Annotated in this window: 99 protein-coding genes (2 of these 99 running past the window's edge); 54 read left to right on the top strand and 45 right to left on the bottom strand. The window is 43.2% G+C overall.

Annotated elements, in window-relative coordinates:
- The 5 genes from ACKWCA_RS12445 to ACKWCA_RS12425 all read left to right on the top strand — a co-directional run.
- Window positions 1-749: the 3' portion of a tRNA modification GTPase gene (locus ACKWCA_RS12445; RefSeq protein ID WP_413978527.1), read on the top strand. It extends 451 nt beyond the left edge of the window; the window shows 749 of its 1,200 coding nt (coding positions 452-1,200); its start codon lies off the left edge, out of view; the stop codon is at window positions 747-749.
- Window positions 750-763: 14 nt separating this feature from the next.
- A complete protein-coding gene (locus ACKWCA_RS12440; RefSeq protein WP_413978526.1) occupies window positions 764-1,090 on the top strand; it encodes a translation initiation factor in 327 nt (108 codons plus the stop codon).
- Window positions 1,091-1,221: 131 nt separating this feature from the next.
- Window positions 1,222-2,154 carry a DUF1835 domain-containing protein gene (locus ACKWCA_RS12435; RefSeq protein ID WP_413978525.1) on the top strand — a complete coding sequence of 311 codons (933 nt, stop codon included), beginning with the start codon at window positions 1,222-1,224 and terminating at the stop codon, window positions 2,152-2,154.
- A 1-nt stretch (window position 2,155) separates the two neighbouring features.
- Window positions 2,156-3,025, top strand: coding sequence for a nucleoside phosphorylase (locus ACKWCA_RS12430; RefSeq protein WP_413978524.1), 870 nt, complete (start codon window positions 2,156-2,158; stop codon window positions 3,023-3,025).
- Window positions 3,022-3,873: a substrate-binding domain-containing protein gene (locus ACKWCA_RS12425; protein ID WP_413978523.1), complete on the top strand. Its 852-nt coding sequence runs from the start codon at window positions 3,022-3,024 to the stop codon at window positions 3,871-3,873. The genes ACKWCA_RS12430 and ACKWCA_RS12425 overlap by 4 nt, the downstream gene beginning before the upstream one ends.
- Window positions 3,874-3,878: 5 nt before the next feature.
- Here ACKWCA_RS12425 and ACKWCA_RS12420 read toward each other — a convergent pair whose 3' ends face one another.
- The 4 genes from ACKWCA_RS12420 to ACKWCA_RS12405 form a co-directional block, all read right to left on the bottom strand.
- Window positions 3,879-4,301, bottom strand: a complete 423-nt coding sequence (locus tag ACKWCA_RS12420; protein ID WP_413978522.1) for a response regulator — start codon at window positions 4,299-4,301, stop codon at window positions 3,879-3,881.
- Between the two features lie 146 nt (window positions 4,302-4,447).
- Complete coding sequence (gene ung, locus ACKWCA_RS12415) at window positions 4,448-5,113, bottom strand: uracil-DNA glycosylase (RefSeq protein ID WP_413978521.1); 666 nt, start codon at window positions 5,111-5,113, stop codon at window positions 4,448-4,450.
- Between the two features lie 74 nt (window positions 5,114-5,187).
- Entirely contained in the window at window positions 5,188-6,246 is a 1,059-nt protein-coding gene (locus tag ACKWCA_RS12410; protein ID WP_413978520.1) for a DUF6340 family protein, read from the bottom strand.
- Window positions 6,247-6,272: 26 nt separating this feature from the next.
- Window positions 6,273-7,322 (bottom strand): DUF6340 family protein, encoded by a 1,050-nt coding sequence (locus tag ACKWCA_RS12405; RefSeq protein ID WP_413978519.1) that lies wholly within the window; start codon window positions 7,320-7,322, stop codon window positions 6,273-6,275.
- Between the two features lie 247 nt (window positions 7,323-7,569).
- Between ACKWCA_RS12405 and ACKWCA_RS12400 the strand changes: the two genes are divergently transcribed.
- Window positions 7,570-9,750 carry an endonuclease MutS2 gene (locus ACKWCA_RS12400; protein ID WP_413978518.1) on the top strand — a complete coding sequence of 727 codons (2,181 nt, stop codon included), beginning with the start codon at window positions 7,570-7,572 and terminating at the stop codon, window positions 9,748-9,750.
- Window positions 9,751-9,908: 158 nt separating this feature from the next.
- Here ACKWCA_RS12400 and ACKWCA_RS12395 read toward each other — a convergent pair whose 3' ends face one another.
- From ACKWCA_RS12395 to ACKWCA_RS12385, 3 genes are read right to left on the bottom strand one after another with little or no spacing between them, the layout of a single operon-like run.
- Window positions 9,909-11,771 carry a hypothetical protein gene (locus ACKWCA_RS12395; RefSeq protein ID WP_413978517.1) on the bottom strand — a complete coding sequence of 621 codons (1,863 nt, stop codon included), beginning with the start codon at window positions 11,769-11,771 and terminating at the stop codon, window positions 9,909-9,911.
- An 11-nt stretch (window positions 11,772-11,782) separates the two neighbouring features.
- Window positions 11,783-12,436 (bottom strand): outer membrane beta-barrel protein, encoded by a 654-nt coding sequence (locus ACKWCA_RS12390; RefSeq protein WP_413978516.1) that lies wholly within the window; start codon window positions 12,434-12,436, stop codon window positions 11,783-11,785.
- Complete coding sequence (locus tag ACKWCA_RS12385) at window positions 12,433-12,918, bottom strand: T9SS type A sorting domain-containing protein (RefSeq protein WP_413978515.1); 486 nt, start codon at window positions 12,916-12,918, stop codon at window positions 12,433-12,435. The genes ACKWCA_RS12390 and ACKWCA_RS12385 overlap by 4 nt, the downstream gene beginning before the upstream one ends.
- A 312-nt stretch (window positions 12,919-13,230) precedes the next feature.
- Here ACKWCA_RS12385 and ACKWCA_RS12380 point away from each other — a divergent pair, with 312 nt between their 5' ends.
- Window positions 13,231-15,132 carry a tetratricopeptide repeat protein gene (locus ACKWCA_RS12380; RefSeq protein ID WP_413978514.1) on the top strand — a complete coding sequence of 634 codons (1,902 nt, stop codon included), beginning with the start codon at window positions 13,231-13,233 and terminating at the stop codon, window positions 15,130-15,132.
- Window positions 15,133-15,228: 96 nt separating this feature from the next.
- On the opposite strand, the gene ACKWCA_RS12375 is transcribed toward ACKWCA_RS12380, so the two are convergent.
- The gene (locus ACKWCA_RS12375) at window positions 15,229-17,070 is read right to left on the bottom strand and encodes a thiol-activated cytolysin family protein (protein WP_413978513.1); all 1,842 of its coding nucleotides are present in this window, start codon (window positions 17,068-17,070) and stop codon (window positions 15,229-15,231) included.
- Between the two features lie 285 nt (window positions 17,071-17,355).
- Between ACKWCA_RS12375 and ACKWCA_RS12370 the strand changes: the two genes are divergently transcribed.
- The 4 genes from ACKWCA_RS12370 (at window position 17,356) to ACKWCA_RS12355 (ending at window position 23,186) form a co-directional block, all read left to right on the top strand.
- Window positions 17,356-19,242, top strand: a complete 1,887-nt coding sequence (locus tag ACKWCA_RS12370; RefSeq protein WP_413978512.1) for a tetratricopeptide repeat protein — start codon at window positions 17,356-17,358, stop codon at window positions 19,240-19,242.
- 39 nt (window positions 19,243-19,281) lie between these two features.
- Complete coding sequence (locus ACKWCA_RS12365) at window positions 19,282-19,692, top strand: thiol-disulfide oxidoreductase DCC family protein (RefSeq protein WP_413978511.1); 411 nt, start codon at window positions 19,282-19,284, stop codon at window positions 19,690-19,692.
- Window positions 19,693-19,695: 3 nt separating this feature from the next.
- The gene (locus ACKWCA_RS12360) at window positions 19,696-20,943 is read left to right on the top strand and encodes a mechanosensitive ion channel family protein (RefSeq protein ID WP_413978510.1); all 1,248 of its coding nucleotides are present in this window, start codon (window positions 19,696-19,698) and stop codon (window positions 20,941-20,943) included.
- A 140-nt stretch (window positions 20,944-21,083) separates the two neighbouring features.
- Window positions 21,084-23,186: a DUF4139 domain-containing protein gene (locus tag ACKWCA_RS12355; RefSeq protein ID WP_413978509.1), complete on the top strand. Its 2,103-nt coding sequence runs from the start codon at window positions 21,084-21,086 to the stop codon at window positions 23,184-23,186.
- 38 nt (window positions 23,187-23,224) lie between these two features.
- Here the strand turns inward: ACKWCA_RS12355 and ACKWCA_RS12350 are convergent, their stop codons facing one another.
- From ACKWCA_RS12350 to aroC, 6 genes are all read right to left on the bottom strand, one after another.
- Window positions 23,225-24,043: an alpha/beta hydrolase gene (locus ACKWCA_RS12350; protein ID WP_413978508.1), complete on the bottom strand. Its 819-nt coding sequence runs from the start codon at window positions 24,041-24,043 to the stop codon at window positions 23,225-23,227.
- A 7-nt stretch (window positions 24,044-24,050) separates the two neighbouring features.
- Window positions 24,051-25,223 carry a flavohemoglobin expression-modulating QEGLA motif protein gene (locus tag ACKWCA_RS12345; protein WP_413978507.1) on the bottom strand — a complete coding sequence of 391 codons (1,173 nt, stop codon included), beginning with the start codon at window positions 25,221-25,223 and terminating at the stop codon, window positions 24,051-24,053.
- Window positions 25,220-26,044: an N-formylglutamate amidohydrolase gene (locus ACKWCA_RS12340; RefSeq protein ID WP_413978506.1), complete on the bottom strand. Its 825-nt coding sequence runs from the start codon at window positions 26,042-26,044 to the stop codon at window positions 25,220-25,222. The genes ACKWCA_RS12345 and ACKWCA_RS12340 overlap by 4 nt, the downstream gene beginning before the upstream one ends.
- Window positions 26,037-27,068: a glutathione synthase gene (gene gshB, locus ACKWCA_RS12335; RefSeq protein WP_413978505.1), complete on the bottom strand. Its 1,032-nt coding sequence runs from the start codon at window positions 27,066-27,068 to the stop codon at window positions 26,037-26,039. The genes ACKWCA_RS12340 and gshB overlap by 8 nt, the downstream gene beginning before the upstream one ends.
- A 56-nt stretch (window positions 27,069-27,124) precedes the next feature.
- Window positions 27,125-28,453, bottom strand: coding sequence for a dicarboxylate/amino acid:cation symporter (locus ACKWCA_RS12330; RefSeq protein WP_413978504.1), 1,329 nt, complete (start codon window positions 28,451-28,453; stop codon window positions 27,125-27,127).
- Window positions 28,454-28,793: 340 nt separating this feature from the next.
- Entirely contained in the window at window positions 28,794-29,858 is a 1,065-nt protein-coding gene (gene aroC, locus ACKWCA_RS12325; RefSeq protein WP_413978503.1) for a chorismate synthase, read from the bottom strand.
- Between the two features lie 193 nt (window positions 29,859-30,051).
- Here aroC and ACKWCA_RS12320 point away from each other — a divergent pair, with 193 nt between their 5' ends.
- On the top strand, window positions 30,052-30,933 hold the full coding sequence (locus tag ACKWCA_RS12320) for a UDP-2,3-diacylglucosamine diphosphatase (protein WP_413978502.1): 882 nt from the start codon (window positions 30,052-30,054) through the stop codon (window positions 30,931-30,933).
- On the opposite strand, the gene ACKWCA_RS12315 is transcribed toward ACKWCA_RS12320, so the two are convergent.
- Complete coding sequence (locus tag ACKWCA_RS12315) at window positions 30,925-33,834, bottom strand: FAD-binding and (Fe-S)-binding domain-containing protein (protein ID WP_413978501.1); 2,910 nt, start codon at window positions 33,832-33,834, stop codon at window positions 30,925-30,927. The two genes, ACKWCA_RS12320 and ACKWCA_RS12315, sit on opposite strands and share 9 nt — an antisense overlap.
- A gap of 96 nt (window positions 33,835-33,930) precedes the next feature.
- On the opposite strand from ACKWCA_RS12315, the gene ACKWCA_RS12310 reads away from it, so the two are divergent.
- Window positions 33,931-34,446, top strand: a complete 516-nt coding sequence (locus ACKWCA_RS12310) for a hypothetical protein (RefSeq protein ID WP_413978500.1) — start codon at window positions 33,931-33,933, stop codon at window positions 34,444-34,446.
- 99 nt (window positions 34,447-34,545) lie between these two features.
- Window positions 34,546-35,664 (top strand): redoxin domain-containing protein, encoded by a 1,119-nt coding sequence (locus ACKWCA_RS12305; protein ID WP_413978499.1) that lies wholly within the window; start codon window positions 34,546-34,548, stop codon window positions 35,662-35,664.
- A gap of 70 nt (window positions 35,665-35,734) precedes the next feature.
- Here ACKWCA_RS12305 and ACKWCA_RS12300 read toward each other — a convergent pair whose 3' ends face one another.
- Together ACKWCA_RS12300 and ACKWCA_RS12295 are read right to left on the bottom strand one after the other, a co-directional pair.
- Entirely contained in the window at window positions 35,735-37,372 is a 1,638-nt protein-coding gene (locus tag ACKWCA_RS12300) for an LVIVD repeat-containing protein (protein WP_413978498.1), read from the bottom strand.
- Window positions 37,373-37,514: 142 nt separating this feature from the next.
- A complete protein-coding gene (locus ACKWCA_RS12295; RefSeq protein ID WP_413978497.1) occupies window positions 37,515-38,165 on the bottom strand; it encodes a rhomboid family intramembrane serine protease in 651 nt (216 codons plus the stop codon).
- Window positions 38,166-38,218: 53 nt separating this feature from the next.
- Between ACKWCA_RS12295 and ACKWCA_RS12290 the strand changes: the two genes are divergently transcribed.
- The 3 genes from ACKWCA_RS12290 to ACKWCA_RS12280 all read left to right on the top strand — a co-directional run bounded on the left by ACKWCA_RS12290 (window position 38,219) and on the right by ACKWCA_RS12280 (window position 41,865).
- A complete protein-coding gene (locus tag ACKWCA_RS12290) occupies window positions 38,219-39,106 on the top strand; it encodes a lysophospholipid acyltransferase family protein (protein ID WP_413978496.1) in 888 nt (295 codons plus the stop codon).
- A 75-nt stretch (window positions 39,107-39,181) separates the two neighbouring features.
- Window positions 39,182-40,201, top strand: a complete 1,020-nt coding sequence (locus ACKWCA_RS12285) for a sterol desaturase family protein (protein WP_413978495.1) — start codon at window positions 39,182-39,184, stop codon at window positions 40,199-40,201.
- Window positions 40,198-41,865 (top strand): formate--tetrahydrofolate ligase, encoded by a 1,668-nt coding sequence (locus ACKWCA_RS12280; protein WP_413978494.1) that lies wholly within the window; start codon window positions 40,198-40,200, stop codon window positions 41,863-41,865. The genes ACKWCA_RS12285 and ACKWCA_RS12280 overlap by 4 nt, the downstream gene beginning before the upstream one ends.
- Before the next feature lie 117 nt (window positions 41,866-41,982).
- On the opposite strand, the gene glmM is transcribed toward ACKWCA_RS12280, so the two are convergent.
- Entirely contained in the window at window positions 41,983-43,371 is a 1,389-nt protein-coding gene (gene glmM / locus ACKWCA_RS12275; protein ID WP_413978493.1) for a phosphoglucosamine mutase, read from the bottom strand.
- A 93-nt stretch (window positions 43,372-43,464) separates the two neighbouring features.
- Here glmM and ACKWCA_RS12270 point away from each other — a divergent pair, with 93 nt between their 5' ends.
- From ACKWCA_RS12270 to ACKWCA_RS12260, 3 genes are read left to right on the top strand one after another with little or no spacing between them, the layout of a single operon-like run.
- Window positions 43,465-44,061, top strand: coding sequence for an acyl carrier protein phosphodiesterase (locus ACKWCA_RS12270; RefSeq protein ID WP_413978492.1), 597 nt, complete (start codon window positions 43,465-43,467; stop codon window positions 44,059-44,061).
- Window positions 44,062-44,093: 32 nt separating this feature from the next.
- Complete coding sequence (ggt, locus tag ACKWCA_RS12265) at window positions 44,094-45,779, top strand: gamma-glutamyltransferase (RefSeq protein ID WP_413978491.1); 1,686 nt, start codon at window positions 44,094-44,096, stop codon at window positions 45,777-45,779.
- Between the two features lie 6 nt (window positions 45,780-45,785).
- Window positions 45,786-46,496: a hypothetical protein gene (locus tag ACKWCA_RS12260; RefSeq protein WP_413978490.1), complete on the top strand. Its 711-nt coding sequence runs from the start codon at window positions 45,786-45,788 to the stop codon at window positions 46,494-46,496.
- Here the strand turns inward: ACKWCA_RS12260 and ACKWCA_RS12255 are convergent.
- Window positions 46,493-47,575, bottom strand: a complete 1,083-nt coding sequence (locus ACKWCA_RS12255) for a transporter substrate-binding domain-containing protein (protein WP_413978489.1) — start codon at window positions 47,573-47,575, stop codon at window positions 46,493-46,495. The genes ACKWCA_RS12260 and ACKWCA_RS12255 overlap by 4 nt on opposite strands.
- A 94-nt stretch (window positions 47,576-47,669) precedes the next feature.
- On the opposite strand from ACKWCA_RS12255, the gene ACKWCA_RS12250 reads away from it, so the two are divergent.
- Window positions 47,670-48,101 carry a GNAT family N-acetyltransferase gene (locus tag ACKWCA_RS12250; RefSeq protein ID WP_413978488.1) on the top strand — a complete coding sequence of 144 codons (432 nt, stop codon included), beginning with the start codon at window positions 47,670-47,672 and terminating at the stop codon, window positions 48,099-48,101.
- Here ACKWCA_RS12250 and ACKWCA_RS12245 read toward each other — a convergent pair.
- Entirely contained in the window at window positions 48,094-48,858 is a 765-nt protein-coding gene (locus ACKWCA_RS12245; protein WP_413978487.1) for an XRE family transcriptional regulator, read from the bottom strand. The two genes, ACKWCA_RS12250 and ACKWCA_RS12245, sit on opposite strands and share 8 nt — an antisense overlap.
- Window positions 48,859-49,111: 253 nt before the next feature.
- Here ACKWCA_RS12245 and ACKWCA_RS12240 point away from each other — a divergent pair, with 253 nt between their 5' ends.
- Window positions 49,112-50,374 (top strand): putative DNA modification/repair radical SAM protein, encoded by a 1,263-nt coding sequence (locus tag ACKWCA_RS12240; RefSeq protein ID WP_413978486.1) that lies wholly within the window; start codon window positions 49,112-49,114, stop codon window positions 50,372-50,374.
- A 273-nt stretch (window positions 50,375-50,647) separates the two neighbouring features.
- Window positions 50,648-51,424, top strand: coding sequence for a TIGR03915 family putative DNA repair protein (locus tag ACKWCA_RS12235; protein WP_413978903.1), 777 nt, complete (start codon window positions 50,648-50,650; stop codon window positions 51,422-51,424).
- A gap of 17 nt (window positions 51,425-51,441) precedes the next feature.
- Here the strand turns inward: ACKWCA_RS12235 and ACKWCA_RS12230 are convergent, their stop codons facing one another.
- Together ACKWCA_RS12230 and ACKWCA_RS12225 are read right to left on the bottom strand one after the other, a co-directional pair.
- A complete protein-coding gene (locus ACKWCA_RS12230) occupies window positions 51,442-52,344 on the bottom strand; it encodes a nucleoside hydrolase (protein ID WP_413978485.1) in 903 nt (300 codons plus the stop codon).
- 48 nt (window positions 52,345-52,392) lie between these two features.
- Window positions 52,393-52,920 (bottom strand): hypothetical protein, encoded by a 528-nt coding sequence (locus tag ACKWCA_RS12225; RefSeq protein WP_413978484.1) that lies wholly within the window; start codon window positions 52,918-52,920, stop codon window positions 52,393-52,395.
- 119 nt (window positions 52,921-53,039) lie between these two features.
- Here ACKWCA_RS12225 and uvrA point away from each other — a divergent pair, with 119 nt between their 5' ends.
- The 4 genes from uvrA (at window position 53,040) to ACKWCA_RS12205 (ending at window position 62,038) form a co-directional block, all read left to right on the top strand.
- Window positions 53,040-55,871 (top strand): excinuclease ABC subunit UvrA, encoded by a 2,832-nt coding sequence (gene uvrA / locus ACKWCA_RS12220; RefSeq protein ID WP_413978483.1) that lies wholly within the window; start codon window positions 53,040-53,042, stop codon window positions 55,869-55,871.
- 55 nt (window positions 55,872-55,926) lie between these two features.
- Window positions 55,927-56,613 carry an LOG family protein gene (locus ACKWCA_RS12215; RefSeq protein ID WP_413978482.1) on the top strand — a complete coding sequence of 229 codons (687 nt, stop codon included), beginning with the start codon at window positions 55,927-55,929 and terminating at the stop codon, window positions 56,611-56,613.
- Window positions 56,614-59,466 carry a gluzincin family metallopeptidase gene (locus ACKWCA_RS12210; RefSeq protein WP_413978481.1) on the top strand — a complete coding sequence of 951 codons (2,853 nt, stop codon included), beginning with the start codon at window positions 56,614-56,616 and terminating at the stop codon, window positions 59,464-59,466.
- 160 nt (window positions 59,467-59,626) lie between these two features.
- Window positions 59,627-62,038 (top strand): alpha-ketoacid dehydrogenase subunit alpha/beta, encoded by a 2,412-nt coding sequence (locus ACKWCA_RS12205; RefSeq protein ID WP_413978480.1) that lies wholly within the window; start codon window positions 59,627-59,629, stop codon window positions 62,036-62,038.
- Window positions 62,039-62,060: 22 nt separating this feature from the next.
- Here ACKWCA_RS12205 and ACKWCA_RS12200 read toward each other — a convergent pair whose 3' ends face one another.
- Window positions 62,061-64,841, bottom strand: coding sequence for a M16 family metallopeptidase (locus ACKWCA_RS12200; protein ID WP_413978479.1), 2,781 nt, complete (start codon window positions 64,839-64,841; stop codon window positions 62,061-62,063).
- A gap of 132 nt (window positions 64,842-64,973) precedes the next feature.
- Here ACKWCA_RS12200 and ACKWCA_RS12195 point away from each other — a divergent pair, with 132 nt between their 5' ends.
- Both ACKWCA_RS12195 and ACKWCA_RS12190 read left to right on the top strand, forming a co-directional pair.
- Complete coding sequence (locus ACKWCA_RS12195; protein ID WP_413978478.1) at window positions 64,974-67,232, top strand: aminotransferase class III-fold pyridoxal phosphate-dependent enzyme; 2,259 nt, start codon at window positions 64,974-64,976, stop codon at window positions 67,230-67,232.
- A gap of 30 nt (window positions 67,233-67,262) precedes the next feature.
- Entirely contained in the window at window positions 67,263-67,640 is a 378-nt protein-coding gene (locus ACKWCA_RS12190) for a DoxX family protein (protein ID WP_413978477.1), read from the top strand.
- Here ACKWCA_RS12190 and holA read toward each other — a convergent pair whose 3' ends face one another.
- Window positions 67,641-68,642, bottom strand: a complete 1,002-nt coding sequence (holA, locus tag ACKWCA_RS12185) for a DNA polymerase III subunit delta (protein ID WP_413978476.1) — start codon at window positions 68,640-68,642, stop codon at window positions 67,641-67,643.
- Window positions 68,643-68,668: 26 nt separating this feature from the next.
- Between holA and ACKWCA_RS12180 the strand changes: the two genes are divergently transcribed.
- The 3 genes from ACKWCA_RS12180 to ACKWCA_RS12170 all read left to right on the top strand — a co-directional run bounded on the left by ACKWCA_RS12180 (window position 68,669) and on the right by ACKWCA_RS12170 (window position 71,079).
- The gene (locus ACKWCA_RS12180; protein WP_413978475.1) at window positions 68,669-69,115 is read left to right on the top strand and encodes a type I restriction enzyme HsdR N-terminal domain-containing protein; all 447 of its coding nucleotides are present in this window, start codon (window positions 68,669-68,671) and stop codon (window positions 69,113-69,115) included.
- Between the two features lie 12 nt (window positions 69,116-69,127).
- A complete protein-coding gene (locus tag ACKWCA_RS12175; protein WP_413978474.1) occupies window positions 69,128-70,129 on the top strand; it encodes a glycosyltransferase family 2 protein in 1,002 nt (333 codons plus the stop codon).
- A gap of 95 nt (window positions 70,130-70,224) precedes the next feature.
- Entirely contained in the window at window positions 70,225-71,079 is an 855-nt protein-coding gene (locus ACKWCA_RS12170; RefSeq protein ID WP_413978473.1) for an OmpA/MotB family protein, read from the top strand.
- Between the two features lie 58 nt (window positions 71,080-71,137).
- Here ACKWCA_RS12170 and ACKWCA_RS12165 read toward each other — a convergent pair whose 3' ends face one another.
- Entirely contained in the window at window positions 71,138-71,758 is a 621-nt protein-coding gene (locus tag ACKWCA_RS12165; RefSeq protein WP_413978472.1) for an L-threonylcarbamoyladenylate synthase, read from the bottom strand.
- A 174-nt stretch (window positions 71,759-71,932) separates the two neighbouring features.
- Here ACKWCA_RS12165 and ACKWCA_RS12160 point away from each other — a divergent pair, with 174 nt between their 5' ends.
- On the top strand, window positions 71,933-72,574 hold the full coding sequence (locus ACKWCA_RS12160) for an NAD(P)-dependent oxidoreductase (RefSeq protein WP_413978471.1): 642 nt from the start codon (window positions 71,933-71,935) through the stop codon (window positions 72,572-72,574).
- Between the two features lie 24 nt (window positions 72,575-72,598).
- On the opposite strand, the gene ACKWCA_RS12155 is transcribed toward ACKWCA_RS12160, so the two are convergent.
- The 5 genes from ACKWCA_RS12155 to ACKWCA_RS12135 form a co-directional block, all read right to left on the bottom strand.
- Window positions 72,599-73,273 (bottom strand): hypothetical protein, encoded by a 675-nt coding sequence (locus ACKWCA_RS12155; RefSeq protein WP_413978470.1) that lies wholly within the window; start codon window positions 73,271-73,273, stop codon window positions 72,599-72,601.
- 5 nt (window positions 73,274-73,278) lie between these two features.
- Window positions 73,279-73,584, bottom strand: a complete 306-nt coding sequence (locus ACKWCA_RS12150; RefSeq protein ID WP_413978469.1) for a DUF6958 family protein — start codon at window positions 73,582-73,584, stop codon at window positions 73,279-73,281.
- A 137-nt stretch (window positions 73,585-73,721) separates the two neighbouring features.
- Window positions 73,722-74,300 (bottom strand): Crp/Fnr family transcriptional regulator, encoded by a 579-nt coding sequence (locus tag ACKWCA_RS12145; RefSeq protein WP_413978468.1) that lies wholly within the window; start codon window positions 74,298-74,300, stop codon window positions 73,722-73,724.
- Window positions 74,301-74,384: 84 nt separating this feature from the next.
- Window positions 74,385-75,269, bottom strand: coding sequence for a glycoside hydrolase family 16 protein (locus ACKWCA_RS12140; RefSeq protein ID WP_413978467.1), 885 nt, complete (start codon window positions 75,267-75,269; stop codon window positions 74,385-74,387).
- A gap of 38 nt (window positions 75,270-75,307) precedes the next feature.
- The gene (locus tag ACKWCA_RS12135) at window positions 75,308-77,635 is read right to left on the bottom strand and encodes an ATP-dependent helicase (RefSeq protein ID WP_413978466.1); all 2,328 of its coding nucleotides are present in this window, start codon (window positions 77,633-77,635) and stop codon (window positions 75,308-75,310) included.
- Window positions 77,636-77,766: 131 nt separating this feature from the next.
- Here ACKWCA_RS12135 and ACKWCA_RS12130 point away from each other — a divergent pair, with 131 nt between their 5' ends.
- The 5 genes from ACKWCA_RS12130 (at window position 77,767) to ACKWCA_RS12110 (ending at window position 82,910) form a co-directional block, all read left to right on the top strand.
- On the top strand, window positions 77,767-78,309 hold the full coding sequence (locus ACKWCA_RS12130) for a DsrE family protein (protein ID WP_413978465.1): 543 nt from the start codon (window positions 77,767-77,769) through the stop codon (window positions 78,307-78,309).
- A 9-nt stretch (window positions 78,310-78,318) separates the two neighbouring features.
- Window positions 78,319-79,590 (top strand): amidohydrolase, encoded by a 1,272-nt coding sequence (locus ACKWCA_RS12125; protein WP_413978464.1) that lies wholly within the window; start codon window positions 78,319-78,321, stop codon window positions 79,588-79,590.
- Between the two features lie 62 nt (window positions 79,591-79,652).
- Window positions 79,653-81,227, top strand: coding sequence for an FMN-binding glutamate synthase family protein (locus ACKWCA_RS12120; protein ID WP_413978463.1), 1,575 nt, complete (start codon window positions 79,653-79,655; stop codon window positions 81,225-81,227).
- Window positions 81,228-81,279: 52 nt separating this feature from the next.
- Window positions 81,280-82,047, top strand: coding sequence for an OmpA family protein (locus tag ACKWCA_RS12115; protein WP_413978462.1), 768 nt, complete (start codon window positions 81,280-81,282; stop codon window positions 82,045-82,047).
- Between the two features lie 344 nt (window positions 82,048-82,391).
- Window positions 82,392-82,910 carry a DUF7935 family protein gene (locus ACKWCA_RS12110; protein ID WP_413978461.1) on the top strand — a complete coding sequence of 173 codons (519 nt, stop codon included), beginning with the start codon at window positions 82,392-82,394 and terminating at the stop codon, window positions 82,908-82,910.
- 45 nt (window positions 82,911-82,955) lie between these two features.
- Here ACKWCA_RS12110 and ACKWCA_RS12105 read toward each other — a convergent pair whose 3' ends face one another.
- Both ACKWCA_RS12105 and ACKWCA_RS12100 read right to left on the bottom strand, forming a co-directional pair.
- Window positions 82,956-83,870, bottom strand: coding sequence for a patatin-like phospholipase family protein (locus ACKWCA_RS12105; RefSeq protein ID WP_413978460.1), 915 nt, complete (start codon window positions 83,868-83,870; stop codon window positions 82,956-82,958).
- Complete coding sequence (locus tag ACKWCA_RS12100; protein WP_413978459.1) at window positions 83,867-86,002, bottom strand: M1 family metallopeptidase; 2,136 nt, start codon at window positions 86,000-86,002, stop codon at window positions 83,867-83,869. Before ACKWCA_RS12100 ends, ACKWCA_RS12105 begins: the two co-directional genes overlap by 4 nt.
- 211 nt (window positions 86,003-86,213) lie before the next feature.
- Here ACKWCA_RS12100 and recG point away from each other — a divergent pair, with 211 nt between their 5' ends.
- Window positions 86,214-88,319, top strand: coding sequence for an ATP-dependent DNA helicase RecG (recG, locus tag ACKWCA_RS12095; protein ID WP_413978458.1), 2,106 nt, complete (start codon window positions 86,214-86,216; stop codon window positions 88,317-88,319).
- Between the two features lie 3 nt (window positions 88,320-88,322).
- On the opposite strand, the gene ACKWCA_RS12090 is transcribed toward recG, so the two are convergent.
- A complete protein-coding gene (locus ACKWCA_RS12090) occupies window positions 88,323-89,624 on the bottom strand; it encodes a hypothetical protein (RefSeq protein ID WP_413978457.1) in 1,302 nt (433 codons plus the stop codon).
- Window positions 89,625-90,072: 448 nt separating this feature from the next.
- Between ACKWCA_RS12090 and ACKWCA_RS12085 the strand changes: the two genes are divergently transcribed.
- Window positions 90,073-90,546 (top strand): hypothetical protein, encoded by a 474-nt coding sequence (locus ACKWCA_RS12085; protein ID WP_413978456.1) that lies wholly within the window; start codon window positions 90,073-90,075, stop codon window positions 90,544-90,546.
- 77 nt (window positions 90,547-90,623) lie between these two features.
- On the top strand, window positions 90,624-91,037 hold the full coding sequence (locus tag ACKWCA_RS12080; protein ID WP_413978455.1) for a DUF3592 domain-containing protein: 414 nt from the start codon (window positions 90,624-90,626) through the stop codon (window positions 91,035-91,037).
- Window positions 91,038-91,085: 48 nt separating this feature from the next.
- On the opposite strand, the gene ACKWCA_RS12075 is transcribed toward ACKWCA_RS12080, so the two are convergent.
- Window positions 91,086-92,195, bottom strand: coding sequence for a DUF2911 domain-containing protein (locus tag ACKWCA_RS12075; protein WP_413978454.1), 1,110 nt, complete (start codon window positions 92,193-92,195; stop codon window positions 91,086-91,088).
- A 210-nt stretch (window positions 92,196-92,405) separates the two neighbouring features.
- Here ACKWCA_RS12075 and leuC point away from each other — a divergent pair, with 210 nt between their 5' ends.
- The 6 genes from leuC (at window position 92,406) to ACKWCA_RS12045 (ending at window position 98,007) form a co-directional block, all read left to right on the top strand.
- Window positions 92,406-93,821: a 3-isopropylmalate dehydratase large subunit gene (gene leuC / locus ACKWCA_RS12070; RefSeq protein ID WP_413978453.1), complete on the top strand. Its 1,416-nt coding sequence runs from the start codon at window positions 92,406-92,408 to the stop codon at window positions 93,819-93,821.
- 190 nt (window positions 93,822-94,011) lie between these two features.
- A complete protein-coding gene (gene leuD, locus ACKWCA_RS12065; RefSeq protein WP_413978452.1) occupies window positions 94,012-94,608 on the top strand; it encodes a 3-isopropylmalate dehydratase small subunit in 597 nt (198 codons plus the stop codon).
- 1 nt (window position 94,609) lies between these two features.
- Window positions 94,610-96,124 (top strand): alpha-isopropylmalate synthase regulatory domain-containing protein, encoded by a 1,515-nt coding sequence (locus ACKWCA_RS12060; protein WP_413978451.1) that lies wholly within the window; start codon window positions 94,610-94,612, stop codon window positions 96,122-96,124.
- Window positions 96,125-96,178: 54 nt separating this feature from the next.
- Window positions 96,179-96,526, top strand: a complete 348-nt coding sequence (locus tag ACKWCA_RS12055) for a four helix bundle protein (RefSeq protein WP_413978450.1) — start codon at window positions 96,179-96,181, stop codon at window positions 96,524-96,526.
- A 77-nt stretch (window positions 96,527-96,603) separates the two neighbouring features.
- A complete protein-coding gene (leuB, locus tag ACKWCA_RS12050) occupies window positions 96,604-97,662 on the top strand; it encodes a 3-isopropylmalate dehydrogenase (protein WP_413978449.1) in 1,059 nt (352 codons plus the stop codon).
- Window positions 97,663-97,707: 45 nt separating this feature from the next.
- Window positions 97,708-98,007, top strand: a complete 300-nt coding sequence (locus tag ACKWCA_RS12045) for a DUF1905 domain-containing protein (RefSeq protein ID WP_413978448.1) — start codon at window positions 97,708-97,710, stop codon at window positions 98,005-98,007.
- A 273-nt stretch (window positions 98,008-98,280) separates the two neighbouring features.
- Here the strand turns inward: ACKWCA_RS12045 and ACKWCA_RS12040 are convergent, their stop codons facing one another.
- The 6 genes from ACKWCA_RS12040 to ACKWCA_RS12015 all read right to left on the bottom strand — a co-directional run bounded on the left by ACKWCA_RS12040 (window position 98,281) and on the right by ACKWCA_RS12015 (window position 103,257).
- Window positions 98,281-98,811, bottom strand: a complete 531-nt coding sequence (locus ACKWCA_RS12040) for a hypothetical protein (RefSeq protein ID WP_413978447.1) — start codon at window positions 98,809-98,811, stop codon at window positions 98,281-98,283.
- A 17-nt stretch (window positions 98,812-98,828) separates the two neighbouring features.
- A complete protein-coding gene (locus ACKWCA_RS12035) occupies window positions 98,829-99,218 on the bottom strand; it encodes an ester cyclase (protein ID WP_413978446.1) in 390 nt (129 codons plus the stop codon).
- Window positions 99,219-99,227: 9 nt separating this feature from the next.
- Window positions 99,228-99,620 (bottom strand): ester cyclase, encoded by a 393-nt coding sequence (locus ACKWCA_RS12030; protein WP_413978445.1) that lies wholly within the window; start codon window positions 99,618-99,620, stop codon window positions 99,228-99,230.
- Between the two features lie 203 nt (window positions 99,621-99,823).
- Window positions 99,824-100,693 carry a helix-turn-helix domain-containing protein gene (locus ACKWCA_RS12025; protein WP_413978444.1) on the bottom strand — a complete coding sequence of 290 codons (870 nt, stop codon included), beginning with the start codon at window positions 100,691-100,693 and terminating at the stop codon, window positions 99,824-99,826.
- Window positions 100,694-100,858: 165 nt separating this feature from the next.
- Window positions 100,859-101,710, bottom strand: a complete 852-nt coding sequence (locus ACKWCA_RS12020; RefSeq protein ID WP_413978443.1) for a DUF4493 domain-containing protein — start codon at window positions 101,708-101,710, stop codon at window positions 100,859-100,861.
- Window positions 101,711-101,835: 125 nt separating this feature from the next.
- Window positions 101,836-103,257, bottom strand: a complete 1,422-nt coding sequence (locus tag ACKWCA_RS12015) for a TPM domain-containing protein (protein ID WP_413978442.1) — start codon at window positions 103,255-103,257, stop codon at window positions 101,836-101,838.
- 333 nt (window positions 103,258-103,590) lie between these two features.
- On the opposite strand from ACKWCA_RS12015, the gene ACKWCA_RS12010 reads away from it, so the two are divergent.
- The 3 genes from ACKWCA_RS12010 to ACKWCA_RS12000 all read left to right on the top strand — a co-directional run bounded on the left by ACKWCA_RS12010 (window position 103,591) and on the right by ACKWCA_RS12000 (window position 107,829).
- Entirely contained in the window at window positions 103,591-104,928 is a 1,338-nt protein-coding gene (locus ACKWCA_RS12010; protein ID WP_413978441.1) for an SIR2 family protein, read from the top strand.
- Window positions 104,928-107,012: an ATP-binding protein gene (locus ACKWCA_RS12005; RefSeq protein WP_413978440.1), complete on the top strand. Its 2,085-nt coding sequence runs from the start codon at window positions 104,928-104,930 to the stop codon at window positions 107,010-107,012. The genes ACKWCA_RS12010 and ACKWCA_RS12005 overlap by 1 nt, the downstream gene beginning before the upstream one ends.
- Before the next feature lie 172 nt (window positions 107,013-107,184).
- Window positions 107,185-107,829: a tetratricopeptide repeat protein gene (locus ACKWCA_RS12000; RefSeq protein ID WP_413978439.1), complete on the top strand. Its 645-nt coding sequence runs from the start codon at window positions 107,185-107,187 to the stop codon at window positions 107,827-107,829.
- Between the two features lie 223 nt (window positions 107,830-108,052).
- On the opposite strand, the gene ACKWCA_RS11995 is transcribed toward ACKWCA_RS12000, so the two are convergent.
- Window positions 108,053-108,421 carry a hypothetical protein gene (locus tag ACKWCA_RS11995; RefSeq protein ID WP_413978438.1) on the bottom strand — a complete coding sequence of 123 codons (369 nt, stop codon included), beginning with the start codon at window positions 108,419-108,421 and terminating at the stop codon, window positions 108,053-108,055.
- Between the two features lie 197 nt (window positions 108,422-108,618).
- Here ACKWCA_RS11995 and ACKWCA_RS11990 point away from each other — a divergent pair, with 197 nt between their 5' ends.
- The 4 genes from ACKWCA_RS11990 to ACKWCA_RS11975 all read left to right on the top strand — a co-directional run bounded on the left by ACKWCA_RS11990 (window position 108,619) and on the right by ACKWCA_RS11975 (window position 111,742).
- Entirely contained in the window at window positions 108,619-109,212 is a 594-nt protein-coding gene (locus ACKWCA_RS11990; protein ID WP_413978437.1) for a hypothetical protein, read from the top strand.
- Between the two features lie 62 nt (window positions 109,213-109,274).
- Entirely contained in the window at window positions 109,275-109,835 is a 561-nt protein-coding gene (locus ACKWCA_RS11985; protein ID WP_413978436.1) for a dihydrofolate reductase family protein, read from the top strand.
- On the top strand, window positions 109,832-110,590 hold the full coding sequence (locus tag ACKWCA_RS11980; RefSeq protein ID WP_413978435.1) for a hypothetical protein: 759 nt from the start codon (window positions 109,832-109,834) through the stop codon (window positions 110,588-110,590). Before ACKWCA_RS11985 ends, ACKWCA_RS11980 begins: the two co-directional genes overlap by 4 nt.
- Before the next feature lie 174 nt (window positions 110,591-110,764).
- The gene (locus ACKWCA_RS11975; RefSeq protein ID WP_413978434.1) at window positions 110,765-111,742 is read left to right on the top strand and encodes a DUF1444 domain-containing protein; all 978 of its coding nucleotides are present in this window, start codon (window positions 110,765-110,767) and stop codon (window positions 111,740-111,742) included.
- A gap of 115 nt (window positions 111,743-111,857) precedes the next feature.
- On the opposite strand, the gene ACKWCA_RS11970 is transcribed toward ACKWCA_RS11975, so the two are convergent.
- The 4 genes in view from ACKWCA_RS11970 to ACKWCA_RS11955 are tightly spaced (at most 8 nt apart) and all read right to left on the bottom strand, a layout consistent with a single transcriptional unit that may run on beyond the window.
- Window positions 111,858-112,952, bottom strand: a complete 1,095-nt coding sequence (locus tag ACKWCA_RS11970; protein ID WP_413978433.1) for a DUF4056 domain-containing protein — start codon at window positions 112,950-112,952, stop codon at window positions 111,858-111,860.
- 8 nt (window positions 112,953-112,960) lie between these two features.
- The gene (locus tag ACKWCA_RS11965) at window positions 112,961-113,716 is read right to left on the bottom strand and encodes a hypothetical protein (protein WP_413978432.1); all 756 of its coding nucleotides are present in this window, start codon (window positions 113,714-113,716) and stop codon (window positions 112,961-112,963) included.
- Window positions 113,686-114,786, bottom strand: a complete 1,101-nt coding sequence (locus tag ACKWCA_RS11960; protein ID WP_413978431.1) for a glycosyltransferase family 2 protein — start codon at window positions 114,784-114,786, stop codon at window positions 113,686-113,688. The genes ACKWCA_RS11965 and ACKWCA_RS11960 overlap by 31 nt, the downstream gene beginning before the upstream one ends.
- Window positions 114,783-115,343, bottom strand: partial view of a 1-acyl-sn-glycerol-3-phosphate acyltransferase gene (locus tag ACKWCA_RS11955; RefSeq protein ID WP_413978430.1) — the 3' portion only. 60 nt of this gene lie beyond the right edge of the window; the window shows 561 of its 621 coding nt (coding positions 61-621); its start codon lies beyond the right edge, outside the window; the stop codon is at window positions 114,783-114,785. Before ACKWCA_RS11955 ends, ACKWCA_RS11960 begins: the two co-directional genes overlap by 4 nt.

Raw genomic sequence — 115,343 nt, 5'->3', positions numbered from 1 at the left:
TTCGAAAACCCGATAATACAATAGGAGAAAACAACACCTATAAACAACAGTTGTGGAATGACCTAAAATGTGATGGCATTTCAAAGCGATTCATTGATAAAACCTCGTATAAGACATCGACATTGACCAATCTTTTCGTTACCTATAATAAATGCACGGATGCCAATTGGGTAGATGCAACCACCAAAGAAAAAAAAGATTACTTCAATATAGCCCTACGACCGGGAATCAACTTCTCCTCTTTAGAAGTGAATCGATTGGATCGATCAGTAAAATACGATGGCGCGGCAAGCTTTCGTATTGGCTTAGAATTTGAGTTTATCCTCCCCTTTAATAAGGATAAATGGGCATTACTTTTTGAACCGACGTATAGAAATTATCAAAGCACAACAACACAGAATTTGAGTTTTTCGCCAGATTTGATCATCTTAGATGCAGATTACTCCTCGGTTGAGTTTGCTGCGGGAATTCGACATTATTCTTTTATTACTAAAAATTCGGCTCTTTTCTTTTCGGGATATATGCTTAACGACATGGAATTGAACTCATCGGTTTCCGCCCTAACTTTATCAAGGTCCAGGCTCAAGGTGAACCCTCTCTCCAATTTTGCAATTGGACTCGGGTATCGATTATTCGGTAAATTTTCTTTGGAGCTCCGATATGATTTCCCAAGGGAAATCATCAGAGCTTTTGACTATGGCTCGGACTTCAAGAACTTATCAGTAATCTTTGGCTATACCTTTCTATAAATGTTGCACATACCATGGACTTAAAAGACCAATTAAAGAATCTCTTTCCCGAACATGTACCCGAACAGTCTGAAGCGAAAGCGCCTGAAAGCAATATATGGCTTCAAGAAGAACCGATTATTTGTAAATACGAAAAACGCAAGGGTAAACCGATAACCCTTTTGGAAGGATACAACGGGGCGGCCAAAGATTTTAAATTACTGGCCAAGGAGTTGAAGACCAAACTCAGTGTTGGGGGTTCTATTAAGAACGAGACTATCATCATACAGGGCGACTACCGGGATAAGATTATGGATATTTTGAAGAAAAAGGGGTTTCGGGTCAAGCGTGTTGGAGGTTGACCTGACCAATCACATCATATAAGGTATTACTGCTTTTCAATGGTGTTCGACGGATTTTTTTAGTTAATTTTTTTTGTCGCTATCGATTAAATGTTATTTTTAGACGATTAAAACCTAAACAACTACCTAACATGAGTTCCCTATTGCATATTACAAATGGAGATGCCTTTACAGAACGATTGGGTTCTCTTCAACTAAAAGGTGACGTCATTACTTGGCGCGAAATGCTTTGCGAAGGTAAAACCCTCACCAATGTGGGTAGCGAGAACTTCTGGAAAACCCGTTTCGAGTTCCTGAACAAGAACTATAAGGTCTCTAAATCGTGGTTCATTGAAAAAACCTTAAAAGAGTACCGTTCCCTGTGTAATCACAAACAACAAGATCATATTGTCCTCTGGTTCGAATATGATCTTTTTTGTCAAATCAACATGCTTGCCGTACTAAGTTGGTTAAAGGCCAATCGAAAGTATGCAGAAATCTCATTGGTGTGCAGCGGCAAAGAAGATGAGTCGGAGCGTTTATATGCACTGAACGATTTGAACGATTCACAACTTTTGAAGCTTTACGAAAACCGTACCATCTTGTCGCAAGACGATATTGAGTATGCCGATTACGTATGGCAACTATACTGTAGCGATAATCCTATGCGCTTGGAAAATCTTAGGGATTTCGAAAATTATCAATTCAAATACCTCTCAGAAGGTATAAAATCACATTTACATCGATTTCCGTCCATCAAGAACGGTCTGAATGAAATGGAAAACAATATTCTGAAATTGGCACTTGAAGAACGGCCAACATCCAAAAAGTCATTTCTCGGTACCATATTAAAAAATCAAGGTACCTTAGGTTTCGGTGATAGCCAATATGATCGAGCCTTGAATCGATTAAGGCCTCTGTTTTCGTCATTTAACCCTGTTCGACTCTCCAAAACAGGAAAGCAGGTGTTGGATAATCAAACCAGTTACTATTCAGCTATTCAGGACACGAACGTTTATTTGGGAGGGGCTTTAAAATATAACTTCCTTTATAATACCAATACCGATAGAATACTAAAATTATAGTATGCCGCTAGGGTCATCCGAGCTAATCTTGAATGCTGACCGTAGCATCTACCACCTTAATTTAATACCAGAAGACGTTGCAACCACCATCATTACCGTTGGTGACCCAGACCGCGTGTCGGATGTATCAAAGCATTTCGATTCCTTGGAATTGAAAAAAGGAAAACGTGAATTCATTACACATACCGGAGTGTTAAACGGAAAGCGTTTAACGGTTATTTCCACAGGCATTGGCACCGACAATGTGGATATTGTACTGAACGAATTGGATGCCTTGGTCAATATCGATTTTGAAACCAGGGAAATCAAGAAGGAAACCACCCGCTTGCAGTTTGTGCGCATCGGCACTTCCGGGGCCATACAAGCCGAAATTCCTGTAGATTCTTTTCTCATAAGTGCATATGCCATGGGGTTCGATTCCCTTTTGCACTTTTATGATAGTCATCGTATGCAGTGCACCGATATTTCGCAAAAATTTATGAAGCATGCAGACTGGCCGGCTACGAAATCGGCCCCCTACGTGGTAAAAGCTGATGAAAAACTGCTTCAGCAATTGAGTTCAAATCGTATACGATTAGGTGTAACTGCCACAAATACGGGTTTTTACGGCCCTCAAGGTCGGCAACTCCGTACAGCGATCAATACTCACGACATGATTTCAATATTAGCGTCTTTTCGCCATCAAGACTTGAAAATAACCAACCTTGAAATGGAAACCTCGGGCATTTATGGGCTCTCGAAGTTGATGGGACACCAGGCGATTTCCATGAATTGCCTTTTGGCCAACCGAGCGACCGGTGAGTTTTCTAAAAACCCAGAGAAATCGGTCGCGGCATTGATTGAATATACCTTAGAGAAACTTACAACATGAAAAAAAGAGTAACGATCGCAGGCGTACCCGAACATTTCAACCTACCCTGGCATATGGCCATAGACGAAGGTGCATTTGCAGAACGTGGAATTGACCTTATCTGGACAGATGTACCCGAAGGTACGGGCAGAATGAGTCAAATGCTTAAAGATCATGAGACCGATTTGGCAATTATCCTGACGGAAGGAATCGTGAAGAGTATTTCGGAAGGTAATCCGGTAAAAGTGGTACAAGAGTATATCGCAACACCCCTTCTTTGGGGCATACATGTGGGGTTTAAAAGTGCATTTACCCGCATTGAAGAACTTAAGGGAACGAAAACAGCCATTAGCCGCTTTGGGAGTGGCAGTCATTTAATGGCCTATGTTCATGCTCAAGCGCGGGGGTGGGATACCGAAACAGCATTACGATTTGAGGTCATAAACAATCTTGACGGTGCTGTAGATGCCCTGACTATGCATCAGGCGGATTATTTCATGTGGGAGCACTTCACCACAAAACCATTGGTAGACAGTCAGGTTTTCAGGCGTTTGGGAGATTGCCCTACGCCATGGCCTTGTTTCGTTATTGCGGCAACTGACCACTTTATTGATGAACATCGAGATGTTCTACAGCACATTTTAGAAGTCATTAATGGTTATACCACCGAATTCAAATCAATACCAAGTATCGATCGATCATTGGCCAACGGGTATGGTCAGCAACTCGAGGATATTCAAGATTGGCTTTCAAAAACCCGTTGGAGCCAGAGGCAACTTGATTCCGACACTTTGATGACCGTGCAACGAACCCTGCAAAGTTTAGGGCTTATTCATTCCATTACTGAGAAAGAAGGGTTTTTGTTGTAAAACTGTTACGTCTTTTTTTTCCTGATGAAAAGCTTTTGGATAAGTCCGGTAAACTTTTTTTCAGACAGGGGTTTTCGAATAATGGCGTCTATATTCGGGTTTTTTGTTGCGCTGATCATCTCCTTTTCATTCTCACTTGTGGTCAACACCGCAATGAACGACTCATTTCGTAACTCCTCATCCAGCGAATCATAGGCCTCTAAAAATTTCCATCCATCCATAACGGGCATTCGCATGTCCAGCAACAATAAAAGGGGTTTCTCAAGTCTGGTTTTTTGATCCGTTAGCAAAGCTATAGCTTTTGCCCCGTTCGCTACTGTTTCGATTTCAATATCCAAATCGAGTCGTCGAATAAAAATTTTATTAAAAAGGTTGCTGATCTCATCATCGTCGATCAACACAACGGACTTAATGGGGGAGGCAATCAAGACGTCTTGGTTTGGTTACTAGTTCAAAATAATAATGTAATACTTTTACTATTCAAAAGTAAGAAAAACATTATTTAATTCAAAATAGCAGCGCACCCCGCGAGCTATAGCTTCCCTCGATCGAAATCGACAACCTCTCAAACCATTCACCAGTGAATTGGAGTTTGATTGTGGGTCTTGAGAATCGTATTCGTTTGACTAAAATGCTTATTTCCAAACCAATACCCTCTATTCGCACTTAATGGAGAAGGATGTCCGCTGGTAAGAACATGATGTTTCGAAGAATCGATAAGTACTGATTTCTTCTTCGCGAAACCGCCCCATAGCAAGAAAATAATGCCCCTACACTCTTCCGATACTTTTTGAATAACCGCATTTGTGAATTTTTCCCATCCCAAGTTCTGATGGCTTCCGGCCTGGTGCGCGCGAACGGTCAAAGTAGCATTCAGGAGCAATACGCCCTGTTCTGCCCACCGTTCAAGGTTACCGCTCGTCGGATAGGCTACGCCAAGATCCGTGTTGATTTCTTTGAAAATATTGATCAATGAAGGGGGATGCGCCACCCCGTCATTAACGGAAAAACATAAGCCATTGGCTTGACCTGGTCCATGATAGGGGTCTTGCCCTAGGATCACTACCTTAGTCTCATCAAAGGGACAATGGTCGAAAGCTGAAAATATGTACTTTCCTTTAGGATAACAGGTATGTCGGGTATACTCGTCTCGAATCGACTTCGTTAACGTATCAAAGTATGGTTTGTCAAATTCTTCGGAGAGTTTCTCCCGCCAACTAGAATGGATCTTAACGTTCATATATTTCGGATGGTGTTATACCCAAAAATACAAGAGATTTACGCAATACCCAGAAAATAGAAAAAGATTCGACCCTAGTCCTCAAAATTGAGATTGGCCATTTGAGCCTCCACTATAGGTTGACGGTCCAAACGATTCTCCAGCTCTTTTAGATAGCTTTGAGAGGCTTTATCATTCAAGTTTTGGTTGGCCTTAGTGGCCCATTCGTGTGCAGCGATAAGCTTACCTTCAAATTCCATTCCGACCGCCATATTGTGACAGGCTCGGCCCTTTATCTTCTTATTGGAATTTTCAGCGTCCTTCCTCCAAAGTGCCGCAGCGCTATCAATATCACCGGAAGCCATGATTTCACCGGCCTTTACAAGATTGTCCGTTCCTTTTACAAAATACTCACGGATGATTTTACGTTCATAAGGTTTCAATCGTTCACCGAAGGAATTACCAACCAATTTTCCCTTCGACATCAAGCTATCTTTTCGGCTACCAATGGCACGCAGTGCGGCAATTGGATCAATTCCCTTGGCTTTTGCTACCAATTGTTGGTCGTACGCATACTCATCTATAATCTTCTCATGAACGGGATCATAGATTTTCCAGTTGTTCTGAATGAGGGTTTCCAAGGTGATTTCATGAGCTGATACTTTCTCTTTTTCCCGCATCATGTTAAGCTGTTCCATTTTGGTTTTTCGCAATGAAACCTCGGTTTCAGCGTCAAAATGTGTCAAAGAGAACAGGGCGTCAATGTCATGCGTGGTACAAAGGGTCTTGATTTTCTCCCAAGAAGTACCTTCGGAGTCATTTAGCAACTTTCTAAGCTCATTCCCTGATACAACCAACAATTCCACCTCAAAACGATTATCCTCCCGCAATTCGCTTACTAAGGCCTCTAAAGCGGCATTCTGCGCTTGTTGTATCAACCATTGGTCCTCTATGGCCACCAAACCTTCAATTCCTTTGGTCGCTTTGGGTTGTTCTTCAGGTTCCACACTATTAAGAACCCCTACGCGGACGATTTTTGCGGACAAGTCCACTTTAGCGGGTTCCATAGATTTAATGGCCAATTGCTGTTTAGATCCGCAACTGCTTACGAACAGCACGACCCCTACCATCAATAGTTTAGCTATCTGTTTCATGTTTTAGGTTGAAATTAGCTGTCAATCTAACGGGCCAATTGTTGGTCGAGAACACGATTCTGGCGTATCCTGTAGTTGAGGACATTGACGTAGTCTAAGGCCAAATTGGTCCTGAAATCCGCATAGGACTTCGAGGCGAAACGTACAGCTTCGTCCAGATTGCCATTGATTTCATGACTTATAGCCATGTTATAATGTGCCCGACCTGCAATTTTTTCATCGGGATTGGTCAATTCCATTTCCCAAAGTTCCGCAGCTCCATCCCAATCACCTGCTTGCGCACGTCGTTGTGCGGTCTTGAAATTGTCGGTACCTCTGACGAAGTAATCCCTAGCGATACGGCGCGTTCTAGGTATTAATCGCTTGGCATAGGCAATACCGACATTTTTACTGTACTCTTGCACGGTCTCATTTCGACCTGCTACTGCCTCTACCGCCTTCATAGGATTGATTCCCTTCCCGCGGAAGACCATATTTTTGTTGAACAGGCGCTCGTCTACCACTTCCTTGATTTGAGGGTCATAGATGCGCCAACCGTTGACCACATTGGTCGCCAAAGTCACTTCTTGGGCCGGTACATCGACATCGACCCCTAGGCTATTGGGTAATTTCATGGTCGTGATCTTATAGTCGGCCTTGGTATCGGTGTCATAAAAGGCAAGGGAGAATAGAACATCGACCTGATGTTCCTGACAAATACGCTCCACTAGATCCCAAGATAAGGTTGCTGGCAATACCGCGAGGCCCTTTTTCACTTCTTCAACATTTTCGATAATCTTGATATCCTCAAAATTTTTGATGACGGATAATTCCGAAGAAAGGGAGGCTATAGCGGCCTCAGCCCCCTTTTTATCAAGGTTCAAGCCTTCGGCGGACAAAACTTTATCGATTTTATCTAAGGCGGTATTTCCTTTGGAAGGTAAACTCCGGTTGATGATACCTACACGCTTTACATCAGCGGGAAGATGAACGATAGCTGGCTCTGTGACGCCCATAGTCAATCGGTTGGTAGCGCCGCATGAGGTGATTAAGAGCGCTACAGCCAAGTAGACAAAGATGATAGGTCGGTTTTTCATAAGAGGTTAAATTATATGATATTCAGCGAATTGAATATCTATTTTAGGTCCATTAAGAACTGAAAATCGATCTGTTTATTGCATTTCAGGATGAAAAGACGGGGCACTAGGTCACTCTTTTTGGCATCCCAGTCGTTAAGGCAAGTAGAAAGACAATCTTCGGCCCACCCTCCGTATGCCGTGTTTATACCCGGCCGTTTTAATATCTCGGCCTATTGCCTACCTTTGCCATCGTTTTTAAATGAGGATGGATAAGACCCTACTAAAGGCAATTGAAGACTTGGAATTCCCAACCGTTCTGAATCAAATTGCACAGAGATGTATTACGGAATTAGGAAAAGAGAAGGCTCGCGCTATACAAATGCTTAGCGAGGAGGCTACGATACGATTTGTTTTGGGTCAAACCTCTGAATACCTATCATCCCTAGTCAGCGAAAATCGCATTCCCAATCATGGGTTCGACCGTATCGACCATGAAATCAAATTATTGGGAATTGAAAACACCACGCTTGAAATCGACGGTTTTCGAAAAATCGGGACGATATGCAATACGATCACTACACATAAGAAGTTCTTTTCAAAATTCAAGGAGTACTACCCGCTCTTGAACGACACCGCAGGGCGAATTGAAATGGAACCTAGTATTTCCAAGGAAATCAATGGGATTATCGACCGTTTTGGTGAAGTGAAGGATACCGCCTCCAACACGCTTTTTTCCATTCGAAGGGAAATCAATCGGGTCAAAGGGAAAATCGGACAAAGTTTCGCATCGGCCCTGAACCTGTATCATGGTTCGGATTATCTGGATGAAATACGGGAATCGGTTTACGAAAATCGCCGTGTTTTGGCAGTGAAGGCCATGTACCGACGTAAAGTAAAGGGTTCCGTGATGGGCTCTTCAAAAACCGGAAGTATCGTCTATATCGAGCCAGAAGCTACCTTGAACTATAGTCGCGAACTGAACAACCTGGAATTTGACGAAAAGGAGGAAATTCAACGCCTACTTCACCTGTTGACCGACTTTATCAGGCCTTTTCGGGTGTCTCTTGATGATTACCAATCGTTTTTGGCCACAATCGATGTCACGGCTGCCAAAGCAAAGTATGCTATAGATACCAAAGCCCTACTTCCAGAAATCAATTCGGAAAAAAGATTGTATTTGCGAGATGCTTACCATCCCCTGCTCTATTTGAGCAATTCCCTAAAGAACGAAAAAACCTTTCCACAGACCATTGAACTGCATCCCGAGAACAGGATTATTGTCATATCCGGACCCAATGCGGGTGGAAAGAGTATTACATTAAAGACCATTGGGTTACTGCAGGTGATGCTACAAAGCGGGTTGTTGATTCCGGTACATGAACGAAGCAGTGTTTGTCTGTTTGACAAGATAATGACCGATATTGGAGACAATCAATCCATTGAAAATCATTTAAGTACATACAGTTATCGGCTTAAGAACATGAACTCCTTTTTAAAGAAGTGCAATGCCAATACACTCTTTTTGATCGATGAGTTCGGCACCGGTAGCGACCCTGAACTAGGCGGTGCACTGGCGGAAGCCTTTTTGGAAGTCTTCTACGAACGTCAAGCCTTCGGGGTCATCACCACTCACTATGCCAATTTGAAGTTATTGGCGAATGAACTGCCCCATATCTCGAATGCGAACATGCTTTTCGATGGCAGAACACTGGAACCGACCTTTCAATTGGTGCTAGGCCAGGCCGGAAGTTCGTTCACTTTCGAAGTCGCCCAGAAGAACGGCATTCCCTATTCGCTCATAAACAAGGCAAAGAAGAAGATAGAGCGCGGAAAAGTGCGTTTTGATGCCACCATAGCCAAAATGCAAAAAGAACGCAGCAGAATGGCTAAAACAGGCTCTAGATTGCAAGAAGAAGAGTCCAAGGCAAAGGAAGAGGCGGCCCGTTTGGAGAAACTGAACGCTAAAATCAAGTCAAAACTTGAAAATTATCAAGAACTGTACGATCATGACCAACGCATGATCCATTTGGGCAACAAGGTGGAAAAAGTAGCGAATACCTACTTTCAGAACAAAAAGAAACGTCCCCTTGTTGCCGAATTACTGCGCATCGTCGAAACCGAAAATAGCAAACGAAAAAAGAAATCGGTCAAGGAGGACAAAGCCGAGCGTGTTAAAAAGGCCCAAGTCGCACAGGAAGTTCAAAAAGAGGTCAAAGTCATTCGGCAAAAAAAGAAGGTAGAAAAGAAAAACGCCTTCAGTAAAGAGCAAAACAAACCAAGACCTGTTTTTAAGATCGGTGACCGTGTACGCATGACCGACGGCAAGGCCGTTGGAACCATTGACAAACTTGAAAAAGGGAAGGCCGTGGTGAATTATGGCATGTTTACGACCAATGTGGGCGTGGAGCAATTGGAACTGGTCGAGCAGAAAAAAAATAAGCGCTAAAATACTTGTATTTCAGTGTTTTGCATAAAATCGTATACGATTTATAGAATTTAGGTGAGTACTTCAAAGAGGCGAATTCACGGGATTTTGGTAGGCTGTCCCATTTCTTGACCTATCGATGAGTCGGCCTTCCACTAGATTTTGGCCACCGGACCATCCTACTCACCCAATCCGGACACCAACACCATTAGGCGCTCCTTTGCCTTTTGATAAAAATTGGTGTATTCCTCAATATTTTCTGGAGTTGGATCGGTCAGTACCTTTTCCAAATAAGGCAATTCGGAAAACTTGAAATGGTCATTATTTCGATCCTCAACATGCATTAGTTCGTTGATTTCCAAAAAGGTTCCTTGGGTGTCCTTGGTGATATCGACCTCATATTGCCCCGCCATGAGTTCCTCTAAGGTTCGCGACCTTGTAGTTTGTATCGTATTGGCGACCGATACGGTACCCACGTCATAGTAATTCGGACGATAATTCGGGTTGACCTCAACAAGGGCTTGCTGCATGGCATTGAGCCGGGCCTGCATCTCACTGACCGTACGTGTTAGGTCATTGGAATTGATGCCCACGGCCGTATTGATATAACTGAACAATTCATTTCCGTGGTATTCTGACCAGGCCACCCCAATAATGCGGTCGTAATCATTGACACGCATGCCGTCAGGTGTTACCGCAATGGCCAGGCCATCGCCGTTTCCGGAGGGAAGAATATAATCGCCCTTGTTGACTTCCCCCAACACTTTTACCGGTACTTGCCCTAGAAAAGCGATTTGTTTATACTTGTTTTGGTCCTGTTCGGCCGGCATTGCGCCGGAAACAATAGGGCTTTTAGAGACCACCATAAAATGATCTGCTTCGATAAAGCTTTTGGAAATGACCCCTGCTTTCACACCTACTACATCACCGAAGGTCATTACCTCGTTCACATCGGACTTTTTTAGCCATTCCGCATAGTCCGCTCCTCCTGATTCAAAAGCAACTCCCACATTGGTTTCATGATAGGCCACATACAATGAAATTTGCACCCCTTGTGCAAAAAGGGCGAAAGCCGACCAAACGGCATCATCACAATCTCCGGCGATACCTACTCCCGCAATGCAGGCCCCAAGATTAAATCCAAAGCTGGCGGAAGCCTCCAACAAATCGATGTACTCCAACAACAGGTTCAGCGAGTAATCATTGTTCAGGTAAATGTCGAAAGCGCCGGGTGCAGGTGCAGGCGGGGCCGTATCATCATCCTCTTTCTCCTTCGCTTCGTCTTCGGTAGGCTCATTATCCTGAAGCACTTCAAGTATAAAGCCTTGATTGACATCGGAGAAGGCTTGAAACCCCTCTATACGACCAATCGGTGTGCCCGAGGCATCCCAAAAGGACATGAAATTCGATTGCCTACTGGGATTAGCGCTATTCAAGCTAATCGCCATACCGTGATCACTACCTTCCAATCGCAAGGGATAGGCGTCTATATCTGATTGATTTACGGTCTGCATACGTGCCTCTATCGTGACCCTTTCTAGAAAGCGGGAAGTACCCTCGACTTCTAAGGTATTCTGTAAACTCGTTGTTCCTTCTATGGCCACATCGCCCTCGGCGACAATGTCCCTATGGCGCACATAGGGGACGTAGGTCAGCTCTTGCCGACTGAATTCGGTAAAATTGTTCCCTGCGTCCAAGTCGATATCCACACGCAGTTGTTTCGCTCCGTCCCAACGAATACTGTCAAAAGTCCCCTCACTTTGTGATGTGATCGTGCCTAGTCCGATCATCAGGTTAATCGTGCCATAGGCATCGGTTTCCGTATTATGGGTTTCCTGATACTCCACGGTATCGGAAGCGCCCAAGATGGAGAATTGTACGGTCAGGGCCTGGTTGGCCAAGCTGTTCGCCGGCACATCGACCCCTGGAATTTCATCAGGGTTGGTGTCTACCAGTACAGCTTGATAGCTGATACCTTCCGTTTGGCCGAAAGTCAGCGACAATGCGAATAGCCCGAGGCATAGTGTGATAAGATGTTTCATAGTTTGTTGGTTTAAAGTGAACAGTTACATCCCGGTAACTTGATGATGATGCCAAGCCCCACCTGATGGGTTACGATATTTAGTTTTTCAGAATCCTGAGGGTTGCCATCCACCAATGAAAAGCTCATTCCATACCGGTATTGGAGGTAGAGGGCAGCGGTTTTGCTTATTGGATACTGCACCCCAAGGCCAATTCGTGGTACTAATAGAAAATTATCGAATTCGTTTTCATTAGTTAAATTAAAAACTTGATTGTTAACTATTTGAGTGCCTCTTACTAAATATTCAGTAGAAGTTGAAATCTTAGCGAAAAAGACAAATTCCTTAGATTGGGCGAACTTATAATCTATTCCGAGATTAAGGCCCAAGTAACTGACATCCCATTCAAAATAGCTGTCGGTCAAGGCGTCACCCCCGCGTGCGCTGTAATTCGACCATAATGCCCCGATCAAAATACCAACCTTATCGCCTTTAATCGGAATCTTGTACCCAAGGCCCAAGTTGGTGTTCGTACCTGCTTGTAGATTGTCTAGGGTACCCCCTGCTGAATTTTCATAAGAAAAGCTAGATATCGCTTGACCTAACTCGCCATAGATGACTTGTCCGAATGAAAAGCTGCAGAACAACAACAATAATAACGAGCATAGCCTTTTTCCCCTTTTCATAACTTGATCAGTTGTTTTACATTTTGCAGTGCACCGGATTTAACGGTCAATAAATAACCGCCTGAAGAAATCGCACGTGTATCCACCATGATCCTCAATGCCGTATCATATTCACGAAAAAGCACTTGTCGCCCCATCATATCGAATAGCGAGACGGATACTTCCTCTAAAGGCTCTTGCTCTAGATCGATATTGATTTGATCGATAAATGGGTTTGGATAAAAGGTAAGTGCCAAGCCAAAAGGAGTCTCCCCCAAGGCTGGCGGCCCCAGCGGTTGGATAAAACCCTGTCGAAGCCGGTTGGGACCAGCGGTGAATGTGCGTATCACACTCTGCTGAGAAACCGATTGCCACAAAAAGTAGCTCTTCGTACCAGCGTTTACGTTTAAACTAATCCCTGTACTGCCGAGGGTTTGTCTAACCAGACCTTGTGCCGGTACTCCCCAGGTAACTAAAAGAGCCAAAAGTACCAGATGTTTCATAACGTTTCTATTTTGATGGGGAACATTCCAAAAGTAGGGTACACTAGGGGTGTTTAGCTAATTTTGTCCATGGACAAACTATGGACAAAAAGCAGGATTTTCGTCCAAATGCACTATGGACAGGTCATGGAACATCAAAAACCCCGATTTTAGGAAAACCCCATAAAAACAAACGATTTACAGCATTGTACTTTGTCACAGGGGTAGAAACATCCATCTATTTGATATGGACAATAGGAATCCAAGGCCCTTGAACAACTTTTTGTTCTCCGTCCTATTATGCCTATCTTAAGCCTACAGATAACCACTGTTATGAAAACCTTGAAATACGCCGTCCTCTTTTTCTTTATTATTTTGCAAACCTTATCCGCTCAAAACAGAAAGAAAGAGCTGGATAGCCTGATTGCCCGGGCCCAATCTTTACCTGATGACACTTTGAAGGCTCAAGTATTGTCCAGAATTCATGAACGTATGATGTTTATGGATAATGAACGCGCGTTCGATTATGCCCAAGAGGCCTATGCCCTTTCAAAAAAAATCAACTACCAAAAAGGGGTCGCCAATGGCTATATACAGTTTGGCAATTATTACTACAATCAGTCCAAAAACGATTCCGCGGCCTATTTTCATCAACGCGCCCTAGAGAAATTCAAGGAAATCAAGTCCATCCGGGGACAGCTTTTTGCCCTGCATTCATTAGCGACCATCGAACGGGAGAAAGGGAGTTTTGAAAAGGCCATTGCCCTTACCCACTCCATTTTGGATATGTATACCGACGAAAACAGGGAGAATACCGATTTGGGGAATTTTGACCTTAGGGGTTCAGAATATGAGGTGCTGGGCGGCATCTATATGGAGAAAGGAAGCTATCGTATTGCCCTTGAAAATACACTGAAAGCGGTGCGTTTTTTCGAGGACATCGATGATGAGGTGCGAAAAGGGGATGCTTTAAAGCAATTATCCGACATTGAGTACCAACTGCGCAACTATGCCTCAAGTTTGGCCTATGCAGAAGAAGCCGTCGCCATTTACAAAAAGAACGATGATAAAATCTATCATGGATACGCCGCGAATTCGGCAGGTCTGGCCGCCGAGCAATTAGAAAACCTATCCCAGGCCGAGACCTACTTCCAAGAAGCCATCACCCTGGGAAGGGAAATGAACGTACAGTCCATCATTTCGCATTCCCTAAACGATTTGGCACGTCTTTTTTATTCCAAAGGAGCCTATAACGAGGCAAGGGACCTATTGACCGAATCATTGGAGATTTCAAAAAAGGAAGACATCAAAATGGATTTGATGGAGGCTTTGCATGAAATGGCCAATTTAGACCTCAGACAAGGGGCTTTACCCAAAGCCCTGGAGCAGATCAATGAAGTGATTCTCATCGCACGGGATATCGATGCCCTACCAAATCTTGGAAACGCCCTGAAAACAAGAGCGGCTATCCGAAACCAAATGGATCGAAATGATCTGGCCTATACCGATTTTCAAGCGTATCACAGTATTCAGGACAGCCTGTTCAATGAGCGGAAAAACCAGCAGATCGAAGAACTGAAGACCATTTACGAGACAGAGAAGAAAGAGGCTGAAATTACACTACAACAAGAAGAGATCAATACCCTGAACGAAAAGGCCAAAGTCGATAGGTTGACCAAAGGATTATATGCGGGTGGAATGTTCACTTTTGTGGCCATATCAGGACTACTGTTCTTTGGATTTCGGCAACGCATGAAGAAAAACAAAATCGAACGCGAGAAACAGGAAGCCATTTACAAACAGGAACTGGCCCACAAAAAGAAGGAATTAGCGAGTCAGACCCTACATTTGGTTCAAAAGAACACCTTTATTCAAGAATTGATGGAGAATCTTGAAAATATCAGAAATTCACCGGAGAAGTTTAAAATGGAATTCCGAAGAATCGTTATGCTGCTTAGAAAGGAAAATGCATCGGATAAAGACTGGGAGGTCTTTAAGACATACTTTGCCGATGTGCACAATGACTTTGACCAGAAACTGAAAACCTTATACGCCGATATCTCCGAAAAGGAGATTCGCTTGGCCGCCTTTTTGCGTATGAACCTGACTACCAAAGAAATTGCCGCTACCTTAAACGTGCTACCCGATAGTATCCTCAAATCGAAATACCGTTTAAAAAAGAAGCTGGCATTGGATAAATCGACTGATTTAAGCGGTTTTTTGAGTACCCTCTAACGAAAGGGTCAAAAAGCAACAACCGACACCAAGTTGTTGAATCGCAACTTTAGGTGCCGGCTGGGCCAATTCCAAATAAATATCCCCCGAATTTATTTAGAGATCAAATGGTCCTGAATTACCAAGGTTATCATACACATGGTACTTCGTTCCTGTATGGTCAAATAGGATGTATACTTTATTGTTGCCGAGATAAAACCCGATACCCGCACCTACCCTTTCGAAAGGAAGTGAATCATCAGGACCCCACTGGCGCGTATTGTTAACCGTTTCAAATTCGTTCGGATTATTCTTGTACTTCACGTACTGGGTTCCAGCACCGTTGAACATCCATCGCTGCGATGGCCCAAGGGGATCTTTTGAGCGAAACAACATCGCACCGACTCCCGAATTCGCGAAAGGGTTGTTGCCTACCGCTAGGTTTTCAATGTTTTGCTGGTTGTTGGTCCATTTGCCGCCAATTACGTAGTTGTAGAACAGGCCATTCCGCGACATCACCATAATGGTATTGTCACTACCCGATTGATTGCCCTCGATGTTGCAGGCCGCTCCGATTCCGTTATCCCCGAAAGGTACCTCCCCTTCAAAAAGGTTCGACAAAGGAAATGGTCCCTCTAATTTCCCTTCAAAACTGCGCATATAGTCCTTTCCATCCATACTGATCAAGATGAATTCGGTCCCTTGAAGGGCAAAAGCGGCACCCACAGGTCCCATTCGCGACAAGACCTGACCTTTCCAGTGGGCCGTATGAATCGGTTCACCACCTCCAGACGAAGGCGTACATTCGGTAACATCGTATTGTGTAGCTAGTTGTACTCCGACAATTTGGTTGGTGTTCACACTACGCACTACATAGCTTAAGGGCAGTCCAGATGAAATGGTACTACTTTGGGCAAGCAGGTCGACCAACTCGGAAAGATTTCCCCCTATGGTACGTATGGTAGACTCCGATTCACCTCCAAAGGCCATAACCTTTATCTTGACCTCACTCAGGTCACTGATATAAGAAGCATCTATTTCGACATCCGTTTTTCCTGCAACTGCTTGAAATTCGGCATCGACGGCAGCGTTCATTTCAGTATATGAAGAGGTAGACTCGATGAGCATGTAGTAAATACGGCCATACGAAACATCACTGATATAGGTGGCAGGGTTGCCTTCTTGCACATACCGCGCCAAATCGTCTGGTGTAACGGAATCGGCAAAAAGTCCCTTCAAGCTTGTAGGGATGTCAAAAGACATGGTATAGAAATTCTGTTTCAGTTCTACCAGAATACGATTGTACTCCTTTTCGGAACTAAAATCGAAGTCGGCACTGATGTCCGCAAAGGCATTTTCAAAATCCACTCCCATACTCAGGGCCAATGCCTGTCTGCTTTGTACTTGGCTGTAATTGAACGAGAAATTGGCAGGTAGATCCTGGGGTGAATTCGCTATTATATTGTTCATGGCGTCCTGAATAGAGCTTTTGGCCACCTTATCCACGGTAAAACTGGAGGCCAGATTACCATTGTTGAGATTATAGGATATCGTTCCCCCCGAACGTTCTACCGCAATGACATCGGGTGTAGCCTTTTTTAGGGATTTCCCTTGCAATAAGCTCCCGGGGTAGATTACCGAAGCATTGGGATTAAAAAGTGGAAATCCATCCCTACCGGTTCCGCCACCTTTTAAAGCGTCATACGTTTTCGTAGTACAGTTCCAAACTTCGCCTTCAATGACTTCGTTCGTTTCCATCTCTTCGACAAGTTCTTCGGAAGATTGTGGTGTAGCAAATTCGCCAGCGCTTGAGACGACTTGGGTAAATTCAGCCTCAAGGTCTTCCTGATTCACTTCTGGGTTCGGTGCTTCCCCGCCACTATCCTTACTGCAGGATAGCGCAATGATCAATACTGAAAATGCGAGGACTTTCTTTAAGGTAATCGTTCTTGTTTTCATAATGCTATTATTTTGATTCAACACTCCAAACCTAAACCGGAAAACCAACCCTACCCAATATAGTACATGGACAAAGCATGGACGTATTTGGCGAAAACCGGGTTTTGCCCCCATGGACTTGCCATGATCAGCATCAAATCAATTATACTTAATTATTTGATTATCAATATTTTAAAAAAAATATTGAATTTTGGACTTCACACACGGCATGGACAAAGTATGGACAACGGGGTTTGACCCCTAGAATGGGGTAACTTGATATCATCTTAGTTCAAATACCACATAATGTCTACAAAATCAATCAGTATATTAGTCCTGTTGCTCTGTACTTGGCATAGTTACGGACAAGGGAAAAACCAAGTCAAGGTCGATAGTCTTTTACAACTGTATTCGGATTCCAAAAAAATCGAGGAACGAATCGAAATTTTGGATGACATCATCGATCTGCTCATCTATAATGATTCTGACAAGGCCAAAACGTATATCATGCAAATGAAGCGGATATCCGCAGATGCCAAATATGCTCCGGGAATATTACGCGGGGACTTTAATTTGGGATACCATTACTTCAATCTACAGGAAATGGATTCAGCGGAACACTATTTCAACCTTACCCTGAAACGGTCGAAGAACATGAACGATGATTCCTTCATCGGAAGCACCTTGAAGAATTTGTCCATCTTAAAGGCACATAATGGAAAGTATCCGGAGGCTATCCGCTTGATGGATAGTGTGGCTATAATCAGCTTGAATAACAAGGATTATCTACGCTACGGCTCGGCGTTAAGCGATAATGGGGTGCATTATTATGAAATGGGGAACTATCCCAAGGCCATGGAACTCTACAAACGGGCGCTCGATACCTATGATACCCTGAAGATCACTACCTACCACCAAGCGGATCTATTTCGCAATCTCGGCAAGCTACACAATGTGCAGCAAAACTATGACAAGGCCATCGATTACTTTGACCGGGCTATTGCGGTATATCAAGAACTGGAGGATAATTTCTTTCATGCGAACACCCTAGTGGACGTCGGCAATGTATACTCCTCCTTAAAGCAATTCGATATCTCCATAAAGAAGTATGAGGCCAGTTTGCAGCTCGCGAAGGAGAATAACTTTCCTTCAGCGGAAGTTATCGCCTACGGTAATATCGGTAGTGAGTACATCAACCTGAAGAAATTCCAAAAAGCCCTGGAATACCTGGAAAAAGCAGTGAATCTAGGAAAAAAGACCTCCGCTACGAATAATCTGGCGACCGATATGACCAATCTGGGCTATGCCTATGGCTTCAGCGGAAGGTTCGATCAGGGTATGGGCTATCTAAATAAGGCGGTGGCACTAGCAGATTCCATAGGAGTGAACAACGAGTTACAAACCGCACTTTATCAAAGGGGAAAGGTATATGAAAACAATGGCAATTTGGAAAAGGCCATAGTGGACTACGAACGATCACGGATAATCAACGATAGTCTCTTCTCCAAAGAACGTTTGAAACAAATCAATGAATTGCAGACCCTCTACGAAACGGAACGCAAAGAAGCCGAAATAGGCCTTCAAGCCGAAGAAATCAAGACCTTGAACACTCAGGCCGAAGTTGACCGGCTTACCAAAGGCCTCTATGCCGGTGGTATGTTTACCTTTATCGTCGTTTCGGGCCTCCTGTTCTTTGGTTTTCGCCAACGCATCAAAAGGAATCGTTTGGCCCGTGAGAAAGAGATAGCGATTTATAAACAGGAACTGGCCCACAAAAAGAAGGAATTGGCCAGTCAGACCCTGCACTTGGTCCAAAAAAATACCTTTATTCAAGAATTGATGAAAAACCTTGAAGGCATCAAAAATTCTCCTGATAAGTTCAAAATGGAATACCGGAGAATCGTCATGCTGCTTAAAAAGGAAAACGCCTCCGATAAAGACTGGGAAGTATTCAAGACCTACTTCAGCGAAGTACACAACGATTTTGATCAGAAGTTAAAAACCATATACGCCGATATTTCAGAAAAGGAAATACGCCTAGCGGCCTTTTTACGAATGAACCTCACCACCAAGGAAATTGCGGCCACCTTAAACGTCTTACCGGATAGCATCCTAAAATCAAAATACCGTCTAAAAAAGAAACTCGGCCTCAGCAAGGAAACCGATTTTAGCAGTTTCTTAAATACGTTATAAAAAATAGTCTATGCCTTTAGGCTGTCGTATCTTTGCAAAGTGGAAACTTCAAAAAAAATAATCCTCTTTGATGGTGTTTGTAACCTCTGTAACGGCTTTGTTCAGTTTGTGATCAAACGCGACAAAAATGATGTATTCCGATATGCCTCTTTGCAAAGTGAAATCGGTGAACAATTGATTTCAGAACGGGGAATCGATACCAAAACCATAGATTCGGTCATATTGATCGTACCCGGAGTGGCCTACTACCTCAAATCGGGCGCTGCGCTGCAAATTGGAAGAGAACTTAAGGGGTACCGTACACTCTCAAGGGTATTGATTTTGATTCCCAGAGGTTTACGGAATATCGTATACGATTTGATTGCTCGGTATCGGTATGCCTGGTTCGGTAAAAAGGACCAATGTATGATTCCTACGCCTGATTTAAGGGCTAAATTTTTGGACACTTAACGCATGGAACGATTATCGCATAAGATCTATGATATTCTGGTCGATATGGGGCTTTCTTCAGATTGGGCCGCCTATATCAATCTGGCCATTTTGTTTATAGGCCTGCTGCTCCTATTACTGCTTTTGGACTTTATTTTACGTAAGGTGCTCATCGGGCTCTTTTCTCGACTCTCCCTCAATTCCAAGACCCATTTTGATGATTTGTTGGTCAAAAACAGGGCGCCAAGAAACATTGCCCATATCGTTCCCTTGTTGTTGCTTGCAAAAGCCATACCCACGGTGTTTCAAGATTTTCCCCAAATAGGCGGATTTCTGCTTAAGGCCATTGAAGTGCTCGGTATATTTCTGTTCTTATGGATTGTCAAAAGCCTACTGCAGACGATTAGGGACTTTCTTAAAACACTCCCGAACCTGAAGGATAAGCCTATAGACAGCTATATTCAGGTGTTTATGATTTTTGCTTGGGCCATTGGGCTCTTTTTTGCCTTTTCTATTGTAACTGGCGTGGAACTATGGAAGTTTCTCACGGCCTTAGGTACAGCCTCAGCGGTTATTATCTTGGTTTTTCGGGATACTATTTTAGGTTTTGTAGCGAGTTTACAGGTCTCGATCAATGATATGGTCCGTATCGGTGATTGGATTACCTTCGAAAAGTACGGGGCCGACGGTGATGTAATAGAAATCAACTTGGCTACCGTAAAGGTACAGAACTTTGATAAGACCATCACCACCATACCCACCTATGCCCTGATTTCAGACTCCTTTAAGAATTGGAGGGGCATGAGTAATTCTGGGGGAAGACGTATCAAAAGGTCACTGATCATCAAGCAAGAAAGCATTCGATTTTTGGACAAAAACGGCCTTGCTAAACTCAAAAAGATTGAATTACTTACGGAATATCTTGAAAAACGTGGAGAGGCTATCGAGACTTATAACAAGGAAAATGAAGTGGACAAGTCGTTATTGATCAATGGCAGAAACCTGACCAATATCGGAGTGTTTCGAAAGTATGTCGATGCCTACATCAATAGGCATTCGGGAATCAATAAGGATATGACCATTATGGTTCGCCAGTTGCAACCTTCAGCTCAAGGTATTCCCTTGGAAATCTATGCCTTTAGTAGTGATAAACGCTGGCAGAATTATGAATACATCATGGCCGATATCTTCGACCATCTTTTGGCTGCCGTCTCATTTTTTGACCTTGAGGTCTTTGAATTGCCCAGTAGTAGTTCCTTTAGCACAACGTAGTATATTTCAAAGATAGGCCTATTCTAGGTTAGCTAAGCCAGAAGACTACTTCCCTAAGTATAAGCGACCACTCCCCCATTTTGGATTTTCCATACAGTCTATCGACGCTAAGTTTACCCAAACTTTAAACAACGACCGATATGAAAAATCTATTCTTATGCTTAGCATTAGTTCCCTTATTCCTGATGGGAAACGATAAAAAAATCAGTTCTGAAATCAAAGAGGTGACTGTTTATCTGAACGGGGCCCAAATCACTAGAACAGCCCTTTGCAAGCTTCCAGAAGGCACTTCCGAGCTTACCTTAACGGGGTTGTCCACAAAAATCGATGAAAGTAGCATTCAAATTTCAGGTCTGAAGGGGGTCTCGATCCTATCACTTGAATACGATATTAATTATATGGCGATTGAGGTGGACCAATCGACTTTGTCTCCTTTACACCTTAGATTGGAACATATCGAAACGGAAATAGCGAGGCTAAAAAATCAAATTTCCGGTCTTGAAGAGGAAGCTGAGGTCCTCTATTCCAATAGAACGGTAAGCACGCGAACACAAGGGTTGAGTCTTGAAAAGGTAAAAGAGATCAGCACATACTACCGTGAGCGAATTACCGCCATTAAGAATGAGGTTTTCAACGCGAACCTAAAGGTAAAAGGACTAAACGAGGAGACTCGAACGATTCAAAATCAATTGGCTGAGTTGAACAATACTCCAGAAAAAGAACAAGGTGAACTTAAAATCACCTTCGATGCCCCGGTAGTGAGTACTTTGAATCTCTTGGTTTCGTATCAAGTATCGGACGCCGGTTGGATTCCGAACTATGACATCAAATCCGAAGAAATCGACGCTCCTTTGAAACTGACCTATAAAGCCCATGTATACCAGAAAACAGGTAATGACTGGACCAATGTCAATGTTACGCTATCAACCGGGAATCCTGCCTTAAATGTTGCTAAACCACATTTGGGCACTAAGTACCTAAACTTCACGAATGGGTATCGCACCATGACGCGAAATACTACCAAAAAGAAACGCTACGTGTACAATCCCTCGGTAAAGACCGTCTCTGGAACGGTATTGGATGAGTCAGGAGCAACTCTTCCTGGTGCGCGTATAGTGGTCAAAGGAACCTCAAACGGAACCCAAACCGATTTCGATGGCCACTTTTCGCTAGATGTAGAAAACGGACAGGAGTTATCAGTGTCCTACATTGGTTTCGATACTACCGTACTTCCCATTTATTCTTCGGTTATGAATATCCGACTCAATGAAGATATGCGTAATATACAAACCTTGGATGAAGTAGTTGTAACTGGATACGGCACGCAGAAAAAGAAAGCTTACACGGCTGCGGTCACCGCGATTAGTACCGAAAAAATTCTTGCGGGAAGAATTGGCGGAGTCAAAATACGCGAAAGTTCTTCCATTAAAGGCAAATCGAGTAATATACCTTTACCTAAACCCTTATATGTAATAGATGGTATACCAGTGGCGGGCTTCGAGGACGGTGATCTGGACATGGACGAAATACAATCCGTTGAAGTCTTAAAAGGAGCTGAAACCGCAGCCATTTATGGTAGCCGGGCGAGTAATGGCGTGATTGTCATTACTACTAGGAAGAGCACCCTCAAGGATGACGTAACCCATGCCAAATTCGTCATTAAAAAGGCCTACTCCGTGCCTTCGGATGGCGATATTACCGCTATTGAAATCAATACCTTCAAGCTCGATGCCCAATATGAATATTTTGCAGCGCCCATTATCAATGAGAATGTCTTTTTGACCTCCAGATTCGAAAATTGGGAACAGTATAACCTTTTACCGGGCGAAGCGAGTATTTATTTCAAAGGGGGGTATGCGGGTAAAACATCGGTGGATCCTTACACGACCAAAAAGGAAATGACGGTCTCTCTAGGAATCGATCCGAATATTACGGTCACTAGAAAGCAAAACAAAAACTTTAAGAGCAAAAACTTTACCGGTAGTAATCGAATTCTCGACAGAAATTACGATTTGGAAGTGAAAAATAACAAGGCGGTTAGTATTGATCTAAAATTGGTGGATCGAATTCCCATATCACAAAACAAAGAAATTAGGGTCGATGATATCGAAACCAACAACGGAGCATACGATACAAAGAAGGGCCTACTCCATTGGAATTTAAAACTTTCTCCCCAGGAAACTAAGACCGAAAGCTTTTCATTCCAGGTGCGCTACCCAAAATATAAGAGAATTACCATTTAACCAAGATAACGTCCGAGTTACCCATATACCCACGGGCTTTATTCAAGAATCGTGATCAAAGCTCCAAAATAAGGATCTTCAAAGTTCGATAGGTCATTGTGGTTCCCCCCTTCTATGGAATGCAAGTACTTTTCCACGGCTTTTGAGCGCTCATACAGCCGCTGCCCCATCTCAATCGGAATCAAATCATCATCGGTGCCGTGGATCAGGTAGGTTGGAATATTAATTTGGGATACATTTTCGATGTTTTGGAACCGAAACTTCAACAGCCATTTGGCAGGAATAAACGGGTAGGTTTCTTGGGCAACCTCCAACAGACTTGTCGGCGTCGATTCTAAGATAAGCCTTCGGGGGGCATTGTTTTTGGTGATATGGGTGGCGAAAAAACCTCCTAAAGAGCGACCATATACCGTGATAGCATCCTCAGGGAACAGGTTTTGGCAATAGTTGTAAAATAAGAGGCCGTCATTGAGCATCAATTCTTCGCGTCGCTTGCCCCTACTCTTGCCATAACCTCGATAATCCCATAATACCACATCATAATGGTATCGCTTTGCCAAGGTTTCTCCCCAAGCGCCCCATGAATCGAGTTCACCGGCATTCCCGTGGTTATAAAGAATGACTCCTTTTGGATTTTCGACTTTGAAATGAAGTCCATTGAGTACGGCACCATCTTCTGCAGTCAAAAACAGTTCCTCAAATTTCGTTTCGAACTGATATTGGTACTCCTGGGGTAAGGTTTTACTATAGAAGATCAGTTTTTCCTGAAAAAAATATACCATTGTAAATATAATCGCCAGCGCTATGAGGGAAATGTTCAAAAAACGTCTGCCCCCCTTTTTAACGGTTTCACGCATCACAAAACTACTTCAGATTATTCAGAATAAAATCCAAGGTCTTGTTCAAGTTATTGTTTTGTTTATAGGCCAAATTTGTGTGTCGGTTTTTGCTGACCAAGCTTTTTTTGGCTAAACTTCGTATGGCAGATTCATAATCCAAGGAGACCTTTCCGGTCAATAAAGGTTCCATAGATTCCTCTTTGAGGTATCGTTTATAAATCTTTCGCAACCCACTTAGATATAAGCGGTCTTTGGTAAAGCCTCCCCCTCGATGTGCCCTAAGGGTAATGGCGAAGGCATCATTTCGGTTCAATTTATATTGGTTGTGAATGAGGTCAAAGGTATCGGAAAAGGTATATCCCTTGATCAAGCTATCGGACGCCAATACACGATACGCTAATTCTTTTAACCGTTTTAGGGTCAACGCTCCGCTCATGTATTCACTAAAAACGGCTAGACCTTCTTGTGTTTCCACATTTTTGGGGAATCCGTTTGAAAACACCTTCAATGGCTGCCCCATAGCATTATAGGTGGTCACCAAATGCACCCCGATTTCATGATTGGCCAGTGTTAGGAGTTGATTCTTACTAAATTTTACATTGCGCTTGATAAAAAGGGTTTGACTGGCATTACTCACCATGGCATCGGCCGCGATATGCGTCGAAAACTTAATCTGCAAAGGAAAATCATATTGCTGGGCAAAATCCTCAAAGTATTCCTTGGCTTCTTCGGGAGTGTAAATCTTTTCCATATCCCCAGTAATCGGTTCGCTGGCGAAATGCAAAATAAACCGTGCATTCTCCACGTCTTTCTCGGTTGGGGAACCATAAACACGTAGGGAGTTGTAATGAAACCGACGTTTTTGTCCTATGGTCTCGATACACTGCACCATATTGGAATAGTAGTAGACAATCTCTTTGTACAAGCCGCGTATGTCTTCATCATCTATACGTTCAAGACGTTGTGAAAAAAATAGCCGATGGAGTTTATACGGGTTGAATTTCAGCTTTGGATATCGAAAAACCGGATCCTTAGCATATTTTGAACTGAAGAAATGATGCTTCTCCTTTTCGATATTCAACGGGTTTACATAGCTGAGCAGCTCGATTTTCTTGATCAGACGATCTAAATTTCCATCAATATCAAAAAGCGCAGCGTATTCGTGCTGCAATTCATGAAGCTCTTGTGGTTGAATCATAGGGTTTCGTTGAATTCTTGAAGCTGTAAAGGTATGAATTCCTTGAGATGCTTCTCCACAGAACGCACTACTTCCGGATAAAGTATGCCCGTATACTCGTCACAGTACACTTTCGCAATTTCAGTAGCCAATACCAAGGTGTTTCCAAAGTTTTGGGTAATATATTTTAGAAAATAGCCGTTGCCCTGAAAGGTATCATTGATTTTAGAAGTAGATTGAATACCGTTGGGAAGGCCCATGGTACCCAATTTATGACTCCAGCTCTCGGCCAGATTTCCAAATCGGTCTGTATCGATATTGGCCGTACCTAAATTCCAAGTCGGCACGGGTCTGTCCCAACGTTTCCAGTTATAGCTATGCATATCGAAAACAAGGGCTTTCCCGTACAAGGCTTCGATCTTCTCAACTAAAGCTCCGACTACTTTGTAAAATGTATGATGCTTTTTTAAGCTATTTTCTTTTTCATTTGAAGGCAATGGTTCTCTCCATAGTTGTTTCCCCCATGCATCCGTGTATATCGCAGTTTCCGGAGCACGGTTTAAGTCGTATTCAAAACGACTATCACAACCCGCAATTACGATGGGGTGCGACTGTACCATTTCTTTGGTACACGGATCTTCTTCATACCACCGGTCGTATTCGGTGTGTAGGCAATTGTCCCACAACGACTTTCTAAATTGGTGTCCATCGTGTACCGCCCCGCAGATGTAGGGCGCATAATGCGCTATTTTAATGGTGAAGGAATAGTCTTCCGAAACCGCTTCAAACGGGGTTTCCGAGGCTATATTCGAAATAATATCGGAAATGGAAAGTCTAAGCATTTTCAACTTCATCACGTAATCGCGATCGTCGCTGAAAGGCGTTTAGCTTGTCGACGACCTTACTTTCAACGAAATCGATTACTTTACACTGCAATTTGGTTTTGTAGACCTTATTCATATAGGTTACTCCTCCCGGAGACATTACATTCACTTCAACCAACTTCCCTCCAATCACGTCAATACCGACAAAATAGAGTCCGTCATTGACCAATTTTGGGCCGATCTGCTTGCAAAGGGCTTTTTCTTCCTTGGTCAATTGGTGTTTCGCGACGGATCCCCCGGCGGAAACATTTGAACGGTGATCATCCGAACCTGGTACCCGTTTCATAGCTCCTATGGGTTCTCCATTCAAGAGCAGGATACGAATATCACCTTGGTCAGCACCTTCAATATATGCTTGAAGTATAACATAGTTTGAAGTTCCATCTGAGTTAGTTACATAAAAATCAAGTAATGATTTGATATTATTCATTGCCGATTTTTCAATAAGAATAACCCCTGAGCCTCCGTAACCATTTAATGGCTTGAGAATCATCTTTTCGGCATCGGATTCCTTGATTTGCCGAAGCAGGTAATCCTTGTTTTTCGAGACGTGGGTAGCCGGTATAATATTGCTATGGGAATCACCAAAGGCAGCGGTATATAATTTATTATTGGCCTCACGCATACCCTGTAGTGAATTCATGATAAATACATCATCCTTAACAGAGTCCAAAAAATTGAGCATGATAGGGTCCAATGGCGGATTGGCTCTCATGAAGATCACATCGAATCCGGCCAAAGGCAGCATCTCCTCTCGCAGTTTTGCCTGTTTGTAAAATGACTTTAGGTTCCCCGGCACTTTGTCCATTCGTCCAATAACGGTACAGAATGCATTCGTAACACTGTTTCTAATCGTTAGGTTTGCGGGTGAGCACAAGGCTACCCCGTGTTTGCGCTTGACACACTCATGGATCATCGCCAGACTCGTATCGTTTTCGGGGTCAATTTCCTCCCATGGATACATTAAAAAGCAGATATTCATAGCAAATCGGTTTATATCATTTGTGTAGCGGTCTTCTACAGTACATTTTCAACTATTTATTTAACTTCATCGTAATGGTCGTCCCAATTTTTTGCTTTAGGGTCATCATGTAGTTTCCCTACGGACTTCGCCACAATAGTCGACACCGTGGCATCCCCAGTAATATTCACAACGGTTCGTAACATATCCAGGGGTCTATCCACCGCAAAAATCAGCGCCAGACCAATAGCATATTTATCGGCCGGAAAGCCGACGGATTCCAGAACGATGACCAACATGACCATTCCGGCACCGGGCACGGCGGCAGTACCGATAGATGCCAACAATGCCGTCAAGACTATAGTGAGTTGCCCACTTAAAGGCAAATCGAAACTCAAGGCTTGGGCAATAAATACGGCGGCGATGCCTTGATACAAGCTGGTTCCATCCATGTTTACCGTTGCCCCTACGGGCAAGACAAAACTCGACACTTCTTTATCAACACCGATGTGCTCTTCCACGCGCTCCATGGTTACAGGTAAGGTAGCTGCACTTGAACTCGTGGAGAAGGCAAGTAGTTGCGCCGGACTGAGCTGTTTTAAAAACCAAAATGGATTCTTTTTCGCGAAGACGGACACCAAGACGCAGTAGAAAACGATCATCAAGAAGAGACCAAGAACAACTACTCCCGCATATTTAAGTAATGCCAGCAAAATCTCTGGGTCGCTGGAAGATACGACAACGTTTGCCAACAAGGCGAACACGGCAAATGGTGCAGTGAGCATAATCAGATCCACCATTTTCAAGACCACATCATTGAGAGAATCAAAGAAGTTTTTTAAGGGTGTGGCTTTCTCCTCACCGATCAATAGCATGGAAATGCCCATAAATATGGTAAAGAAAATCACTTGTAGCATTAATTGATTGTTGCCCAGGGCACTTACAGCATTATCCGGTACCATGTCTTCCAAAAACTTCAAGGGACCACTTTCCTTTTGTCTTGAAGCCTCTTCCAATTTAGCGGTCACTCCGCTATCCGTGGCATAGGTGGCGGTCAGTTTGTCTATGGTTTCTTCCGAAATGCCATTTCCGGGCTGAAAAAGATTGACCAAGACCAAACCCAATATAATAGCGACGGTAGTGGTACCAATATAAATACCTATAGTTCGCAGACCGATATTCCTAAACTTTGATATATCCTGGAGGTCTGAAATGCCCTTGATCAAAGAGGCTAAAATGAGGGGGACAGCTATGAGCTTCAAAAGTTTAATGAAAATTGTTCCGAAAGGGGCAACCCAGTCCGTCACAAAATCCTTTCCCCAGTCGAAATAGGTCATGCCGAACCCAAAAAGGAGTCCCAGAACCATTCCGATAAGAATCTGCCAATGCAATTCAAGCTTCCTCATAGATCAAAGTTGATTTAGGGAAGTAAGATAATATTAAAATACGAGGTACAAAATTTGAAAGGTAAAATTGGATGCGATAAGGTTTATGGACCCGTGGGAAAGAGGCGGTTGGCGGTTGGCGGTTGGCGGTTGGCGGTTGGCGGTTGGCGGTTGGCGGTTGGCGGTTGGCGGTTGGTAATAAACAAAAAATAAGGGGTAGTCACAATTAGTACGAGACAATCCTAGATAGGGAATTGATTTGAAATTATGTGCAGTTCGAGCACGAAGTATGGTTTTGAGGCAGGATGCTCGAAGTAGAAAGTATGACGCGCCGCATGGGACAACCTGCAAAACCCTAAACCTATAACTTGATGGTCCGGTTCAAAAGGGAATAATCCGCTAAAACGAGTGCGGTCATGGCTTCTACAATGGGCACCGCTCGGGGTACCACACAGGGATCATGCCTCCCTTTGCCCTTGGTTTGAACGGTATTACCTTCTTTATCAATAGTCTCATATCCTTGAATAACCGTAGCCACCGGCTTAAACGCAATGTTAAAGTAAATATCCATCCCATTACTAATACCTCCCTGAATACCACCACTATAGTTCGTTTTTGTAGACCCGTCTGAATTGAATTGGTCATTGTGTGCACTGCCCTTCATCTTGACCCCTTCGAAACCACTGCCATACTCAAAGCCCTTTACCGCATTTATGGAAAGCATGGCTTTTCCTAGTTCGGCATGAAGCTTGTCAAATACGGGTTCGCCTAAACCAATAGGGACATGCTGTGCCACGCCGGTGATTACACCGCCAACTGTATCGCCTTCTTTTCTGACCTCTTTGATATAGGCCTCCATTTGTCTAGCCATTTCCGGATCGGGACAACGCACCGGATTCGATTCAGTCAGCGAGAGATCCAAATCTTGATAGTGCTTTTCAAGGCGTAAATCCCCCACCTGAGATACAAAAGCATTGATTTTGATGGAACTGAGAAATTGTTTTGCAATTGCGCCGGCCACCACCCTACTCGCCGTCTCGCGCGCAGAACTTCGACCACCACCCCGGTAATCCCGAAATCCATATTTCTGATCGTAGACATAGTCCGCATGCGAGGGACGGTATGAATCTTTAATATGTGAGTAGTCGTTTGATTTTTGATTGGTATTACGAATCGCGAAACCTATTGGAGTCCCAGTCGTCTTTCCGTCAAAAATTCCCGAAAAGAATTCGACCGTATCGGGCTCTTTGCGTTGGGTAACAATGGAGGACTGTCCTGGTTTTCTCCGATTCAGCTCATGTTGCACAGCATCTAAATCAATCTTGATTCCTGCGGGGCATCCATCTAAAACACCGCCAATCGCGACCCCGTGCGATTCTCCAAAAGTTGTTAGTTTAAATAGGTTGCCGAAGGTGTTTCCTGCCATTATCGAGTTGTAAGTATTGAATTTCAAAGGTAAATCTTAAATCACAGTCGACCAAAACAACGGCCCTCCTAATGTTTTGATAACATCGCGACGAAAACCATAGACTAAACTTAACCTTAGCTAAATCATATCTTGATCCGCTTTCCAAGGAATACTTATACCAATAGGTTTATTTTGTAGGAAAGAAAAAAGAGTGAAAAAAAGAAAGCTCGAGATTTCCGTAATTTCAGATGTTCATTTGGGCACCTATGCCTGTCACGCCGAGGAACTCCTCGCCTATTTGAACAGCATTCAACCTCGAAAGCTCATATTGAACGGTGATATTATCGATATTTGGCAGGTCGAAAGGAACTATTTCCCGCCCGCCCATATCAAAGTGCTCCGAAAAATATTAGGAATGGCCGCTAAGGGTACTGAGGTCTATTACATCACTGGTGATCATGATGAAGCCTTACGAAAATTCAGCGATACCACCATTGGCAACCTCCATATTGTAAATAAATTGGTGCTTGATCTAGGTAAGAAAAAAGTATGGTTTTTTCATGGCGATGTATTCGACACCGCTATTCAGAAACTAAAATGGCTGACAAAACTGGGTGGACGGGGCTATGACCTTCTCTTACTAGTAAATAAGATCCTTAACGGATTATTTCAAAAGATGGGAAAGGAACGGTACCCCCTGTCCCAAAAAATCAAGCTGGGAGCCAAAGACGCGGTCAAACACATAGCCGATTTCGAAAATACAGCGGTACAACTAGCTATCGAAAACGGATATGACTATGTTGTATGCGGACATATGCATCAACCAAAAAAGGAAGTGCGTCACACACAACATGGTGAGTGCACCTATCTCAATTCAGGGGACTGGGTAGAACACCTTACAGCACTAGAATACAATTTTAAGAGATGGAAGGTGTACAACTATGATGAAGACAAACTGCTCCCCTTTTTCGTGGATGATGATATTAGGACCATGGATATGCAAGAATTGGTTGCCATTATTACGCAAAAAAAGGAAGGTATGGGCAAGGCAAAACAGCGACCCGAAAAAGAAGGGGAAATCCCCTTAGAGTAATGCTTTTTTCCAAATGGAAATCGGATGTAGCGCCCTTTTCTCGGTACCGTCATAAATCTGATGTCTACAGCTCGTGCCATTTGCGGCAATAATACACTCCGCTTCGGCCTTTCGAATGGATGGGAAAAGTTTTAACTCCCCAATCTGCATGCTCACCTCATAATGCTCTTTCTCGTAGCCAAAAGAGCCTGCCATTCCACAGCAGCCGGAACTTATAATAGTCACCTTATAATTCTCGGGCAGATTCAACATGTCAAAGGTCACTTTTTGGTTGCTCAACGCCTTTTGATGGCAATGGCCATGTATTTTCACGGACCGGGACTCTTTGGTAAAACGCTCTTTGGTGATGACTCCTGCCTCGATTTCCTTTGCCAGGAACTCCTCGATCAAAAAGGCATTATTCGCTATGGCTTCGGTCGCTATGGTATCGTCTGATAGCCTTTTATACTCATCCCTAAAGGTCAAGATGGCCGAGGGCTCCAGGCCGATTACCGGCATGCCATTGTCCGCGTAGGTCTTTAACTTCGGAATATTCTTTAAGGCCAGTTTCCGCGCCTGTTTTAGAAACCCTTTCGAAAGGTAGGTTCGACCACTTTCCGCATAAAAAAGCGTGACGTCATACCCTAAATGAACGAGCACCTCTATGGCATCTTTGCCCAACTCGACATCCAAGTAATTTGTAAACTCATCAATATATAGAACTACTTTTATATTGCTATTAGCATATTGATTATTAATGCTTTGAAGGTATTTATCTAAATTAAAATTTGACACTTTTGGCAAATCTCTTTTCTGAGCAACACCTGTAGATTTCTTCAATACGCCACTCAAAAAACCGGAACCATATACGGCATTGGTCAGTCCGGCCATTTTGCTTCCGAGCCTATTTAATTTGGTATTATGGGCAAATAGTGTACTTCGCAACGAATAGCCGTTTTTTTCTTGGTACTGGTATAAAAACTCGGCCTTCAAGGTTGCCACATCTACATTACTAGGACATTCGCTAGCACAAGCTTTACAACTCAAGCATAGATCAAATACTTCCTTTAGTTCTTTTTGGTCGAACTTGTTCGCGTGCTCCGAGGTAGTTAAAAACTCACGTAGTGCATTGGCCCTTCCGCGTGTGGTATGCTTTTCATCGCGGGTCGCATGATAGCTTGGGCACATCGCTCCCGTCATTTTTTCGGTCTTGCGACAATCCCCACTGCCATTGCACTTTTCCGCGGCTTTGAGAATACCCTCACTATCAGAGAAATCCATTAGGGTCTTGATATCGGGTTCGCGGCGCCCCACCTCATACCGCAGGGCTTCGTCCATAGGATACGCATCAACGATTTTCCCGGGATTGAATATATTGTATGGGTCAAAATAAGACTTAACACGTCTTAGTAATTCATAGTTTTTTTCGCCGATCATCAAGGGAATGAACTCCGCCCTTACGATACCATCACCGTGTTCTCCACTAAACGAACCCTTATACCGTTTTGTCAAGCGTGCTACGTCCGTCGTGATTTTCCGAAACAGGGTCACATCTGCTTCCTTCTTCAAATTTAAAATAGGCCGTAAATGCAGTTCTCCCGCCCCGGCATGGGCATAGTACACCGCATCTTGGCCATAGCCTTTCATTATCTGGGTAAACTCCCCGATAAAGTTCTTTAAATCTTCCAGGGCGACCGCCGTGTCCTCAATACAGGCGACGGCTTTACGATCTCCTACCATATTGCCCAGTAGTCCAAGTCCGGCTTTCCGAAGCTCGAGCGCTTTGTTGATATCGGCTTCATACAACACCGGATTGGCATAGCTTAATCCGGATACTTTGATGGTCTGTAGCAATTCGTCCACTTTGCGGTCCAAATCGACCTTGGAGTAGCCCTTTACTTCGAGCATCAATAGCGCGGCAGGATCACCTTCAACAAAAAATCGATTTTTCATCTGCTCTCGATTGTTCTTGGTACAATCGAGAATTACCTTGTCCATCATTTCGCAGGTGTGCAGATCATGCCGCATGGATGGCTCGACATCGCTCAAGCAGTCTTCCAATGTTCTATAATGGGTAATTACCATGGCCGATAAGTTTGGGGGTAGGTCATCCAATTGCAGGGTAATCTCCGTCGTAAAGGCCAAAGTACCTTCGCTACCGGCCAAAAGCTTACATAGATTGAAATCGGCCGTGCTCTTTCCGTAGGTATTGTTCTGCAGGAGTTCATCGACCGCATAGCCCGTATTTCGTCGATGAATGTGCTTTTTCGGAAACTCCTGTACTATTTCCGATTGTATGTCCGGGTTAGACAATTCTTTATCAATCTCCCTGTATATAGAGGCTTCGGCAGTATTCCCATAGCGCTTTGCCTCTACTTCTTTTTTGGATAATGCCCCAAACTCCACTTCACTTCCGTCGGCCAATACCGTCTTCAACGCAAGTACTTTATCTCGGGTAACCCCATACTGGATGGATGTGGTACCGGAAGAATTATTACCGACCATCCCACCGAGCATACAACGATTTGAGGTAGAAGTGTTCGGCCCAAAAAACAGTCGATATGGTTGTAGGTACAGGTTCAGTTCGTCACGAATGACCCCTGGTTGTACTACCACCTGCTTTTTCCCCTCATTAAGGGATACTATTTTTGTAAAATGCTTGCTCACGTCCACAACAATTCCTTCTCCAACACATTGTCCGGCTAAGGAAGTACCAGCGGTTCTAGGAATGAGCCCCACACCATTTTTGGTGGCGAATTGAATAAGTTTTTTGATGTCTCCAACGCTTTTTGGGAAAGCGACGGCCAAGGGTATTTTCCTATATACTGACGCATCGGTAGCATACAACGTTTTGTTCAAGGCGTCGAATTTTAACTCCCCATCAAGCGCAAGCTGTAGCTCTTTAAGTAAATTTTTATTCAATTCGGAACAATTTTTGGACAGAAAATCAAGTTTTCAAAGCATAGGGCAAAGATATGAAGCCCCCAATTGTAAATAGCAACACTAAGGGAAGATATTATGAACATCTCAAAATTAATGGCCACAACACTATTTTTTATTACGGCGACATTAAGTGCACAGGAAATCGCCAATCACGCCTTCGGCCTTCGTCTTGGCGAGAGTGACGGATTTGGTGCAGAGCTCTCCTATCAAAAATCCATTGGCAGGTACAGCCGATTTGAATTGAACGCCGGATATCGCGATAGCCGCGAATTTGATGCCTTTAAAGCGACACTGTTATATCAAAATGTCTTTTCCATCGATGGCATCTTCAATTGGTACTATGGTTTTGGCGGTGGGGCCGGAAGTGCAAAATTCGAGCTGATTCCAGATGTGAACAACCCGAATAATGCCATAGAACCTGAAGGAGGACTCTTTGTTTTTGCCGCGGGTGATATCGGCATAGAAGCCAATCTCAATTTACCTTTGGTAATTTCATTGGACATCAGGCCAGAAATAGGCATACTGGGTTATGAAAGCTTTGATGATCGATTTGAATTCGATGTTGCCCTTGGCATTCGATATCAATTCTAAATCTATTTTTTAAACGTGCAAAGCCCTTAAAATAGAAACGCTAAGGGCTTTTTTTATACGCTTTAGAATACCTACATTTGCCCTTCAAAATGTAATCAGATGAGAAAAATAGTTTTACCCCTACTATTGATGGCCCTAGTTGTTGCCTGTAATTCAAAGCCGGAAGGCTACGAATTATCCGGAGAACTTAGGGGTGAGTTGGAGGAGGGTACCGAGGTATTCCTGAAAAAAATCGGACCTAATAAGCAGCCGCTCGATGTGGATACCACTACCATTAAAAGCGGAAAGTTTCTATTTACAGGAGTCCAAGACCTTCCGGAAATGCATTTCATTTTTGTGGGTGAGCTACCGGGGTACTCCACCCTGATTCTAGAAAACGGCGAAATCAATTATAGTGCGCAAAAGGACAGCCTCGGTTTTGCGGAGGTAAAAGGAAGTATGCAAAATAAGTCCTTTTCAGATTACATGAAAGGGTCTAGAGCCATAGCGGACAAGGCAAAATCGGTGCAGCAAGACCTGCAATCAGCAGATGAGGCGACCCGCGCGGCTTTGCAAGATGAAATGCAAGAATTGCAGGAAGAGTATAAAAACTTTGATGTCGATTATATCAAAGGACATCCAGATGCTTTGATTTCCGTTTTATTAATGGATCGGGCTATCGCCTCGCGGCAAATGACCTATGAAGAATTGAAAGGCATGTTCGACGCATTTACACCCCAAATCAAAGAAACCACCGATGCAAAACGAATTGCGGAACAACTTGAGGCTCTTAAGGACCGTGAGGAGAAAAGCAAGAGTACTGAAGTTGGTGCCAAAGCCCCTGAGTTTACAGCACCTGGACCAAATGGGGAGCAAGTCGCTTTGAACGAGGTCTTGGGCAAAGTTACGCTAGTCGATTTTTGGGCCGCTTGGTGCAGACCTTGTCGTGCGGAAAATCCGAATGTAGTATCTGTCTATAAGAAGTATCATGACAAAGGACTCAATATTCTAGGGGTTTCTTTAGACCGGAAAGCTGAAGATTGGAAAAAGGCCATTGCGGACGATGAGCTTACTTGGAATCACGTCTCACATGTACAGTACTTTAATGACCCTGTAGCGAAATTATACAACGTAGATGCCATCCCGGCCGCTTTTCTGTTGGATGAAAATGGGGTCATTGTTGCCAAGAACCTCAGGGGTCCGGCCTTGGAGGAAAAAGTAGCGGAGCTGCTGAATTGATTTGAAAAACGCAAAGAAAAAGGCCCTAAAGCAATTGCTTTAGGGCCTTTTTTATATGCTACTGCTTTACCTAAAATTTATTTCGTACGTCGTCAAAAGTTCCGGTTACCGTGGTATTGCCATTTCTGACTACCTGTCCGAAAATATTGGCGGAAGAAGTGCCACCCAAGAACTCAATGGTCGCTCCATCATTCAAGATCAAGTCGCCATAGATGATCAAATTTCCTTCGATACGCAAGGTAGCGCCTTCATCAACCGTTACATCTCTCCTGCGGTTGTTGCGCCCAACCACCAATGTGCCGTTCATTTCCATGAGGGCATTGCTATTGATATCCACCGCGTTTCTAACGGTCCAGCTCCCACATAGCAATAATTCACCGCTATTGGTAATGCTGTTGAATCGCTTAGATCCACGATAGGCTAAATCTTGTCCTGAATTTACCGTCAAACTTGAACTGCCTGAGTATGTAGGACTTGATGAACACTCTTCTACAAGGCTCGTACTTGGTCTGTTCAGTTTGATGACCTGCACCCCACTTTTTCCGGAGGCGGCAAAAATGTAATCCCCTTTTGAGGCAACATAATTGATTGAGCCGCTCAATTCGATAATCCCCACCAAATCTGGGTCGGTACCTTGGTCTTCCGAAAGACAGAGTCCGGCGCCACCATTGGCCATGAGGATGACCCCTTCGTTTGAAGCTACGGCATTGGTCACGATATTTTGCTCAGCAACCCCTTCTGGGTTGATCAATATGGGAAGGTACTTCAACAAACTTCCTGAATTGGCATCATAAACGCCTGCACCTTTTGAACCTTCGGAAACAACGATCATGTCATCCGTATAGTCCAAGGTTCGTTTGGCAAAATTCCCAAAATCAGACGAAATATTGATTTCTTGGGTAACTCCGAAGTCAGCATTCATAATCTTTACGCCCGTACTGGCATCAAGAATGGCTATTTTATCATTGTTTAGTGCGACCGATCTAAGGTCTGCGTAAGGCACATCATCCAAAATCGTCAAATCGCTCTTGTTGTAGGCTCTTAAAAGTCCATCGCCCCCACTGGTTACCAATACCCTATCGCCGGATACTTTGACGTCAGTGGCATTAAATCCTTCCTGAAAGCCATAGGTAATGCCCGCGCCTAGATTGAAACGACCTCCGCTCACCGCAATTTTGGCTACGAGGGAATTGAATTCCGATCGTGTACTCTTTTCCGAATCGAATCCACCAACAGCATATATATAACCATCATCATAGGCGATGGCATTCATATCCGCATTGGTATAATAGAGCCTACCGGTCAAACGTGGGTTATTCGGATCACTGACATTAATAATATCAAGACCTCCGGCATACCCGTCTTCCACAGTGTTATAAGACACATAGGCGTAATCACCATCGATATCGATATGGGTCGCTCCTAAGTTGGTCGCCCCGGTATAGGAGGGCGCTGAAATTTGGGCAACAAGGGTAAGTGGATAGTCTCCTGCCTGTTCATCGGCTTTTGACGATTTACCGGATAAGCGCTGCTCGTCAAATATATCAAGCACACCGGCATCATCGAATGAAATACTATTATCTAATGTGGTAGCATTTTCTTCTACGGCCACATCATCTTCTAATTGGTCTCTGTATACGGTAGTTTCATCACTACACGAGGCCACAAAAACGAGAGCTAAGACAGCTCCCAGGGACAAATTTCTCATTATAAGTAGGTTTTCTAATTAGGTTTGGGTCCTATTAGTAACGTCAAAATTAGGCAAAGTGTATATTTTCCTACTTTATTTTCGATAAACGGGAATTTTCCTTGTTAAAATCACCGCTTTACTGTCTATTAGTGGGCGCGTACTATATCTTTCCCAACTTTTCCATAACAAAGAGTATGAGGATAGGAATCGCCAAAAGAATGACCATCAGTGTCTCGGTAAAAATCAAATCGGGCATGAAGAGCAAGGTAGTGACATACCCCCCAATGGCACCCCCGAAATGGGCGGTATGCCCAATATTGCCCACTCTATTTTTCATACCATATATCGAATACAGCAAATAGCCGATTCCTACGACATAGGCCGGAATCGGAATCGGAATGAACATCAGGTACAAACTCATCGTGGGATGCAACAAAATCGCTGCATATAAAATACCGGTTACAGCTCCACTGGCCCCCACCGCACTATAAAAGGGCTCATTTTTATGGAAAAACAGGGCTAATAGACTTCCGGCAATCAAGCTGATCAAATAAATACCCAAAAATTTAACCGGACCAAAACCATTAATGACCACATCCGCAAAAAAATAAAGGGTGAGCATATTGAATAAGAGGTGGGTGAAATCAACATGTAAAAAACCAGAGGTCAGCATGCGTTCTTTTTGCCCTGCGTTGATGGCCCCGACTCCGAACTTATACCGTTCGAAAAAGGCGATATCATTGAAGCCCTTTAAAGAAACCAAGATATTAACTGCAATAATGGCAAGCGTAGCATAGTGTATACCGTACATAAGGTCATCTTATTTGGTATCAAATATAACTATATTTGCACGACACTTTTTTCATGCAGCTACTCGTTTTTATACTTGCCTACCCCTTTTTGTGGTTGATTTCAATTCTTCCGTACCGATTGTTCTATCTATTTTCGGATTTTGTGTTCTTCTTGGTATATCATATCATAGGCTATCGGAAAAAAGTCGTGCGTGACAACCTCGAATTGGTTTTTCCAAAAAAATCGAAAGAAGAGATCCATCGTATTCAGAAGGACTTCTTCAAACATATATGCGATATGTTTTTGGAAATGGTCAAGACCATGAACCTGTCCAAAGAGGACGTTAAAAAAAGATATCACATTACTAATGTGGATTGCATTCTGGATATCGAGAAGGAAAAAAGTATTTTGGTTCCCTGTTCGCATTATGCGAATTGGGAATGGAACGTTAGTCTAAACCTCTATGTTCAGAGTAAGGGTTATGCCGTATATCAAAAGGTGGCCAACGTCTATTTTGACCGAATGGTGAAAAAATTCAGATCGCGATGGAACACCGAACTGATTACTACGCACGAGACGGTAAAAACCGTAATTCGTAACGAGAAAAAGGGAGTGAAATCCATTTACGGAATGGTCAGTGATCAATCGCCCATGGTGGTACATGCCCATTACTGGGATTCGTTTATGGGTATTACCGTGCCCATTTACAATGGCACCGAGGTGCTGGCCAGAAAACTTGACCTCGCAGTGGTCTTCTTGAAAGTTTCTAAAGTGAAACGTGGCTATTACCAAGCTGAGTTCATTCCGATTACATTGGCAGGAAAGCATACTGCGCCCAACGAAATCACCAAGAAGTTCATCGAACTCGCTGAACAACAAATTAGGGAGAAGCCAGAACATTACTTGTGGAGCCATAAAAGGTGGAAGCACCGCGACAAGGTTCCACCTGAATTTCAGTAAGTCCATGGGGTTCTGTATTCTGGCCTTTTGCTATGGTAATTTTGACTAAATTTAAAGCTAGATTTTGTAGTGTACATGGAAATTCTCGATACCCTTTATACGGAAATCACTGGTTTTTTAGGAATCTCCCAGGCATTGGAAATTATTAGACACGGGGACTATAGCACCTTTACTACCTATGATGGAATCGTTTCATTGATCTACCCTATTATTCCCCTACTACTGCTACTTGAACTGATTTTGGGTTTCGTTTACAAAAAGCCTCAAGCAAAAGTCTACAAGATTAACTTTTTGATTTATCTGGTCAATCGAATTGTCGGACGTTTTATCGCCATTGCCGTGACCACCTATCTCATCGGGGTATTACAACCCATCGCCTTTTTTCAAGCGAACATCACCTGGTATTGGTTGATCTACGGATATGTAGTTTGGGAATTTGGGCACTTTTTGTACCATTATTGGGGTCATAAAGTACGCCTCTTCTGGTGTTTGCATTCCACGCACCACGCGCCGGAAGACATGAACCTTTCCGTCTCGCATGCCCATTTTTTTCTAGAAGGTCCGTATGCAGATGCCATTCGTACGACGGTTTGTCTTCTTTTCGGCCTCTCGCCTGAACTATTGTTCTTGATCATGTTCATCGATGGTACCTACGGTGCCTTCATTCACGTTGGGGAAAACCTTTTGAAAGATGGTCGCTTAGGGGTATTGAACAATATCATATTAACACCATCGCATCATCGGGTGCACCACGCACGCAATCCTTTGTATATGGATACCAATTTCTGCAACTTGCTCAATATTTGGGATAAGGTTTTCAAGACCTATCAAGATGAAGATCGCGATGTTCCGGTAGAATATGGTATCACACGAGAAATGGATTCCGGTAATTTTTGGGATGTGTACTTTGGAGAAATCGTTGCTTTGGTCAAAGATGTTATTCACGCTCCAGGAGTCCTCAATAAATTGAAGTATATCGTCATGCCCCCGGGTTGGCATCATGAAGGAAACCATCAAACCGCCAAGCTTGTCCGAGAGACCTATCTCGATACGATAAAAACGATTCAATTAAACAAAATCAAACCAAAGCAATGACAGATATCGATATTGCAAGAAAAGTGCAGTTAAAACCTATTTCGAAAATTGCACAAAAGCTAGGACTTCCAGAGGATGCGATAGAACCCTATGGTCGATATAAGGCCAAAATCCCCTTAAAGTTCACAGATCTTACAAAAGCTGAAAAGTCGAACCTCATTTTAGTATCGGCCATATCACCCACTCCCGCTGGGGAAGGAAAAACGACCATGTCAATCGGGTTGACCGAGGGTCTGAATCGCTTGGGCAAGAAAGCTACGGTAGTGCTTCGTGAACCCTCCTTAGGGCCTGTTTTTGGTATTAAAGGCGGCGCCACTGGTGGAGGATATTCCCAAGTTTTACCCATGGAGGATATCAATCTGCATTTTACCGGTGATTTTGCGGCTATAGAGAAAGCACACAATCTGTTATCTGCCCTTATCGATAATAATATTCAGAGCAAAACTGCTTCTTTAAACCTTGACCCTCGAACTATTTCGTGGAAACGTGTCATTGATATGAACGATCGGTCATTACGTCAGGTCATTGTCGGATTGGGGGGTACCGGTTCGGGCATTCCCAGAGAGACCGGTTTCGATATTACAGCGGCTTCCGAAATCATGGCCATTTTATGTTTGGCAGAAGATTTGCCCGATCTAAAAAAGCGGCTTGGAAACATCTTTGTAGGATATACCTTTGATAAAACCCCCATCTATGCCCGCGATTTAAAAGCCGAAGGGGCGATGACGGCCCTGTTAAAGGATGCCATTCAACCCAATTTAGTGCAGACTATTGAGGGGAATCCGGCAATAATTCATGGGGGACCATTCGCCAATATCGCCCAGGGTACCAATTCGGTTATCGCCACACGAATGGGTATGAGCTTTTCAGAGTATACCGTTACCGAAGCCGGATTCGGTTTTGATTTGGGTGCCGAGAAATTTTTCGATATCAAATGTCAAAGTGCCGGACTATCTCCAAAAGCGGTGGTCTTAACGACTACGATTCGGGCATTGAAGTATCATGGCAGCGCAAAACTTGATGCATTGACCGATGAAAATCTTGAAGCCCTCGGAAACGGCATTCCCAATCTTGAAAAGCATCTTGAAAATATAAAGCAATTCAATGTCAGTCCAATTATCGCCATTAATCGCTTTGTTTCCGATACGGACGCCGAAATAGAATTAATTCGTTCTACAGCTAAGACATTGGGAGTTCCCGTTGCTTTGGCAGAGGGCTGGGCCAAAGGCGGTGAAGGAACGCTGGAACTGGCGCAAAAGGTGGTTGAACTCGCTGAAGCTTCCGATGCGGATTTCACACCGATGTATCACTGGGAACAATCGGTAAAGGACAAAATCAAGACCATCGCTACCAAAATCTATGGGGCGGAACATGTGGATTATACGAGTCAAGCCTTAAGGGACTTAAAGAAGATAGCGGACCTAGGACTGGAGAAGCTCCCCGTATGTATCGCAAAGACCCAAAAATCACTCTCTGATAATCCCAAATTATTGGGTAGGCCGAAAAACTTTATCATCACAGTGCGAAATATAGAAATTGCGGCCGGTGCTGGATTTTTGATTCCGATTACCGGTAACATCATGCGCATGCCCGGACTACCGGCAAGACCAGCATCGGAAACTATTGATATCGACGAGGAAGGCAATATTACCGGACTGTTTTAATGCGGCGATGAGCGTCAATAAAAATACTTTCACCTCGGTTAGTCCTATCGAACTATTTGGTTTAGGTAAATGAATAGAAGTCGCTTCTTATTCTCAGTGCACTTGAGAGAGATTATCTTAAATACCGGCAACTGCTTTTATCTCTCCGATAATACGGTCGGCAAGCTGATCAGCTTCCGACTGACTTTTGGCTTCCGTATAAATACGAATGATGGGTTCCGTATTTGATTTGCGAAGGTGTACCCAGTTTTCAGCAAAATCGATCTTGACCCCATCTATTGTAGAAATATCTTCATCCGCATAGTTTTCGGCCATCGTCTTAAGTATTCCATCGACATCCAAACCGGGAGTTAATTGAATTTTCTTTTTACTCATAAAATAAGACGGGTAGCTGGCGCGAAGTTCTGCAACCGTACCGCCTTTCTCGGCCATCAACATTAAAAACAACGCTGTACCTACCAATGAATCACGCCCATAGTGGCTTTCAGGATAAATAATACCGCCATTGCCCTCACCTCCGATAATCGCATTGGTCGCTTTCATTTTGGTGACCACGTTCACCTCTCCGACCGCCGCTGCTTCATAAGTGCCTCCATGCTTTTCGGTAATATCCCGCAGCGCGCGTGATGAAGACAAGTTCGATACGGTGCTTCCTTTCGTTTTTCCTAACACATAGTCGGCACAGGCCACCAAGGTGTATTCTTCTCCGAACATTTCGCCATCATTGCTGATAAAGGCCAATCGGTCCACATCGGGATCGACTACGATTCCAAAATCCGCCTTCTCTTGAACGACCAGGTCACAGATATCGGTCAGGTGTTCCTTTAAAGGTTCGGGATTATGGGGGAAGTGTCCCGTAGGGTCGCAATACAGCTCTACCACTTCTACCCCAAGTTCCTTCAAGAGTTTAGGAATAGCTATGCCCCCCGTGGAGTTCACTCCATCGACCACCACTTTGAACTTGGCTTGGCGAATGGTATCGGCATCGACTAAAGATAGATCGAGCACTTCATCAATATGTACATCAAAATACGAATCGTTTCTGATGATACCACCGAGATCGTCGACTTCGGCGAAAACAAAATCTTCTTTTTCAGCGATTTCCAAAATCATGGCACCTTCCGCAGCATTTAGGAACTCTCCTTTCTCATTCAACAATTTGAGCGCGTTCCACTGTTTCGGATTGTGACTCGCCGTCAAGATAATTCCCCCATCCGCTTTTTCTAAGGGCACGGCGATTTCAACCGTCGGTGTTGTGGAAAGATCCAGGTCGACAACGTCTATTCCTAAACCGATCAAGGTAGAAACCACGAGGTTCTGAATCATCTCGCCAGATAGGCGCGCATCACGCCCAATGACCACTTTCAAATCCTCTTTCTTGGAATATCCCTTTAGCCAAACACCATAAGCGGCAGCGAATTTGACAGCATCGATAGGTGTTAGGTTATCGCCGGGTTGCCCGCCGATAGTTCCTCGAATTCCTGATATAGATTTGATTAATGTCATAGGTCTTTATAAGTTTTCTGCAAATATAAACGGATCACCTTTAAACCTATTGCGCTTCTTTGTAAATTCGACGCCAAGATTTTAATTCATCCTATGAATTTCTTGGCTCATATTTATCTGTCTTTTGGAGACGATGAAATTACCATTGGTAACTTTATAGCGGATAGCATTCGTGCCAATAAATATGATCATTTGCCTGAGCGAATTCAACAGGGCATCTTTTTGCATCGTGAAATCGATACGTTTACCGATGCGCACCCCATTCCTAAAAAAAGCAGTAAACGATTACATAAAAACTACAGTCACTACAGTCGGGTCATTGTCGATATCTTCTATGACCACTTCTTGGCAAAGAATTGGAATCGATATTCGGATACCCCGCTAGCTATTTTCGTGGAGAATTTTTATGATTTACTGGAAGACAATTATGCAATTCTACCAGCGGGTGTCAAACGAATGATGCCTTATATGATAACGGACAACTGGATCTATAATTACTCGAAAATGGAAGGGATTGCCAAGGTTCTGAACGGTATGAACCGGAGAACAAAGAACAAATCCAAAATGAATTTTGCCATTCTTGACCTAGAAGAGCACTATGATGCCTTTGAAAAAGAATTTACGGCGTTTTTTGAGGAATTGATTACCTTTTCACGGCAAAAATATGTGTCACTAGCATCGAAAGACTAATTCAAATTTATACTAAAACCAAAGTACCAGCAATGAGAAAATTCCTTTTACTGTCCTTTACCCTACTCCTATTTGTACACTGTAGAAAACAACCCGCAGCCGCAACCGGGCTGGTCACCGAAAAGGCCATGGTTGTCTCCGCTCGTGAAGAGGCTTCAAAAATCGGGGTTGAAATCATGAAACGTGGCGGAAATGCCTTTGATGCCATGGTCGCGACCGAAATGGCCCTTGTGGTAGCTTATCCCTTTGCAGGAAATCTTGGAGGCGGCGGATTCATGGTCTACCGAAAAGCCAATGGCGATGTTGGCGGGATTGATTATCGAGAGAAAGCTCCGTTATCGGCGCACAAAGACATGTATTTAGATTCGTTGGGCAATGTCATTCCAGGAATGAGCACCAAAGGTGCCACAGCCGTTGGGGTTCCCGGAACGGTAGCCGGCGTCATCGAAGTACACAAGAAGTTTGGGAAGCTATCGCTAAAAGAGATTTTCGAACCGGTCATCGCTCTCGCGGAAAATGGCGTGGTCGTTACCGAAAACCAACAAAAGCGATTGGATCGAACAAGAACTGCATTCATTGAGGTTAATGGAGACAGTACTTTTTTCGCACAGGAATTCAAACAAGGGGATATCATCAAATACCCCGCTTTGGCAAACACCTTCCGTCAAATCGCGGAAAACGGACGTGACGGCTTTTACAAAGGGGAAGTCGCACAAAAACTCGCTGCTTTCATTCAATCGAAAGGAGGTTTTATAACCGAAGAGGACTTGGAACGTTATCAGGCCAAATGGCGCGAACCTATTGAATTCGATTACAAAGATTTACATATTGTTTCTATGAGCCCTCCCAGTAGTGGTGGCGTCACTATCAATCAGATTTTTAAAATGATCGAACCTCATGACATTGCTTCCTTCGGACATAATTCCCCTAAAACGGTACAATTGTTCACCGAAGCCTCTAGAAGGGCCTATGCAGACCGTAATTACTACTTAGGCGATCCCGATTTTGTGGACATTCCATTTGATGTGTTGCTGAATGATTCTTACTTGCAAGAAAGGATGCAAAATTTTTCTTGGGACAAAGCCACCAAATCTTCCGAGATAGAAAGAGGCAATATAGAGATCGTAGAAAGTATGGAAACCACCCACTACTCTATTGTAGATGAAGAGGGCAATGCCATATCGGTTACCACTACCTTGAATGGCGCATACGGCTCAAAATTGTATTCTGATGAGTTGGGTTTCTTCCTAAATAACGAAATGGATGATTTTAGTGCGAAACCAGGTGTGCCAAATATGTTTGGCCTCATCGGTGCCGAAGCGAATAGTATTTCGGCCGAGAAGCGCATGTTGAGCAGCATGACCCCGACCATTGTCGAAAAGGATGGAAAACTATGGATGGTCGTCGGTACTCCCGGGGGATCCACAATTATTACTGCCGTGGCGCAAACGATCTTAAACACCTATGAATTTGATATGAGCATGCAAGATGCTGTTAATGCGCCGAGATTTCACCATCAATGGTTACCCGATATGGTGATTTTTGAGCCGGATGGTTTTCCAGAAACTTTAAAGGATGTATTGAAAGGCAAAGGGTACATCATCAATGAAGAGCGAACGCCAATTATCGGAAAAGTAGACGCCATTCGAGTGTTACCCGACGGCAAGCTTGAAGGAGGTGCCGATAAACGGGGTGATGACGCCGCGGTGGGTTATTGAGCTCGTATGAGGCTATTAAAGAAGATTTTGAAAGTGCTCGGAGGCCTATTGCTAGTAGGCCTCTTTGCTTGTGGTATTCTTTACATCATCTACCACGAACCCCTACCACAAGGCCAAACAGGACCTAAGGCCGACGCTTTGGCCCAAAAGATGCTCGAAGCGATCAATTACGAAGCCTATCAACGTACGCGGTTTCTAGAATGGTCTTTTCCCAACAATACGCATCATTACAAGTGGGATAAGGAACAGAACCAGGTTGAAGTGAAATGGAAGGTGTTTACGGTCAATCTCGATTTGAATGACGTTGCATTGAGTGAGGTCAGTCAAAAAGGCACTGAACTAGCTGCAAATGAATCAAGAGAACTGATTGCTACGGCGTGGGATTATTTCAACAATGATTCTTTTTGGCTCGTTGCCCCATTTAAGGTTTTCGATAAAGGAACCGAGAGAAGTATTTTAAAATTGGACGATGGTTCAGAAGGGCTTTTGGTTACCTACTCCCGAGGCGGAAGTACTCCTGGTGACAGTTATCTTTGGGCATTAAACGCTAATGGATTTCCAGAAAGTTTTCGGATGTGGGTACAGATCATTCCCATCGGAGGACTAAAGGCAACTTGGGATGACTGGAAAGTGACGACAAGTGGACCGTTCTTGCCCACAGCACATGAAATCGGTCCATTCACTCTGAGCATGGGTGATGTGAGGGCCTATAATTAAAGCTCGGTCAAGCCGTATTCATTCAAGACGACCTCCCATCCCTGAGTCTCCATGATCTCAAGAATGCGCTGGGAAATCCGTTGCTCTAGTTCCGTTTGATGTTTAGCAATACCAAAGGCATAAAACTGAACGTCGAATTTTACAGGCAAAATGTTCAACTTACTGAACGTTGAGTCCTCTCTAATACGATACTTCAATATGGGCTCATCATACATAAAGGCATCTACTTCTCCCCTTTTTAATCCCTGAAGACCGAGAACCAAGCCATCGTAAGTTTTTATTTCCTTAAAAAAATGTTCTTTCAAAAACTGGTTCGCTCCTGAATTACCAATAGTACCGACAGGTCGTTCTTTAAATTCATTGAACCCTTCGGGATTACTATTCAGCTGGGTGACCGTTAAACTGGAGGCAATGCTGGCCGTAAGTCCTGATATAAAAAGTAATCCCCCGAACATCAAGACCAAAGCCGCGATTTTCCCCATTCTGGTTTTGGGCGCCTTATCACCATAACCCACAGTGGTCAAGGTAACTGCAGACCACCAAACGCCGTCCCAGATTCCACGATAATTTGAACGAAAGTGTTCGCTATTGGCTTTTCGTTCAAAATACCATCCCAACAGACCGAACAGAAAGATGATGAACAATAAGATCAACAAGCCTTTGAGAAAATTCTGATTGAAAAAGGCCTTGATAAACCGTACTAGTTTTCGAAATCCAGATACATCGGCAACTACAATGGTCGAATTAGAAGCGTAAAAAGGATCGGTAAACTCCATCACCTTACTCCGTTCACTTGTAATCGTCAACGGATTGATACTGATATCTATGTCGCCATTGCCCAAAGAATCAAGCATGTCAGGGAAATACATCGGTACGAGTTCATATTCTAGATTCAAGTCTTTGGCAATGCGTTCCCATAGCCAAATATTGATACCTTCCAAGTCTTGACCATTTTTAACTATGAATGGAGGTGCAGTAGTGTAACCTACTCTTAATAAATTAGTTGGATCAATATCTTCTTGAGACCAGGTCGCAAAAGAAAAACAAATTAGAAATGGTAGAATCAGTTTTTTTGTCATTCGGTATAACCCACTTAAGTGCTAAATATACGACAAATGAAGTTTCAAAAATACCCTGTCAATTGGCTATCTTCGAATCAAGAAAGCAAAAGCTATGCACATAGAACTATTAACTCGGGAGCTTTTGACCGATTCGCTTCAAGAAGAGGTATCGTTGTTATACCGGCAACTGAATGCAGAAAACAAGCAACGAGCGGTGGCAGAGATCCTGGAATCGAATAATAATGTTCTGGTGGCCATATGCCAAATCGACTCTGGAATAGTTGGAATAGCCCTTTTAAGTACTTACAAGGTCATTTCAGGCTATCGAGGCTTGGTTGAGGATGTAGTGGTCGATTCGGAACACCGTGGCAAAGGTATCGGACGCAAATTAATGGAAAAGCTGCTAGATGAAGCAAAAGCACTTGGTCTGGACGAAATCCTACTGTTTACGGGGCATCATCGTACTCCGGCAATTGGTTTATACACTAGTCTAGGGTTTGCGCCCCGGAAAAGTGGAATTTATAATTTACGCTTGATTAACTAGCCTTTTGCTTATTGAACTGTCGTTTCAGGTCTTCCATTGATTCCTGTAATTGTTTTAAGAGCCCTGTTTCCGTAGTGGCGTCGACACTAAAGGTGATTTTACTGCTGACCTCCCATATTTCCTGAATTTGAAATGGCTTGATTTCATAAGGAGGATAGGTTTCATTCAACGAGACCAAGGTCACGTTGTTCGAATTGGGTTTCCGAATTACCTTTTTCACCAACACCGCATCTTCCAGCACTACGACGTACATTTTATTGGGACTCACCTGGTCGATATGCTCTATCGCCTTTGCGAGTACCCATTCTCCGGGCTTTAAATTAGGAAACATGCTATCTCCCTCCACTTGAAACCCGCGATAAGTAGCGTTCCTAAATTCGGGTAAGGGCAAGTCAAAAGCCGGAAGTTCTTTGTACCAAGATGTATCTTGAATATTCTGTGGATATCCTGCGGCCGCTTTGGCGTTCACCATCACCATATTTTCTTGATCGGCCGAATCAACGGTCACAACTTTCGGAATCACACTGGTGTTTGAAGTGGCCAGATTCTTATTTTCACTTTCTCCGAATAACCATAATGGATTTATTTTGAACTGTTTAAATAACTCTACCACAACCTTTCCTGAAAGCTTCGTACGCCCTCGTTCAATGTCGGCTGTCGTGGTAGAAATACCCAACAATTTTGCAAATTCGGCCTGGGTAAAACCCAACTCCCTTCTGATTTCTATAAATCGTTTTAATGTTACTTCATTTTCCATTGAATTTGTGCTTTACGGGTCAGTTGTACGAGCGTGGTGAGCCAATTCATTACGGTAACCCCTTCTGTGTATTTGGTTGAAACTAGATGTCCGAGATACTTCACAATCAAGGCGTTGCTTTCAAGGTTTGCATAAAAACAACGCTTTCAGGACTCTCAAATATACATAATTTGGAATAAATCCATAAAAATTTTTGGATTATTTCCATAATTAGGAATTATTCCATAATTTTGGAATAATTACAAAAAAGCTTATGTCCTTCGAAAGAATCAGAGAGAAATTGAACATCTTGGCCGACGCCGCTAAATATGATGTTTCCTGCTCCAGCAGCGGCAGCAAACGCAGCAATACCAATAAGGGCCTGGGAGACAGTTCGGGAATGGGTATTTGCCACAGTTATACCGAAGATGGGCGCTGTGTATCCTTATTGAAGATTCTCCTGACCAACTATTGCATTTTCGATTGTGCCTATTGTGTAACACGAAAAAGCAATGATATCAAACGTGCTGCCTTCAAGATTCAAGAGGTGGTCGACTTGACCATTAATTTTTATCGCAGAAATTATATTGAGGGGTTGTTTTTGAGTTCCGGAATTTTCAAGAATCCGGACTATACCATGGAGCGTTTGGTTGCAGTCGCCAAAAAATTACGGTTAGAAGAAAATTTCAATGGCTATATCCATTTGAAGTCCATTCCAGGGGCAAGCGACGAATTGATGCGTGAAGCCGGCCTTTGGGCAGATCGGTTGTCGGTAAATATTGAAGTGCCCACCATTTCAGGATTAAAACTACTGGCCCCCGATAAGAAACATGAAGACTTTACCAAACCTATGCTAAAAGTCAAAACCGAAATCTTACAGTATCAGGCAGAGAAGAAAGTTATTAAAAGTACTCCAAAGTATGCACCTGCAGGACAAAGTACCCAAATGATCATAGGCGCCACGGGTGAATCGGATAAGGATATCATGTATTCCGCTACGCATTATTACCGGAAATATCATATGAAGCGCGTATACTATTCAGGTTATGTGCCGGTAGCAGAGGACAATCGCCTACCTGCTATAGGTACACAGGTACCGATGCTACGTGAAAACAGGTTATACCAAACGGATTGGTTGCTCCGCTTTTATGGTTTTAGCGTTCATGAGATTTTGAATGACAAACATCCGAATCTAGATGTCGAAATCGACCCGAAGTTAAGTTGGGCATTGCGAAATCTACACTACTTTCCTATTGATATCAATACGGCGGATAAACATCTTCTAGCCCGAGTGCCTGGATTGGGCATGAAATCGGTGAGCAAAATTTTGAAAGGGCGAAAATTCAGAAAACTCAACTGGGATCATTTGAAGAAAATAGGAGTGGCTTTGAATAGGGCGAAGTATTTTATTCTCTGTGATTCAAGATATTGGGAACGACGCGATTTACAGGCCGCACAGATCAAGGGAATGATCCTCCAGAACAGTCAGGGCAAGTTCAGGAGTACGCATAGCGCTCAATTGTCATTGTTTAATTAAAAAAGTAACGAAATGGACTATTTAGTAACGAGAAGGTTTGAAAATAAGTGACAAAAATCCAATCCGCTAATTGAACGTACCAGATTATCGGTCTTGCATGGCAGTTATTTATTTATCGAATGGAAAAGTAGCCTAAGAAGGTATTTTAGGCAGTCGTATGCGCTGACCGAAAGTATTGTAAATCATAAAAACATCCCTCTAGGCTTGACCAAAGGCGACGGGGCAAAACGCCTTTCTTAAGGTCTAGGGGTTGTTTTAATTAAAAAGAAAATGATGAAAGAAGCGAAAATTTTAATTTACGACGGAAGTTTCAATGGGTTTTTAACCGCGGTATTCAAGACATTTGATGAGCGCATCGAAGTGGCCGATATTCAAAAGAACTCGGAAGCGCAACGTGGGTTGTTCTCCGACACTGAAACAGTTTTTACGCAAATGGATAAGGCCAAACGTGTATGGAACGGTATTCAGAAGAAAAGTAATTCTGCCATCAAGAACGTCTATTTTGCTTTTCTCAGTGAGCATAAGGGCATTGAAATGCTCTTGTACCGGTATATCCGAAAATTATTCTCTCCCACTGATATGATGCATTTGAACTTTTCGGACGATACCGTATTAAAGATTGATCAGTTGACAAAATCCGTAGGAAGGGAAAAACATCGTATGGAGGCTTTTGTGCGTTTTCAGTTGACACAAGATGGTATTTATTTTGCCAATATCGAACCCGACTTCGATGTATTGCCCTTGATTTCAAAACACTTTCGATCTCGTTATGCCGATCAGCAATGGATGATCTATGACGTAAAACGCAAATATGGTATTTTTTATGATCTGGATTCCGTGGAAATCGTTTCCCTCGACATCAAAGAGGTCTACGCCAACAGTATTCATAAAAATGACACATTCTCCGGAATCGAATACGACTACCAAGACCTTTGGAACAATTATTTCAAGAGTACGAACATCAAATCACGTATCAACAGAAAATTACATACCCAACACGTTCCGAAACGATATTGGAAGTACCTCTCCGAAAAGAAGCAAGCTGTTTAAGCTAGAGTTGATATCGCTTAGGGTCTTTCGTACCCTCTTATCTTAGCAAAAAAATCAGCGCGCATCGTATCCGCCTTAAAATCCTTGTAGTAGTAGACAGTGCGGTTGCCATTGTCTTTAGAAGTCTTGATTTCTACTTCTTCCATCCATTCCGGGTGCAAAAAGGCGTTGATGATCGACAGATCCCATATCGTGCGACTTGTTCGTCCCCCATCGATATGATCATCCCAGATTTTCAGTAAAAAATCACCTAGAAAATGGTTTTCCATTTTGCTGCGACTTTCATCGTAGTCGAATGTCATTTTAGAAGCGACGCTCACAGGAATGATATGCATCTCAACAGCTGAAAACAACAAGTGGTTCAAGGCATATTGATCCATAGCGCAGTTAAAATCATCTTTTCTGAGAATCTCTTTTTCAAAATCATATGTTGTACCCAACCAATAAAGTTTGATATGCTCGGCTATAGATGGGTCTATAAATACGGCCGAGGCAACATTGGTCAAGGCGCCCAGTGCAATGACATTTAATTTTCCACCCTCTTTCTGTGCTTTGGCCTGGTTGATGATTTCATAGGCAGCTGCGGAATGTTGGGCACGATCACCCCAATCATACATTCGGGCGGCGCCACCACGCTTCAAGGGTATGTCTAAGCCCATTATGCCTAATAACATCTGATTGAGCCTGTGACTATCCTCCATACTTTTTGGAGTAGTCCAATGCGCGGTTTGCCATTGTGCCGCATTAAGTGCGGTTACTTCGACATCAGAATTCATCAAAATGATGCTCAGCGCAAACAGGTCATCCACTTCATTTGCCGTATCGGCATCCACTAGCACTTTGGTTTTCCCTTGACCCAGAAGGCATTGGGCGCATACAATTCCACATATCAGCAAGAGTCGAGCAGTGATTTTTTTCATGACCTTTTTTGGATTATTACTTCCTAAAAATAGGTATTTACGCCATACTTACTTTGAACGCTCCCCTACAAAATGATCGCTCTGACTTTTGAAAAGTACATTAAAAGTGGTTAGACTGCCGTAGATGCGGGTGATATATTGCTGTAGGTCCACTTTCTCTTGGTCATCCAAATTTTTACTGGAGTTGATTTTTTGCTCCATAACACGGATACGGTCACGAACCATTACAATTTTATGGAAAAAAGTAGCCATAGGTATTTCCTTAGTGGAGAGATTGCTATCCTTAGGTTCTAAAATCAGATTTCCGCCTTTCCACTTATCCGCTATGGGGGTCAAGGAGGAGGCATCGCTCCACCTTCTTAAAATTGAGATCAATGACTGCTCCACTTCCGAAAAGCTGATGGTATCCACTTCATCCTCCACCGCTTCAATAATCTCAAAATCGGAATCCAAATCAATCGTTTCCAATCCGTTTTCCATAAAAGTCACCCAATAATGTTTGGCCGTAACATTGGTCACCACACCTTTTCCATATTCGTTATGGTCAATACGAGACCCTATTCCCAGTAATTGCATTCGCTTGCTTTTAAGTTCAGCTTCAAAGTTAAAATCTAACATTTAAATAACAAAAACGAATTCTCCCTACTTCCGTTTTTGGCCACCAAAATCGTACTTTTGCAACTTTGCTTTGAAAGATGATCAATTACGAAGAAAATATAGAAGTCAAAGGTGCCCGTGTTCATAATTTAAAGAACATCGATGTTACGATTCCTAGAGAGAAACTAGTAGTTATTACCGGTTTGTCCGGTAGTGGTAAATCATCTTTGGCGTTCGACACGATATACGCAGAGGGCCAAAGACGGTACATCGAGACCTTTTCGGCCTATGCCCGACAGTTTTTGGGAGGGTTGGAACGACCTGATGTCGATAAAATCGACGGCCTCTCACCCGTCATCGCTATTGAACAAAAAACGACGTCCAAGTCGCCACGTTCAACCGTAGGAACTATTACGGAGATCTATGATTTTCTACGTTTGCTCTTCGCAAGAGCCGGCGATGCCTACAGTTATAACACAGGTGAAAAAATGGTCAGCTACAGTGATGAGCAAATCAAAATGCTGATCAAGACCGATTATGATGGCAAAAAGGTCAATGTTCTGGCCCCTGTGATCAAATCGAGAAAGGGGCATTATCGCGAACTCTTCGAGCATATTGCAAAACAGGGTTTTGTCAAAGTGCGGGTTGATGGTGAGGTCATCGATATTGTCAAGGGAATGAAAGTAGACCGCTACAAAACCCATGACATCGAAATCGTCATCGATCGCCTAAAAGTCAGCGACACCGAAGAGACTGACAAGCGCTTAACCGAAACCATTCATACGGCGATGTACAGCGGTGATAATGTTTTGATGGTTTTGGAAGAAGGCGCTGAGGAAGCACGCTATTTCAGTAGGGATTTGATGTGCCCTACAACTGGTATCTCCTACCCCACTCCTGAACCGAATACGTTCTCCTTCAATTCCCCAAAAGGGATGTGTCCGCATTGTAACGGACTAGGGCATGTATACGAAGTCAATGTGCAAAAAATATTTCCCGATAAAAAGAAATCCATCAAGAATGGTGGTATTGCACCTTTAGGCGAATACAAAAAATCGTGGGCTTTCAAACAAATTGAGACCATAGCTCAACGCTACCAATTTGAACTGACCGATCCCATTTCCAAAATTCCAGATGCGGCTATGGAGGTGCTATTGAACGGCGGAGTGGAAAATTTTGAGGTCGATTCGAAAAGTTTGGGAGTTAAACGAACCTACAAAATAGACTATGAAGGGATATCCAACTTCATTAAGAGTCAGTTTGACGAGGCGGCGTCCACCTCGATCAAGCGCTGGGCCAAAGAGTATATGGATCGGATTTCTTGCCCTACTTGTAAAGGTACGCGACTACGCAAGGAATCACTGAATTTCAAGATATACCAAAAGAATATCGCGGAATTGGCCCATATGGATATTGCCGAGTTGGCGGATTTTTTCACCGAGTTGGATGGGAAACTTTCTGGAAACCAATTTAAGATCGCTGAAGAAATTTTGAAGGAAATCAGAACGCGCATCCAATTTCTATTGGATGTAGGGCTCGATTACCTATCGTTAAATCGCAGTTCGAAATCCCTTTCTGGTGGTGAAGCGCAGCGCATTCGATTAGCCACCCAAATCGGATCTCAGCTAGTTGGTGTATTATACATTTTGGATGAACCCAGCATTGGACTCCATCAACGTGACAATGGGCGTTTGATCCAGTCACTTGAATCGCTAAGGGATATTGGCAACTCGGTCATCGTCGTAGAGCATGACCGTGATATGATAGAACGCGCCGATCATGTTATCGATATTGGCCCAAAAGCAGGTCGACACGGAGGCGAAATCATATCTCAAGGCCTTCCGAAGGAATTGATTCTAGAGAACACACTTACTGCCGACTATATTACTGGTAAAAAAGAAATCGCCGTGCCCAAAAAAAGAAGGAAGGGTAATGGAAAGAAAATAGTGCTATCGGGTTGCACTGGTAATAATCTTAAAGATGTGACCATTGAACTCCCGTTGGGTCAAATGATCGGGGTGACCGGCGTTTCAGGTAGTGGAAAATCCACCTTGATCAATGAAACCCTCTACCCCATTATGAATGCCCATTACTTCAATGGGGTAAAAAAGCCGATGCCCTATAAAAAGATTAAGGGACTCGAGCATATCGATAAGGTCATCGATATCAATCAGAGCCCGATCGGGCGTACGCCAAGGTCGAATCCGGCAACCTATACCGGGACCTTTAGCGAAATTCGCTCTCTTTTTGCCAAAACTCCAGAGGCCGCCATACGAGGGTACAAACCAGGTAGGTTTAGCTTTAATGTGAACGGCGGACGCTGCGAGACCTGTCAAGGGGGCGGACTTCGGGTCATAGAGATGAATTTCTTGCCGGATGTCTATGTGGAATGTGAGACCTGCAATGGCAAAAGGTTCAATAGGGAAACCTTGGAAATACGATACAAAGGAAAGTCCATAGCCGATGTATTGGAAATGACGATAGATGAAGCTGTTGAGTTTTTTGAAAATATCCCTAAGATCTATCGGAAGCTCAAAACCATTCAGGATGTCGGGCTGGGGTATATCTCGTTAGGGCAACAATCGACTACCCTTTCAGGTGGTGAAGCACAACGTATAAAATTGGCCACCGAACTGTCCAAGAGGGATACGGGCAATACGTTTTACATTTTGGACGAGCCCACCACAGGTCTTCATTTTGAAGATATTCGTGTACTAATGGAAGTTCTTAATCGTTTGGTAGACAAAGGAAATACCATTTTGGTCATCGAACACAATATGGATGTCATTAAAATGACCGATTACATCATCGATATCGGCTATGAAGGTGGACGCGGCGGAGGAAATGTAGTGGCCAAAGGTACGCCGGAACAGGTAGCAAAAGACAAAAAAAGCTATACGGCAAAGTTTTTGATAAAAGAATTGAATTAAGCGACATTTAATTTGAGGTGGAATCCACTCAAGAAAGTGTTCACAAAAAATAAGTATGAGAAAAGAGCAACATCACAAAGGATGGAATGAAATCAAAACCAATGATTCTTGGGCTTTGTTCAAGATTATGGGCGAGTTTGTAAACGGGTTTGAGCGTATGAGCCTCATAGGCCCATGTGTTTCCATCTTCGGTTCGGCTCGCACAAAAGAAAACGCTCCTTACTATCAATTGGCTGTCGATATCGCACAGAGTATTGCAGAAGCCGGTTATGGGGTGATTACCGGAGGTGGCCCTGGAATAATGGAAGCCGGTAACCGTGGGGCGAATTTAGCGGGCGGCACCTCAGTAGGATTAAATATCGATCTTCCGTTTGAACAGCACGACAACCCATATATTGACTCCGATAAGAGTTTGGATTTTGATTATTTCTTCGTACGTAAAGTGATGTTCGTTAAATATTCCCAGGGGTTCGTGGTCATGCCAGGTGGTTTCGGTACGTTGGATGAACTGTTTGAGGCGATTACCCTCATACAAACCCATAAGATCGAGCGATTCCCTATTATCCTAGTAGGTACCGAGTTTTGGAACGGATTGTTCGATTGGGTGAAAAACACCATGCTCAATGCCGGTAACATTAGCGCTGAAGACCTTGACTTGATCAAACTGGTAGATACGAAAGAAGAGGTGGTTGCGATTATCGATGCCTTTTATAAGGGACATGCTCTCAGTCCTAATTTCTAAATGGGCGGTCACAAAAAAATAAAATTATGCTACGGCATATTTATCATAGCACTACTGCTACCCTTGGGCGAGTTATGCGGTCAACATATCAATTTGGTGAATGCTACGCTAAATGATGACACCCATGAGTTGTCCATACAGCAAGAGTTCACCTACAACAATACTTCAAAAAAAACGCTTGATACCCTTTACTTTAATGATTGGGCGAATGCCTATGCCGATAAAAATACCGCTCTCGCCAAAAGTTTTACAAGGCAATTCAAAAAAAGCCTTCACTTGGCCAAGGACACTGAAAGAGGGCATACCGAAATATTGAGCATTGTAGACTACGATTACAAAGGGGTGCAATGGGAACGTATGTCAGGCCAGGATATTATTGGAATACAACTGAATCAACCCTTATTGCCCGGTGCATCGACCCATTTGTTCATTACCTACAATGTAAAGCTTCCCCCTAACAAGTATACTCCTTATGGATATACAGGGAATAAGGAATACTACCTGAAAGATTGGTATTTGACACCTGCCATGTTCGATGGAAAATGGCACCTGTATTCCAATAAAAACCTTGAGGATCTCTACACGGACATCACGGACACCAATATCAATTTGGTCTACCCTGATAGTCTTTACCTATCCTCTAATTTCAGGAGCTCGGGGAATGCCCAGTTTCCAAATGGGCAACGCATACAACTCAATGCAAGCCGACAGAAAAACTGTGAAATCATATTGAGTAAGACCAAACGCTTCACCACTCATATCACACCTTATGCAACTGTCGTTACGGATATCAACGTAAATAAGTATGACCCTGTTTTACAAGGTATTTCGATCAACAATGTGGTAAAGTTCATTTACGAAAACCTCGGTAAATATCCGCACCCTAGATTATTGGTGAGTGAAATAGATTATAATAAGAATCCGTTGTACGGAATCAATCAATTACCCTCTTTCATTAGGCCCTACGACCCTCAGTTTCAATTTGAGATGAAGTTCTTGAAAACCGCCCTGATCAACATTCTTGAAGAAACGCTGTATCTAGACCCTCGAAAAGAGCAATGGCTGGCCGATGCCATAGCCAATTACCTCATGATCGCGTACGTGGAAGCGCACTACCCCAATCAGAAGCTTTTAGGAAAACTGGCAAAGATATGGGGAGTGCGTAGTTTCAATTTGGCAAAAATGGGTTTCAACGAGCAGTATCCCTTTTTATACATGCTCACGGCAAGACGAAATTTAGATCAACCCCTTATTACCTCTAACGATTCATTGATCCGGTTCAATCAAAAAATCGCCAATAAATATAAAGCTGGCCTAGGTCTCTCCTATTTAGCCAGTTACGTCGGTAAAGAAAAAGTAGACGAGAGTATCAAGACCTTCTATAAGTTTTACCAATTGAACCGTGTGAAGGTGTTGGATTTCGAATCGATTTTGAAACGTTCCGCCGATCAAAATATCGATTGGTTTTTCAACAACTATGTGTATTCTGATCGTCGCATAGACTACAAAATCAAAAAAGTGGAAAAGGACAACGACTCGTTAACCCTTACGATCAAGAACAAAGAAGGAACCGTCGTACCCATCTCTTTATTTGGTTTAAAAAATGACTCGGTTATCTCAAAATATTGGTTTTCGGGAATCGAAAAGGAAAAAAAATTCACTATTCCCCGAAACGGGGAAGAACGTTTGGTGCTGAACTATGACCAAAAAATACCAGAATTTAATCAGCGTGACAACTGGAAATCATTAGGGGGCTTTTTCTCCGGCAATAAAAAATTGAAGCTTACCTTTCTTCAAGATTCCGAAAATCCGTACTTAAACCAGGTTTTTTATACGCCGGTACTCGAGTTCAACATTTACGATGGATGGACACCCGGTATGCGACTCCATAATAAAACCTTGTTGGAGCGTCCTTTTGTATTTGATGTTTCGCCATCCTATTCCTTTCGTGAGCAGGCTTTTGTGGGCAGCGGTAGTATTTCATACCGAAAATACCTCAGTAAAACAGGGTTATATGTTGCCAACTATCGTCTCGGGGGGTCTAGCAGGCATTTCAATGTCAACTCACGCTACTCCACTTTCACCCCTTCGCTCAGTTTCGGTTGGCGTCCTGATTTGATATCGAACAAACGTCAGTCACTTTCGTTCAGATACCTGAACATCTTCAGGGATATTGATCCGAGTTTAACCGACATACGAAATGATCCCGAAAATCCCGATTACAGCGTATTCAATGTGCGGTACGCCAATATCGACAATAACATCATTAACTTTAAATACACCCTACTCGACTTCCAGTATGGTGGGGATTTCACTAAACTATCCGCACAATTTGAATACCGTTGGCTTTTTCAAAGCAATCGCCAATTAAATCTCCGTTTTTATGGAGGAAAGTTTTTGAGGAACAAAACCAACTCTGACTTTTTCAGTTTTGCTTTGGACCGACCAACCGATTATCTTTTTGATTATGGATATTTGGGTCGGTCTGAGGACTCCGGTATCTACAGCCAGCAGATCATTATCGCTGAAGGTGGTTTCAAATCTTTTCTTGATGAGCGCTATCGCTTTGCCGACGATTGGATCGCTACCGCCAATGCCAGTGTGAACCTATGGCGTTGGATAGAATTGTATGGCGACATAGGAATGGTCAAAAATAGAGGGCTGCGAGAAAAGTTTGTTTATGACTCAGGTATTCGCCTTAATTTGGTCACCGATTATTTCGAACTGTATTTTCCATTGTATTCGAACAACGGATGGGAAATTGCAGAACCCGATTATGGCGAAAGAATACGGTTCATCATCACCGTAAGCCCTAAGACCCTGCTCGGTCTCTTCAATAGAAAATGGTTTTAGTCAATTGAAATATTCTTAAAATTTTACCAAAGTTTTGCGCAATCATCAATCATTTGATGTTTTAAGGCGATTTTATTGACAAATGTCTAACGAATATGCCCAATCGGTGGTTGCAAAAAACAAAGTCGTTGCGTATTTTTGCAAAAACTTCAAGTGCTCCATGGATATATCACCACGAACCAGTAATGACATTTCTTTCGATGATTTTAGAGCACAGATTCTTAAAGATTACAAAACCGCTTTTTTAAGTAGGACGTGTAGTCTCATCGGTCGAAAAGAAGTGTTGACCGGTAAAGCAAAATTTGGAATCTTCGGTGATGGCAAGGAACTACCCCAATTGGCAATGGCCCGATCCTTCAGAAATGGTGATTTCAGAAGTGGGTACTACCGTGATCAGACGTTCATGATGGCCCTAGGCCTTCTGACCCCCAAAGCCATGTTTCATGCGCTATATGCCACAACCGATATGGAAAAAGAACCGATGAGCGCCGGTAGGCAAATGATAGGACACTACTTGACGTACAGTCTTAACGAAGATGGATCGTGGAAAGACCTCACCAAACAGAAAAATACTGCTCCCGATATTTCATGTACGGCTGGGCAAATGCCCCGATTGCTAGGTTTGGCCCAAGCCTCGAAAGTATACCGTGAACTTAAGAACATCGATTCAGCTAAATTCTCCGTCAACGGAAATGAAGTTGCTTGGGGAACTATAGGTAATGCCAGTACAAGCGAAGGAATGTTCTTTGAAACCATCAATGCCGCAGGAGTACTTCAAGTGCCTATGGTAATCAGTATTTGGGACGATGATTACGGAATTTCGGTTCCTCAGGAGTACCATACGACCAAAGAGGATATCTCAAAAGCCCTGGAAGGATTTCAACGTGATGAAGCACAGCCCGGATTCGAAATATTAAAAGTAAAGGGCTGGGATTACACGGGATTGATGCACGCCTATGAAAATGCTTCCGATATTGCCCGTGACGAACACGTACCTGTACTTATACACGTTACCGAATTAACGCAACCGCAGGGCCATTCCACTTCCGGTTCCCATGAACGCTATAAAAGTGAGGAGCGCCTCAAATGGGAAACGGAGAACGACTGTAATAAGCGATTTAAGGAATGGATCATTGAGTCCGGTATTTCCGATGAAGAGGAACTCAATGCTATAGAACTGGAAATAAAAAAAACCGTTCGTGCCGCAAAGAAGGAAGCATGGGCCGAATACTTGGAAGCGCATCTCGAACAAAAGAGAATACTGGTACAGCTCTTAAATAAAGCAGCAAGCACGAGTCAGAACAAAGCCTTTATCACCAAACTCACCAATGATCTTCAGGCAATTGAAGAGCCCATTAAAAGAGACTTGGCGGCCACGGCAAGAAAGGCGCTGAGATATCTTCTAGGGCAGGACTCCGTTGAGAAAAAGAACTTGCTGGACTGGACAAATGGGTTCTTGGAAAAAGAACAGCCCAATTATAGTGATCATCTGTACAGTGAGAACGCAAATAAGGCAACGAACATTGCTGCTATACCACCTGAGTATAGCGCTAAAGTAAAAGTAGTGGACGGGCGCATGATTTTGAAGGATAATTTCGACGCCTTATTCCATAAGTATCCCGAGATATTGGTCTTTGGTGAGGATAGTGGGGCAATAGGTGATGTAAATCAAGGGCTTGAAGGACTACAAGAAAAACATGGAAAACTTCGTGTTGCCGATACGGGTATTCGAGAAACGACAATTATAGGTCAAGGATTAGGAATGGCCTTAAGAGGTTTACGACCTATTGCGGAAATTCAGTATTTGGATTATATTTTTTACGCGATGCCGACGCTCACCGATGACGTAGCAACGATACGCTATCGTACAGTAGGGAAACAAAAAGCACCATTAATCGTTCGAACAAGAGGACACCGTCTTGAAGGTATATGGCATTCCGGTTCTCCTATGGGTGGATTGATACATGTGCTCCGTGGCATGTACATTCTATCTCCTAGGGATATGACACGGGCGGCCGGCTTTTATAATACATTGATGAAAAGTGATGAACCCGCTTTGGTCATCGAAAGCTTGAACGGTTACCGTTTAAAAGAGCGGATGCCGAACAATCTCGGAGAGTTTTGTACCCCTATTGGAGTGGTAGAGACTATTAAAACGGGGGCTGACATTACCTTGGTTTCCTATGGTTCTACACTGCGTATCGTAATGGAGGCGGCGAAAGAGCTTCAAGAAGTCGGTATTGATGCTGAAGTCATCGACGCCCAATCCCTATTACCATTCGATATTGAACACGATGTCGTAAAAAGTGTCCAAAAAACGAATCGATTGTTGGTCATTGATGAAGATGTTCCTGGCGGATGCTCGGCCTATTTGCTCAATGAAATTATTGAAAAGCAAGGTGCGTACCGCTATCTTGACAGTGCACCACAAACCTTAACGGCCAAAGCTCACAGACCGGCCTATGGCTCCGATGGGGACTATTTTTCAAAGCCGAATACAGAAGATGTTTTCGAAAAGGTATATGCCATCTTAAATGAGTCAGATCCTGAGGAATATCCCAATTTAAGATAGCACGCACCTATAGAAAATAGCTTTAATTTTTCAATTCCTCCTTTTGTTCCTTCATGGCAGGGTTGATCGGATTACCGTCCGCATCGATTTCGATAATATTATCAAAGCCAAGTTCATCTAGTTTACTAGCGATCTTAGCTCGGTCTCCGACCATAAACCAATTCATAGCCTCGGGGCGGACGATTTTCTTACTAACCTTCTGCACATCAGAGGTCGTTAAACCACGTACATTGGTATCATAACTTTGATAATAATCATCTGGAAGACCGTAATTCACGAGCGTAGAGACCGAACCGTTCACTGAGGCGTTGGTTTCCCACTGGCCGGGTAATTTCAAAATCTGGTTCGTCTTTACCTTTTCAACTTCCTCCTCTGTCGCTGGACGGCCCGAAACGAAATCCGAAATTTCCTTTCTGATTTCCGTAACCGACTCTGCTGATTTATCCGTTTGAACCGAGGTATACACCAAAAACGGACGCTCTTGTTTGGTATTCAACACGAGCCCTCCAGCACCATATGACCAATGTTTGTCTTCCCTGAGATTCATATTTATCCGCGAAGTGAAGTCCCCTCCGAGAATACTTACCATTTGTTCCAATGCGATTTCAGAGACCTCTCCATACTTGTCGGTCAAATGGCCCGCGATGATTACGGACTGCTGTGACTCAGGTCTGTTCATCAAGTACAAGGTATTCTTTGAATTCACTTGCGGGGTCTTGAAGGATATGGAAGGAACATCGGCTTTTTTCCAGCGCCCTAGCTTTTTCTCAAGTTTGGATTTCAAATCTTTCATTTCCACATCGCCCGTGACCACCAGGGTAGCGTTATTCGGTTTGACCCAAGTATTGTAAAATCCTAAAACATCTTCGCGGGAAAGCTTTTCTACCGTATGCTCATATCCTGTGCCTGTATATGGATTGCTATACGGATGTCCTTCTCCGTACATATACTTATTCATAACCCTCAGCGCCATTGAAAAAGGTTGTGATTTTTCACGCTTTATACCATTGATCTGTTCCGCTTTGAGTCGATCAAACTCCTTTTCAGGAAACGAAGGATTCATCACAACATCGGCGAATACATCTAAACTCGCCTCTAAACTCTGCTTTAGGGTATTCAGATAGATGTTTGAATTGTCCTGATTCGAAAAAGTAGATAAACTCGCTCCCAAAAGCTGTAGTTGTTCATTGATCTCCAAAGAGGTCATTTCCTTGGTACCTTCATCTAATAAATTCATTGCCAATGACGCTGTACCTGGGCTGGCCAGAAAGTCGGTCTTATACCCTGCATCGAACATCAGGTTCATGACTACGGTCGGGACTCCCGTGCGTTTGGCAAGAACAATATTTAGGCCGTTCGAAAGTTTCTCCCGCTGTAGCTCTGGAAACTTCGAGTTCTTAGGGGTACCTAACTCCGGTAGTTTTGAACGGTCTACTGTAGATTCCGAAACGGTATATTCCGGAAAGGGATTGCAAATGATCGTATGCTTTCCACGAGTCAACCATTTTTGAGCGGTCTTTTGCACGTCGGAGGGAGTGGCATTTTCTATGTACTTTAAAACCGTTTTATAGTATGCGGCGTCTCCAAAATAAGTCTCATTGGATGCCAAAATATCGGAAACACCTCCAAAGCCACCGATACGCTCCAGTCCTTTGATGAATCTCGAAAAATAAGCAGCCTTCACTCGTTTCAATTCGGCTTCGGTAGGCCCTTCGGCAATCAACCGCTCAATCTCTGTCTCCAACGCCTTTTTAACTTTATCGGCATCTTCACCGGCCTTCACATTGGCCCATGTCACGAAAGTACTCGCGATCTCACTAGACCCTTGATAAGCCACTACGGAACTTGCTGTTTGGTCCTCATATACCAGTTTTTTGTACAGTCTTGAATTTTTGCCATCAGTCAGTATGGCCGAAATTAAATCAAAGTGTAAGTCCTCCCTATCCCCGAACTGAGGCGTATTCCAAGCAAAAAGAATACGTGTTTCCGGAACCCGATCCTCATATACCTCGTAGGTATCTCCCTGATGTACGGGAATGTTCACCTCTTGTCGGGCAATGGTAGGCCCAGAAGGAATATCTCCAAAATAGCGTAAAACCTTTGCGTACACTTCCTGAGGGTTGATATCTCCGGCAACCGCTACTACAGCATTCGCAGCACCATAATAGGTTTTGAACCACTCTTGCACATCTTCCAAAGAAGCTGCATTCAAGTCCTCCATTTCGCCGATAACCGTCCAAGAATACGGATGCCCTTTGGGGAACATCGCCTTCGTCAACATATTTCGCTGTCTCCCATAAGGTTGATTCTCACCTTGTCGCTTTTCGTTTTGAACAACACCCCGTTGCTCATCCAGTTTCTCTTGATCTATAGCGCCCAATAAATGACCCATACGATCCGATTCTAAAAACAACACCTGATCGAGCGCGGAAACCGGCACGTTTTGAAAATAATTGGTACGATCCGAATTGGTCGTTCCGTTCAAATCGGTACCTCCGATTCGCTCCAGCGCCTGAAAGTAGTCGTCATCGAAATTCTCGCTCCCGTTGAACATCAGATGCTCAAATAAATGGGCAAAACCACTTTTTCCAGGCTTCTCGTTTTTTGAACCTACATGGTACCAGACGTTTACGGCAGCGATGGGCGCCTTATGGTCTTCATGAACCAACAGTGTTAAACCGTTGGGCAGCACAAAGCGTTCATATTTGATATCTATTTGATCGGCCTTGAATTCAAAGCCTTGCCCATTGTGTTCCTGAATGGCAACCAAAGAGAGAAGTAAGGTGATGATTAATTTTTTCATGATTGATGATTTTTGATGAATATATAACTCTAAATATACTAAACTGCACTAATTTTTCATCTCCATTCTGAAAATATCCTTCCTACTTCAGTTCATTTAAGCTAAGTTTGGTCTAGAGAAATTTGCGTATTTATGGGTCTCAAAAGTATGTTGGCCAAACACTATGGCCTCGAAGATTGTGAACTGATTACCTTAGAGGGCTACGATAGTGTCAATTATAAAGTGAACTGCCCACAAGGTACTTTTGTATTGAAACAATACCCCTACTCGGATGAAACGCTACAATTGTTATTGGGAGAGCAATTGATACTGGAGCAGGTGGCGCAGTTAAAGAGCTATAACTTTCCGAAAGGTATCCCTACGGGAAGTGGAAAATCCATCTTGGTAGAAGAAAACGAAATGTACCGCCTCCTATCTTTTGTAGAAGGGGAATTCCTAGGAGATGTACCCCATACCCGGGAGCTCTTGTATTCCTTCGGAACGTTCCTCGCAAAAATGGATGTCGTTACGGTACCGCTGTATTCACCGGCGATTGCCGCGAAAGAAACGCAGTGGGACCTGCGCCACTTCCAATCCAATTATACCTATCTACAATATATTCCAGATTCCAAAGACCGAAATCTTGTAGATTATTTCTTTTTACAGTTCAATGAGCATGTACTGCCCATAGGTTCTCGATTGCGAAAAGGCATTATCCATAACGACGGCAATGATTGGAATGTACTTACTCAAAATGGCGACGTAACTGGGATTATTGACTTTGGGGATATGTGCACTACTTGGGTAATCAATGAAGTTGCTGTGGCGCTGACCTATGTGATGATGAACAAAGAAGAACCGCTTAAAGTCGCTGCACCGCTCATCAACGGATATCAGAACATAAGGCCCCTGGAAACACAGGAAATCGATGTGCTATACTACCTCATAGCTGCAAGACTTTGTACCAGTGTCTGCAATTCGGCCTATGCCAAAAAGCAGAAACCTAATTCCGAGTATATCACGATAAGCGAAAAACCGGCGTGGGATCTTTTGAAAAAGTGGCTTACCATTAACCCGCTCAAGGCAACCAATACTTTTAGAGAGGCGGCTAACCTTGCCCTACTCCCCAAAAAGTCCCTGGAGCAACAATGGACAAGAAGAACAGCATATTTGAGTGGAGCCCTTTCCTTGAGCTATACTACTCCCATTCAAATGCACCAGTCGGCATTTCAGTATATGTATGACACTTCCGGAAATACCTTCCTAGACGCCTACAATAATATCATGTTGGCCGGACATTGTCACCCTAAAGTGGTTAAGGCCGGGCAACGACAAATAGCGAAACTGAATACCAATACCCGGTATTTATATGAAGCCTTATTAACCTACAGTGAGCAACTACTGAATAAGTTTCCCGAAAAATTGAACAAGGTCTTTCTCGTAAATTCAGGTAGTGCCGCTAGTGATCTGGCCATTCGAATGGCGATGACCCATACAAAAAAGGCCAAGGTCATGGTGTTGGAGCACGGCTATCACGGCAATACAAGAATGGGCATTGATATCAGTCATTACAAGTATGATCATGAAGGTGGGCAAGGCAGGCAAGACCATATTATTCAGACCGAAATGCCCAAGGTTTTCGGTTCCGGATACGACGATAATGGTACCGCCGGCGATTATTTCGCTACACGGGCCAAAGGTCGCATTGCTCAAAATGAAAATGAAATTGCGGCTTTTATTGCAGAGCCTATTGTGGGATGTGGAGGTCAGGTACCCTTGGCCAAAGGGTATTTGAAGCAAGTCTATTCCGAAATTCGCAAGCAGGGAGGTATTTGTATCAGTGACGAAGTCCAGGTAGGTTTTGGTCGCCTGGGAAGTCATTTTTGGGGTTTTGAAATGCACGAGGTAGTTCCTGATATGGTTATCATAGGGAAACCGATGGGCAATGGTCACCCAATTGGTGGGGTAGTAACCACCGCTGAGATCGCTGCTTCCTTTGACAATGGACTGGAATTTTTCAGCTCCTTTGGTGGAAATCCGGTATCGTGTGCCATTGGTCAAGCGGTTCTGGACGTTATCGAAGAGGAATCATTGCAAGCCCAAGCCTTGGATGTAGGTACACATTTGACCAAAAGTCTTCTACAGCTTCAAAAACGACATAGCCAAATTGCCGATATACGTGGTAGTGGTCTTTTTTTGGGTGTGGAATTGGTAGACCAAAATGGTCTTCCGCATACAAAATTGGCCGCAAGCATAAAAAATGGACTTCGTGAAAAATTTATTTTAATCAGTACGGACGGACCTTACGATAATGTTCTCAAAATCAAGCCTCCCCTGAGTTTTACTAGGCATGATGCAGATATGCTTGTACAGGCTATAGATCAAGTTCTTATGCAAATTCAAAAAAAATAGATACTTTAGCTTCCGTTAACCACACGACTTATGACTACTTCCCTAACAAAGGACATCGGATTGGCCCTTCTCCGAATTCTCCCTTCGGCCATGTTACTCACACACGGACTGCCTAAATTTCAAAAGCTCATTAGTGGCAATTTTGAATTCGGTGACCCCATAGGAATCGGACCTGCACCCTCCCTTTTTCTTGCGGTTATCGGAGAGTTTATCTGTCCTATTTTATTGATAGTCGGTTTTAAAACACGATGGGTTGCAATTCCACCTGCGATTACCATGGCTGTTGCGGCTTTCATCGTGCATGCATCAGATCCCTTCGGAACAAAAGAAAAAGCATTTTTGTTTTTGGCCTTTTTCGTTGTTATCATTCTTGTTGGCCCAGGAAAATTCAGTGTGGACAAAAAGTAGTTACAAGAGCTTTACCAATAACTCTTTGAGCAAATCGCCCTGCGGCACATTGGTCGCACCCACTCCCTTACCTTTAAGGTCCAACTCTCTAAGACTAGATACGATCTGACTCACCTTTCTCATCGGGTAATTTCTGGCGGCGACTTGATACTCCTTAACAAAATATGGATTCACACCCAGTACCTTGGCCACGTTCTTGGGGTTGTGATCGTTCATGCCATGGTATTTCAGCAACTGGGTGAAAAAGGTATTTAAGAGCGTCACTGTAACTACGAAAGGATTATCCTTGGGGTTGTTGGCGAAGTAATTCAAAATCCTTGTGGCCTTCAACACATTTCGCTCTCCGATGGCCTTTTTTAACTCAAAGTTGTTATAGTCTTTACTAATACCGATATGCTCCTCGATATCCATGGGAGTGATTTCCTTTTCCTTTGGAAGGATCAATTGTAATTTTTCAAGCTCATTATTGATCTTGCTCAAATCCGTTCCTAGGAATTCCGTTAGGAGTATCGCTGCTTTATGTGATATTTGGTACCCCTTACCCTGCAGTACCCGTCGTATCCAATCGGAAACTTGGTTCTCATATAGTTTTTTGCTTTCAAAACAAACCCCGTTCTTTTTGATGCTCTTGTAGACCTTTTTGCGCTTATCGAACTTGTTGTACTTATAACACAAAACCAAAACAGTTGTGGGCTGGGGATGCTCTGCGTAGGCATTCAAATTTTCTATGGTCCGTGATAGATGCTGGGCTTCCTTTACAATAACTACTTGCCGTTCAGCCATCATCGGATACCTTTTGGCATTGCTCACGATATCGTCTACTGACACGTCTTTGCCATAGAGCACCATTTGGTTGAAACCGCGTTCTTCTTCGGAAAGTACGTTTTTTTCGATGTATTCTGCAATCCGGTCGATATAGTATGGCTCTTCACCTGTAAGCAGGTAAATGGGGCTTATATTGCCCTGATCTATAGCGCCTACTATTTGTTTTACTTCGTCCATTCAAATAAATTCATCAAATTTGCGCTGTGGTTCCGCTAAACTTTCCTTCATATCGTTTCAGGCTCAAAAATAGCGAAAATAAAACCTACATTTTTGATGACATTCGCAAAAAATTCGTGGTGCTTCAGCCAGAAGAATGGGTCCGCCAACATATGGTCAACTATCTGATAAAATCCAAGAACTACCCGAAAAGTCACATCAATGTGGAGAAACAGCTAAAGGTCAATACCTTGACCAAACGGTATGACATTGTCGTATTTAACCCAAACGGATCCATTGAAGTTTTGGTCGAGTGTAAAGCCCCTGAAATCACCATTGATCAAAATACATTTAATCAAATTGCACGTTACAATCGAGAACTTAAGGCCAACTACCTGATTGTCACCAATGGCCTAGCCCATTTTTACTGTAAAATGGATGAGGAGCAAGAAAAATATACGTTTCTAAGAGATATTCCTGATTTTAGCCGTTAATTTGCCATCGTTTTGCGCGTCGCCATCGTCATATTAAATTGGAATGGAGAAAAGCTACTAGAGCGCTTTCTGCCATCAGTTACCCAATATTCGGGCGAGGCTGAAATCTATGTGGCCGATAATGCTTCGACCGATGGTTCGATAGATTTCCTGAAGGCCAATTATCCTTCGGTGAAAATCGTACAAAATTCAGCCAATGGCGGATTTGCCAAAGGTTACAACGATGCCCTACAACATGTCGATGCCGACCTCTTCTGCCTCTTGAATTCCGACGTGGAAGTAACTGAGAACTGGCTACCCCCTATACTAAAAGCTTTTGAAGAACTGCCTGACGCTACCATCATTCAACCTAAAATTCTTGACCTCAAGAAAAAGGATCATTTTGAATATGCCGGAGCCGCCGGCGGATTTATCGACAAGCTCGGGTACCCATTTTGTAGAGGACGTATTTTTCAGGCATTGGAAAAAGATGAAGGACAATACGATGATGTTCGTGATATTTTTTGGGCGACCGGTGCATGCATGTTCATCAAACGTGACGTTTTTGAAGTGCTTGGAGGCTTTGATGAAGACTATTTCGCGCATCAAGAGGAAATCGACCTGTGTTGGCGGGCCAAGAATAAGGGCTATTCTACCTACTATGTCGGCTTATCTAAAGTATATCATCTGGGCGGTTCGACCTTGAGTAATATGAATCCGAAAAAAACGTATCTGAATTTTAGGAACTCCCTGTTTTCAATTACCAAGAATCTCCCAAAGGGAAAAGCACTATACGTAATCTTTCTACGCTTGCTCTTAGATGGCGTAGCGGCCATACGATTTATCTTTCAGTTGAAATTCACTCATTGCTTCGCCATCTTGCGGGCGCACCTCAGTTTCTATAGGCAATTCAGGAAAATGAACCGAAAACGTGAAAAAGCCAATTTTATATTAAAGTATTATACCACGAAATCCATTGTTTGGTCTCACTTCGTACATCATGTAAAGAATTTTAACGTATTAGTAAAAGATTAACTAATTTTGATTATCACGAAGTACACTATTCTATAGTTTTGTGACGTATTTCAAAAAACCGGAACAAATAACACAATTAATAATAACACATCATTATGAGAAAAATCATTTTAGGCTGTTTAGGAGTTACCCTTCTTCTTTCTTCTTGTGTATCGCAAAAGAAGTATGCCGAATTAGAGGCGAAAGCTAAGGAAACAGAAGATCTATTGAATTCAGCAACCGTAAAATTGAATACTTGTCTGGAGGAGAAAGCGACCGCCTCTTCAAGATTACAGACCTTGGAAGATCAGAATGCTTTCCTTAAGGCGAATAATCAGGAGCTCATCAACAATATGGGCAATTTGACGACCCTGACTACAAAAGGTGCTGAAAACTTGGAGAAATCATTGGAAAGTCTTCAAGAAAAGGATTTGACTATCCGCAAATTAAACGATGCGATTACACGCAGGGATTCCGTTAACCTTTCGTTGGTACAAAGCCTAAAGGGTGTTCTCGGAAACTTGGACGACGAGGATATCGAAATCAGTGTTGAAAAAGGAGTTGTCTTTGTTTCTATATCCGATAAATTGCTATTTAGTAGTGGAAGCTACAATGTCACAAGTAAGGCCAAGAACGTATTGGGTAAAGTGGCGCAAGTAGTGAACAACAAACCTGATTTTGAGTTCATGGTAGAAGGTCATACTGACGATGTACCCTACAACAAAAATGGAATTCTTTTAGATAACTGGGATTTGAGTGTAAAGCGAGCTACAGCTGTAGTTCGAATTTTGCAGAATGACTACAAGGTTGACCCAAAACGTATGACCGCCGCCGGTAGAGCTGAGTACGTTCCCGTTTCTACAAGTGAGAAATCAAAGAATAGAAGAACACGTATTGTAGTTCTTCCAAAAATCGATCAGTTCTATAGCATGATCGAAGAGGGTATGAAAGATCCCGCAATAAACGAATAGACAGTAAGACGCTGTTTTGAAGAAATCCAGAAAATGCGCCATTGGCGCATTTTCTTGTTTATATACTATTCCAATCGCCTTTGCCCTCGCGTATGAGTTCAGGTTGCTCTTGTGACAAATCGATAATGGTTGAAGCCATATTTCCACCGTATCCCCCATCAATAACAATATCGACCAAGTTCTGCCATTTCTCAAAAATCAACTCAGGGTCCGTAGTATATTCCAAGAGCACGTCTTCATCACGGATAGAAGTTGAAACTATCGGATTTCCCAATTCTACGACAAGCGCATTGATAATGTTGTTATCGGGTATTCGAATACCTACTGTTTTTTTCTTTTTGAACGGTTTGGGCAAGCTGTTGTTTCCGGGTAAAATAAAAGTGAAAGGTCCGGGTAATGCCCGTTTCAATATTTTGAAGGTAGACGTATCGATTTGGCGTACATAATCAGATAGGTTACTCAGATCCGCACAGATAAAAGACCAGTTCGCTTTTTCGAGTTTGACCCCCTTGATCCTGGCGATACGTTCCAAGGCCTTGTAATTGGTGATATCGCAGCCCAGACCATAAACGGTATCGGTCGGGTAGATAACGAGTCCTCCTTTGCGGAGGGTATCCACTACCCTTTTTACTTCCCTAGGGTTCGGATTCTCCTCATATAGTTTAATGAATTCTGCCATATCGAACACTTCACCATACGAAGGTACTGGTTATTTTCTTTTGGAAAATACCTTTATCTTTGAATCATTAGATTCTCTTTATAAAACATACTCGTTTTTGTCGATACCCATCGACGCTTTAGACCGATTTCATTCTCGGTCACTATTTCTATAACCATATTATAAAGAGAATACATGAAAAATACTTTCAAAATTGCCGTCATTGGCGGCACCGGTAAGGCAGGACGTTACCTTGTCGAAACACTTTTAGAGCAGGGGTACCACCTTAGACTACTCGTTAGAAACCCTAAAAACCTCAAGACTAAAAATCATTCATTTGAAGTCGTTTACGGAGATGTGAGGGATTACGACACCGTTCAGACGGTAATGGAGGGCTGCGCAGCAGTTCTTAGCACCCTAGGCGGCAGCCCTATGAGTGAGCCGACCGTTTTCAGTAAGGCTACCAAAAATATCTTGAGGGCCATGTCTCAACATCAAATCAAAAGGTACATTCTCGTTGCTGGGTTAAATGTAAATACACCTTTTGACGAAAAGGGACCCAAGACCCAAGCGGGCACCGATTGGATGCATGCCAACTTTCCGGAATCCACTAGGGATCGGCAATACGAATATGACATTTTGGGGCAAAGTAATGTGGATTGGACCTTGATCCGGTTGCCCATGATCAAACAGACAGACGAGCGATTTGATACACATTGCGATCTGACCGATTGTAAAGGAGATGAAATCAGTGCGACGGATTTGGCCTTCTTTATGGAGGAACATATTTCAAAGGACGATTTCATTCGTCAGGCGCCCTTTTTGTTCAATAGCTAGTGAATATAATCCCCGTAACGCAAGTTACGGGGTCTTCATTGTCCTGTAAATCACGATTACATGTGATAACAAGACCACAGGCACCACATAGGCCGGTAGCCAAATAAACGGAAAATAGAACAAGGCCCTATTGGGTTGTTCAAAAGCGAATTGTTGAAAGGGCAATGGCGTTGATAAAAGTGCATTGACTACAATATTTAGTAGAAGACTTAGACAAAGTACGTTCCAAAATAGAATGAATTTTCGTCCTAAGGTACCCTGAACATAGCCGAAATAATAGACTAGGGGTGCCGTAATCCCCGCTAGAATATCCCAATTTCTACCGGTAAACGTCATCAGCTCGGGAATTACTTTCTGCACAAAAAGGGCATATAGAATAAGCTCTACCGGTACGCGTATGATATGAAGCAAGGTCAGCCATTTAAGGTTCAGTTGCCCTATCCAACTTCGTCCTTTTTCAAAAGAAAACAACAGAACGATGAAAAGTATACTGGGCCCTAAGGTCAAGGTAATTCGTGGAGGTCGAGCCTCCAAATTTTGGTAGAAACCTGAAAAGGCCAGTATGCCGTGAAGCATCAACCAGACTATCGATACCCATAATACGGGTTTACAAAATCTTGAGGATTTCCAAAACAGCCAGAAAGTCAATACCGTTGTGCCGATAAAGGCAATCGATATAATAAGAGGTATGTCTAGCATTACTATTAAGAATTCACTAGCTGTGCGTTAGTGACCAGGCGGATTTCGTGGGGACTTGTATTCGGAACGCGTTCAATCAAATTTCTTGCTTCGAGATCAAGTTTTACCGACACAACGTACCATCCGACTTTACCATCAAAGGAGTCCTTTAGTTTTTGCACGGCCAACTTGTCCAGTTCTTGGTATGCTATTTCCGAATGATCGGATAGCGTTTCCATGATAAAATCCCTAATGACATCGTACCGTCGTTTTAGAATGTTCACTCCCTTTTTTCCTTGTGGATGAAGCGTCATTATTTTTTCGTTTTCCATGATTTGAATGTGAATTAATTGATGACTAAACTCGCATAAAATAGAGGGAACAAGCTTGTTTGATCACAGGCTTATCCCGAACCATAGAGCTAACTTAAATCAAAAAATATGGGGTACACTTGTCCTATGACAAGAAATCAGTTTCTGGCCGTTTCTTTACGTATTCGGCTAAGGGAAGAATCGGTAATGCCAAGATAAGAGGCAACATCCTTTAGGGGTGCATTTTTAAGGATATCCGATTGCTGTGACAAAAGGTTCAAATACCGGTCCGTGGCGGAATCGGTTATCATCGAGAGCGATCTTTTTTTAAGTTGAAACAAGCTTTCCGCCATCCATGCGCGACCCCATTCGCGGAAACCTTTAATCGAGTGAAATAACCTCTGAAAGTCCTCGAAATCGATTTTCAGGCAATGGCAAGGTGTTAAGGCTTGAAAATTCTCTTGGCTTGGAATACCCTGAAAGAGAGACGAAGCTTCTAGGATCAATTCATTTTTTGAAATAAAGTTCGTAGTAATGTCATTTTGATCGAAATCAAAGACGAACGATCGCACCAATCCGGTTACCAGTATATAATAGGCGTTGGATAGTGCTCCTTCTTTTAAAATGAAATCTCCTTTTTCAAAGCTGATGGGGCGGTGCACCGATATAAGTTGATCCAAATCACTTGCCTGTAGGAGTGGATGTCGATAAACTTCAACTAATGGATCTCGATTCATTTTCAGAATTATTTAAAAATGAGCATATAGCTTTCTTTCACAGCTGTCGCGTTCATTGCGACGTTTTATAATTCGAGGCATGACCTAGTCCACTTGATAGACCCGTACATAATCGATTTCCATAGTAGCGGGTAATATACTGGTATCAACACCTTCAAGACCTCCCCAAGTTCCTCCCACGGCAATATTCATCAAAAAATAAAAATCACCTGAAAAGGGCCAACTATCCACGTTTGAAACAGTGGGGCGACGAAATGAGAACGCAATGGTATCCATATCGTCGATATAGAATTTGATATATTTCCTAGACCAAAGCATTCCAAAAACATGAAACTCCTCCTCTATCGTCTCCAAATCAACAGCGCCAGAAGTAATTTCGGTGCCATCGGCATGATTGTTTCGTGTACTGTGAATGGAAAAGTGGGTCTTATTCGGTTTAAAACTCACATACTCCATCATATCGATCTCCCCGCACGCTGGCCATCCCACTGTTTGTATGTTACTCCCTAGCATCCAGAGCGCAGGCCATATACCATTTCCCTTATGTTCGGGCATTTTCGCTCTAATTTCCATACGGCCATACTTGAATTTTTCCTTGCTGTTCATTCGGGCTGACGTAAAGGCACCTTCAATGGTATTATCCATATTCCGTTTAGCCGTAATTTTTAGGGTACCATTACTGACCTCCGCATTACCGTTTTCTTGATAATTTTGAAGTTCTTGATTGCCCCATCCACCACCACCGGTTTCAAAAAGCCAGTTATCCTCGGAAATTGTTTCCCCTTCGAATTCGTCACTCCAAACCAGTTCGGCATCATCCCAATAGTCGGCATCATCAGGGTTTTTGGCTACCACCGTAGGGGTTGGTTCTTCTTGTTCGGCAACCACCGCCGGTTCTTGACTATCGGACGTGGTACATCCAAAAAGAAACAAGCATAGTAGCGGTCGGAAAAACTTGATCTGTCTCATTTTTTTATTTGGAAGATACCATCTAAAAAACACCATAACTACAAAACCTCCAATTTCGCAAAACGCAGCAATAATTTTTTGATGTCTCCTTTCTCAAATTGTATCTCCGCCTTTTTGTCATTACCGACCCCTTCGATTTTCAATACCTTACCGCGACCGAAACGGGTGTGATTGACCAGCGCGCCCTCCGCCAGATTCGGATCGATTTTATTGGTATTCCCTACTGGAGCGGCCAATTCGGGTTTTAACTTACGAAGCTTACGCAACTGGTTCTCGTTGGGTTTTCCGACCAACGGCGGCTTCCCATTCTGCGGTTTCGTTTGTCTCAGTTTACTTTTATCAACCTCCCCGAAAATATCACTGTTGATTAGGGGTTTGTACCGATACCCGGCATTGTCGATCGGTGTGAGGTTCTCTACATATTGTTCATCGATCTCTTCAAGAAAACGGCTAGGTTCCGCATCGATAAGTTTTCCCCAACGGTATCGATTTTGGGTATAGGTCAAATAGGCCTGTTTTTCAGCTCGGGTCAGGGCTACATAGAACAGTCTTCGCTCCTCCTCCAACTCGCTTCGGGTATTCATACTCATGGCGGAAGGAAAAAGATCTTCTTCCATACCAACAATATAGACATAAGGAAATTCAAGCCCTTTGGCCAAATGAATGGTCATCAGGGCTACACGATCATCATCGCCGGTGTCTTTATCCAAGTCCGTTGCCAATGCTACATCTTCCAAGAACTCCGAAAGACTTCCTGTGGCTTCATCGATCTCTTTTTGCCCTTCTACAAAGTCTTGAATACCATTGAGCAATTCCTCAATGTTCTCCATACGGGCGATACCCTCGGGGGTACCATCCTTTTTAAACTCCAAAAGAATTCCTGTTTTCTTGGCGATATGCTCCGCCAGAACAAAGGCATCGACACCTTCGTTCATGATTTGGAAACTCTTGATCATCGTGACGAAATCCTGAAGCTTTCTTTTGGTTCCCGAATTGATTTTTAAATTGATCTTCTCCAAGTTTTCGATGACCTCGAAAATGGATCTTCCGTAGTGGTTGGCCGCAACCACCAGTTTGTCAACCGTGGTATTGCCGATACCCCTAGCCGGAAAGTTGATGACCCGTTTCAACGCCTCTTCGTCCTTTTGGTTGACGACGAGCCTCAAATAAGACAACACGTCCTTGATTTCCTTACGTTGATAGAAAGAGAGGCCCCCGTAGATCCGATAAGGGATATCGCGTTTGCGCAACGCGTCCTCAATGGCTCGGGATTGTGAGTTCGTACGGTACAACACAGCAAATTCACCGTTGCGCATTTGTTGTTGCATCCGATGATCCCATATGGAACCCGCTACGTAGCGTCCTTCTTCGGCATCTGTGGTACTTCTGTGGATCTTAATGGCCGCTCCTTCATCATTGGCCGTCCAGACGACTTTCTCAAGTTGGTTCTTGTTCTTGGCAATAATGGAGTTCGCCGCGTTGACGATATTCTTTGTAGAGCGATAGTTTTGCTCTAAGCGGTACATGCCGACATTGTCGTAATCTTTCTGGAAATTCAGGATATTACTGATATTGGCTCCCCGAAAGGAATAGATACTTTGCGCATCATCACCCACCACACAAATATTTTGATATCGATCGGATAGCGCTTTTACGATAAGGTATTGCGAGTGGTTGGTATCTTGATACTCATCGACCAAAATATAGCGGAAACGATTCTGGTATTTTGCCAATACCTCAGGGTAGCGATTGAGTAGTTCGTTCGTTCGCAGCAAAAGGTCATCAAAATCCATCGCCCCTGCTTTAAAACAGCGATCGACGTAGTTTTGGTAAATATCCCCAAGTCTAGGGCGCTTGGCCATGGCATCAGCTTCCATCAATTCAGGGTCTTGAAAATAGGCCTTTACGGTAATTAGACTGTTTTTATAGGACGAGATACGATTCTGTACCTGTTTGTACTTGTAGATGTCCTTGTCAAGTCCCATTTCCTTGATAATCGAAGCGATCAGGCGTTGGGAATCTTGAGTATCGTATATCGTGAAATTACTGGGAAAGCCCAGTTTATCGCCATCATAGCGCAAGAGTTTTGCAAATACCGAATGAAAAGTACCCATCCAAAGGTTTTTCGCCTCGGAGGTACCCACAATATCGGCGATTCGCTTTTTCATCTCGCGTGCGGCCTTGTTGGTAAAGGTTAGGGCCAAAATATTAAAAGAGTCTACCCCTTGCGCCATTAAGTGTGCAATACGATAGGTCAATACTCGGGTCTTGCCTGAACCGGCACCCGCGATAACCATTAAGGGCCCATCTTTATGCAGCACTGGGGCCTTCTGGGCATCATTCAGTTCATCTATGAAATTACTCAATTCCTATACTTTTATTGGAAGGTGAATTTAGCCATAATAAAGGGTATCGAAAAAACAAGACGTCAATAATTATGAACAATGAGCGAGGGTTTTATTGAATTTGAATATATTTAGAGCCAGAACTATATCGTATGGGTACCCGCTACATTTCCGCACTTTTAATTGCACTTTCCATTTCCTTAAATCTATCAGCACAAAAAAAATCCAAAGGTCCTATCATTAAAGAATATGGCGCCGTTTGGGCCATTGAGCAACCGGACTTCAAAGTTGACACCACGAAGACCTTTAGGGCTGTTTTCGATATCATGAATAGTCCCGAAAGCCATGACAAGGTTAATGCGAGTATCGAAACCGCGGCGCGTTTTTTAAATATGCATGCTCAGAGTGGAGTGCCCGCTGAAAATCTAAAAGCCGCTTTGGTGGTCCATAATCAAGCGTCAAAAGATATCATTTCCGATACAGCTTATCAAAAAAGATACGGAACCGCAAACCCGAATAGTGAATTGATCAAGGCATTACAGCATGCCGGGGTCGATATCATTTTCTGCGGGCAATCATCGAACGCTAGGGGGTTTCCCAAAGAAGACCTTATGGAAGGGGTACAACTGTCCCTCTCCGCTATGACGGCCCTCATACATTTACAAGACCAAGAGTACAGACTAATTAAATTTTAAAAACACAAAATGAAAAAAATATTAGTAGCACTATTGTTATCCGGGGGTTTTGCCCTTGCGCAAGGCCCTAATTTGCAAAAGGACTATTCCCAAATTGAATCCAAGGTGGTGGAATGGCGCCGGGATATCCATCAAAACCCAGAACTGGGTAATCGCGAATTCAAAACGGCCGAGAAAATAGCCGAACATCTCAAATCGTTGGGAATTGAAATACAAACAGGTGTGGCCCATACAGGAGTGGTCGGTCTACTAAAAGGAGATCAACCCGGAAAGGTGGTTGCCCTGCGGGCCGATATCGATGCCTTACCAGTCACGGAACGTAATGACCTATCGTTCAAGTCAACCGTAACTTCAGAATTTTTAGGAGAAAAAGTTGGCGTTATGCACGCTTGCGGACATGATACCCATACCGCCATCTTAATGGGCGTTGCGGAAGTCTTGTCAAAGAACAAAGACAAGATAAAGGGTACGGTAAAATTTATCTTTCAACCGGCAGAAGAAGGACCACCACCAGGTGAAGAAGGTGGAGCGCTTCTTATGGTCAAAGAAGGCGTCATGGAAAACCCTAAGGTAGATGCCATTTTCGGTCTGCATATCAATTCACAGACCCCTGTCGGGACCATACGTTATAAATCAGGCGGAACAATGGCCGCAGCACAGAGCTTTACGATCAAGGTAAAAGGAAAGCAAAGCCATGGATCACAACCATGGTCAGGAGTCGATCCTATTTTGATCAGTGCGAAGATCATCGACGGACTCCAGACCATTATTAGCCGTGAAGCTAATCTGACCAATGAGGCGGCCGTAATTACAGTAGGAAAAATCAAAAGTGGGGTTCGTTTCAATATCATTCCCGAAAGTGCTGAGATGATCGGTACGATCCGCACCTTGGATTATGACATGAAAGACCTGATCAATAAGCGTATGATCGAAATGACGGAAACTATTGCCAAAGCCTATGGTGGGGAAGCTACGTGCGAAATCAAGGAAGCTACTGAGATCACCTATAACGAGCCCGCATTGGTCGATCAGATGTTACCTACCCTACAGCGGGTAGCGGGCACTGCTAGCGTACAGACACAAAAAGCCATAACCGGAGCGGAGGATTTCTCGTATTTCCAAAAGGAAGCACCAGGATTTTTCTTCTTTCTAGGCGGAATGACTCCGGGTAATACGGAATCTTTTCCGCATCATACCCCTGATTTCAAAATCGATGACAGTGGACTGATTCTCGGCGTGAAGGCCTTGACCGAAATGAGTCTTGACTATCTTAATATGTAAAAACCAAAATTCATTTTCGGTCTAAAGTCCAAGATGAGTTCCTTGAATTTTAAATTAATGTCATGGACAGTATACTAACGAGCCTTTCGAATGTTCCCTGGTGGCTGTGGATTATCGTATTTCTTGGACTTGTGGCCTTTCGCGATATTTTCATTCAAAAGGCCCATACCATATCGCACAATTATCCCGTGGTGGGACATTTGCGATATTGGTTGGAGAGCATCGGGCCGGAAATGCGTCAGTACTTTGTGGCGAACAACCGTGAAGAGCTGCCGTTCAATCGAATAGAACGGAGTTGGATATATGCATCTGCGAAAAAGGAGAATAACTATGAAGGTTTCGGTACCGACCGCGATATCTATGCCCATCAGCACATTTTTGTAAAGAACCAGATGATGGCATTTCAAATGCCGGAGAATCATCCGAACAAGGCTCATAAGGACTTTCTCCCTTGCGCCAAGGTCATGGGAGCTTACAACAAACGTAAAAAGCCATATCGGCCGGCGTCGATCATCAACGTTTCGGCCATGAGTTTTGGTTCGCTATCGGCTGCTGCGGTCGAGGCCATGAACAAGGGTGTATCTAAATCGGACGCCTATCACAACACAGGTGAAGGTGGCCTATCGCCCTACCATAAACAAGGCGGTGATGTGGTGTTCCATTTCGGAACAGGATATTTTGGGGTACGGTCTTCCGATGGGAATCTATCGCTTGAAAAATTGGAACGGTTAGTCGCTGAGAATCCCTGTATAAAAGCCATTGAAATCAAACTTTCGCAGGGGGCGAAACCTGGTAAGGGAGGTGTACTTCCTGGAGCTAAAATTACCAAGGAACTGGCTGAAATACGCGGTGTTGCGCCCGGAAAGGATGTACTTTCCCCCGCGACGCACAAAGCTTTTGGCACTGTGACCGAATTGATGGAACTCATTGAGACCATCGCCGAGAAAACCGGACTACCGGTTGGAATAAAAGGGGCCATTGGAAAATTAGATCAGTGGGAAGAACTAGCCGATATGATGTTGAAAACGGGTAGAGGGCCTGATTTTATTACCGTTGATGGTGGTGAAGGCGGAACAGGGGCCGCTCCCCCATCCTTCGCAGATCATGTTTCACTCCCTTGGGTATACGGGTTTTCGGAATTGTACAAAGTATTTCAAACGCGCGACCTCGTTTCACGTGTCGTTTTTATCGGTAGCGGTAAATTGGGTTTCCCGGCTAAAGCCGCCATGGCATTTGCGATGGGGGTCGATTGCATCAATGTTGCCCGCGAGGCGATGATGAGTATCGGCTGTATACAAGCACAGGTCTGTCATACCAACAAGTGTCCCGCAGGTATTGCGACCCAAAACAAATGGCGGCAACGGGGCATTAACATTCCCCTGAAATCGGACCGGTTGGCGCAGTACTTCAAGACCTTTCGTAAAGAACTCGTTGAAATCACGCATGCCGCAGGTTACGAACACCCGTGTCAATTTACGATGCACGACATTCAAGTCAATGTAGATGATATCGACCTGACGCGAAACTTAAGAACCACTTATGGGTATAACAAGACCGAAGTTCCGTTTCAGGGTACCCAAGCACTCTATGAGTGTCAATATCTCGGTGGAAAGAATTTCATCGAATCGACGAAATAATATACTTTTGCCGGGTATTTGATTGCTATCCACATCCCAAAAAATGACGTTTATGAAGAGAATTTTACTTTTACTAGGTCTATTTTTAACGCTAACAACCAGTATCTATGCTCAGCGAAAGAGTGATTTGATCGCTGAAGTAGCGACGCTAAAAATGAAAATGGATTCGTTGAATACGGAAGTAACCGATGCCCGAAAAAAGGAAAGAGTCGCACAAACGGAGTCGGAGTCGTTCAAGTCGCAGGTTACCGAACTACAGGATGCCAACGCCACCCTCTTAAAAAGTTTGACCAGTTTTACCGAGGTTTCTTCCAAAAATTCAAGCAACTTCAATAAGGCTATGGAGCAACTCAATGAGAAAGAGCGACAATTAAAAGCCATTAATGATGCGCTTGCGGGCAATGATTCTACGGCCCTGCTGGTATTGACGAATGCCAAACAGACCCTTGGCGAAAATGCAAAGATCGGCGTCTCCAATGGTATGGTCATCATCTCTTCCGATTTAAGTACTTTGTTCGAGAGTGATACGAAGGCGACCTTAAAAACCGAAGCGGAACCTTGGATCCAAAAAATAGGGCAACTGTTGGCCGCTCACCCTAGCATGGCTGTGACCATAGAGGGATTGAGTATGACAGGCGACCTAGATCTTCCGGCCCAACAGGCCTCGTCGGTACGCAACGCATTGCAGAAACTCGAAATCGCACCTGACCGGATTACCGCCTTGGGAAAAGATGGAAATCTAAAAGAAGGCGTTTTGATCAAAATACACCCCAAATTCGACGCGTTCTACCAAATGGTCAAGGCGCATATGAAGAACTAAGACAAGTTCAAGCTTCAAGTTCAAATACAAAACTCAAACGCAAGTCCAAATTCAGACCGAATGTCACGTTGAGCGCAGTCGAAACGTATGTACTTTCTACACTCGAACCCGGGCTCTAATACATTTGGTTTAGGGCTGTGCAGATTCCCAACTACAGAAAAAAGATGGGCGGTTTACTCCCTACTCGACCCGTCTTGCTCGCTACACCTAGCGGACCTCATTCATCTTACCACTCCAAAGAGGAAGCAAAGAGGAAGGAACACGAAAACACGTATACTTTTTCAAAAAAATCGTCGTTTTAGTTGCAGTAATCACCCCGAAATTTCGGGATCAAACCACCAAAAATGACTGGAGATCAAATTTTTCAACTCTTTGCCTATTTCTTACCCACCGTAGTAACCGGTGCCATCGCATTCTATTTCTTTCGAATGCATACCAACAATGAAGAAGGGCGACGTAGATTTCTTTTACACAAAGAGACCCAAACGACCACTTTGCCCATTCGCCTTCAAGCATATGAACGTATGGCCTTGTTTCTAGAACGGATTTCGATTCCTAGTTTGGTCGTTCGTGTTGCACCTAAATCCGCGGATAAAGATGCGTACGAAAAATTACTGATCAAAAACATTGAGAACGAATTCGAGCATAATCTATCACAACAGATATACCTTACCGATGAATGTTGGAACATCATTAAAGCGGCCAAAAGTGCCACCGTTCAGATGATTCGAAAAGCGGCAATGAGCGAAACCGACTCTGCCGATAAACTTCGTGAAGACGTATTGACGGAGACCATGGACAAGCAAAATCCTTCCGCTACGGCGCTAGCTTTCGTTAAAAAGGAGATTAGCGGTCTTTGGTAAAGGCAGCTCATAATTCCAACCGAAAATAAGGCATACTACACATCCCTATTCATGTTCATTAGGTTCAATAGGATTTGTTTCCTCATTTTTGTTCTTGGCATATAAATAGCCACGTTTCCACCAAAGGGTCATTTTCGTTTTGTCGAAAATCAGGGAATTGGTCGTCAAAATGGTAGGCGTATAGTAAAGGTTGATGATGGCATCTTTTTGGTTCGCCACGAACTTTCCAATCCTGATATTCTGGTGTTCGATCCGGTCGAGAATAAAACTCAACATCGTGGTCAACAACTCAAACGGATTTCGCGATGGCATGCGGTTCATATAGCTCACCTCGGTATGCAGCACGACTACATCTACGTTAGTCGCCCCTCTTTTCAAGGCTTCTTCAATGGGCACAATGCTTCCCAATCCACCGTCGGCATACTCACATCCATTTTTTCGCACTAAGCTCATAAATGGCGTGTAGTTGGCTGAAATCCAGATCCAGTCACAGTATTCGTCATAGGTGCAGTCGTTTATCGACTTGTACTCTACTTGATTCAGGGATAAATTGGATACAGTGACCACCACATCATTTGGCCCGTTTTTCAATTCTTCGAACTCCGCGACCGTAAGGCTATCCCGAATGAGCTGCCGCAGGTTTTCACTTTCACCAAAGGTCTTTTTACCGTTGATCAAGTTCTTCATCACGTTCCAATGGTTGATCGATATTTCGTCAATACCATTTTTCTTCTGCACTATGAACGGGCAGTTGCTAAAAATACTTTTTTGATTTACATTGGAGTAAATCTCCTTGATCTTGTCCAATTTTCCGAGGGCCAAATGCGAAATAAGAAGGCTTCCCGTCGACGTACCTACGAAAAGGTCGTACTCATTGCCCGATTCTTGGATCAAGAATTGCGCAACCCCACCGGCAAAAGCGCCTTTACTACCACCGCCCGATATGACCAATGCCCTCATTCAGTTTTCAATTTACTAGTTAAATAACGAGAATCCTCAGGGTTTAGTTTGGGCGCCAAGTCTTGTAAGCGTGTTTTATAGTCTGCATCTTCCCATAATTCATCCAACAAATTTCTAGCAAATTTCTTGAATTGCCAAGCGTGATGATTGGTCGCTTTGACCAGATTGGTCAAAGCATCTTCATTCAACCCAAAGGCTTCTTTTAGATATAAAAAGGCACCCTGCCGTAGCTCAAAACCATAGCTCGGATCGGTATAAGTGCTTAACTCGTCAAAATAATCTTTGGTCATCGGTCCGTTGAAATTATCCGATAGCATGGCCAAGGTCAACCAAAGCAAACGAATGTTCTTGTTGGGTAAGCCGTGAAACGTCTTGGTGGTGTTCAAATACTTTTCTCGGTCCTCAGGATAGTTCTGCCATAGAAAAAAGAGGGCCAGTTCTTTTGTGATATAACTCTCGTCCTCCAAAAGTGTTTCCAGTTTATCCTTTCCAAAGATTTTGGTTAGGTCAGGTGATGAGAAAAGGGCTTGGCGAATGGGAATGGTATCCGAAGAAAACGCCTTCTCATAAATTGCTTGTGGCAATGAGGAATGATACTTCTCCAGTAACGCTGTTCTAAAATGGACGGACGTCGTGGCATCCCAGTAGCTGAGGTAATCGATAGCATCGGTTTGGGCAGCTTGCAAATCGTACCAAAGCTTGATGGACGGCGAACTAGAGATTAAAAGGGATTTCGCTTGCTGCAAGGGAAATTCGGTACGCTCCAGCCACACTCCTTTGAAGTTCGAGAGGTTCTTTTTGCTAGCCGTCTTGATTTCTTGCAAAAAATCATCCACCGTGGCATTCCTGAATTGGTAGCGCTTGAGGTAGCTTTTGACTCCCTTTGTAAAGGCGGCGTCCCCAACTTCAGCCCGTAAGGCAACTAAGGCCCAGGCTCCTTTCTCATAAAACGTGAGACTACTGGCCTTGGGATCCAGTAAACTTTCCCTTTTGCCCCCAACAGACTGCTCTTGTAACTGTTTTAAAGTCGTATGTAACTTCCAATAGAAATGGTCCGTACCAAATAGGTGTTTCTCGGCCAAATACGCATAGTACGTGGCAAAACCCTCATGTAGCCAATGATGATGCCCGTCTTTTTCGGTTACGAGATTCCCGAACCATTGGTGTGCCATTTCATGAGCGTTCACGTTGACGTAATTCTTATCTACAAAGGCTAAGGAATCGATAACATAGCCGTCGGAGAATAGCGTCGTCCCCGTATTTTCCATACCGGCGTACAGAAAGTCGCGTACAGGAACTTGTTTGTAATTTTGCCAAGGATAAGGTACCCCGATCTCCTCCTCTAAAAAGTCAAAGATTCTTTTGGTATAGCGGTAGGTCGGTTCGACCTTTACACTGTCCTCGGGATAATAGTAGTTCTCAAGGGGAATACCACTAGTCGACATCGCTTCTTGCTTTTGGTAATTTCCGACAGCAAAAGCCAACAAATAGCTGCTCATCGGTTGTTCCATATCAAAATGCCATTCCGTGATCTCCCCATTGGTGTTGCGCGAAGTATGGATGTTCTTGCCATTTGCGATCACCTGCATTTCATTGGGCACGGCAAGGGTCAGATCAAATTCGACCTTCTCCTCCATGTCGTCAAAGCTAGGCAGCCAATGACTGGTATACTTCCCCTGCCCTTGTGTCCAGATTTGGTCCACCGCCTCGAATTCGATCGCTAGGTCACTTCCATCTCCCAATGGACCCGGTTGTACGGGTATTTCGCCTTTATAATTCGACGCTATAAAATAAACGGTCTGCTTTGGTTGCGTTTCAAAGCCGATACCTAGGGAATAGGTCTCATTTTTCTTGAACTTGTGCCGAAAAATAAGCACATCATCGGCATACTCGAAATCCGCTACTTTTTCATTGATACTGGTAAAGCCGAATTTCATGTTTTTCGCATCGAGAAATACCGAATCCACATCATTTAAAACCTTGAATTTGTACGCCACGGTACCTTGAATCCTTTTCTCTTGGGGCAATAGCTTTACATAAACATCGGCATAGGTAAAATCGACCTTGTCCTGATGTTGGGTGAATCCGAACACGGTATAGAGGAAAAAAATCAAACCTAAAAATCGATTCATGTTATTGTGACTTCAAAGTCCGGACCAAATGTACCATTTTCATACGCCCCGCCCTAACCAAACCGTAGTGATGGCCTTCTTTCCAGGAAGCTAGGTCTATCCATCCGACCCTATGATTGCTCCTTTTATTCAGACTTATAGGTACATACGCATGAAGCATTAAGGAAGGACTTTTGTTGGAGTTCTTTTCATGAACCCCTAAATTCGTTTTATGAATACCAATTTCCTGCAAACTCCCATCACCTATCTTAAGGGGGTCGGGCCAAATAGGGCCGAAACCTTGCAGGGCGAGTTGGGCATTCATACCTATCAAGACCTGCTGAACCTCTTTCCGAACCGGTACTTGGATAAGACCCAGTATTACAAAATCTCACAATTACAACGCAGTAGCGCCGAAGTGCAGATCGTTGGGAAAATCATACATCTCAAGAGCGTAGAACAAAAAAAGGGAAAACGTCTCGTCGCTACTTTTGCCGACGATACCGGTCAAATGGAACTGATCTGGTTTCGGGGTCAAAAATGGATTCGTGAAAATTTGAAGATCAATACGCCCTATGTCATTTTCGGAAAATGCAACTGGTATAGTGGGGGCTTTTCAATGCCGCATCCGGAGATGGAATTATTAGATCAGCACCAAAAAGGATTGAAGGTGTTCATGCAACCCATATATCCCTCCACCGAAAAGTTGAGCAATCGGGGCATTACCAATCGGGTGATCAGTAAACTGATCCAACAATTATTTCTGGAGACCAAAGGAAATTTTATCGAAACCCTTTCCGAGACCCTTATCCATGAATTAAAACTGTTGCCAAAGAGTGAGTCGTTATTGAATATCCACTTTCCGAAGAATCAGGAACTATTGGCCAAAGCACAATTTCGCTTGAAGTTTGAAGAGCTCTTCTTTATTCAAATGCAATTGATCGCCAAGAACATACGGCACAAACAAAAGATCAAGGGCTTCAATTTTGACCAGGTCGGCGAACGGTTCAAGGAGTTTTATGAAGAACACCTGCCCTTTGAGTTGACCAATGCCCAAAAGCGGGTTATTAAAGAGATTCGGCATGACTTGGGCAGTAACGCCCAAATGAATCGGTTGCTACAAGGAGACGTTGGATCCGGTAAAACCATCGTTGCCGTCATGACGATGTTATTGGCCGTGGATAATGGCTATCAGGCCTGTTTGATGGCGCCTACCGAGATTCTGGCCAATCAGCATTACGCCGGAGTGAGCGAACTATTGGCAAACATGGGGGTACGTTGTGCCTTGTTGACCGGGTCGGTTAAAAAATCGGCACGAAAACCTATCCATGAGCAATTGGAAAACGGCGAACTACAACTACTGATCGGCACCCACGCGCTCTTGGAAGATAAAGTAAAATACAAGAACTTAGGACTCGCCATTATTGACGAGCAACATCGCTTCGGAGTGGCGCAACGGGCCAAGTTATGGCACAAAAATGAATTTCCACCCCATATTCTGGTCATGACGGCAACCCCTATTCCACGTACGCTGGCGATGAGTTTGTATGGGGACTTGGATATTTCCGTTATCGACGAACTACCTCCGGGGCGTAAACCCGTTAAGACCGTGCATCGCTTTGACTCCAACCGGTTGAAGGTCTTTCGGTTCGTTCGGGATGAAATCAAAAAAGGACGCCAAATCTATATCGTTTATCCACTGATCCAAGAGTCCGAAGCTTTAGATTATAAGGACCTGATGGACGGGTACGAGAGTATTGCACGCGACTTCCCCCTACCCGATTATCGCATTTCCATCGTTCATGGGAAAATGAAGCCAGCGGACAAGGATTATGAAATGGATCGCTTTGTACGTGGTGAAACCCAAATAATGGTCGCCACTACGGTCATCGAAGTGGGGGTCAATGTGCCCAATGCCTCCGTCATGATCATCGAAAGTGCAGAACGTTTTGGGCTTTCACAGTTGCATCAGCTCAGGGGCCGTGTGGGGCGGGGCGCAGATCAAAGTTTCTGTATTCTGATGACAAGCCATAAGCTTTCGTCAGAGGCCAAGACCAGACTTGAAACCATGGTGCGTACCCACGATGGATTTGAAATTGCGGAAGTAGATTTGAAACTTCGTGGACCCGGAGATATTATGGGAACACAACAGAGTGGCGTTTTGAATCTAAAGATTGCAGACATCGTCAAGGACAATGCTATTTTAAAAACCGCCCGATACCATGCCCTTCAGCTTTTTAAGCAAGACCCTTCTCTGGAAAAACCAGAGCATCTGGTCATTCGCCATGCCTATGCCCAATTGGTGAAGTATAAGAATATTTGGAATTATATCAGCTAGGCCTTATTTTAATCTAAGGGATTCGACCAAAGTACCTTCTGGAAATGCTGCCGTATTCCTATCGATTAAAGATTGTATAAAACCATTGTAGTTACCTTTTAAGGCGGAATTGTTTATCATGGTGTAGTGGGCAAACTTCAAATTACCCGAATTAATGTTTAGTTCCTCTTCAAAAAGTTTATCGATTAGGCTATCGTTTGAAAAAGCGACCTTATCCTCACCCAGGCCATGAATATAATAACGGTAAAATGTCCTTGTTTCATTTACAAAATATCCATAAAATGCAGTACCGAAATCGTAGGCCCGTTCAGGTACAAAATTGAAATCATCCAACTCACTACTAAGAACGGAACCATCTAAATCTGGGAGGGTATATTGAAATGATTGTGGCTTTCCAAAATATGAAATATCATAACTTTTTTGAGAAGTGGTTCCAAAAGTTAAGGAAGCTGATAATTCAAAACCATCAAACACTCCCTCAGGAAAGAAGTAGCTATCATTTGCCTTTTCAGACTCATCAACAGAGAACCACTCCATTTGTCCGTTATTTTCAAGATATCCCCAAAGTCTCGCTCTTATAATGTCCGCTCCGAGGGGAAAGCCGATTTGAATCTCATTTTCAACTGAAGGGAGTTCTTGATAATTCACGTTATAACTATTATTTGGGTCGATATCCTTTTCGAAATAGTATCTTGGAAAACCATCATTTGGGCTAACGAATGCAACATACAAACTTCCTGAATACCAACTAGGCCTCGTGTCTAGTTCATAAGAACCTGAACCAGAAGCATCATTTACTGAAGAGTTTGTAAAAGAATTAAGTTGTTCTAAGGGAAATCCCGTATTGAGAAAGTTAATGATTACATCGCTATCAACAGACGTGTTGTTTTCAAGCGCTTTTAAAAAGAAAGTGCCAGCTTCAATATTCATAAAGGTATGAATATCAACAGGATAGTTGGTATCGGTTGTATTGAGCATGATATAAGTTAAATCATAATCATTTGCCACCTCAACTTCATGCTCAAGTATATTATTAACATCATTTTCGAGCTTCTTACTAGTTAGCAGTTCACCATCTTTATTTGTCAAAAACAGCGTGCCTTCAAAACCGTTTGTATAGTAGTCTCCGTCTACCTGTACCGAAATAGATAAAACCTTTGTTTCGGTACTATCATCTTGTGGTTCGTTCTCCTGTTCTGTGGGAGGGTTCTTATCATCTTCTGCATCGGGTAATATTTCATCGGCCGATTTGGAGCATTGTAGAAACAAAAAAAGTATGGAGAGAAGAAGGAGTTTTCTTTGCATTGTTTAATCTTTGATTTTGGTAAAAATAACCTTTTGACCTCTTTTGCAAGGAATAGCCCAACACAAATCGAGGAACAACTTGTTTTATCGTTTAATATCAAAAGAAAGGTTCATGACTTTTTTAAACCCTTTTAATTTCATGATATAGGCTTATAATGGTACGCCGTGTCTATACCCAATTGATCAATATTGAAATTAGAGTAGTTGATTTTATTGTCCAATAAATACCAATAGGTCATCTAAATACTTTTCCTACAATTCATACGATTTCGAAAAAACTTACGTTTGATAAAGGATTCCGGAATATATACTACAAATAACTTCCGCATATCTACTGAAATTAGGGGTTTCGATTTCGCCCATTACCGGGATGCCCAGATGACAGAACGTAACGAATTTTGTCCCTAAGCAATAAACCAATCAAATAATCATTTAAACCCCCAGTAGTATGAAAATCACAATTACCATTTTTACCCTAGTAGCAGCGCTTTTTTCGCAACTTTCATTTGCCAAGGCCAGAATACCCATTCCTTACGGAACAGCCGACAAAATCATCAAAATGGTCGATTTACCAGACCAAGAGGAATTTCAATTAGAAGATGGACGGTATTTCGATATCGGCAGTTACTACACGATCAACCATATCGTTTGGTTGGCCTACAGTAGTTCTGAACCTCAAATTGTGGGATACGTTGAAGATAGTGATGAATATCTGGTCTTTACCCCGGAAGAATTGAAACAAATCGCCGAAATCGCCAATGTTGAAATTCCCGCCGAGGCCGAAGTGTCTTTTATGCATAGCGTCGGTGGCAAGATCATCCTCGGGATTATCGGTCTATTTGTGATACATGGCATCTACTCGTCCTACTTTTCAAAAGACCAAGAGGAAGAGAAACAGCATGATTCAGCTGAAACCGCTTAAATACACCCTAATTAAATGTCTTCCTATGACGTATCACGGCCTAAGCGCTTGTGGTACGTTGTAGGTATACCGCCACCATGAAGAAATCAGACCTCATAGCCATTTTGGTCGTTGTTGGTTTCGTCATTGTGCAGGCTCGCGCCGCAAATAACGTAGCTCCCGGACCCACGCAATGGATCGAAACCGAAGCTGAAGTATTGGAAACAAGATCTAAGCTTAGAAAAAGATCGAGCTACACCTATGCCCGAGCGTCATTTACGGCAGCGAATGGTCACACATATGAGACCGAAGTCAGATTGTGGTCCATTCCATTGGTAGGTCGCAACTTGGCTCCTGGTGATACCCTCACCATTCGCTATAATACCAATAATCCGGTAATCGCTCAAACCCCTTTTGCTCATTTTATTGATTCGTACGGACTGTATATCTTAATTATCATCGGTGTATTTTTTAGCATATCTCGTTTGCGAAAGACCTATATGCCCAAATAAAAAACCCGCGTATGAATGCGGGTTTAATGCTATCAAAAAAGTTCAGGACTAATTGATATCCTCACCTTTTTCCAACTGCACGAGATATCCTGCAATCGCGTCTTTATTGGGCTGATCCGGAGCACGACCTGCCGCAATTTTAAGGTGCTTTAAGGCTGTTTTATAGTTGCCCATTGCCGCATGTGCACGAGCTAATCCAAAATCGACCGGCCATTGGCCTTTGTGATTTTTGGCATTGTGTTTAAAAATTTTCATCGCACGTTCCTTGTCGTTTTGCGCGATCAATTGTCTTCCATACGCATGGGTCTGGAAAACCGTAGCCATACCCAGGGCCTCGTCCATCACCGCATTCGCTTCAGCCGTCTTTCCCTGCTTGGTCAAGATGCCGGCCTTGATGCTCAGGTTGTTGAAGTTTTTCTGGCTATAGAACTGTCCTTCAATTGTTCCATTGATCCAACCAAGTGCCTCATTGAGGTCACCATCATTATTCAGGGCGTAATTGGCCGCTTGTTCCCAAGTCTGTCTGTTGAATCCTGGGGAGTTCTGTAATTTCTGTCGAATATCGTTCAACACGATAGTCGGCACATCTACTTCGACCGTAAAGGGAATCTGTTTTTTCTCCCAATTCAAGGCTACCGTAGCCGTGGTTGCCGTGACATCATTTATAGAAAAGGTCAATTGTTCGGTATGGGCAACCTCCTTCGTCGTCACATCAACTTTTAGGGCATCTTCCGAAGGCTCGTAAAAATAACTTCCCCAGGCCGTATGGTTCTTCGAAAAGATAATGGTGGCCCCGCCATCTTCTTTGATGACCATGTGGAGTCCGTAGGTGCCGGCTGCCAAATCTTTCCCTTCGATTTTCACATCGCTACTGAACTCAATGATCGTATTCTCATTGGCCCCGGCCCGCCAAGGAGATTCTTCGGCTGTACCGAAACCTAAATTATTCATTCCATAGGGCACTAAGGCACCCCAAATTTCGCGTCCGTTGACACTAGGCCTTGAATAGGTGACCGTAATATCGGAAATGCCGACACGCTGTGATACGGTAGCAACCTGGCTACCTGACGGAAGGTTCAATTGCCCCATCACGGGGGTCGCGAATAAAAGCAGGATAAATGACCATACCCAAATGGCCTTCTTGTACACTTGTTTCATTTTGATTGATTTAGATTGTTGAAATATTAATTTGATTGCAAAATAAGATAACTACATGACCAAGTTCAAATCGTTAGCATTATGTTAAACTCTAAGACAGCGGTGTTAATATTTTTTGTATTTGCTGTGGTTGAACATCGTAATTTAGGGCAGTAGAATTTCTTAAAAACACCTTGTTTCATTAGCTTTGCTAGCTTCTAATTTGAAACTATGAGTGCAAAAAAGACACTATTTGATAAAGTTTGGGATTCTCATGTGGTCCATCAAATCGAAAACGGACCCGATGTGCTTTTCATCGACCGTCACATGGTTCATGAGGTGACCAGTCCTGTCGCTTTTTTAGGATTAAAGAATAGAGGGATTCGCGTTCTGCACCCTGAGAAGACATTTGCCACGGCTGATCATAATACGCCGACCATCAACCAACACTTGCCCGTCGCGGATCCGCTTTCGGCCAATCAATTAAAAATGTTGGAAGAAAATGCCAATGAATATGGTATTTCGTATTGGGGTCTGGGCCATGAAAAAAACGGGATCGTACATGTGGTAGGTCCGGAATACGGTATTACCGTACCAGGAGCGACTATTGTTTGTGGGGATTCACATACCTCTACCCACGGGGCTTTCGGGGCCATTGCTTTCGGAATAGGAACGTCAGAAGTGGAAATGGTACTGGCCTCACAATGCATCATGCAGCCCAAACCCAAACGAATGCGCATCAATATTACCGGGGAATTGCAGTATGGGGTGACTCCAAAAGACGTTGCCCTCTTCATTATCTCAAAGCTGACCACTTCAGGAGCTACGGGATATTTTGTGGAGTATGCAGGTGACGTGTTCAAGAATATGACCATGGAGGGACGTATGACCGTCTGTAACCTTAGTATTGAAATGGGAGCCAGAGGCGGAATGATCGCGCCAGACGAGACCACCTTCCACTATATCAAGGGGCGGGAGTTCACTCCAAAAGGTGCCGACTGGGACACCGCCATGGACTATTGGCAAACCTTATACACAGATGAAGACGCGATTTTCGATAAAGAATTGACCTTTGACGGTTCGTCCATCGAACCAATGATCACCTACGGTACCAATCCCGGGATGGGGATGGGCATTTCCAACGACATTCCGACATCCGATATGGTTCAAGGCGGGGCGACTACCTATAGGAAATCGCTACAATATATGAAGTTCGATGAGGGCGATTCCATGATCGGAAAACCGATTGATTTTGTTTTCTTGGGTAGTTGTACCAATGGCAGAATCGAAGATTTTAGGGCATTCGCCTCTATTGTTAAGGGACGAAAAAAAGCGGATAACGTAACCGCCTGGTTGGTTCCCGGAAGCCATAAGGTAGAAAGCGCTATCAAGGAGGAAGGTATTTTGGATGTACTAACGGAAGCGGGTTTTGAACTACGCGAACCCGGTTGTTCGGCCTGTTTGGCGATGAACGATGACAAGGTGCCCCCTGGGAAACTTGCGGTAAGTACGTCCAACAGAAACTTTGAAGGACGACAAGGCCCAGGTTCACGAACCCTATTGGCAAGTCCACTCGTCGCCGCGGCGGCGGCGGTTACCGGAAAGGTTACAGATCCAAGGGAGTTAATGAAAGAAGAGTTCGTATAGCGAACTTGCTTCTAGCTATCGGCTGCTAGCCTTTAGCTGGTGCACAAAATAGTAAATAACCTCGGGGCAAGCCCGCGAGGCATTAGAAGGAAAATTAACATTGATTTCGACGCAAGCGTCGGAGCATTTTAAATCTCGATTATCGAGTAAAGGTAGCGGCCAATGGCCAAATAGCAAAAAGCAAAAAAAAATGGCATACGATAAATTCAATATTCTGACATCAACGGCAGTTCCATTACCGATAGAGAATGTGGATACCGATCAAATCATACCTGCCCGTTTCTTAAAGGCGATAGAGCGCAAGGGGTTTGGAGACAATCTTTTCCGTGACTGGCGGTACAATCAAGACAATTCCCCAAAAGAGGATTTCGTCTTGAACGATGCCACCTATACCGGAAAGATTCTGGTCGGTGGTAAGAACTTCGGTTCCGGTTCCTCACGCGAGCACGCGGCCTGGGCGGTGTATGACTATGGGTTCCGATGCGTCATCTCTAGCTTTTTTGCGGATATTTTTAGAGGAAACTGTCTGAACATCGGCGTACTTCCGGTTCAAGTAAGTGCCGAGTTTCTTCAAAAGATATTCGGGGAAATCGAGAAGAACCCTGCTGCGGAATTCGAAGTCAACCTTCCTGAACAAAAAGTGACCATTTTGACTACAGGGGAAAGCGAATCTTTTCATATCAATGACTACAAAAAGGGAAACATGACAAACGGCTTCGACGATATTGACTACCTATTGAACATCAAAGACGGTATTCAGGAGTTTGCGAAGACAAGGCCTTTCTAAAATGAAAAAGCGCTATTTGGAAATCATGGACACCACCCTTCGTGATGGTGAACAGACCTCTGGGGTATCTTTTACAGCATCAGAAAAGTTGACCTTGGCGAAGCTTTTGCTTGACGAGCTCAAAGTGGACCGAATTGAAGTGGCTTCCGCCCGTGTCTCCGAAGGTGAGCTTGAAGCAGTGCAACAGATTACCGAATGGGCCGCGACCAAAGACCTTTTGGATCAAATTGAAGTACTGACCTTTGTAGATGGTGGCGTTTCCTTAAAATGGATGGAGAAAGCCGGAGCGAAATCGCAAAACCTCTTGACCAAAGGGTCATTGAACCATCTGAAATACCAACTCAAAAAGACTCCTAAAGAACATTTTGCCGATATCGCGAAAATTTTCAAGTCAGGGGAACAAAAGGGAATCATCAATAATATCTATTTAGAGGATTGGAGTAACGGTATGCGCAATTCCAAGGCATATGTATTCGAATTTTTGGATTTCCTCGCTACCCAACCCGTTAAACGGGTTTTGCTTCCCGATACACTAGGAATTATCACCTATACAGAGACTTTTGACTTTCTCTCGGAAATTATATCGAGACATCCTGATATGCATATCGATTTTCATGGTCATAACGATTATGATCTCGGCGTGGCGAATATCATGGAAGCCGTTAAGGCCGGATGTCATGGATTGCATCTTACGGTAAACGGAATGGGAGAACGCGCCGGAAATGCTCCGATGGCAAGTGCCATTGCCGTGATCAACGACTTTTTACCTGAGGTAACCATCAATGTGAACGAAAAAGCACTCTTTAAAGTGAGCAAATTGGTTTCGGCGTTCACTGGGGTGGGCATACCGTCAAACAAGCCCATCGTAGGTGATAGTGTTTTTACACAAACTGCTGGAATACATGCTGATGGCGATAGCAAAAAGAACCTTTACTTTAGCGACTTAATGCCCGAACGTTTTGGAAGAAAACGAAAATATGCACTGGGTAAAATGTCCGGTAAAGCGAATATTCAGAAGAATTTACAAGAATTAGGACTGACCTTGAACGATGAGGAACTCAAAAAGGTCACCGCCCGGATTATCGAACTCGGGGACAAAAAAGAACGCGTTACCAAAGATGATTTGCCCTATATCATTTCCGATGTATTGGATACGGATTACCAGCAAAAGGTTTTCGTAAAGTCGTATGTTTTGACCCATGCCAAGGGATTGCAACCGTCCACTACCCTATCCTTGGAGATCAACGGAAAGACTTATGAGGAGAATGCCTCTGGTGATGGGCAGTATGATGCCTTTGTGAATGCCTTACGAAAAATATACAAATCACTGCAACTTGAATTGCCCAACTTGGTCAATTATGCCGTGCGCATTCCCCCGGGAAGTAATTCCGATGCACTTTGTGAAACGATAATCACTTGGGAACTTAATGGTAAGGAACTCATCTCAAGGGGATTGGATTCAGACCAAACCGTAAGCGCAATCAAGGCTACCGAGAAGATGTTGAATATCATCTAAAAGCGAATCGCGAATCACTTTTCGCCGTGCGCTTATACTGGATTGAGTAAAACTATGAGAGATTATAGAAAATATAAAGTTTGGGAACTAGGTCATGAAGTGACGTTGGAAATCTACAGATTAACTCGAAGTTTTCCAAAAGAGGAAATGTACGGTATGGTCAGTCAAATGAGAAGAGCCTCCAGTTCGGTTCCAGCAAATATAGCTGAAGGGTGTGGTAGGGAATCAGACGCGGAATTCAGGCGATTTCTCATTATAGCCCAAGGTTCGGCGAATGAATTGGAATATTTCACAGTCCTCGCAAAGGACTTAAGATATTTGGAAACACCATTTTTTTCAAACCTAAATGATAAAGTAGATAAATTAAGAAGAAGTTTAAATAGCCTAATAACGAAACTCTAAATACTAAAACTGCGATAAACGATTCGTGAATTGCATTTAGCGATCAGCGTATAGCGTTTTCGCACAGCGAAAAAAACATGAAACTAAACATAGCCCTTTTAGCCGGAGACGGAATCGGACCGGAAGTTATCGACCAGGCAGTCAAAGTCTGTGATGCCATAGCCAGAAAATACCAACATGATATCACTTGGCAGCCCGCCTTGACGGGAGCCGCCGCTATTGATGCGGTTGGAGAGCCTTATCCCGATGAGACCCATGAGGTCTGCGCCAACGCGGATGCGGTCTTGTTCGGTGCTATCGGACATCCACGCTTTGATAATGACCCTTCAGCAAAAGTGCGTCCAGAACAAGGCTTACTAAAGATGCGTCAAAAATTAGGTTTGTTCGCCAATGTGCGGCCTACTTTTACCTTTCCTTCCCTTATCGATAAATCCCCTTTGAAGCGTGAACGCATCGAGGGTACCGATTTGATCATTCTACGGGAACTGACCGGAGGTGTTTATTTTGGCGAACGCGGTCGAAAAGACAATGACAACACGGCCTATGATACGATGACCTACCAGCGTTTTGAAATCCAGCGTTTGGCAAAAAAAGGTTTTGAAATGGCCATGAAGCGTTCTAAAAGACTGTGCTGTGTCGACAAGGCGAACGTGTTGGAATCCTCAAGATTATGGAGAGAGACCGTACAGGCCATGGAAAAAGACTATCCTGAGGTCGAAGTCTCCTATGAATTCGTCGATGCCGTTGCCATGCGTCTGGTGCAATGGCCCAGTTCGTATGATGTCATGATCACCGCGAACCTTTTTGGGGATATCCTGACCGACGAAGCATCGGTCATATCAGGTTCCATGGGCTTAATGCCCTCTTCCTCTGTTGGGAGTAAGGTCTCCTTGTACGAGCCTATTCACGGATCGTATCCACAAGCAGCCGGAAAGGATATTGCCAATCCGTTGGCTACCGTACTTTCCGCGGCTATGCTCTTTGAGGATATGAATTTGACCGAAGAGGCCCAAGCCATTCGCGATGTGGTCAATACCTCACTGGCAGAAGGTATCGTGACCGAAGACCTTGCGGAAGGTGGTAAAGCCTATAAAACGTCAGAAGTTGGGGATTGGTTGGCCCAGAATATTCAGTAGGGTCCTACCTCATTCCATAATTAATGCTAGTCAACCCTAGTTGCTATGAGTGGTACCATTTCCTATAACTTTACCGCAAAGGTCTGGAAACATGGAGCTGCAGGTGGGTGGCATTTTGTGTCCCTACCCACGAAAGTATCCAAAGAAATTAGGGCATTATTCGGGAAGCACGAAGAAGGCTGGGGAAGATTGAAAGTCGTTGCCCTTGTTGGCGATACCCAATGGAAAACCGCCATTTGGTTCGATACAAAAGGGAATACCTATCTTTTGCCCCTTAAAGCGACGGTTCGCAAACAAGAGCGTATGGTCATTGGGGAAGTCAGGGAAATTACGATTCTTATCTAAAACAAGTGACCTTGCGAAAATATCCGGAATGGGCAACTCAAGTTGTCTATATTAAACTCTTTCAAGAACTATACGCACCCCTCCAGGAAGCTCGGGAAAATTAAGAAAATACGGTCAGTTCGAGCGGAGTCAAGAACAAGGTGATTACTGACGAGCATCTCGACTGCGCTCGATGTGACAGACGTACATTGGATGTGATAGCCTTCCATTTGAGATGAGAATTTCAGTTGCTAAAACTTCCGATTTCGGCTATTCGAATACGGCTCGATGATGCTAATATTTTACCGCTTCCAAATCTTCGAGGATCCCGGTGAAGTCCTTAAGCATGCCCCATTTCTCACCAAATCGTCCGTCGACGACATCGAAATACCAGACTTCGTCCCAAGAAAGTTCTTGGTTTTTTGGTTCAAAAGCGGCAATGGCTTCGTCCCCATAACTGCCACTTTCGATGGGATAGGTCGCTCCATAGTTCGCGGTAATCCCGAGCCAAACGATACACTCCTGACCATCGACCGCCATATGCTTTATGGTTGAACTGTAGTTTGTGTACGACTCTCGAAACACCGTATGTTCCTTAAGAAATGCTTCGGAATCCGCTGGTAGGTATTTCAGGATTTTTGTGTTCCAGTCCGGACTTTTTAAATCATTGAGATATCCTTCAATGAATGTTTTAGTACGCGCCTCGGTCTGTACCAGGGCTTCATGTTCCGCTACCGCAGCTTTAAGTTTTTGGTTTTCCGCCGTGTGGGTCTCTGCACATGAGACCAAGACCATCACGATGAATAGAAGAAGTTTGTTTTTCATACGAATCGGTGAATAAGTTATGCTGTGGTTTGGGCTTGCATGACCCCCAATTGCTCCATTAAGATCATTTGATCCGCCACCAACCACATATCGGTTATTTTTTCATTTTCAATGGTATAGCGAATGACAAAGGGCAGATCCATTTGGCCTCCGGTGGGCGGTATCCCTTGGTATTCCCCTTTATGGGTACCCGTAGCCCTTCCATAAACAATGACCCGATTGCCTTCGGTGATCATTTCCATGATAAAGAGTTCATACTTCGGAAAAGCACGGTCGAAAAATTGAATATGGTCGATCAGTTTTGGATCTTCCATAAAGCGTTCACATAGTTCCCGGGTCTTTTCAACACCCGATATCGCATTGTAATACTTGATAATGAACGCTTTGTTCTTCTTTAGTTGGTCCATAGTTCGTGCTTAATTTTCAACGGTTTGAGGTTCCATAATACCCAATTGTTCCAACAACAACATCTGATCTGCAATCAGCCAATGGTCCACTATTTTTTCCTTCTCTATCGTATAACGCACTGCAAACGGTAAGTCCATTTTTCTTCCAGTTGCTGGAATTCCGTTAAACGCACCTGTATTGACCCCAGTAGCTCTACCTTGGATCAAGACTTTATTCCCTTCGGCCATGATTTCCTCGATAAACAATTCGTATTTCGGGAAAGCACCTTCGAAGAATTCGATATGCGCTATCAAATTTTCATCAGAGGTATACTGTTCGGATAATGCCCTGGTTTTCTCATTCCCGGAAATGGCATTGAAATATGTAATGATAAACTCTCTGTTCTTTTTTAGCTGTTCCATAGGATTGTTATTTACTCGATAATCGAGATTTAAAATGCTCCGACGCCTGCCTGTCGGACAGGCGGGCTTGTGTCAAAATCAATGTTACTTTTACTTCTAATGCCTCGCGGGCTCGCTCCGAGGTTATTTACTGTTATCGGACAAGGATAAAGGTAGGAACGCTATGGTATGGAAAATTGACCGTAGGTTGCGAAAAATTGCACTTAGGTTACATTTCTGCTTTTGACGAAATCAGAGGGATTAAAACCGAACTCCTTTTGGAAGGATCGCGTAAAGTGGCTCTTGCTGGCAAACCCGACCTCATAGCATACCTCGCTTACGTTCAAATCTTTATCTTTCGCCTGCAACAGGCCTTTCGCTTTTTCCAATCGCGTGAAACGCAAATACCGTTGCGGTGACATTTGGGTCAGCGCCTTGATCTTGCGAAACAATTGCGTTCGACTCAAGGCCATAGCATCGGCCAAGGTATCTACCTTAAAATCAGGATTCGATATATGCGATTGAATCACAGCGTTCACCTTTTTCAAAAAAACGCCTTCGGTGCTACTTTTTTGCTCCGCGGCCTTGACCATATTGTCCGTATTCGAGAAATGTGTGGTCAGGCGTTTGACCACGGCCGCATAGTAATTCGGGTATTTTTTGGGAAGCAACGTACCCTTGCTGTCCTCTTTTTTGAGAAAAGAACCCTGGGCATTTGTCGGTATGGATACCGTAAATCGGGTGCCGCTCTTCTTTCGTTCTACCAGAAGTCCGTTTTTGACGGAGGACAGTAGCTCACCCAATTTCGATAGGTCGACCCCCGTATTCTCAATGGCCAATAGGCAGCGACCAGTATGCTCGTTGCACTGGCCTATGGACACCGTGACCTGATACGATTGTGGTGTATAGGTAATCACACGACTGAGCAGCACAGTGATTTCCGATAAGGTCTCTTCGGGATTGTAGGAGGCTTGCAAATGCGACACTTCCGATTCAAAAACCAAACCCACCTCTTGTGCAGCGGCATAGGGCTGCAGGCCTGTAACCAGACCACGGAATAGGGGGACTAAATCTGCAGTGACATGAAATCCCATCGAAACGATCGCTATAGTTAGTGTTCACAAAAGGTATCGTTTTTTTTCACAAAATGCCAATACTTTTTAGCGATGGTCAGCAAGACCGCAGCCGAATGCTACCCATTTTAGGGCTTCCTTAGGCAAATGTGCGCTTAGGATTACCGACTGAATCGTGCTTTTTTCTCAATTTGGAAACGTAATGATTTCCGTGAGATCCTCTTCAGAGGCAATGGTGACATTTAATGATGTGGTGGTGGGATCGGCCATCTCTACATTGATCGTATACTGTTGATTTCCTGTTGCGCCTTTGATGACCCGTGAGACCCGTATGTCATCTCCCGATGGTCCTGTTGCAGAAATAAGGATGAACAACTCTCCGGTGTGTTCGGTAAAACCGGAAGTGTGATTTCCCGAAAACAAACTATGGTATCCCCGACGGCCATTATCGACGACCTCATATCGTAAGGGTGTCGGAAATTCCGAAAAGATGGATGCGGGCAGTTGAGACCTGGCCACATAGGCCGATACATCAGGATATGCCGCCACAATAGCACTGGAGAAATTTACCGTGGTGGCCAAATCCAATAGTTTCAAAACGGGATTCAATTTCGTATTCGTAGCCGCTACGATTTCAAAATTCGGAATATAATCGCCGTACACCCCTTGATCAAAACGCACGTCGCTTAAGGGAAAGTTCGATAGCAACATCGAATAGTTGCCCGCCGGCAGCTCAATGTTCGTAGGCAGATCACGATAGTTCTCGGAAACGAAAATGGTCTGTCCGTCGACACTGGTAATCTCGACCAGCATCAAATCCAACGCTTCCTCCAAGGTCAAGGCCCGCGCTGTCGTGATGTTTATCGCGCCCTTCAACTGGGCGGTAATGCTGAGGGTGCCCTTGTCCACTTCAGCAGCAGTAGGTTCATCAATTTCCGTTTGGGTAAGAACGGCCTCAGCTAGATTGTCTTTTTGACAATTTGAGGCGAGCAGTGCAACGATGACCAAACAACAAAAATACTTTAGACTATGTATCATGATTTCTTCTGTTAAGGGTTACTGATCTTTAAGGCTTTATGTAGTGGCCAAAAAAAGGTTAACCCATCACAAGAAAATTTTGAATGTCGTTTGAATACTTTAAGGACTTTCGTTGTAAAGCGGGACTACCAACTTACCCCTGCCCCGCCCCCACCGGAACTGCCTCCCCCAAAACTGGATGAGGAGGAACTGCTGCTCGAAGAAGATGAAAAAGAGCTGCTCGACGAAGATGAAGTGCTACTGGAACGGACTTTGCGTGGGAGGGTGATCTCTTTTTCCTCCTGATAATTGCAGTTGCGGCATTCGTAGGTGTCGATACGGGTACCGGCATGGTCGTAGGTCGCCGAAACCACCACCAAAGAGGTCCGCTTGCCAAAGGTTTGATACCCACATTGCCGACATGGGGTATAGTCCCGGCCATTGGGACCCTCATATTCCAAGATCATCACATCGCTTTGATCCTCGGTCATCCACACATCATAGAGCACTGATTTCAGTTCCTCTTCCAAGAGCTGCACCTCTTCCAAAAAATCGATTTCATCGTAATTGGAAAGCAGGCTCATCGGTTGCCCGTTCTTTTTGCTAAAACGGGGCGCGTAGCGGTAGTGGTCCAAACGCTTTTTGGTCATTCGGGCAAAGAACAGCATGGGTAGCGGAAAGAGCATATCGGTACACCCGAACTTTAATTGGTACAACCGCAGGTATTTGTCGTAATAATCATCCTTCGAACGTTGAATGGCAAATGCTTGACCGAAATACCAAAAGCCCATGACCAAGCAGATCATTCCGTAGAGGACCAACAACAGGTGGTACCATTGCCATACAAAGGCCGGTGCCTCATGCAACACCCCATAGCCATAGACGTCATCGATGGCCTCGGGACGTTCTAAAAAGGAGATAATCCGAAGTACCGCCTGTTCGATACCGCCTGCATAATCCCCTTGCCGAAAAAGGGGTACAATTTCATTTGTCCCGATCCGATAGCAGACCACATCGGTCAAAATGCCCTCCAAACCATAACCCACCTCGAATTCGGTACGACGCTGGTCCATCACGGTCAAAATCAATAGTCCGTTATCGGTATCGGCCTTTCCGATGCCCCATTTTTCGAAGAGGGCCACCGCAAAGCTTTTAGGGATGTCTTGTCCGATACTCGGGAGTAGTACCACGGCGACTTCCACGGAGGACTTTTGCTCGAGTTCATACAACCGTTCATTGATCCGCTGCTGCGCGCCCGAATCGATAAGCCCTGTGGGGTCGACGATGGAGCCCAAGAGCCCGGGACCACGGGGACTCGGTACGGTTTCTACCGTATAGACCTCAATATCGGGGTCGTAGGTGGGTGATATAAAAATGGGATAGGTCAGTGCTTCGGCCTCTAGGCGTTGGCGTTCCAACATCCGGCGATAGGCATCTTCGGTAATGGAATCGAGATCCGGGGCCGGACTTTGCTGGGAGAAAGCGGTAAAGGGGAAGACCACTAGTAAGAGTATCGTAAAAAAGGAAAAGGGCTGTCGCATAAGTTGTCTCCATAGGAACGTTTTCAAAGCTAGAAAATTATCAAGTGCGGTGTACCCCTGAAAGTCGGGTAGGATTCGCAAATGATGCCATACGCGATGGATTACGGATTTTCGTAAGGGATTTGTGGGATTTTATGTAAATTCGGAATGGTATTGGAGTCATAACCGGCGGCAGGGCCAAGGGGATGCTATCTGGTCGCCAAAATAGTTATTATCACACCAAAACGGAATGGACGAAATGGATACCCCTATGTATCACTTTGAGGCTCATGGGGGCCTATAAAGATGTATTTACATCGATATAAACAAGTTGTGCCCAATGCGGAAAAACACAATTAAGAACTAAATAAAAAACAATAAATGGAATTTTTCGGAATAGATTGGACAAAAACACACATACTTAAGACTAATACGAAACTAATCTGTACATCCGAAGAAGATGATTTATCAACTGATGAATTAAGACGTGAAGTAGAACCTTGGCTTTCAGCAATATTTCAAAGCGAGCATTTATCAGTTTTGATAGGTTCTGGTTTAACTAGTTCAGTTTCATTTGTTGCAGGTGTTAAGCCTCAAGAAATGTGGCGACTTTCTCTTGAACACGAACTCAAAGACAAAATTAAAGCAAAGGCTGATAAATCTGCGGTCGATATGAATCGTGGTGAAGCAAACATTGAAGACGATATTAGGGTAACGCTAGAATTAATAAATGGACTTAACATAATTGATGATGAGAGAGCAAAAACACTAGCAGTAGAACTAGATGCTAAACTTCGAACTTTTATTTCCTCAATACTTTCAACCGAAAAGGAATTTTTTGAAAAACTTCATAAGGAAGAAGAGGGAGCAATAAAGGCATTTAACCTTTTAAAAAGCTTTGTTTTAAGTTTTACAAGTCGTTCAGCATCTCGCGAACGATTAAATCTGTTTACCACAAATTATGATAGATTCATCGAACTTGCTTGTGATGAAACTGGTGTTTTATTACTTGATAGATTCAAAGGAAAAATACAACCAATATTCAGAAATACTCGATTAGAATTAGATTATCATTATAATCCACCAGGTATAAGAGGAGAACCTCGATATGCGGAAGGTGTTGCTCGAATTACTAAACTTCACGGTTCTATTGATTGGTGTTTTGATAGCGATAGAATAATTAAAACACTATTGCCATTTGGAGCAGATGATAGTCATCCAGCTATTCCAAAAAATATAACTGACCAAGTTGTTATTTACCCTAATTCTTCTAAAGACCTCGAAACTGCTTTTTATCCTTATGCCGAGTTGTTTAGAGACTTTTCTTCTTCGATTTGTCAACCAAATTCGGTCATTATCACGTATGGCTATGGTTTTGGCGATAGTCATATAAACCGAGTTATTGAAGATATGATGACCATTCCATCAACTCATTTAGTTGTTATTGCTTGGGATAGAAATTATTCTAACGAAGGTGAAGCCCCTAATTACGGTTCGGGTAGAGATAGAATCATTAGATTTTTAGAAGACAAGAATTCTGCACAATGTACATTGATGATTGGAGAACATTTTGGGAATTTAGAAAATCTAGTTGAACACTATTTACCAAAATCTGCTATTGATAGGTTAACGGTGAAAATGCAAAAAATAAAAGATAACAGAGGAGACAACAAAGCTGGATTTGGAGAAGGCGAAACCGAACAAAAAACTGAAGCCTAATGAAATTACAGCAATTTGATTTTGACCATTTACGTAATTTAACCATTGGTACAGTCGACTATGTTTCGCCAAATGAAATTAGAGTTGTATTAGATTTATCAGCACCTCAAAATACTGCATTGAATACTGGCGTGCCTACGTTATTTCCTAGAATTAATGGTTTTGTGCTCATACCAAATGAAAATGGAGCTTTGGTTGGTCTAATAAGTTGGCTTGGAGTAGAACATAGTCAATACCCAAAACGTAAAGGATTTAGAGATTTTGACTTAATTGATTTACCTTTTCCATTGAGAAAAATGTCAATTACACCAATGGGAACACTTAAGCAAATTGGTAAAATTGAAAACAAAGAGTATCAACTTGAAAGAGGTGTTTATAGTTTCCCTTCTGTTGGTGATAGTGTTATATTGCCATCAGATACTCAACTTAAATCAATTGTAGAAAACAAGGAGAAAAATGCAAACGTAAAAATCGGAATCGCACCAATTGCAGGAAATGCAAATGTCAAAATTAATCCTGACAAACTATTTGGAAGACACATAGCAATATTGGGAAATACAGGAAGTGGTAAATCTTGTAGTGTTGCAGGTGTAATAAGGTGGTCATTAGAAGAAGCTTCCAAAAATTTAGAATCTGGTAAAAAATTAAATTCAAGATTCATTATTCTAGACCCAAATGGAGAATACACAGATGCATTCAATGATTTAAACCGTGAAGTAAAAAAATTCAAAGTAGAAGTATCAGAAGAAGAAGCAGACGTATTTAAAGAATTAAAAGTGCCTGCTTGGTTATGGAATAGCTATGAATGGAGTTCTTTTTCAAATGCAAGTGGTAGAACTCAAAGACCATTATTAAAACAAGCACTTAGAGAACTAAAAACTAATACAATAGATAAATCATCTATTAGTTATGGCAGAACCAAAAGATTTATTCTAACAAACCTTTTCTCGATTCAATCCAACTTAAACAATGGACCAAGTACCTATTCTGAAAAACCTGGTAGGAATGAATTTGGTAAAAAACTTAGCTCTATTATTGATGGATTAAAATACTATTCACTTCAACTTGAAGAACCAATAAAAGCTATTCTGATTTCTATTGCAGACGATTTAGAAGGAATTAGAGCAGGTAACTATGGAGGTGTATACAATGATAACGAATGGTACAACGGTTTTAGCGTAAATGAAGTTGAAACAATAATTTCACTTCTTCAAGAATTAATAACTGACCACTTCCCTGAGTCAATTGTAGACAGTAATGAAGACAATCCCATTCCTTTTCCAGTTAACGAAATAGCCAATTATGTTGACAGTTTAGCCGAAAAAGAAGGAAAACTTCAGTTTGTTGACTTTTTGACAATGCGCATTAGAACAATGCTATCAGATAGTAGAATGAGTTCAATCATTGGCGATAACGAGGACGTTACTTTAGATAATTGGTTAGAAAGTACAGTTGATGGAATTTCAATTATTGACCTTTCATTAGTCCCTTCGGACATTACTCATTTAGTTGTTTCAGTAATTTCAAGAGTTGTATTTGAGTCATTGCAGAGGTATAGAAGAACCTACAACAAATTACTTCCAACTAATATAGTGATGGAAGAAGCTCATAATTTCATTAAACGATATCACGAAGGCGGTGATGATATTTCTGCTTCTCAACTTTGCACAGAATCTTTTGAGAGAATAGCAAGAGAAGGAAGAAAATTTGGTTTAAGTCTTACACTATCGTCTCAAAGACCATCAGAATTATCACCTACTGTTTTATCACAATGTAATACATTTTTACTACATAGAATAGTAAACGACAGAGACCAAGAACTTGTAAAAAAACTTGTACCTGACAATATTGGTGGTTTACTAAAGGAGCTTCCAATTTTGCCAACGAGAAAAGCAATTTTGTTAGGTTGGGCGACACCTATTCCAATTCTAGTAGAAATGAATAATCTTAAGAAAGAACACAGACCAAAATCCGAAGACCCAGATTTCTGGGATGTTTGGACTGGAAAATCTGAACGAAACGTAGATTGGAAATCATTGTCTGATGATTGGCAAAATACTAATAAAAAAGAAGAGGAAGAATAAAGCACTGGGCACAACAACGTATAAAAACAATAGCGGTTTTAGTGCTAAATCGAAAGTAAGTAAATATTAATTAAGGTCTGTGTTTAGCCGAAAAGTTAGTGCATTTTAATCCGCTACTATTCTTATACAAGACCGTTGTACACAATTTATTCGAGCTTTCATTTTAAAATATATGAATCGCTTATTACTTTTCTTATTGGTTTTATTGGCTTCATGTAAAGATGATAGGCCTAGAACAGATGGAAATGAAGACGTTGAAGTCATTTTTCATGACGACGGCCGTGTTTCAGTTTATCTTGGAGAAAATAATTTTAAAAGAGATGAGGCGCGTCAATTAAATGCTGAAGGAGTAGGTTTAGCTAAAGACGCTCATTTTCAAAAAGCAAAACATAAATTTTTGCTTGGGTTAGAAATTGAACCAGAAAACTCAACCCTATTAAACAATCTTGGAAATACTGAACATGAATTGAAAAACTATCATCAAGCAATAATTTATTTTGAACATTCACTTAAGGTTTCAGATTCGTCGTATTTAAATGCGAGCCTTAATTTAGGTCTCTTGTACTGGAAAGATTATGAATTCAAAAAATCAACAGAAATATTGGAATATGTGCTCTTAAAATCAGATGATAAATATGAAAAAGCATCAGCGCATTATCAACTTGCAAAAACATATTTGGACATGAATAAATGTGGAAAAGCACAGAGGTCATTTTCAGAAGCTAAATTAGCCTGGAAAGAAATTTCTGGTTTCGATTCAAGAATTGAAAAATTAGGAGCGGAAATCAAAAACTGTGTACAACACAACCTCCTATGAAAAGCCCTAGTCCAGTGTCTCAAAGATAATTAATATGTTGTGTTTTAGGCCAATCCCATAAGGTGTGGAAATAGAAAATAGCAGGGGTATGCCCCGTTGAAACATCATTTTGTTTAATTTAACCGTAGCACGAAAATGGGCAAGTCTTCATCATATGAATTCGAATCCTACATGGGCGGGGAATTGAACTACCATAAAGAAGTTGGACAAAAATAGCGGGCGTTTATTCCAGAATATAGGTTACGACCTTTTCATCAAATCCGAAGCAAAATGTATTCGTAAAATCGATGGTCATTTCATTTCCCGCTAGCGTATATTTATGGTGCGTCGGTTCAATATCGATGAACAAACGTCCGCGATAGCCGATTCGGATGGAGTCCTTTGACAACAGTTTGTAGTCATAATTTTCATCTTGCATCAGGGGATTCGACTTATTGAAATTCGTTTGTGATATCAATTCCAGGGTGTCTTTTTTGTCGGTTGAAATCCAGACGCCCAATTCGATTTGCTTCGGATCCGAGTCGTCTTTTGAACAATTGGCCAGAACGAGTAGAACAACAAATGCAAACGCAAACCCGATACTTTTTACCATGGGACCTCTTTTTAGGTGCTACCCAACTGTTATTTCCCGTTGGATTTTCTTGATAGATGCCCACAAAGGGCTTTGGTTGCTTTGCGCTTGGTGGCAATCCGTACATCGTAAACATACGGACCGTACTTTTGGGATACGTACACGCAACCCTTTCAACTCGTATCGCTCTTATTTATATCGTATCAAAAACCTCGGCCATGAAACCCCTTTTCAAAATTTTCGTTCTCAGTTTTATCTTGTTCTGGAGTTGCTCTGAAGATGAAGAATTATCGGAGGTTGAAAACACAGCAGACATCGCCGCTATTCTAGACAAAGGGGTGACACTGGACTCCATTTCCCTTGATTATGCCACCATGTATACCAGTACCGACGGTTTCCCTGTGATAGCGCCTACCCCTGTAGGACAATTCGCGGAGGCGAATGAAATTTTACTCTACTTTGATTTTGTTTCCAGTAGTCGAGACGCTGTGGTTCAGTATTATGAAGATCTCAATAAAGCCTACCTCGAGCAAGGCATAGTCGTCGATTATGGGATGCCATACGACGACAAATTGGAAGGTATGGTTGTCGAGGTCAAAAAGAATACGGATGAGTTTAGGGTGCTGGAAGAGGATACCGAACAGCTCACCCTCATTCCACTCCGGAAATCAATAGCCAACATACTTTTGCAAAGTATGAGTTCACGATACAGGAGTTCAACCTTAGGTACGTGGATCGGTCATTTCCCGAATACTATGTACTCTACTTTGATGAGAAAGAACCGGTGTCGCATACCTATGTGTTCAGAATAACCTTTACCTTTAATAATGCCAAAGCGTTTGTCTTGACGACCCGCCCGATAGCATTCTAAATCATGAAATGTTCAGTTTATATCGCCACTAGTGTAGATGGATTTATTGCAAAACCAAATGGAGCCGTTGACTGGTTACATACAGCGGGGAATTTAGAAGCTGATATGGGCACAGAAGATATGGGATTTAAATCCTTTATGGATTCCGTAGATTGTATGATTATGGGACGGAAGTGTATGGAAATGATTTCCAGTATGAACCTAGCTCCTGAACAGTGGTTTTATGGAGATATGAAAATTATTGTTTTGAGTACTACGGTAAAAGAAGCTCCGGACAACCTGAAAGGAAAAGTGGAAATGTTCTCTGGAAACATAGCCGATTTAATGCATACGTTAGAAAAAGAAGGGTATCAACACGCCTATATAGATGGAGGGAAAACCATTCAATCATGTATTAATCTTAAACTAATAAATGAAATAACCCTCACTAGAATTCCCATACTGTTGGGCGAGGGAATTCCTTTGTTTGGAAAAACGTTTGGAGACATCAAACTTGAAAAAGCCCAGGCAAGTGATTATGTTAATGATTTTGTTCAGGTAAAATATGCAGTAAACTACGAATGAGGCCCCCTAAATACTACCCTATTGTTCTTTTTTTACTCACCAGCTGGTGCGGCATAGCCCAAACCGTACCCGCTACAATTGAACTAGTACCACCGACCGCAGCGCAGGAAGCGACCTCGATTTGGAGGACGATCCATGACATCGCTTTTTTTGAGAAGCAAGGCTATACCATCAACCTACCCGAGGATCCGTTGATCGATTCCTTGATCGTAAAATCGAAAAACGGAACTTTTGGAAATGACGACTATGCAGCGATTCATACCCTTGTCGAAACCCACGTCTTCGACCCCACCCATTACGATCCGGCCCTACAAAAGGTGCAGGATCAACTCCCGTTGATCAATACCCTGGTTCATGACATCGCATCAGCGCAATGCGATTGGGATTGGGATTTTAAAAGGTTCGATACCTACAAAATTGTCTTTACCCTATATGGAACCGGAGGCAGTTATGACCCTGATGAGGGAAAGATCACCCTATTGACGAATAAAGCGGGCGGATTCATGCAGTACCAAAACCCTGCGAATACGATCATACATGAGATCACGCATATCGGTATGGAGTATTCCCTGGTCGACAAACACCAGCTCCCCCACGGGCTTAAAGAGCGAGTGGTCGATACCTTTGTGTCGCTCCTATTCTCGGAAAAATTACCGGAATACCGGATCCAGGATATGGGAGATCCTACCCTCGATAGCTACTTGAAAAAGAAAGCGGATATCGGTTCCCTCAACAGCATACTATCGAAGTTGTAGTGCACAGCATACCCCAGATAAAATCAGCCCCTGTAAGGCGCTCCACGCCGGTTGTATCAAGTTCGTATAGAAGATACCCCTGTTTATCGAGTTTATAGCTTACAGGAGGTAGAAACCCTTATTTTGCACCTCAATAAACTAGCTGACACTGTTATTTTCCTAAAATCCAGCTTTATGCGCAAACTTTTACTTGTTGTACTGATTATCACTTCGTTTAATGGCTACACGCAAAAAATAGATTACAGCTTTCCGGAAGGCTTTGAACATGAAATCTCAAAAAAGGAGTACAGATATCTCGTTGACGAATCGGTAAAAGCCATTTCTCAGCATTACGACATTGACTCCATCAAAAAAGGAGCGGTTCAACTGAAAGAAGGACAAGATTATTCCACGGTGAACCTTCACAATCTTATGCTGCAATGCGCGGAATTGGAAAAAACAAAATGGGCTGAGCTGATTCAATCCCATTTTAAGGGCATGCATGAATCCGTTGCGCAACAAAAAGAGTTGGATTTCAATAGGTTTGAAACCGTAGTCGATTATTTGAGCATTCGCATTTATGAGGCGACTTATCTTGCCCAATATGGTGGCATTGAACACCTCATTTCAAAAAAGGACCTGGACGGTACGGTATCCGTCCTAATGCTAGACTTGCCCTCTACTTTCACCCCTATTCAGAACGATCAATTCGATCTGTGGAATAAGACCCCTGAGGAAGTTTTTGAAATTGCCCAGAAAAACGTAAACCGACAAGAATTCACGAAAGCCACGGAACCGATAGAAGCCAACGGACACCAAATTGAAGTCCATTTTATGGAGAACGAAGATTATGGTGCCAGTCTTGCTTTGGATCTAGCCCATACCGCGCCCGAATTTGTCGGGGAATGGGGATCTGTAGTGGCCATCCCCAATAAAGGTATCGTAAACATCTGCAAAGTATCAAAGGAGAACCCTTTGGATTTTATGCTGTTTATACAAAGGCTCAAGCCGCTTGTCGAACAGTTTTATAGTCAGCACCCGCAGCCTATTTCAACCGACTTTTTTTGGTATTATCAAGGCACGTTTACAAAAATCAATGTAATAGCGAACAATGGTGAATTCAATGTAATCTCGCCACAAGGGCTTACGGAGTTAATGACCGTAGAAGAATAAAAAACCAATAGGATAGCCGAAATCGATACCAATTGGTTTAAGGATACTACAATTGAATTCAAGCCGCGTTTATCGAAATTCAAAAAATAATAGTCGTAAGCAAGTACAGGAATTACTATCTGTGCTCCGCCAATTTATCGTATTCCATCAGCTGCAATTCATTGGCGATGCTTTGCAATAAGACCCCAAAATCATCTTGGTCGATACGGTCACTTTCGTAACTCGGAAAAATCTCCTCTATCGGAATTTTGCGATTCAAATCAATGGTAAATCGATAAAAGTCGGTAAGTAAAGCACCTTTGGCCGTCTCCAACGGTACGGCTAAAACAATAGGATCGCTATTGCCAGCCTTCACCTCAGGAACGATCCAGGGCCGAGTGGACTTGAGCACATCCAGATCCCGCTTTAGCGTAATATTCGTGCGGGGCACCCGCTTTTGATTGGTATACCATTTATCATGTACGGCATCATAGGCGTCATAGGTTTCCTGTGCTGTTTGTACAACGGCTAAACTATCCAATGTGGAAGCGATAAGCTGTGTAGCCGCAGTATTAAAAGGGCGCTTTGAACGCAAGGTCTTCATCCCCACGTGTATGCCAAGTAAATTGGAATACAGGTCCTCCACCGAAAAACTAGAAAACTTTTCCGGTACCAAAGGCACGGTCGATGCCCCATACCAGGTTGATATTTCATGCCAAAGGGAAAAGTCATAGGCAATTTTTCCCGCAAGCTGAATACAATCATCAGTATCCAACTCTGCGGGTACATTCAAATGCAGCGTTTTACGGCCTGCTTCGTTACGCAAACGCAAGACCACCGCTCCTTTACCCTTATGCGCTACAATGGTGGTGAATAAATAACGGGTCCAGTCAATTTGGTCCCGTAGGTGCGCAATGTCTATAAAACCTCCTTTATGGGAATATATGGTTCCGATGCCTTCCCGTTTATGCCCCATATAGCGATGTTCGCCCAGATCATCGATACTGATGACCTGATCGATGGATACAAAGGGTACGCCCCATACCTTCAAATCATAACCAAAAGCGCAACAGGCGCGAATGATACGTGGGGGAATCTTATCCAAATTAACCTGATCTTTCTGCGTGCGTTGCGCATGGTTGGGAACAAGAAAAAACAAACATACGAGAAGGGTCAAGCGTTTGAGGAGGATACTTAGGATATGATGGCTCTCGAACTTCATGTACTCCATAGAAATTATTACAGCTTATGACGCTCCAGCAAATCAGGATAGAGTTCGTCTTCAACCCACATAAAGTTGGGGAATATGCGAATTATTTTTTCATAACACAATTTCGCCGACTGTATTTGATCGGTAGCTTCATACGCCTGTCCCAGTGCGGTCAGCGTATTGATGTACAGCCAATTATTGACTACCAACCCTTGTTTTTCAAAGCTTTCGATCGCTTTGATATAGTAGGCGATCGCTTCCATTTTATCGCCCCCAAAAGCCGATGGGCGATAGAACATCGAATTGCCCTTTTCAATATTCCCCTGAATATTTTCCGGATCCAGTTCGATGGACTTGTTGATATACTTCATACTTTTCGGACCGAGGAAAATCGCCTTTAAACTGGAGATGCCGATTTCAAAGGCAAGGTAGGCCCCTTTGTATGCCAATAGGGTCGCGTTTTCAGGGGACTCTTCCAATAACTTTTCAATGAGCTCTTCTGATTTGTCAATATATGTTTCAGCAGTATCGTACTTTTCAGCGCCCACCAACCAAGCTGTATAGCCGTAATAATAATTGAGCAGCTCTATTTGTTCTTCCACTTTGTTGGCATCCACCTGCGCTTCGCACCCATGCATGATGGTATACCACTTATCCATTTTACCCCGCGAATACGCCTTATAAATGGAATCGCGGTACGCGTGTTGGGAAAAACCCGATTGCATTGAAAGCAACCAAGTGATGCCTACAAGCACTACTCTTGTAATATGTTGCGGCCTTTCCATATTATTTTTTTCCGTTTGTTGTTGATCAGCCCTTTGATAATGATGACAAGAAACACCAGGTGTTGCGGGAAAGCCAATACCATGTTTTGGATCACGGATTGTTGGCTCGCCAAACTTACAAAAAAGCGAATCGATAGTATGCCCAAGATATAAATGGCCAACCACCATACCCCCATCTGATCATAGATGATAAAGGGGGCAAGCGTTGTAATCAATCCGAAAGCGATCGTGACTACCACACTGTTCCCAAAAAAGTGAAATACATTTTTCGTGAATCCTTCAATGGCTGCATCCAAGCCAACATACATTCGGCAAGAAATGTCGTTGTCCCCTAAACGTGTATCACACGCCAGGTCTTTTTCTTTCAACAGTCTCATAATAGCCATATCTTCTACCTTATGTGACTTGTACCGTTCATGGGGCCATAAGGTTTTATAGGTAACGGCGTTAAACATCATGAATTGTCCGTTAGCACCGGATAAGGCCTTGCTTCTCGTCTTTCGAACTAGTGGTAAGGGTAGCAAACTCAATAGAATCCAGTTCATCAGCGGTACCGAGACCTTTTCTCCGAATGACTTCACTATTTGTTTTGGAAAAATCGATAACAAATGAAGGTTATACTTTTGAAGATGCCCGATGCTGCGCTGTAACAATTCTTTTTGCACATTGATATCCGAATCTAAAAAAAGTAATATCGTACCTGTAGCGGCCTTAGCCAATTGGTGACAGGCATAATTCTTGCCCAACCAACCTTGGGGAAGTTGCCCTCCGGTAATGATCTTAATTGCCGGGTTACGGGCTGCCCATTCTTTTAGAATATGTTCCGTTTTATCTACCGAATGGTCATCGTAAACAATGATTTCAAAATTACTGTAGTCCAAGCGTGATAATTGCCCCAGTAAAGTGCCGATATTATCTTCCTCGTTACGCGCAGGTATTAAAATGGAAACAAAGGGCTCCTTTGTCAATGGCGTGGCTTTTGGTAAATAGGCAAATGAAAGGTAGTTGACAAAGACGACCAACAACCGAATCAATAGTACTCCCAGAAGAAAATAACATACATAGATCATGTTGCCCCTAGCTTAGTAAAACATGCTTTTGCAAACCGATTAAACGCGCTTTCCACATCTTCAGCCGTGGTATCCGCGTTTATGTGCTGCGTTTCGTAATATACATGAATATCGGGTTTCAAATTTGTCCCATAATGAATAAGGTTGATATTGAACACCAATTGGAAATCATTTTTAGCGTTTTCTAAAAGGTATGAAAGTAAGCCTTTTTCAAAAATGAACTCTCGCGTATAGATACTCTTGATTTTTCCTTGCGGGAAAAACAGAAACAGGTTCTCTTTATCCTGTAAGAGTTCAACCGCATACTTGAGACTCTCCAAACTAGAGCGTTTCCCCTTGGCAATTGAACAAGCGCCGATTTTAGTCAAGAGCATATTTTTACGCAGCTCTTTTTCGAGCATCATAAAATTAAACCGCCGCTTAAAAACCTTTAGGTTCAATAAGATTTGAATAAAGCCATCGTAAAACGAAAAATGATTGCCGATCATCAGTATGGGTAATCCTTTGTCTTCGAAATGTCCCGTGTACTTTAACTTCCCAAAAAAAAAGCCTACTAA

It is taken from the genome of Maribacter corallii, assembly GCF_047345415.1.
Classification (GTDB): Bacteria; Bacteroidota; Bacteroidia; order Flavobacteriales; family Flavobacteriaceae; genus Maribacter_C.
This window is presented reverse-complemented; position numbering and strand designations above follow the sequence as displayed.

Excerpts from the sequence above, each read along its gene's own strand:
- ACKWCA_RS12440 (WP_413978526.1), top strand. The coding sequence starts at position 764 with ATGGACTTAAAAGACCAATTAAAGAATCTCTTTCCCGAACATGTACCC.
- ACKWCA_RS12435 (WP_413978525.1), top strand. The coding sequence starts at position 1,222 with ATGAGTTCCCTATTGCATATTACAAATGGAGATGCCTTTACAGAACGA.
- ACKWCA_RS12430 (WP_413978524.1), top strand. The coding sequence starts at position 2,156 with ATGCCGCTAGGGTCATCCGAGCTAATCTTGAATGCTGACCGTAGCATC.
- ACKWCA_RS12425 (WP_413978523.1), top strand. The coding sequence starts at position 3,022 with ATGAAAAAAAGAGTAACGATCGCAGGCGTACCCGAACATTTCAACCTA.
- ung (WP_413978521.1), bottom strand. The coding sequence starts at position 5,113 with ATGAACGTTAAGATCCATTCTAGTTGGCGGGAGAAACTCTCCGAAGAA.
- ACKWCA_RS12410 (WP_413978520.1), bottom strand. The coding sequence starts at position 6,246 with ATGAAACAGATAGCTAAACTATTGATGGTAGGGGTCGTGCTGTTCGTA.
- ACKWCA_RS12405 (WP_413978519.1), bottom strand. The coding sequence starts at position 7,322 with ATGAAAAACCGACCTATCATCTTTGTCTACTTGGCTGTAGCGCTCTTA.
- ACKWCA_RS12400 (WP_413978518.1), top strand. The coding sequence starts at position 7,570 with ATGGATAAGACCCTACTAAAGGCAATTGAAGACTTGGAATTCCCAACC.
- ACKWCA_RS12395 (WP_413978517.1), bottom strand. The coding sequence starts at position 11,771 with ATGAAACATCTTATCACACTATGCCTCGGGCTATTCGCATTGTCGCTG.
- ACKWCA_RS12390 (WP_413978516.1), bottom strand. The coding sequence starts at position 12,436 with ATGAAAAGGGGAAAAAGGCTATGCTCGTTATTATTGTTGTTGTTCTGC.
- ACKWCA_RS12385 (WP_413978515.1), bottom strand. The coding sequence starts at position 12,918 with ATGAAACATCTGGTACTTTTGGCTCTTTTAGTTACCTGGGGAGTACCG.
- ACKWCA_RS12380 (WP_413978514.1), top strand. The coding sequence starts at position 13,231 with ATGAAAACCTTGAAATACGCCGTCCTCTTTTTCTTTATTATTTTGCAA.
- ACKWCA_RS12375 (WP_413978513.1), bottom strand. The coding sequence starts at position 17,070 with ATGAAAACAAGAACGATTACCTTAAAGAAAGTCCTCGCATTTTCAGTA.
- ACKWCA_RS12370 (WP_413978512.1), top strand. The coding sequence starts at position 17,356 with ATGTCTACAAAATCAATCAGTATATTAGTCCTGTTGCTCTGTACTTGG.
- ACKWCA_RS12360 (WP_413978510.1), top strand. The coding sequence starts at position 19,696 with ATGGAACGATTATCGCATAAGATCTATGATATTCTGGTCGATATGGGG.
- ACKWCA_RS12355 (WP_413978509.1), top strand. The coding sequence starts at position 21,084 with ATGAAAAATCTATTCTTATGCTTAGCATTAGTTCCCTTATTCCTGATG.
- ACKWCA_RS12350 (WP_413978508.1), bottom strand. The coding sequence starts at position 24,043 with ATGCGTGAAACCGTTAAAAAGGGGGGCAGACGTTTTTTGAACATTTCC.
- ACKWCA_RS12345 (WP_413978507.1), bottom strand. The coding sequence starts at position 25,223 with ATGATTCAACCACAAGAGCTTCATGAATTGCAGCACGAATACGCTGCG.
- ACKWCA_RS12340 (WP_413978506.1), bottom strand. The coding sequence starts at position 26,044 with ATGCTTAGACTTTCCATTTCCGATATTATTTCGAATATAGCCTCGGAA.
- gshB (WP_413978505.1), bottom strand. The coding sequence starts at position 27,068 with ATGAATATCTGCTTTTTAATGTATCCATGGGAGGAAATTGACCCCGAA.
- ACKWCA_RS12330 (WP_413978504.1), bottom strand. The coding sequence starts at position 28,453 with ATGAGGAAGCTTGAATTGCATTGGCAGATTCTTATCGGAATGGTTCTG.
- aroC (WP_413978503.1), bottom strand. The coding sequence starts at position 29,858 with ATGGCAGGAAACACCTTCGGCAACCTATTTAAACTAACAACTTTTGGA.
- ACKWCA_RS12310 (WP_413978500.1), top strand. The coding sequence starts at position 33,931 with ATGAACATCTCAAAATTAATGGCCACAACACTATTTTTTATTACGGCG.
- ACKWCA_RS12305 (WP_413978499.1), top strand. The coding sequence starts at position 34,546 with ATGAGAAAAATAGTTTTACCCCTACTATTGATGGCCCTAGTTGTTGCC.
- ACKWCA_RS12300 (WP_413978498.1), bottom strand. The coding sequence starts at position 37,372 with ATGAGAAATTTGTCCCTGGGAGCTGTCTTAGCTCTCGTTTTTGTGGCC.
- ACKWCA_RS12295 (WP_413978497.1), bottom strand. The coding sequence starts at position 38,165 with ATGTACGGTATACACTATGCTACGCTTGCCATTATTGCAGTTAATATC.
- ACKWCA_RS12290 (WP_413978496.1), top strand. The coding sequence starts at position 38,219 with ATGCAGCTACTCGTTTTTATACTTGCCTACCCCTTTTTGTGGTTGATT.
- ACKWCA_RS12285 (WP_413978495.1), top strand. The coding sequence starts at position 39,182 with ATGGAAATTCTCGATACCCTTTATACGGAAATCACTGGTTTTTTAGGA.
- ACKWCA_RS12280 (WP_413978494.1), top strand. The coding sequence starts at position 40,198 with ATGACAGATATCGATATTGCAAGAAAAGTGCAGTTAAAACCTATTTCG.
- glmM (WP_413978493.1), bottom strand. The coding sequence starts at position 43,371 with ATGACATTAATCAAATCTATATCAGGAATTCGAGGAACTATCGGCGGG.
- ACKWCA_RS12270 (WP_413978492.1), top strand. The coding sequence starts at position 43,465 with ATGAATTTCTTGGCTCATATTTATCTGTCTTTTGGAGACGATGAAATT.
- ggt (WP_413978491.1), top strand. The coding sequence starts at position 44,094 with ATGAGAAAATTCCTTTTACTGTCCTTTACCCTACTCCTATTTGTACAC.
- ACKWCA_RS12260 (WP_413978490.1), top strand. The coding sequence starts at position 45,786 with ATGAGGCTATTAAAGAAGATTTTGAAAGTGCTCGGAGGCCTATTGCTA.
- ACKWCA_RS12255 (WP_413978489.1), bottom strand. The coding sequence starts at position 47,575 with ATGACAAAAAAACTGATTCTACCATTTCTAATTTGTTTTTCTTTTGCG.
- ACKWCA_RS12250 (WP_413978488.1), top strand. The coding sequence starts at position 47,670 with ATGCACATAGAACTATTAACTCGGGAGCTTTTGACCGATTCGCTTCAA.
- ACKWCA_RS12245 (WP_413978487.1), bottom strand. The coding sequence starts at position 48,858 with ATGGAAAATGAAGTAACATTAAAACGATTTATAGAAATCAGAAGGGAG.
- ACKWCA_RS12240 (WP_413978486.1), top strand. The coding sequence starts at position 49,112 with ATGTCCTTCGAAAGAATCAGAGAGAAATTGAACATCTTGGCCGACGCC.
- ACKWCA_RS12235 (WP_413978903.1), top strand. The coding sequence starts at position 50,648 with ATGAAAGAAGCGAAAATTTTAATTTACGACGGAAGTTTCAATGGGTTT.
- ACKWCA_RS12230 (WP_413978485.1), bottom strand. The coding sequence starts at position 52,344 with ATGAAAAAAATCACTGCTCGACTCTTGCTGATATGTGGAATTGTATGC.
- ACKWCA_RS12225 (WP_413978484.1), bottom strand. The coding sequence starts at position 52,920 with ATGCAATTACTGGGAATAGGGTCTCGTATTGACCATAACGAATATGGA.
- uvrA (WP_413978483.1), top strand. The coding sequence starts at position 53,040 with ATGATCAATTACGAAGAAAATATAGAAGTCAAAGGTGCCCGTGTTCAT.
- ACKWCA_RS12215 (WP_413978482.1), top strand. The coding sequence starts at position 55,927 with ATGAGAAAAGAGCAACATCACAAAGGATGGAATGAAATCAAAACCAAT.
- ACKWCA_RS12210 (WP_413978481.1), top strand. The coding sequence starts at position 56,614 with ATGGGCGGTCACAAAAAAATAAAATTATGCTACGGCATATTTATCATA.
- ACKWCA_RS12205 (WP_413978480.1), top strand. The coding sequence starts at position 59,627 with ATGGATATATCACCACGAACCAGTAATGACATTTCTTTCGATGATTTT.
- ACKWCA_RS12200 (WP_413978479.1), bottom strand. The coding sequence starts at position 64,841 with ATGAAAAAATTAATCATCACCTTACTTCTCTCTTTGGTTGCCATTCAG.
- ACKWCA_RS12195 (WP_413978478.1), top strand. The coding sequence starts at position 64,974 with ATGGGTCTCAAAAGTATGTTGGCCAAACACTATGGCCTCGAAGATTGT.
- ACKWCA_RS12190 (WP_413978477.1), top strand. The coding sequence starts at position 67,263 with ATGACTACTTCCCTAACAAAGGACATCGGATTGGCCCTTCTCCGAATT.
- holA (WP_413978476.1), bottom strand. The coding sequence starts at position 68,642 with ATGGACGAAGTAAAACAAATAGTAGGCGCTATAGATCAGGGCAATATA.
- ACKWCA_RS12170 (WP_413978473.1), top strand. The coding sequence starts at position 70,225 with ATGAGAAAAATCATTTTAGGCTGTTTAGGAGTTACCCTTCTTCTTTCT.
- ACKWCA_RS12165 (WP_413978472.1), bottom strand. The coding sequence starts at position 71,758 with ATGGCAGAATTCATTAAACTATATGAGGAGAATCCGAACCCTAGGGAA.
- ACKWCA_RS12160 (WP_413978471.1), top strand. The coding sequence starts at position 71,933 with ATGAAAAATACTTTCAAAATTGCCGTCATTGGCGGCACCGGTAAGGCA.
- ACKWCA_RS12155 (WP_413978470.1), bottom strand. The coding sequence starts at position 73,273 with ATGCTAGACATACCTCTTATTATATCGATTGCCTTTATCGGCACAACG.
- ACKWCA_RS12150 (WP_413978469.1), bottom strand. The coding sequence starts at position 73,584 with ATGGAAAACGAAAAAATAATGACGCTTCATCCACAAGGAAAAAAGGGA.
- ACKWCA_RS12145 (WP_413978468.1), bottom strand. The coding sequence starts at position 74,300 with ATGAATCGAGATCCATTAGTTGAAGTTTATCGACATCCACTCCTACAG.
- ACKWCA_RS12140 (WP_413978467.1), bottom strand. The coding sequence starts at position 75,269 with ATGAGACAGATCAAGTTTTTCCGACCGCTACTATGCTTGTTTCTTTTT.
- ACKWCA_RS12130 (WP_413978465.1), top strand. The coding sequence starts at position 77,767 with ATGGGTACCCGCTACATTTCCGCACTTTTAATTGCACTTTCCATTTCC.
- ACKWCA_RS12125 (WP_413978464.1), top strand. The coding sequence starts at position 78,319 with ATGAAAAAAATATTAGTAGCACTATTGTTATCCGGGGGTTTTGCCCTT.
- ACKWCA_RS12120 (WP_413978463.1), top strand. The coding sequence starts at position 79,653 with ATGGACAGTATACTAACGAGCCTTTCGAATGTTCCCTGGTGGCTGTGG.
- ACKWCA_RS12115 (WP_413978462.1), top strand. The coding sequence starts at position 81,280 with ATGAAGAGAATTTTACTTTTACTAGGTCTATTTTTAACGCTAACAACC.
- ACKWCA_RS12110 (WP_413978461.1), top strand. The coding sequence starts at position 82,392 with ATGACTGGAGATCAAATTTTTCAACTCTTTGCCTATTTCTTACCCACC.
- ACKWCA_RS12105 (WP_413978460.1), bottom strand. The coding sequence starts at position 83,870 with ATGAGGGCATTGGTCATATCGGGCGGTGGTAGTAAAGGCGCTTTTGCC.
- ACKWCA_RS12100 (WP_413978459.1), bottom strand. The coding sequence starts at position 86,002 with ATGAATCGATTTTTAGGTTTGATTTTTTTCCTCTATACCGTGTTCGGA.
- recG (WP_413978458.1), top strand. The coding sequence starts at position 86,214 with ATGAATACCAATTTCCTGCAAACTCCCATCACCTATCTTAAGGGGGTC.
- ACKWCA_RS12090 (WP_413978457.1), bottom strand. The coding sequence starts at position 89,624 with ATGCAAAGAAAACTCCTTCTTCTCTCCATACTTTTTTTGTTTCTACAA.
- ACKWCA_RS12085 (WP_413978456.1), top strand. The coding sequence starts at position 90,073 with ATGAAAATCACAATTACCATTTTTACCCTAGTAGCAGCGCTTTTTTCG.
- ACKWCA_RS12080 (WP_413978455.1), top strand. The coding sequence starts at position 90,624 with ATGAAGAAATCAGACCTCATAGCCATTTTGGTCGTTGTTGGTTTCGTC.
- ACKWCA_RS12075 (WP_413978454.1), bottom strand. The coding sequence starts at position 92,195 with ATGAAACAAGTGTACAAGAAGGCCATTTGGGTATGGTCATTTATCCTG.
- leuC (WP_413978453.1), top strand. The coding sequence starts at position 92,406 with ATGAGTGCAAAAAAGACACTATTTGATAAAGTTTGGGATTCTCATGTG.
- leuD (WP_413978452.1), top strand. The coding sequence starts at position 94,012 with ATGGCATACGATAAATTCAATATTCTGACATCAACGGCAGTTCCATTA.
- ACKWCA_RS12060 (WP_413978451.1), top strand. The coding sequence starts at position 94,610 with ATGAAAAAGCGCTATTTGGAAATCATGGACACCACCCTTCGTGATGGT.
- ACKWCA_RS12055 (WP_413978450.1), top strand. The coding sequence starts at position 96,179 with ATGAGAGATTATAGAAAATATAAAGTTTGGGAACTAGGTCATGAAGTG.
- leuB (WP_413978449.1), top strand. The coding sequence starts at position 96,604 with ATGAAACTAAACATAGCCCTTTTAGCCGGAGACGGAATCGGACCGGAA.
- ACKWCA_RS12045 (WP_413978448.1), top strand. The coding sequence starts at position 97,708 with ATGAGTGGTACCATTTCCTATAACTTTACCGCAAAGGTCTGGAAACAT.
- ACKWCA_RS12040 (WP_413978447.1), bottom strand. The coding sequence starts at position 98,811 with ATGAAAAACAAACTTCTTCTATTCATCGTGATGGTCTTGGTCTCATGT.
- ACKWCA_RS12035 (WP_413978446.1), bottom strand. The coding sequence starts at position 99,218 with ATGGACCAACTAAAGAAGAACAAAGCGTTCATTATCAAGTATTACAAT.
- ACKWCA_RS12030 (WP_413978445.1), bottom strand. The coding sequence starts at position 99,620 with ATGGAACAGCTAAAAAAGAACAGAGAGTTTATCATTACATATTTCAAT.
- ACKWCA_RS12025 (WP_413978444.1), bottom strand. The coding sequence starts at position 100,693 with ATGGGATTTCATGTCACTGCAGATTTAGTCCCCCTATTCCGTGGTCTG.
- ACKWCA_RS12020 (WP_413978443.1), bottom strand. The coding sequence starts at position 101,710 with ATGATACATAGTCTAAAGTATTTTTGTTGTTTGGTCATCGTTGCACTG.
- ACKWCA_RS12010 (WP_413978441.1), top strand. The coding sequence starts at position 103,591 with ATGGAATTTTTCGGAATAGATTGGACAAAAACACACATACTTAAGACT.
- ACKWCA_RS12005 (WP_413978440.1), top strand. The coding sequence starts at position 104,928 with ATGAAATTACAGCAATTTGATTTTGACCATTTACGTAATTTAACCATT.
- ACKWCA_RS12000 (WP_413978439.1), top strand. The coding sequence starts at position 107,185 with ATGAATCGCTTATTACTTTTCTTATTGGTTTTATTGGCTTCATGTAAA.
- ACKWCA_RS11995 (WP_413978438.1), bottom strand. The coding sequence starts at position 108,421 with ATGGTAAAAAGTATCGGGTTTGCGTTTGCATTTGTTGTTCTACTCGTT.
- ACKWCA_RS11990 (WP_413978437.1), top strand. The coding sequence starts at position 108,619 with ATGAAACCCCTTTTCAAAATTTTCGTTCTCAGTTTTATCTTGTTCTGG.
- ACKWCA_RS11985 (WP_413978436.1), top strand. The coding sequence starts at position 109,275 with ATGAAATGTTCAGTTTATATCGCCACTAGTGTAGATGGATTTATTGCA.
- ACKWCA_RS11980 (WP_413978435.1), top strand. The coding sequence starts at position 109,832 with ATGAGGCCCCCTAAATACTACCCTATTGTTCTTTTTTTACTCACCAGC.
- ACKWCA_RS11975 (WP_413978434.1), top strand. The coding sequence starts at position 110,765 with ATGCGCAAACTTTTACTTGTTGTACTGATTATCACTTCGTTTAATGGC.
- ACKWCA_RS11970 (WP_413978433.1), bottom strand. The coding sequence starts at position 112,952 with ATGGAGTACATGAAGTTCGAGAGCCATCATATCCTAAGTATCCTCCTC.
- ACKWCA_RS11965 (WP_413978432.1), bottom strand. The coding sequence starts at position 113,716 with ATGGAAAGGCCGCAACATATTACAAGAGTAGTGCTTGTAGGCATCACT.
- ACKWCA_RS11960 (WP_413978431.1), bottom strand. The coding sequence starts at position 114,786 with ATGATCTATGTATGTTATTTTCTTCTGGGAGTACTATTGATTCGGTTG.